The sequence below is a fragment of the Aeromonas sp. ASNIH2 genome, assembly GCF_002934795.1.
Classification (GTDB): Bacteria; Pseudomonadota; Gammaproteobacteria; order Enterobacterales; family Aeromonadaceae; genus Aeromonas; species Aeromonas caviae.
Map to the genome: position 1 here is coordinate 3,077,501 of NZ_CP026406.1, position 115,343 is coordinate 3,192,843.

General features: G+C 60.0%; 93 protein-coding genes, 9 tRNA genes, 2 rRNA genes and 2 pseudogenes (2 of these 106 running past the window's edge). 59 read left to right on the forward strand and 47 right to left on the reverse strand.

Features of this window, described 5'->3' with window-relative positions; all coding sequences use genetic code 11:
• The 8 genes and pseudogenes from C3F36_RS14665 to C3F36_RS14700 all read left to right on the forward strand — a co-directional run.
• Positions 1 to 744 (forward strand): 23S ribosomal RNA (locus tag C3F36_RS14665); it begins 2,145 nt to the left of the window's first position.
• Between the two features lie 84 nt (positions 745 to 828).
• Positions 829 to 943, forward strand: a 5S ribosomal RNA gene (gene rrf, locus C3F36_RS14670).
• Positions 944 to 1,326: 383 nt separating this feature from the next.
• Positions 1,327 to 1,599: pseudogene (locus C3F36_RS14675) on the forward strand (transposase); the annotation flags it as partial.
• A 221-nt stretch (positions 1,600 to 1,820) separates the two neighbouring features.
• Positions 1,821 to 3,362, forward strand: a complete 1,542-nt coding sequence (istA, locus tag C3F36_RS14680; protein WP_104454439.1) for an IS21-like element ISAs29 family transposase — start codon at positions 1,821 to 1,823, stop codon at positions 3,360 to 3,362.
• 14 nt (positions 3,363 to 3,376) lie between these two features.
• Positions 3,377 to 4,132 (forward strand): IS21-like element ISAs29 family helper ATPase IstB, encoded by a 756-nt coding sequence (istB, locus tag C3F36_RS14685; protein ID WP_104455316.1) that lies wholly within the window; start codon positions 3,377 to 3,379, stop codon positions 4,130 to 4,132.
• 79 nt (positions 4,133 to 4,211) lie between these two features.
• A pseudogene (locus C3F36_RS14690) lies at positions 4,212 to 5,149 on the forward strand (IS3 family transposase); the annotation flags it as partial.
• A gap of 80 nt (positions 5,150 to 5,229) precedes the next feature.
• Complete coding sequence (locus C3F36_RS14695; RefSeq protein WP_104455317.1) at positions 5,230 to 5,859, forward strand: LysE family translocator; 630 nt, start codon at positions 5,230 to 5,232, stop codon at positions 5,857 to 5,859.
• A 240-nt stretch (positions 5,860 to 6,099) separates the two neighbouring features.
• The gene (locus tag C3F36_RS14700) at positions 6,100 to 7,317 is read left to right on the forward strand and encodes a tyrosine-type recombinase/integrase (RefSeq protein ID WP_104456061.1); all 1,218 of its coding nucleotides are present in this window, start codon (positions 6,100 to 6,102) and stop codon (positions 7,315 to 7,317) included.
• A gap of 132 nt (positions 7,318 to 7,449) precedes the next feature.
• Here the strand turns inward: C3F36_RS14700 and C3F36_RS23340 are convergent, their stop codons facing one another.
• The 3 genes from C3F36_RS23340 to C3F36_RS14720 form a co-directional block, all read right to left on the reverse strand.
• Positions 7,450 to 8,226 (reverse strand): hypothetical protein, encoded by a 777-nt coding sequence (locus tag C3F36_RS23340; RefSeq protein WP_158656122.1) that lies wholly within the window; start codon positions 8,224 to 8,226, stop codon positions 7,450 to 7,452.
• A gap of 231 nt (positions 8,227 to 8,457) precedes the next feature.
• Entirely contained in the window at positions 8,458 to 9,408 is a 951-nt protein-coding gene (locus C3F36_RS14710; protein WP_043851557.1) for an IS1595-like element ISKpn3 family transposase, read from the reverse strand.
• A 506-nt stretch (positions 9,409 to 9,914) separates the two neighbouring features.
• Entirely contained in the window at positions 9,915 to 10,127 is a 213-nt protein-coding gene (locus C3F36_RS14720) for an AlpA family phage regulatory protein (protein ID WP_104455320.1), read from the reverse strand.
• A 621-nt stretch (positions 10,128 to 10,748) separates the two neighbouring features.
• Between C3F36_RS14720 and C3F36_RS14725 the strand changes: the two genes are divergently transcribed.
• The 5 genes from C3F36_RS14725 (at position 10,749) to C3F36_RS14745 (ending at position 15,523) form a co-directional block, all read left to right on the forward strand.
• The gene (locus tag C3F36_RS14725) at positions 10,749 to 11,699 is read left to right on the forward strand and encodes an IS1595-like element ISKpn3 family transposase (RefSeq protein ID WP_043851557.1); all 951 of its coding nucleotides are present in this window, start codon (positions 10,749 to 10,751) and stop codon (positions 11,697 to 11,699) included.
• A 24-nt stretch (positions 11,700 to 11,723) separates the two neighbouring features.
• Positions 11,724 to 11,972, forward strand: a complete 249-nt coding sequence (locus C3F36_RS14730) for a restriction endonuclease subunit S (protein ID WP_104455321.1) — start codon at positions 11,724 to 11,726, stop codon at positions 11,970 to 11,972.
• Positions 11,973 to 12,202: 230 nt separating this feature from the next.
• Positions 12,203 to 13,534, forward strand: a complete 1,332-nt coding sequence (locus C3F36_RS14735; RefSeq protein ID WP_104455322.1) for an AAA family ATPase — start codon at positions 12,203 to 12,205, stop codon at positions 13,532 to 13,534.
• Complete coding sequence (locus C3F36_RS14740; protein ID WP_042649078.1) at positions 13,518 to 14,168, forward strand: hypothetical protein; 651 nt, start codon at positions 13,518 to 13,520, stop codon at positions 14,166 to 14,168. Before C3F36_RS14735 ends, C3F36_RS14740 begins: the two co-directional genes overlap by 17 nt.
• Before the next feature lie 158 nt (positions 14,169 to 14,326).
• Positions 14,327 to 15,523: a J domain-containing protein gene (locus tag C3F36_RS14745; RefSeq protein ID WP_042649079.1), complete on the forward strand. Its 1,197-nt coding sequence runs from the start codon at positions 14,327 to 14,329 to the stop codon at positions 15,521 to 15,523.
• A gap of 198 nt (positions 15,524 to 15,721) precedes the next feature.
• Here the strand turns inward: C3F36_RS14745 and C3F36_RS14750 are convergent, their stop codons facing one another.
• The 3 genes from C3F36_RS14750 to dusB form a co-directional block, all read right to left on the reverse strand.
• Entirely contained in the window at positions 15,722 to 17,146 is a 1,425-nt protein-coding gene (locus tag C3F36_RS14750; RefSeq protein ID WP_104455323.1) for a hypothetical protein, read from the reverse strand.
• A gap of 557 nt (positions 17,147 to 17,703) precedes the next feature.
• A complete protein-coding gene (gene fis / locus C3F36_RS14755) occupies positions 17,704 to 18,000 on the reverse strand; it encodes a DNA-binding transcriptional regulator Fis (RefSeq protein WP_005309538.1) in 297 nt (98 codons plus the stop codon).
• 25 nt (positions 18,001 to 18,025) lie between these two features.
• Positions 18,026 to 18,991, reverse strand: coding sequence for a tRNA dihydrouridine synthase DusB (dusB, locus tag C3F36_RS14760; RefSeq protein ID WP_010675552.1), 966 nt, complete (start codon positions 18,989 to 18,991; stop codon positions 18,026 to 18,028).
• 290 nt (positions 18,992 to 19,281) lie between these two features.
• Between dusB and C3F36_RS14765 the strand changes: the two genes are divergently transcribed.
• The 4 genes from C3F36_RS14765 (at position 19,282) to C3F36_RS14780 (ending at position 24,092) form a co-directional block, all read left to right on the forward strand.
• Positions 19,282 to 20,688, forward strand: a complete 1,407-nt coding sequence (locus C3F36_RS14765) for a TolC family protein (protein ID WP_199769603.1) — start codon at positions 19,282 to 19,284, stop codon at positions 20,686 to 20,688.
• A gap of 73 nt (positions 20,689 to 20,761) precedes the next feature.
• Complete coding sequence (locus C3F36_RS14770; RefSeq protein WP_080767988.1) at positions 20,762 to 21,766, forward strand: HlyD family secretion protein; 1,005 nt, start codon at positions 20,762 to 20,764, stop codon at positions 21,764 to 21,766.
• Positions 21,766 to 22,902 (forward strand): ABC transporter permease, encoded by a 1,137-nt coding sequence (locus C3F36_RS14775; RefSeq protein WP_104455324.1) that lies wholly within the window; start codon positions 21,766 to 21,768, stop codon positions 22,900 to 22,902. The genes C3F36_RS14770 and C3F36_RS14775 overlap by 1 nt, the downstream gene beginning before the upstream one ends.
• A complete protein-coding gene (locus C3F36_RS14780; protein ID WP_104455325.1) occupies positions 22,899 to 24,092 on the forward strand; it encodes an ABC transporter permease in 1,194 nt (397 codons plus the stop codon). The genes C3F36_RS14775 and C3F36_RS14780 overlap by 4 nt, the downstream gene beginning before the upstream one ends.
• A gap of 56 nt (positions 24,093 to 24,148) precedes the next feature.
• Here C3F36_RS14780 and C3F36_RS14785 read toward each other — a convergent pair whose 3' ends face one another.
• The 3 genes from C3F36_RS14785 to C3F36_RS14795 form a co-directional block, all read right to left on the reverse strand.
• Positions 24,149 to 24,784 (reverse strand): SDR family oxidoreductase, encoded by a 636-nt coding sequence (locus tag C3F36_RS14785; protein ID WP_104455326.1) that lies wholly within the window; start codon positions 24,782 to 24,784, stop codon positions 24,149 to 24,151.
• 127 nt (positions 24,785 to 24,911) lie between these two features.
• Positions 24,912 to 25,766, reverse strand: a complete 855-nt coding sequence (locus C3F36_RS14790; RefSeq protein WP_103243669.1) for a DnaA ATPase domain-containing protein — start codon at positions 25,764 to 25,766, stop codon at positions 24,912 to 24,914.
• Between the two features lie 60 nt (positions 25,767 to 25,826).
• A complete protein-coding gene (locus C3F36_RS14795) occupies positions 25,827 to 26,501 on the reverse strand; it encodes a DnaT-like ssDNA-binding domain-containing protein (RefSeq protein WP_052815581.1) in 675 nt (224 codons plus the stop codon).
• Between the two features lie 275 nt (positions 26,502 to 26,776).
• On the opposite strand from C3F36_RS14795, the gene C3F36_RS14800 reads away from it, so the two are divergent.
• Positions 26,777 to 27,748, forward strand: coding sequence for a response regulator (locus C3F36_RS14800; protein WP_029314797.1), 972 nt, complete (start codon positions 26,777 to 26,779; stop codon positions 27,746 to 27,748).
• A 70-nt stretch (positions 27,749 to 27,818) separates the two neighbouring features.
• On the opposite strand, the gene C3F36_RS14805 is transcribed toward C3F36_RS14800, so the two are convergent.
• The 3 genes from C3F36_RS14805 to C3F36_RS14815 all read right to left on the reverse strand — a co-directional run bounded on the left by C3F36_RS14805 (position 27,819) and on the right by C3F36_RS14815 (position 30,753).
• Positions 27,819 to 29,216: a peptide MFS transporter gene (locus tag C3F36_RS14805; protein WP_104455327.1), complete on the reverse strand. Its 1,398-nt coding sequence runs from the start codon at positions 29,214 to 29,216 to the stop codon at positions 27,819 to 27,821.
• A gap of 213 nt (positions 29,217 to 29,429) precedes the next feature.
• A complete protein-coding gene (galU, locus tag C3F36_RS14810) occupies positions 29,430 to 30,341 on the reverse strand; it encodes a UTP--glucose-1-phosphate uridylyltransferase GalU (protein WP_041212401.1) in 912 nt (303 codons plus the stop codon).
• Between the two features lie 94 nt (positions 30,342 to 30,435).
• Complete coding sequence (locus C3F36_RS14815) at positions 30,436 to 30,753, reverse strand: ComEA family DNA-binding protein (protein ID WP_043156043.1); 318 nt, start codon at positions 30,751 to 30,753, stop codon at positions 30,436 to 30,438.
• A gap of 164 nt (positions 30,754 to 30,917) precedes the next feature.
• Here C3F36_RS14815 and cysQ point away from each other — a divergent pair, with 164 nt between their 5' ends.
• The gene (cysQ, locus tag C3F36_RS14820; RefSeq protein ID WP_104455328.1) at positions 30,918 to 31,688 is read left to right on the forward strand and encodes a 3'(2'),5'-bisphosphate nucleotidase CysQ; all 771 of its coding nucleotides are present in this window, start codon (positions 30,918 to 30,920) and stop codon (positions 31,686 to 31,688) included.
• 63 nt (positions 31,689 to 31,751) lie between these two features.
• On the opposite strand, the gene C3F36_RS14825 is transcribed toward cysQ, so the two are convergent.
• The 3 genes from C3F36_RS14825 to C3F36_RS14835 form a co-directional block, all read right to left on the reverse strand.
• A complete protein-coding gene (locus tag C3F36_RS14825; RefSeq protein ID WP_010675539.1) occupies positions 31,752 to 32,048 on the reverse strand; it encodes a YciI family protein in 297 nt (98 codons plus the stop codon).
• 24 nt (positions 32,049 to 32,072) lie between these two features.
• Positions 32,073 to 32,624, reverse strand: coding sequence for a septation protein A (locus C3F36_RS14830; protein WP_039041321.1), 552 nt, complete (start codon positions 32,622 to 32,624; stop codon positions 32,073 to 32,075).
• A 105-nt stretch (positions 32,625 to 32,729) separates the two neighbouring features.
• On the reverse strand, positions 32,730 to 34,235 hold the full coding sequence (locus tag C3F36_RS14835) for an aminotransferase class V-fold PLP-dependent enzyme (RefSeq protein ID WP_104455329.1): 1,506 nt from the start codon (positions 34,233 to 34,235) through the stop codon (positions 32,730 to 32,732).
• A gap of 190 nt (positions 34,236 to 34,425) precedes the next feature.
• On the opposite strand from C3F36_RS14835, the gene trhA reads away from it, so the two are divergent.
• The 3 genes from trhA (at position 34,426) to C3F36_RS14850 (ending at position 51,076) form a co-directional block, all read left to right on the forward strand.
• Positions 34,426 to 35,058: a PAQR family membrane homeostasis protein TrhA gene (trhA, locus tag C3F36_RS14840; RefSeq protein WP_104452322.1), complete on the forward strand. Its 633-nt coding sequence runs from the start codon at positions 34,426 to 34,428 to the stop codon at positions 35,056 to 35,058.
• Between the two features lie 121 nt (positions 35,059 to 35,179).
• Positions 35,180 to 36,841, forward strand: coding sequence for a putative transporter (locus tag C3F36_RS14845; protein WP_010675535.1), 1,662 nt, complete (start codon positions 35,180 to 35,182; stop codon positions 36,839 to 36,841).
• A gap of 222 nt (positions 36,842 to 37,063) precedes the next feature.
• Positions 37,064 to 51,076 (forward strand): retention module-containing protein, encoded by a 14,013-nt coding sequence (locus tag C3F36_RS14850; protein ID WP_104455330.1) that lies wholly within the window; start codon positions 37,064 to 37,066, stop codon positions 51,074 to 51,076.
• 201 nt (positions 51,077 to 51,277) lie between these two features.
• On the opposite strand, the gene mdtH is transcribed toward C3F36_RS14850, so the two are convergent.
• Positions 51,278 to 52,471: a multidrug efflux MFS transporter MdtH gene (mdtH, locus tag C3F36_RS14855; protein ID WP_104455331.1), complete on the reverse strand. Its 1,194-nt coding sequence runs from the start codon at positions 52,469 to 52,471 to the stop codon at positions 51,278 to 51,280.
• 202 nt (positions 52,472 to 52,673) lie between these two features.
• On the opposite strand from mdtH, the gene C3F36_RS14860 reads away from it, so the two are divergent.
• Positions 52,674 to 53,573: a LysR family transcriptional regulator gene (locus C3F36_RS14860; protein ID WP_029314793.1), complete on the forward strand. Its 900-nt coding sequence runs from the start codon at positions 52,674 to 52,676 to the stop codon at positions 53,571 to 53,573.
• Between the two features lie 57 nt (positions 53,574 to 53,630).
• Here C3F36_RS14860 and C3F36_RS14865 read toward each other — a convergent pair whose 3' ends face one another.
• Positions 53,631 to 55,403, reverse strand: coding sequence for a M4 family metallopeptidase (locus C3F36_RS14865; protein ID WP_104455332.1), 1,773 nt, complete (start codon positions 55,401 to 55,403; stop codon positions 53,631 to 53,633).
• 351 nt (positions 55,404 to 55,754) lie between these two features.
• Here C3F36_RS14865 and C3F36_RS14870 point away from each other — a divergent pair, with 351 nt between their 5' ends.
• From C3F36_RS14870 to putP, 8 genes are all read left to right on the forward strand, one after another.
• Complete coding sequence (locus C3F36_RS14870) at positions 55,755 to 56,309, forward strand: GNAT family N-acetyltransferase (protein ID WP_042016040.1); 555 nt, start codon at positions 55,755 to 55,757, stop codon at positions 56,307 to 56,309.
• Positions 56,310 to 56,346: 37 nt separating this feature from the next.
• Positions 56,347 to 56,901, forward strand: coding sequence for a GNAT family N-acetyltransferase (locus C3F36_RS14875; protein ID WP_042016041.1), 555 nt, complete (start codon positions 56,347 to 56,349; stop codon positions 56,899 to 56,901).
• 174 nt (positions 56,902 to 57,075) lie between these two features.
• On the forward strand, positions 57,076 to 58,182 hold the full coding sequence (locus C3F36_RS14880; RefSeq protein WP_042016043.1) for a 1-acyl-sn-glycerol-3-phosphate acyltransferase: 1,107 nt from the start codon (positions 57,076 to 57,078) through the stop codon (positions 58,180 to 58,182).
• A 310-nt stretch (positions 58,183 to 58,492) separates the two neighbouring features.
• Complete coding sequence (locus tag C3F36_RS14885) at positions 58,493 to 58,963, forward strand: YhcH/YjgK/YiaL family protein (protein WP_010675526.1); 471 nt, start codon at positions 58,493 to 58,495, stop codon at positions 58,961 to 58,963.
• Between the two features lie 218 nt (positions 58,964 to 59,181).
• Complete coding sequence (locus C3F36_RS14890) at positions 59,182 to 60,381, forward strand: acetate kinase (RefSeq protein WP_010675525.1); 1,200 nt, start codon at positions 59,182 to 59,184, stop codon at positions 60,379 to 60,381.
• Between the two features lie 131 nt (positions 60,382 to 60,512).
• Complete coding sequence (locus tag C3F36_RS14895) at positions 60,513 to 61,754, forward strand: mechanosensitive ion channel family protein (protein WP_010675524.1); 1,242 nt, start codon at positions 60,513 to 60,515, stop codon at positions 61,752 to 61,754.
• 185 nt (positions 61,755 to 61,939) lie between these two features.
• Positions 61,940 to 62,866: a L,D-transpeptidase family protein gene (locus C3F36_RS14900; protein ID WP_010675523.1), complete on the forward strand. Its 927-nt coding sequence runs from the start codon at positions 61,940 to 61,942 to the stop codon at positions 62,864 to 62,866.
• A 273-nt stretch (positions 62,867 to 63,139) separates the two neighbouring features.
• Positions 63,140 to 64,657, forward strand: coding sequence for a sodium/proline symporter PutP (gene putP, locus C3F36_RS14905; protein WP_104455333.1), 1,518 nt, complete (start codon positions 63,140 to 63,142; stop codon positions 64,655 to 64,657).
• Positions 64,658 to 64,873: 216 nt separating this feature from the next.
• Here putP and C3F36_RS14910 read toward each other — a convergent pair whose 3' ends face one another.
• From C3F36_RS14910 to C3F36_RS23345, 3 genes are all read right to left on the reverse strand, one after another.
• Positions 64,874 to 65,332, reverse strand: coding sequence for a hypothetical protein (locus C3F36_RS14910; RefSeq protein ID WP_104455334.1), 459 nt, complete (start codon positions 65,330 to 65,332; stop codon positions 64,874 to 64,876).
• A 220-nt stretch (positions 65,333 to 65,552) separates the two neighbouring features.
• Positions 65,553 to 66,014: an NUDIX hydrolase gene (locus tag C3F36_RS14915; RefSeq protein ID WP_104455335.1), complete on the reverse strand. Its 462-nt coding sequence runs from the start codon at positions 66,012 to 66,014 to the stop codon at positions 65,553 to 65,555.
• Positions 66,015 to 66,450: 436 nt separating this feature from the next.
• On the reverse strand, positions 66,451 to 66,915 hold the full coding sequence (locus tag C3F36_RS23345) for a hypothetical protein (RefSeq protein ID WP_158656124.1): 465 nt from the start codon (positions 66,913 to 66,915) through the stop codon (positions 66,451 to 66,453).
• 152 nt (positions 66,916 to 67,067) lie between these two features.
• Between C3F36_RS23345 and C3F36_RS14920 the strand changes: the two genes are divergently transcribed.
• Positions 67,068 to 68,015 carry an IS30-like element ISAs2 family transposase gene (locus tag C3F36_RS14920; RefSeq protein WP_104454191.1) on the forward strand — a complete coding sequence of 316 codons (948 nt, stop codon included), beginning with the start codon at positions 67,068 to 67,070 and terminating at the stop codon, positions 68,013 to 68,015.
• Between the two features lie 391 nt (positions 68,016 to 68,406).
• On the opposite strand, the gene C3F36_RS14925 is transcribed toward C3F36_RS14920, so the two are convergent.
• Positions 68,407 to 69,575, reverse strand: a protein-coding gene (locus C3F36_RS14925) for an IS3-like element ISAeme20 family transposase (RefSeq protein ID WP_104455336.1) whose coding sequence is annotated in 2 segments (ribosomal slippage) — positions 68,407 to 69,320 and positions 69,320 to 69,575 — 1,170 coding nt in all. Because the reading frame shifts where the segments join, the coding sequence is not laid out codon by codon here.
• Between the two features lie 216 nt (positions 69,576 to 69,791).
• Here C3F36_RS14925 and C3F36_RS14935 point away from each other — a divergent pair.
• Positions 69,792 to 70,772 (forward strand): IS5-like element IS5 family transposase, encoded by a 981-nt coding sequence (locus C3F36_RS14935; RefSeq protein WP_026141915.1) that lies wholly within the window; start codon positions 69,792 to 69,794, stop codon positions 70,770 to 70,772.
• 93 nt (positions 70,773 to 70,865) lie between these two features.
• Here C3F36_RS14935 and istB (C3F36_RS14940) read toward each other — a convergent pair whose 3' ends face one another.
• The 4 genes from istB (C3F36_RS14940) to C3F36_RS14955 all read right to left on the reverse strand — a co-directional run bounded on the left by istB (C3F36_RS14940) (position 70,866) and on the right by C3F36_RS14955 (position 74,823).
• Positions 70,866 to 71,621 (reverse strand): IS21-like element ISAs27 family helper ATPase IstB, encoded by a 756-nt coding sequence (istB, locus tag C3F36_RS14940; RefSeq protein ID WP_043851824.1) that lies wholly within the window; start codon positions 71,619 to 71,621, stop codon positions 70,866 to 70,868.
• Between the two features lie 22 nt (positions 71,622 to 71,643).
• Positions 71,644 to 73,209 carry an IS21-like element ISAs27 family transposase gene (istA, locus tag C3F36_RS14945; RefSeq protein WP_043851823.1) on the reverse strand — a complete coding sequence of 522 codons (1,566 nt, stop codon included), beginning with the start codon at positions 73,207 to 73,209 and terminating at the stop codon, positions 71,644 to 71,646.
• Positions 73,210 to 73,700: 491 nt separating this feature from the next.
• Entirely contained in the window at positions 73,701 to 74,129 is a 429-nt protein-coding gene (locus C3F36_RS14950) for a VOC family protein (protein WP_104455337.1), read from the reverse strand.
• A gap of 331 nt (positions 74,130 to 74,460) precedes the next feature.
• Complete coding sequence (locus C3F36_RS14955) at positions 74,461 to 74,823, reverse strand: DUF2061 domain-containing protein (RefSeq protein ID WP_104455338.1); 363 nt, start codon at positions 74,821 to 74,823, stop codon at positions 74,461 to 74,463.
• 180 nt (positions 74,824 to 75,003) lie between these two features.
• Here C3F36_RS14955 and C3F36_RS14960 point away from each other — a divergent pair, with 180 nt between their 5' ends.
• Entirely contained in the window at positions 75,004 to 75,222 is a 219-nt protein-coding gene (locus tag C3F36_RS14960; RefSeq protein ID WP_104455339.1) for a hypothetical protein, read from the forward strand.
• A 110-nt stretch (positions 75,223 to 75,332) separates the two neighbouring features.
• Here the strand turns inward: C3F36_RS14960 and C3F36_RS14965 are convergent, their stop codons facing one another.
• The gene (locus C3F36_RS14965) at positions 75,333 to 75,929 is read right to left on the reverse strand and encodes an FMN-dependent NADH-azoreductase (protein ID WP_104455340.1); all 597 of its coding nucleotides are present in this window, start codon (positions 75,927 to 75,929) and stop codon (positions 75,333 to 75,335) included.
• A gap of 109 nt (positions 75,930 to 76,038) precedes the next feature.
• Between C3F36_RS14965 and C3F36_RS14970 the strand changes: the two genes are divergently transcribed.
• Entirely contained in the window at positions 76,039 to 76,968 is a 930-nt protein-coding gene (locus C3F36_RS14970) for a LysR family transcriptional regulator (RefSeq protein ID WP_104455341.1), read from the forward strand.
• 50 nt (positions 76,969 to 77,018) lie between these two features.
• Here the strand turns inward: C3F36_RS14970 and C3F36_RS14975 are convergent, their stop codons facing one another.
• From C3F36_RS14975 to C3F36_RS14985, 3 genes are read right to left on the reverse strand one after another with little or no spacing between them, the layout of a single operon-like run.
• The gene (locus tag C3F36_RS14975) at positions 77,019 to 77,873 is read right to left on the reverse strand and encodes a 23S rRNA (adenine(2030)-N(6))-methyltransferase RlmJ (RefSeq protein WP_104455342.1); all 855 of its coding nucleotides are present in this window, start codon (positions 77,871 to 77,873) and stop codon (positions 77,019 to 77,021) included.
• Positions 77,867 to 78,328, reverse strand: a complete 462-nt coding sequence (locus C3F36_RS14980) for a DUF2390 domain-containing protein (protein WP_199769604.1) — start codon at positions 78,326 to 78,328, stop codon at positions 77,867 to 77,869. The genes C3F36_RS14975 and C3F36_RS14980 overlap by 7 nt, the downstream gene beginning before the upstream one ends.
• Entirely contained in the window at positions 78,321 to 80,231 is a 1,911-nt protein-coding gene (locus C3F36_RS14985; protein ID WP_104455343.1) for an ABC transporter ATP-binding protein, read from the reverse strand. Before C3F36_RS14985 ends, C3F36_RS14980 begins: the two co-directional genes overlap by 8 nt.
• Before the next feature lie 147 nt (positions 80,232 to 80,378).
• Between C3F36_RS14985 and C3F36_RS14990 the strand changes: the two genes are divergently transcribed.
• The 3 genes from C3F36_RS14990 to C3F36_RS15000 all read left to right on the forward strand — a co-directional run bounded on the left by C3F36_RS14990 (position 80,379) and on the right by C3F36_RS15000 (position 83,498).
• Positions 80,379 to 80,789: a CBS domain-containing protein gene (locus C3F36_RS14990; RefSeq protein WP_010675511.1), complete on the forward strand. Its 411-nt coding sequence runs from the start codon at positions 80,379 to 80,381 to the stop codon at positions 80,787 to 80,789.
• Between the two features lie 328 nt (positions 80,790 to 81,117).
• The gene (locus C3F36_RS14995; protein ID WP_104455344.1) at positions 81,118 to 82,218 is read left to right on the forward strand and encodes a porin; all 1,101 of its coding nucleotides are present in this window, start codon (positions 81,118 to 81,120) and stop codon (positions 82,216 to 82,218) included.
• 335 nt (positions 82,219 to 82,553) lie between these two features.
• Positions 82,554 to 83,498: a chemotaxis protein CheV gene (locus C3F36_RS15000; protein ID WP_041212426.1), complete on the forward strand. Its 945-nt coding sequence runs from the start codon at positions 82,554 to 82,556 to the stop codon at positions 83,496 to 83,498.
• A 49-nt stretch (positions 83,499 to 83,547) separates the two neighbouring features.
• Here the strand turns inward: C3F36_RS15000 and C3F36_RS15005 are convergent, their stop codons facing one another.
• Positions 83,548 to 84,885, reverse strand: a complete 1,338-nt coding sequence (locus C3F36_RS15005) for an IS4-like element ISAeme15 family transposase (protein WP_041205620.1) — start codon at positions 84,883 to 84,885, stop codon at positions 83,548 to 83,550.
• Positions 84,886 to 85,024: 139 nt separating this feature from the next.
• Positions 85,025 to 85,633 (reverse strand): arylesterase, encoded by a 609-nt coding sequence (locus C3F36_RS15010; RefSeq protein WP_039040186.1) that lies wholly within the window; start codon positions 85,631 to 85,633, stop codon positions 85,025 to 85,027.
• Between the two features lie 57 nt (positions 85,634 to 85,690).
• Here C3F36_RS15010 and C3F36_RS15015 point away from each other — a divergent pair, with 57 nt between their 5' ends.
• Positions 85,691 to 86,401: an ABC transporter ATP-binding protein gene (locus tag C3F36_RS15015; protein ID WP_041212428.1), complete on the forward strand. Its 711-nt coding sequence runs from the start codon at positions 85,691 to 85,693 to the stop codon at positions 86,399 to 86,401.
• A gap of 64 nt (positions 86,402 to 86,465) precedes the next feature.
• The gene (locus C3F36_RS15020; protein WP_104456063.1) at positions 86,466 to 88,907 is read left to right on the forward strand and encodes an ABC transporter permease; all 2,442 of its coding nucleotides are present in this window, start codon (positions 86,466 to 86,468) and stop codon (positions 88,905 to 88,907) included.
• A 42-nt stretch (positions 88,908 to 88,949) separates the two neighbouring features.
• Here C3F36_RS15020 and C3F36_RS15025 read toward each other — a convergent pair whose 3' ends face one another.
• Positions 88,950 to 89,855 (reverse strand): TIGR01777 family oxidoreductase, encoded by a 906-nt coding sequence (locus C3F36_RS15025; RefSeq protein ID WP_104455345.1) that lies wholly within the window; start codon positions 89,853 to 89,855, stop codon positions 88,950 to 88,952.
• Positions 89,856 to 90,100: 245 nt separating this feature from the next.
• On the opposite strand from C3F36_RS15025, the gene C3F36_RS15030 reads away from it, so the two are divergent.
• Positions 90,101 to 91,642 carry an EAL domain-containing protein gene (locus C3F36_RS15030; RefSeq protein ID WP_039040184.1) on the forward strand — a complete coding sequence of 514 codons (1,542 nt, stop codon included), beginning with the start codon at positions 90,101 to 90,103 and terminating at the stop codon, positions 91,640 to 91,642.
• 64 nt (positions 91,643 to 91,706) lie between these two features.
• Here C3F36_RS15030 and C3F36_RS15035 read toward each other — a convergent pair whose 3' ends face one another.
• Both C3F36_RS15035 and C3F36_RS15040 read right to left on the reverse strand, forming a co-directional pair.
• Positions 91,707 to 92,888, reverse strand: coding sequence for an aminotransferase-like domain-containing protein (locus C3F36_RS15035; protein ID WP_104455346.1), 1,182 nt, complete (start codon positions 92,886 to 92,888; stop codon positions 91,707 to 91,709).
• 199 nt (positions 92,889 to 93,087) lie between these two features.
• On the reverse strand, positions 93,088 to 94,155 hold the full coding sequence (locus tag C3F36_RS15040) for a M28 family metallopeptidase (RefSeq protein WP_104455347.1): 1,068 nt from the start codon (positions 94,153 to 94,155) through the stop codon (positions 93,088 to 93,090).
• Positions 94,156 to 94,415: 260 nt separating this feature from the next.
• Between C3F36_RS15040 and trmB the strand changes: the two genes are divergently transcribed.
• The 5 genes from trmB to C3F36_RS15065 all read left to right on the forward strand — a co-directional run bounded on the left by trmB (position 94,416) and on the right by C3F36_RS15065 (position 98,217).
• Positions 94,416 to 95,129, forward strand: a complete 714-nt coding sequence (trmB, locus tag C3F36_RS15045; protein ID WP_010675501.1) for a tRNA (guanosine(46)-N7)-methyltransferase TrmB — start codon at positions 94,416 to 94,418, stop codon at positions 95,127 to 95,129.
• A gap of 26 nt (positions 95,130 to 95,155) precedes the next feature.
• Positions 95,156 to 95,488: a YggL family protein gene (locus C3F36_RS15050; RefSeq protein WP_039040181.1), complete on the forward strand. Its 333-nt coding sequence runs from the start codon at positions 95,156 to 95,158 to the stop codon at positions 95,486 to 95,488.
• 96 nt (positions 95,489 to 95,584) lie between these two features.
• Positions 95,585 to 96,505 (forward strand): glutaminase B, encoded by a 921-nt coding sequence (gene glsB, locus C3F36_RS15055; RefSeq protein ID WP_010675499.1) that lies wholly within the window; start codon positions 95,585 to 95,587, stop codon positions 96,503 to 96,505.
• A 38-nt stretch (positions 96,506 to 96,543) separates the two neighbouring features.
• On the forward strand, positions 96,544 to 97,827 hold the full coding sequence (locus C3F36_RS15060) for a sulfurtransferase (RefSeq protein ID WP_406568732.1): 1,284 nt from the start codon (positions 96,544 to 96,546) through the stop codon (positions 97,825 to 97,827).
• Positions 97,828 to 98,010: 183 nt separating this feature from the next.
• Positions 98,011 to 98,217: a YgdI/YgdR family lipoprotein gene (locus tag C3F36_RS15065; RefSeq protein WP_041215736.1), complete on the forward strand. Its 207-nt coding sequence runs from the start codon at positions 98,011 to 98,013 to the stop codon at positions 98,215 to 98,217.
• 55 nt (positions 98,218 to 98,272) lie between these two features.
• Here the strand turns inward: C3F36_RS15065 and C3F36_RS15070 are convergent, their stop codons facing one another.
• Complete coding sequence (locus C3F36_RS15070) at positions 98,273 to 101,833, reverse strand: ATP-binding cassette domain-containing protein (RefSeq protein ID WP_104455349.1); 3,561 nt, start codon at positions 101,831 to 101,833, stop codon at positions 98,273 to 98,275.
• 97 nt (positions 101,834 to 101,930) lie between these two features.
• Positions 101,931 to 103,208, reverse strand: coding sequence for an alpha/beta hydrolase (locus C3F36_RS15075; RefSeq protein WP_104455350.1), 1,278 nt, complete (start codon positions 103,206 to 103,208; stop codon positions 101,931 to 101,933).
• Positions 103,209 to 103,444: 236 nt separating this feature from the next.
• Here C3F36_RS15075 and C3F36_RS24020 point away from each other — a divergent pair, with 236 nt between their 5' ends.
• The 3 genes from C3F36_RS24020 to C3F36_RS15100 all read left to right on the forward strand — a co-directional run bounded on the left by C3F36_RS24020 (position 103,445) and on the right by C3F36_RS15100 (position 105,154).
• Positions 103,445 to 103,579 carry a hypothetical protein gene (locus C3F36_RS24020; protein ID WP_080988631.1) on the forward strand — a complete coding sequence of 45 codons (135 nt, stop codon included), beginning with the start codon at positions 103,445 to 103,447 and terminating at the stop codon, positions 103,577 to 103,579.
• Positions 103,580 to 103,647: 68 nt separating this feature from the next.
• On the forward strand, positions 103,648 to 104,628 hold the full coding sequence (locus tag C3F36_RS15090; protein WP_026141915.1) for an IS5-like element IS5 family transposase: 981 nt from the start codon (positions 103,648 to 103,650) through the stop codon (positions 104,626 to 104,628).
• Positions 104,629 to 104,932: 304 nt separating this feature from the next.
• On the forward strand, positions 104,933 to 105,154 hold the full coding sequence (locus C3F36_RS15100) for a hypothetical protein (protein WP_010675494.1): 222 nt from the start codon (positions 104,933 to 104,935) through the stop codon (positions 105,152 to 105,154).
• A 64-nt stretch (positions 105,155 to 105,218) separates the two neighbouring features.
• Here the strand turns inward: C3F36_RS15100 and C3F36_RS15105 are convergent.
• Together C3F36_RS15105 and C3F36_RS15110 are read right to left on the reverse strand one after the other, a co-directional pair.
• Positions 105,219 to 105,294, reverse strand: a tRNA-Asn gene (locus C3F36_RS15105).
• Between the two features lie 5 nt (positions 105,295 to 105,299).
• Positions 105,300 to 105,375: transfer RNA gene (locus C3F36_RS15110), tRNA-Phe, on the reverse strand.
• Positions 105,376 to 105,755: 380 nt separating this feature from the next.
• Here C3F36_RS15110 and rraB point away from each other — a divergent pair.
• The gene (rraB, locus tag C3F36_RS15115) at positions 105,756 to 106,091 is read left to right on the forward strand and encodes a ribonuclease E inhibitor RraB (RefSeq protein WP_010675493.1); all 336 of its coding nucleotides are present in this window, start codon (positions 105,756 to 105,758) and stop codon (positions 106,089 to 106,091) included.
• 68 nt (positions 106,092 to 106,159) lie between these two features.
• Here rraB and C3F36_RS15120 read toward each other — a convergent pair whose 3' ends face one another.
• Positions 106,160 to 108,133, reverse strand: a complete 1,974-nt coding sequence (locus tag C3F36_RS15120) for a sensor domain-containing protein (RefSeq protein WP_104455353.1) — start codon at positions 108,131 to 108,133, stop codon at positions 106,160 to 106,162.
• Positions 108,134 to 108,299: 166 nt separating this feature from the next.
• Between C3F36_RS15120 and C3F36_RS15125 the strand changes: the two genes are divergently transcribed.
• The gene (locus tag C3F36_RS15125; RefSeq protein WP_029314787.1) at positions 108,300 to 108,794 is read left to right on the forward strand and encodes a hypothetical protein; all 495 of its coding nucleotides are present in this window, start codon (positions 108,300 to 108,302) and stop codon (positions 108,792 to 108,794) included.
• Positions 108,795 to 108,890: 96 nt separating this feature from the next.
• Here C3F36_RS15125 and C3F36_RS15130 read toward each other — a convergent pair whose 3' ends face one another.
• The 5 genes from C3F36_RS15130 to rsgA are packed head-to-tail and all read right to left on the reverse strand — an operon-like array spanning position 108,891 to position 111,732.
• Positions 108,891 to 109,292, reverse strand: coding sequence for a hypothetical protein (locus C3F36_RS15130; RefSeq protein WP_042014295.1), 402 nt, complete (start codon positions 109,290 to 109,292; stop codon positions 108,891 to 108,893).
• Between the two features lie 2 nt (positions 109,293 to 109,294).
• The gene (locus tag C3F36_RS15135) at positions 109,295 to 109,546 is read right to left on the reverse strand and encodes a DUF2960 domain-containing protein (RefSeq protein WP_010675489.1); all 252 of its coding nucleotides are present in this window, start codon (positions 109,544 to 109,546) and stop codon (positions 109,295 to 109,297) included.
• Positions 109,547 to 109,550: 4 nt separating this feature from the next.
• On the reverse strand, positions 109,551 to 109,799 hold the full coding sequence (locus tag C3F36_RS15140) for a VF530 family DNA-binding protein (RefSeq protein WP_010675488.1): 249 nt from the start codon (positions 109,797 to 109,799) through the stop codon (positions 109,551 to 109,553).
• A complete protein-coding gene (gene asd, locus C3F36_RS15145; RefSeq protein ID WP_103244675.1) occupies positions 109,796 to 110,668 on the reverse strand; it encodes an archaetidylserine decarboxylase in 873 nt (290 codons plus the stop codon). Before asd ends, C3F36_RS15140 begins: the two co-directional genes overlap by 4 nt.
• A gap of 29 nt (positions 110,669 to 110,697) precedes the next feature.
• Positions 110,698 to 111,732, reverse strand: a complete 1,035-nt coding sequence (rsgA, locus tag C3F36_RS15150) for a small ribosomal subunit biogenesis GTPase RsgA (RefSeq protein ID WP_039040203.1) — start codon at positions 111,730 to 111,732, stop codon at positions 110,698 to 110,700.
• Between the two features lie 91 nt (positions 111,733 to 111,823).
• On the opposite strand from rsgA, the gene orn reads away from it, so the two are divergent.
• The 8 genes from orn to C3F36_RS15190 all read left to right on the forward strand — a co-directional run bounded on the left by orn (position 111,824) and on the right by C3F36_RS15190 (position 113,335).
• Complete coding sequence (orn, locus tag C3F36_RS15155) at positions 111,824 to 112,369, forward strand: oligoribonuclease (RefSeq protein WP_041215717.1); 546 nt, start codon at positions 111,824 to 111,826, stop codon at positions 112,367 to 112,369.
• Between the two features lie 177 nt (positions 112,370 to 112,546).
• A tRNA-Gly gene (locus C3F36_RS15160) sits at positions 112,547 to 112,622 on the forward strand.
• A gap of 25 nt (positions 112,623 to 112,647) precedes the next feature.
• Positions 112,648 to 112,723 (forward strand) — tRNA-Gly (locus C3F36_RS15165).
• A 32-nt stretch (positions 112,724 to 112,755) separates the two neighbouring features.
• Positions 112,756 to 112,831: transfer RNA gene (locus C3F36_RS15170), tRNA-Gly, on the forward strand.
• Positions 112,832 to 112,945: 114 nt separating this feature from the next.
• Positions 112,946 to 113,021: transfer RNA gene (locus C3F36_RS15175), tRNA-Gly, on the forward strand.
• 24 nt (positions 113,022 to 113,045) lie between these two features.
• Positions 113,046 to 113,121, forward strand: a tRNA-Gly gene (locus C3F36_RS15180).
• Between the two features lie 38 nt (positions 113,122 to 113,159).
• Positions 113,160 to 113,235: transfer RNA gene (locus tag C3F36_RS15185), tRNA-Gly, on the forward strand.
• Between the two features lie 24 nt (positions 113,236 to 113,259).
• Positions 113,260 to 113,335: transfer RNA gene (locus tag C3F36_RS15190), tRNA-Gly, on the forward strand.
• A 553-nt stretch (positions 113,336 to 113,888) separates the two neighbouring features.
• Here C3F36_RS15190 and C3F36_RS15195 read toward each other — a convergent pair.
• From C3F36_RS15195 to C3F36_RS15205, 3 genes are all read right to left on the reverse strand, one after another.
• On the reverse strand, positions 113,889 to 114,098 hold the full coding sequence (locus tag C3F36_RS15195) for a cold-shock protein (protein ID WP_005297820.1): 210 nt from the start codon (positions 114,096 to 114,098) through the stop codon (positions 113,889 to 113,891).
• A gap of 295 nt (positions 114,099 to 114,393) precedes the next feature.
• Positions 114,394 to 115,053 carry a LysM-like peptidoglycan-binding domain-containing protein gene (locus C3F36_RS15200; protein ID WP_010675484.1) on the reverse strand — a complete coding sequence of 220 codons (660 nt, stop codon included), beginning with the start codon at positions 115,051 to 115,053 and terminating at the stop codon, positions 114,394 to 114,396.
• 99 nt (positions 115,054 to 115,152) lie between these two features.
• Positions 115,153 to 115,343, reverse strand: the 3' portion of a protein-coding gene (locus C3F36_RS15205; protein WP_104455354.1) for a methyl-accepting chemotaxis protein. The gene runs 1,861 nt beyond the window's last position; 191 of the gene's 2,052 nt are visible here — the last part of the coding sequence; the start codon falls outside the window, past its right edge; the stop codon is at positions 115,153 to 115,155.

The following is a 115,343-nucleotide window of genomic DNA, read 5'->3' on the forward strand; positions in this document are numbered from 1 at the left end:
GTCCTTGAAATACCACCCTTGTATGTTTGATGTTCTAACGCAGGGCCCTGAATCGGGCTCGCGGACAGTGCCTGGTGGGTAGTTTGACTGGGGCGGTCTCCTCCCAAAGAGTAACGGAGGAGCACGAAGGTTGGCTAATCCTGGTCGGACATCAGGAGGTTAGTGCAATGGCATAAGCCAGCTTAACTGCGAGACGGACAGGTCGAGCAGGTACGAAAGTAGGTCATAGTGATCCGGTGGTTCTGAATGGAAGGGCCATCGCTCAACGGATAAAAGGTACTCCGGGGATAACAGGCTGATACCGCCCAAGAGTTCATATCGACGGCGGTGTTTGGCACCTCGATGTCGGCTCATCACATCCTGGGGCTGAAGTCGGTCCCAAGGGTATGGCTGTTCGCCATTTAAAGTGGTACGCGAGCTGGGTTCAGAACGTCGTGAGACAGTTCGGTCCCTATCTGCCGTGGGCGTTGGATGATTGAAGGGAGTTGCTCCTAGTACGAGAGGACCGGAGTGAACGAACCTCTGGTGTTCGGGTTGTCACGCCAGTGGCACTGCCCGGTAGCTAAGTTCGGAATCGATAACCGCTGAAAGCATCTAAGCGGGAAGCGAGCCCTGAGATGAGTCATCCCTGACCCCTTGAGGGTCCTAAAGGGCCGTTGGAGACCACAACGTTGATAGGTGGGGTGTGTAAGCGTAGCGATACGTTGAGCTAACCCATACTAATTACCCGTGAGGCTTAACCATACAACACCCAAGAAGTGTTCAGAGACTTGTAGCAGATACCGAGAACGAATAACTAAATCAGCTTTTTCAGATTGAAGATTTTTGCCTGGCGGCAATAGCGCAGTGGAACCACCTGACCCCATGCCGAACTCAGAAGTGAAACGCTGTAGCGCCGATGGTAGTGTGGCATTCGCCATGCGAGAGTAGGACACTGCCAGGCACCCAATACAAGAAACCCCGCTCATCTGAGCGGGGTTTTTTATTGCCTGAAATTCAGCGTGTTGCAGCCTTGGCTCTGGTTCCAGTTATTACCGTTAGACCGTTTCCCCTTCTTTGTGATTGCTCCAGCGGGGCTGCCGAACACTCGATATCTCGATGTTCATCTCTTCATTTTCAAGTCTCCCCATTCCTCCCTGCTACTGGATCTGAGAGTTTGTAATGCTTGAGCTGCTCAGCTATTCCATTCGTCGATGATCACTATTGCCGCTGCGGGGGATGACAAGGAAGGCTGGTAGATTGGCCCCTTGAAGATCCAGACACTTCGCCCCTCTTAACTTAAGAGGTAGTCTTGGAGCTATGTTCAGTACTAGTCACAACGAGAAGATGGTCGAAGTGTTAACAGGGGCCGAGCGCCGTCGACGCCGGACTCCACAAGAAAAGATCGCCATCGTGCAGCAGACCTTTGAGCCCGGGATGACCGTCTCTCATGTTGCTCGCTTGCACGACGTCAACGCAAACCAGCTTTTCAAATGGCGTAAGCAATTCCAAGAAGGGTCTCTCACGGCGATCACCGCCGGTGAGGATGTTGTTCCTGCTTCCGAGTTGGCTGCTGCCATCAAGCAGATCCGAGAGCTTCAGCGTCTGCTCGGGAAGAAGTGCATATTCCGGCTGATCATGAACACCGATTCCGGTTCAACGTGAACACCATTTCCGGACCAATGTGAACGCTCATTCCGGTTCAACCTGAACACTTTGCCCCTCCTTTCCGGAAACAGTGTTCAACATCCCGGAATCACTGTTCACATTCACCGGAATCATCCTTAACGCATTGATTTAACAACCTTTGATACGCTCTCCCTTTTGCCAGGGAAGAGCCTATGTCTGCCAAGAGGATTGCAATGCGTAAAATTCGTGAAGTGCTGCGACTGCGGCTGGAGGCTGACCTCTCTGTTCGCCAGATAAGTTGCTGCACCAAGGTCAGCGTTGGCTCCATCCAGAAACTCCTCAAAAGTGCCCAGGCGCTCGGCCTGACCTGGCCCTTGCCCACCGAGCTTGATGATGCCCGACTGGCTGCCCTGTTCTATCCGCAGGCCGATACCACCATCTCGGCCCGCCATGTCGTGCCGGATTGGCCCTCTGTCCATCAGGAGCTCAAGCGCAAGGGGGTCTCCAAACAACTGCTCTGGGAGGAATACACCCAGCGCTATCCCAATAGCTGTTACAGCTACTCCCAGTTCTGCGACCGTTACAAGTCCTGGTGTCAGTTGCAAAAACGCTCCATGCGCCAGATCCACAAGGCGGGGGAAAAGCTCTTTATCGACTACTGCGGGCCCACGGTGCCCATCGTCTCGCCCTCCACGAGTGAGATCCGTCAGGCCCAGATCTTTGTCGCCGTGCTTGGTGCGTCCAACTACACCTTTGCCGAGGCCACCTGGTCACAGTCACTGCCGGACTGGCTGCAAAGCCATGTCCGTGCCTTTGAGTTTTTCGGCGGGACCCCGGCACTCCTGATCCCCGACAATCTCAAGAGCGGTGTCAGCAAGGCTTGCCGTTACGATCCCGAGCTAAACCCCAGCTACCAGCAGTTGGCCGAGCACTATCAGGTGGCAGTGATGCCAGCTCGCCCTTATAAGCCTAAGGATAAAGCCAAGGCTGAAGTGGGAGTGCAGATCGTCGAGCGCTGGATCCTGGCTCGTCTACGCCATCAGACCTTCTTCTCGCTTGCCGAACTCAACCAGTGCATCCGGGCTTTGTTGAATGAGCTCAACGAGCGCCCGTTCAAGCAGCTGCCCGGTAACCGACGCGAGGCGTTTGAGCAGTTGGACCGCCCGGCACTGGGGTCACTACCGGTGCATCCCTATCGCTATGTCGCCATCAAAACGGTCAAGGTCAACATCGACTATCACGTCAGCTATGAGCAGCACCATTACTCGGTGCCGCACCAGTATGTGGGTCAGCAACTGGAGCTCCATGCGGGCGATACCCTGCTTCAGGTCTATCACCAGCAACAGCTGGTCGCGAGCCATCCACGTAAAACCATCCCGGGGATGAGCACGCTCCCTGAGCACATGCCGGAACGTCACAGCAAGCAGCAACGCTGGACGCCAGGGCGTCTTAAGCAGTGGGCTGCTGACATCGGACCGGGCACCTTGTGCTGGGTTAGCGAACGGCTGGAAGAAAAAGCCCATGCCGAGCAGGCATACCGACTCTGCCTGGGTCTACTGAGTCTTAGTCGAGAGTATCCGCCATCACGGGTCGAGGCTTGCTGCCAGTTGGCTAACCGGGAAGGACTGGTGCGGCTCAAGCAGCTCAAGTCGGTGCTGACCAGTGGCCGCGACCAACTGCCCGCAAGCCCGCTGAGCTACCCAGAGTTACCGCAAGAGCACGAGAACATCCGTGGCCCCCAGAGCTTCCACTAAAGAGGATACGCCCCATGACCCAACAAACCCTGACCCGCCTGAGAAACCTGAAACTGACCGGCATGGCGGATGCCGTGCAACAACAACTTGAACAGGCGAGTACCTACGAAGGGCTGCCCTTCATCGAGCGGCTAAGCCTGCTGGTCGAACACGAACAACTGAGCAGGGAGCAGCGTAAGCAAGCTCGGCTGGTCAAGCAGGCAAGGCTCAAACTCCAGGCCACGGTGCAGGAGCTGGACTACCAGTCAGCACGCAACCTAGAGCGGTCACAGGTAGCAAACCTGGCCCAAGGAGAGTGGCTGCGCCGGGGCCAGAACCTGCTCATTACCGGCCCCTGTGGCTGTGGAAAAACCTACCTGGCTTGTGCGCTGGGCTACCAAGCCTGTCAGCAAGGGCATAGCACTCGTTACTACCGGCTGCCGCGTCTGCTACTTGAGCTGAGCCAGGCCAAGGTAGATGGCAGTTACGCCAGGCTGCTGGGTCAACTGGCAAGGATAGAGCTGTTGATCCTGGATGACTGGGGACTAGAAGCGGTGAATGCCGTGCAGCGCAACGCCCTGCTGGAGATCATGGATGATCGGTACGGGAAATACTCGACGGTAGTGGTCAGTCAGCTGCCAACGGAAGAGTGGTACGCGAGCTTGGGGGACAACACTCTGGCAGATGCGATCCTGGACCGGCTGATGCACAACGCTCACCGGCTGTCACTGAAGGGAGAATCGATGAGAAAGAGGAGAAGTGAGTTGACCCAATCTGAACACTCGAGTTAGAAACGGGGTGACGTGAGCGCGTTAAGGATCAGGGTGTTCACGTTGGCCGGAATGGCTGTTCAACTTCGCCGGAATACGCAAGAAGACCATGGAGAACGAGATCCTCAAAGAAGCCGTGGAGGTTGGTCGAGCAAAAAAATGGATTGCGCATGCGCCCTTGTTGCCGGGGGACGACGATTAAGTGCTGTGAGCCAGGCTCTTAATGTATCGCGTGCGCAGCTATCCGTTCGTGTTCATCGAAAACCGGGTTGGCAAGATGGTCGTCATCATCGCCAGCGTGATGATGCAGCCTTACTTGGCCGTATCATGGAGGCGATGGCAGAGCTTCCCTCCTATGGCTATCGCCGGGTCTGGGCGCTGTTACGGCGTCAGTCTGAGGCAACAGAACAACCTGTGGTAAACGCTAAGCGGGTATATCGCGTCATGCGCGAGCATGGCTTGCTGCTGGAAAGAAAACCAGCTGCACCATTGGCCCAGCAGGCACATAAGGGGCGTGTTGCCGTCAAGGAGAGCAATCGACGGTGGTGCTCAGATGGCTTCGAGTTTCGCTGCGATAACGGTGAAAAACTACGTGTCACGTTCGCCATGGATTGCTGCGATAGGGAAGCGTTGGACTGGGCGGCCAGTACTGGGGGTTACGATAGTGACACTGTGCAAGATGTCATGCTGAGGTCTGTCGAACGTCGCTTTGGGGATTCGTTGCCGGCATCACCGGTGGAGTGGCTGACTGATAATGGCTCGGCGTATCGAGCCCATGAGACCCGCGCGTTTGCACGAGAAATCGGGTTGGAGCCCAGAACGACAGCAGTGAGAAGCCCACAGAGTAACGGTATAGCGGAAAGCTTCGTGAAGACGATGAAGCGAGACTATATCGAGATGATGCCAAAACCGGATAGCCGAACAGCGGTAGGCAATTTGGCTATCGCGTTTGAGCATTATAACGAGCACCACCCGCACAGCGCCTTGGGATACCGTTCACCACGGGAATTTCTGCGCAGTCGGGTATCACAACCCTAAGCGGGAAAAAGTGTCTGGACCTATGGGGTCAAATCCAGCTGGATCCATAGACTGTTTCTTTCATGTACAAGGAGCTGTGTATGTTGGGGATCCACGATCTGGCGTTGTTTGTCGTTTCTGGCCTGCTGTTGAACATGATGCCTGGGCCTGACTCTCTGCTCATCATGCTGCGCAGCGGCTCCCAGGGATGGCGTGCAGGGTCCATGGCGGCATTGGGTATCGGGACAGGTACCATGGTGCATGTGTTGGCGGCAGCGCTGGGACTGTCTGCCCTGTTGAGTGCCTCTGCCGAGCTGTTTGCCGTCATCAAGCTGATGGGGGCGCTCTATCTGGTCTATCTCGGCGTGTCCATGCTCTGGCAGAGTGGCACTTCAACGTCTGTGGATGGGGCTGTGGTGCTGCCTGCGCTCTCTTATGGGCGCATCTTTCGGCAGGGGTTGCTCACCAATGTCCTCAATCCCAAGGTGGCGCTCTTCTTTCTCGCTTTTGTGCCCCAGTTCATCGAGCCCGCCTCACCGCAAAAGGCGATGGCGTTTATCGTACTGGGCTGCATTTTCAATCTCAACGGCATGATCTGGTGCCATCTGCTGGCGTTTTCCACCGCGTTTGCAAGCCGCAAGGTGCGACTGCCCGCCCGGGTGGCCACCTGGCTGAATCGCGTGATGGGGGGGCTGTTCGTGGGGCTCGGTATCAAGCTGGCGGTGGAGTGAGCAGGTAAACACCGGGCATAGAAAAAGGCGTATCCCATCGCTGGGATACGCCTTCGTCTGCACTGCAGCAGAATGACCGGGATCAGTTCATGCCGTATTATCGCATCACCGGTCTAATGCTGTTTGATGTCATCCGTAAATGAACTACATCTGTTTGATTTTTATCATTTAACTTTCCATTCTTGTCTAAAGCCATCTTAGGGGATATAAGACAAGTGTGGGTTCATGTGTGGGTTCAAAATGGCAATCTCAGATTCAAAACTCAAAGCAATGCTACGTGGTCACGATGATGATACGCCCAGAAAGGTTGCGGATAGGGATGGGCTCTCTGTTCTGTGGAGGAATAGCGGCAAAGTCAGCTTCGTGTACCGCTATCGAATTTTAGGCAAGGCAAAAAACCTGACTCTAGGCTCATATACCGGACAGGAGGGGGGGCTATCGCTTTCCGAAGCAAGGAAAAAGGCGGCGCAATGTCGAGCTTGGCTGGAAGAGGGTAATGATCCCGCCTTGATGACGCGGATCGGGAAAGATGAAAGGCTCAAACCTGTCACAGTTAAAGATGCTCTCGAGTATTGGCTCTGCCATCACGCCGATAAGAAAAGGTCGAACAGTGAGAAGCATCGCCAGCAATTTGCGAAGTGGGTCTATCCACGTATCGGAGATCTTCCCTTGTCAGATTGTGATACTCGTCACTGGTTGAGCGTCTTTGACGAGTACTCGAAGGTAGCGCCTGTGGCTAGTGGATATTGTTTCCAAAACTGTAAGCATGCTCTGAAGTTTTGTCGTGTCAGACAGTTTGCAGTCAGTAATGCGTTGGATGACTTGACTGTTGCTGATGTTGGGCAAAAAGCGAGTAAGCGAGATAGGGTTCTGACGCTAGAAGAACTGCAAACACTATGGAAGTGGGCTGAGAAGCTAGGCCCATATTGCTACTACGGAAATTTGGCCAAGATTCTGTTGTCGTTCGGTGCAAGAACTCAAGAAGCTCGGCTATCAGCACCCGAAGAATGGAATCTAGTCGAAGGTACATGGACAGTACCTGCGTCTAACTCAAAAACAGGTAATAAAATCGTGAGACCAATACCTGATTTTATTCGGCCGACGATAGAGCTCTTGCTGAAAGCAGCCGCTGCACAGTCATCCTCATACTTGCTAGGGGAGCTCAAGCGACCAGAAGCGGTAAGTCAGTGGGGAAGGGGGATTTGGAAACGGATTGGGCATAACGCCCCTTGGACATGGCACGATCTGCGAAGGAGCTTAGCGACCCGCCTTAACGAGGCTGGGATTGCCCCCCATGTCGTGGAACAAATTCTAGGTCATGCCCTACCTGGTGTAATGGCTCACTATGTTCATACGGTTCGGTTACCGGAACAAAAAATGGCTCTGGAGTTATGGGGAGGTATTTTGAAACCATCAGAAAAACCGGCAGATAATATTGTGCATCTACAAGTTGGATAGGGAGAACAACCGGCGGCCCGTCGGGCCGCTTCCCCTCCAATTTTTTGGGGCCTTTCTGTACGTTCAAAGCCGTATGATAAGATAGTATAAAAATACTGAAATGATGCATGGTTGTAACCTCTATTGATAGAGCTACTTATTATCACCATACAATTGCAAATATCTTTCGTTGATTAACATTTCAACTATGGTATTCATTTTTTGATTTTCTCTATCTGCTAATTTTTTCAATTTATCTTTAGTCGAAACACTCATAGATATTTGAACCATCTTCCGTGAAGCAGCTTCCCCTTGTAGCTTCATTCTATATTTTTGCTGAGCGCCTGATTTTTTTAATTCAGCGATAACTAACAGTTGATGCTCTAATCTCAGAAGATCATAAAAGGTTATCAAAGCCATTTTTTTACTTTTTTCTATTTCAGAGCTTTCGGTTTCATTTAACTCTAGCCATATCGGTGCTTTGCTGTTTAAATACCGTGAAAAAGAGTAGTCCCATGCCCACCCCCATAATTCTTCATTCTTGGATAACCAATTTATAATTTTAGAGCTGTTTTTTATTTCGCCCCAACGGGATTTAAAAAAACTCATCAGACTTGTTTTTTCCGTTAATTCAAAGCGACACAGGTCGAAAAACAAGGTTATGTTTGAAATCTTATCCCGATTAGATGTTGGGTGTTCATCTAAACATAGACAAGAATATAATGAATCATTAGCAAACGCGTCTACAAATGAACTTCGTGGCTCAGGCTTATCTATTGATATAGACTGAAATACACCATCGCGAAATTGATCTTCATCATTAATTAATAAAATTGATGCCCAGATGAAATTTACTAGCCTATCATCAGAATTCGAGATCCAAGCAAAGTCCTTATCCCCAAGGCATGACTGATAAAAAACCTCTAGCATTAAATTTTTTACCTTAATCGGGTCATTGAGATCATCTCTATTGAAATTAATTTCAAAAAACCTTAATTCATCTATAAGGTCTTTTCTCTCGTCTTTCCCATCTACAACAAAACCAATAAAGTCAGTTAACCTACTTATTCTTTTTTGGGATGAAGCAGAAGTAGTCTCCCTAAACGTAAGCCTTGGCGAACGATCATTATAACACCCAGCATTCTCAATAAATCTACCTGATTACCCATGACCCTCAGCCAGCTTCAAGAGCCGATATGGCATCGGAGGGCTTGCCACGACTGCATGCCCCAATTCTACCAACATGCTATTGAGGTCAAAACGATGATTAAACCGGAAGCAGTATTCCGCAAGATGCCTTGGTAAATGCTTCGCTCCGAGCGTATGGCAACTGCCCCGCAGCGAGTTTTTCACATTTCCTATCATCGTGTTTACCCAGTTGAATGCCGGATGATCCAGCCAGTCCAGGTTGCCCCCGGTGACAACTCCCAGGTGCTCACAATTGGCCTCCTTGACCGCTTTGAAACAGGCCAATCCATCGGATATCACCGCGCTACCACTGGCAATATGCCGTTTTGCCCAATCAGCAACGGACTTGGTTTTGAAACCATCGACCACCGTCATCCGCATCTTGATTGGATGTCCTTCCTTGTTCAGGGCCACTGCTGCCACAAACGGCGTCTTGCCTGCCGCGCCCCGACCCCGTTTGCCACCACGGCGCTCGCCACCCCAGTAGACATCATCGAGCTGAATGATGCCGCTGATGGGCTGCTTGTCATCGGACTCTTTCATGGCTTGCAGCAGCTTGTGCTTGAGCATCCAGGCGGTGTCATATTTGACGCCCAACTGGCGCTTTAGCTCCATCGCTGACAAGCCTGTTTTGGTTTGTGACAACAGGTGCATTGCCAGAAACCACTTGGTCAGTGGGAGCTTGGTGTTTGCGAAAATCGTGTTTCCAGTCAATGACATCTGGTGACGGCAGTGATTGCATTGCCACACACGTGGCCGCCTTCTCAGGCGACAACAGGTCTTGTTGGCACATTCAGGGCAGACAAAGCCGTTAGGAAAACGCCAAGTGAACAGCGCGTTTTCGCACTGAGCCTCAGTGCCATAGTCCTTGAGAAACTCAAACAGGCTGTAGCCTTTCTGGAATTGGATTTTGCTTTTGGCCATGATCTCGCACCTCGATAACTGTACGTAAGATCAGTATAGTTCGTGGTAACTGACTGCTAATCATGGGTAATCAGGTAAGGGTAAAAGTATTTCAAGAACAGCTCAACCGAGGGATGAGCAGACTTAGCCTCTCTGTAGTGATAGTAATGCCTGGTAACAGCATCCATTGCTTTTTGGAAAACATGGATGTTTATAGTTGGATAGTTAGATTCTAAGTTTTTAATAAATTGCAGGATGTGGACAGACATGAGTAATCCCTCAATGAAGAGTAGGTTTAATGTTATAAGGGGAGTGTATGGTTAGCTGAGGTTAGGTAGTTAGTAGATGGGTATAATGTTGATTGACATTAAATAATATAAACACCTTAACTTGCGTTAATTAATGGGTATCTCTCCGTAGGCATGCTTGCGAAGATAAAGACATTTAATGGTGTGTGTTTGTCGTTATAGCTGTTAGTTGGGAGTAAACAATCAGCAGGTTAACTTATGGAGCCTTTATGGCTTAAATTAAAATGCTCTTATTGATGCTTGTACGTGTAACCAAGTATCAATTTCATGTTCAAACCAGCCAACAGCTGACAAGCCCAACTTAAATGGCTTGGGGAAATTCTTGTCATAGCGAGGGGATTTATCGCTGATACGGTCATAGATAGTTGAACGGGCAAGGCCGGTCTTTTGGATAACGTCTTTGATGCGCAGTACTTTGGGGGACGTGTTCATGGTGTACTCCTGATGGTATGGGTTTCGTTCATCAGAAGGGATTGGGGGTTGAAAAAAACAGTAATCAGCCTCGGTACGGGGGGATCAGGAAGGCCAATGATGAAGACCCGCGATCTAGGGTCAGCATATGAGGTGGTTGCATTGATTGTGGCGAAGGCTGCTCGTCGATGACTTAAACAGGACTTAGACTAGGGAGAAAAAGAGGCGTTTTGCACGGCGTACAAGAGTGTTCTCGTCTTCACTTAGCACGCATAGATATACATTAAATCATCATTGCATGGACACATTTCCTTCTTTAGATGTTGTGCAAATGACATTGAGATATACTAAAAAAAATCATAATATCTACACACAAATAACACAACAACAAAGACCCAAAAGGGCCATTGAGCCTCAATTGAGATTCAATGAAAGGAGGTTGTATGTGCGAGGCTTGTGACTTTATTGTTTGAAGTTTTTTGATGGAGGTTGGTATGGGAACTCAAAATAACTTGTGGTTTGAAAAGAAAGATCACAGAGCGATGTTGTTTCTCTACAATAGATTTACCTGATTACCCATGATTAGCAGTCAGTTACCACGAACTATACTGATCTTACGTACAGTTATCGAGGTGCGAGATCATGGCCAAAAGCAAAATCCAATTCCAGAAAGGCTACAGCCTGTTTGAGTTTCTCAAGGACTATGGCACTGAGGCTCAGTGCGAAAACGCGCTGTTCACTTGGCGTTTTCCTAACGGCTTTGTCTGCCCTGAATGTGCCAACAAGACCTGTTGTCGCCTGAGAAGGCGGCCACGTGTGTGGCAATGCAATCACTGCCGTCACCAGATGTCATTGACTGGAAACACGATTTTCGCAAACACCAAGCTCCCACTGACCAAGTGGTTTCTGGCAATGCACCTGTTGTCACAAACCAAAACAGGCTTGTCAGCGATGGAGCTAAAGCGCCAGTTGGGCGTCAAATATGACACCGCCTGGATGCTCAAGCACAAGCTGCTGCAAGCCATGAAAGAGTCCGATGACAAGCAGCCCATCAGCGGCATCATTCAGCTCGATGATGTCTACTGGGGTGGCGAGCGCCGTGGTGGCAAACGGGGTCGGGGCGCGGCAGGCAAGACGCCGTTTGTGGCAGCAGTGGCCCTGAACAAGGAAGGACATCCAATCAAGATGCGGATGACGGTGGTCGATGGTTTCAAAACCAAGTCCGTTGCTGATTGGGCAAAACGGCATATTGCCAGTGGTAGCGCGGTGATATCCGATGGATTGGCCTGTTTCAAAGCGGTCAAGGAGGCCAATTGTGAGCACCTGGGAGTTGTCACCGGGGGCAACCTGGACTGGCTGGATCATCCGGCATTCAACTGGGTAAACACGATGATAGGAAATGTGAAAAACTCGCTGCGGGGCAGTTGCCATACGCTCGGAGCGAAGCATTTACCAAGGCATCTTGCGGAATACTGCTTCCGGTTTAATCATCGTTTTGACCTCAATAGCATGTTGGTAGAATTGGGGCATGCAGTCGTGGCAAGCCCTCCGATGCCATATCGGCTCTTGAAGCTGGCTGAGGGTCATGGGTAATCAGGAACCGAAATTGTCCGTCGGGTGGAACAACTCTTTGCTTATGCCGATACCATCGAGCAGCAGGCCAAGGCGGCCAAAGAGCGGGTCGATAACTTGACCCAGGCCATTCTGGCCAAGGCATTTCGTGGCGAGCTGACCGCCGACTGGCGCGCAGCCAACCCGGACTTGATCAGTGGCGACAATAGTGCCGCCGCCCTGCTGGCCCGCATTCAAGCCGAGCGGGCCACTACCAAGCCGCGCAAACGGGCAACTAAAACATCCGCGGTGTAGGTTCGATTAGCGAAGCGTAATCGGACGCACGAGAAACTGCCGCCCTGCTGGCCCGCATTCAAACCGAGCGGGCCACCGCCAGCGGCAAAAAAGGTAAGCGTGGGACCAGCAAGACTCGCACAACGGACTAACCCGCTCGTATGATGGGCAGCCATCGGCAACATTCGACGGGTTGTAAGCCAAGTGCCGGCGAGATAAGGTCGTGTTGGCAGCAGAATTAGGAATAGAGCATGGAAATCAAACAACTCACCCTCGAAAATCTGGGGCGTTTTGAGCGTCTTGCCATCGAGTTTGCCCCCACAGAGCGCGTCAACTCGAATGTGACTGTGCTGATCGGCAACAATGGCGCAGGCAAGACCTCGGTACTCAAATCATTGGCAACCTCGTTGAGCTGGTTTGTTGCCCGTTTGCGCAGCGATAAAGGCAACGGTAGCCCCATTCCAGAGGAGGTAATCCTCAATCGTGCCAATACCGCAGTGGTCTCTCTTCAACTACACGATCAGCAGCACGAATACAGTTGGTCACTCACCAAGACCCGTGCTGGCCGCAAGAGCAACGAGCAATCCATATTGACCGAGGCCAGCAAGCTGGCCGATGTGTATCGAGCACGATTGACAGAGCTGGAAAATGTCAGCTTGCCCCTGATCGCCTTCTATCCAGTCGAACGGGTGGTGCTGGATATTCCGCTAAAGATCAAAGAGAAACATTCATTTCGCCAACTCGATGGTTATGATAATTCTCTGAGTCAAGGAGTCGATTTTCGTCGTTTCTTTGAGTGGTTTCGCGAGCGGGAAGATAGCGAAAATGAGTCGGTAATCCCTGCTGATGTTCTCAATGAACTTCAAGATTTGCTCGATCCTGCTCTTTGGCAAAAGTTGCAACAGGCACAGGCATCAGCCAGAGATCGCCAGTTGACGGCGGTGCGCACAGCTATTGCCAACTTTATGCCCGGATTTAAAAATCTGAAGGTTCGCCGTAAGCCGCGCCTGCATATGTCCATCGACAAGGAGGGTCAGACCCTCAATGTGTTGCAACTGTCGCAAGGGGAGAAATCCCTGATGGCGCTGGTGGGCGATATTGCCCGCCGCCTCGCCATGATGAACCCAGAGCTGGAAAACCCCCTTCACGGCGATGGGGTGGTGCTGATCGACGAGGTGGACATGCACCTGCACCCGCAATGGGCACGCGCCATCATCCAGCGGCTCACCGATACCTTCCCCAACTGTCAGTTTGTGCTGACCACCCACTCCCCTCTGGTGATCAGCGATTGCAAGGATGTACTGGTCTATTCGCTTGATAACGGTGAACTCACCGAAGTGCCGTCCCAATATGGTCAGGATGCGAACTCGGTGCTGCTGGAGGTGATGGATACCGCTATTCGCAATGAGCGAGTGGCAAGCCGACTCAACGACTTGCTCGATCTGATTCAAGATCGGCGTTTCGATAAGGCCAATGCCTTGCTGGCCGAGCTGAAAGCTGACCTGCCTGCCAACAATCTGGAACTGACCAAGGCAAGCCTGCTGCTGCGCAAAGAGGAGCTGCGCCGTGCGCAAGATTTATAAGGGACAAGAACCTGCAAGTCTGGCGGCATTCAAACGTCAAAATCCTCATGCTCGATATCACGACCTACCCAACGATGAAGAGGGTCAGGCAATTCGCCAGCAGATCCGGGAGGCTTGCACTACTGAGCAATTCCATCTCTGCGCCTACTGTTGCCAAGCCATCAGCGGCACCAGTGAAGACACCATGAACGAGCATGTTGAGGCTAGGGATCTCGCCCCTAAGCGCACCATGGATTTCAGCAATCTGGTAGCCAGTTGCAAAACACCGAAACAGTGCGATGCCGCCCATGGCTCGCAGCCTCTGCCGTTGACCCCGCTGATGCCTGAGTGCGAAACCGAGTTGCGCTTTAAATGGAGTGGTCGGGTTGAGGGGTTGACGGAAAGAGCCAAAGAGGCGATCCGGGTACTCAATCTGGGTGATACGGAGCAAAGCAACAAGGTGCTGGTTGCCAAGCGTAAACAGCTGGTGGATAGCCTGATTTGGACCCACTATGGCGATGATCAGCAGGCACTGGCGCTGGAAGATGATGCACAATTGCTGACAATGCTGATCGAAGATCTGAGCCAGCCCAAACAAGGCAAGCTGGAGCCCTTCGCACCTGTACTGGTGAACATACTGCGCAGTCAGCTCTAGCGATTGCGTGCCTGCCCGGGTGACTCGGGAGCCACAACCTCGGTACACCTCGTGCGCTTTTCTCCGGCAGCAGACCGCGAGGATAGGCGCATCTCCTCCCCTCTGATAATCTGCCGTGGCCACGGTAGCCAACTATCCCGTTTTCATTTGGAGTTTTCATGTCACTGACCAAGAGTAAAACCTCGGCCAAGCGAAAAAAAGCCGAGCCGCGCCACGAGAGTCCGGCCCTTGCCTATTTTCATCGCCAGTGGCAGGCCATCGAAAAGCTGCAGGCCAAGCTGGCCAAACAGGAGCAAGAGGGGGCGGATATCTATCAGCGCTTTGTCAGCGACATTGAGCCTCTGGAGCGTGAGCAGTGTGGGCTGATTTTTCAGCTTTGCCAGCGGCTGGCCGGTTTCACCGCCCGCAAAAGTTTTACCCAGTGGCAGCGCGAGATGCTCCATGGCTGGATTGATGAATTGATGGGGTATCTTGAATCCAACCCGTTTCGGGGGGAGCTGGATCTGGAGTCACTCTATATGGCGGTGCAAGCGGGCAGCGTCAGCCAGCTCGATGATGATCAGCTCGAGGCGAGCTGCGATTTTATCACTGACATGCTGCAAGAGGCGTTTGGCGAGAGCCCCGATGATATCGAGCTGCTGCGCGAGATGGTCAGAAATCCCGAGAAGCTGCGCGACTATATGCAAGCCCAGGCCCAAAAACAGGGCGGTGATGAGCATGAGTGGGACGACGACGCGCCGGACTGTGGCGATGACCCCTTTGCCAATGACGAGGCTTTCGCACGTTGGCAGGATCATCATGACATGGCCGATCCGGATGAGGTTGCCAGGGTTGAGCAACTGCTCGATAACTCAAGCCTTAAGCAGCTCTATCGCAAGCTGGCTATGACGCTGCACCCGGATCGGGAGCAAGACCCGGTCAAGCGTGAAGAGAAGAGCCGCCTGATGGGCGAGCTCAGCCATGCGTGGGAAACGCGGGATATGTTTACTCTGTTGCACCTGGCTCACACCCATCTGCCCGAGGCAGACAAGCTGCTGAGTGAAGAGAATCTGGTGGCCATCAATCCGGCGCTCTGGCAGAAAAAACGTGAGCTCGAGATCTGCTTTTATAGTGGCCCGGAGGGAGTGCAAGGGGTTATCTTGCACAAGTTTAAACAGCGCTCGAAGAAGAAGACCGATCTCGCGTTCGAGGAGCATCAGCACTATCTACAGCGGGATATCAAGCAGTTGCATGGACAACTGGCGACCATCACCACCCTTGCAACCCTCAAACCCTATCTGGCCGAGCGCTGGGACGCACGTCAGCACGCCATCTGGGATGAAGAGCCGGACTTTGATGAGATCTTCTTTCGATAACACTTTTTTCGAAAACACATTTTTTGAAAACACCTATTTCGAAAACAAGAGAGAGCCAATGGCTCTCTCTTGTTTTGGGTAGCTTGAAGGATGTCGTGGCAATGAGACATCCAGATGAGTGCTATCGAGGCGCTGGACAGCCAAGGGCGCATGGAACACCAGCACAAGCTGACTGACCGAGTGAAAGGTGTTAGCGCCTTATTTATTCTCGGCCTGATACTGCACACCGCTCGCCGACATGGTAATGACCGGTAGCTTTTGACGAACCGCCTCCCAAAAGCTGCTCTTGCGTTTGTGCTGCTGATAAAGCTGATTCAGATACTCCTGTGGCGAACAGAGAGGTCTCTCTCCATCCTCTTGTTCTACCTTTAAGGCCGCCTGATAATCCAGGCTCTTTTTCAGATCCGAGGCTGCCCCCGTGTAGTAGGTGCTCTTGCCCTGATTAACGACATTGGCCACCAATTGACGACGTAGCCGCACTGCCACCACGATAAATCCCTGCTGATAGAGGCGGCTCGACCAGGTTCGTACGGTTGAACCAGCAAGGAGTGAGAGATCCTCCTGCAAGTCTGCATCTGTACATTGCTCAAGCCGTTGTGCCAGTTGTGGCCATGCATCAACCTCCTCCAACAGCAACAAGACCTCGCGTAGCCCCCATGATTCGGCAATGGCAACAAACTGGCCTAATGCTACTTCTCTAGGCTCATCTCCACTTTGGCAATAACTCGCAAAAAACGAGTTTGCCCGTGTGCTAGCAAACGCGCGTAATGCCTGAGCATGAGCGTCAGCTCGGCGTCCCTCTTCCAGATAGGCCCGGATCAACACTTGATGCCACAGGTTCAATTGGCGGTGGCGCTGCAACAGAGCCGAGTCCATTGCCTCTAATACCGCGACGGCTTGATCGGCGCGTAATTCGTCGGTCAGCAGTCTGGCATAGTCAATCTGCTGACGGGGGTGGCTAAAGAGACCAGCCTGTTGCACCGAGTCAAAGAATGCAATATCACGCAACTCAAAGCTCAACCCCAACGCCTCTGGCAATAGACCTGCCGCCGCATAGTTATCGCGCAAGGCTCGCATCACTTGGGAGCCGAGCACATCACGGTAATCAAACAGGCAAGTAATGCTGATCGATGGATCAATGTCTGACAATCCGTCACGCAATCGACGAGCCAGCACCTCTGGGGGGACAGACTCTCGTTGAGCAGCGATCGCCATCAACCACTGTTCGACCAGCGCAAGATGGTAGTCCTCCCAGCTGCCACTGGATGTATCCATCTTTTCATACAAGGCTCTGGCATTCGCCAGCAACTCGAGGGCGAAGAGTTCTCCCTCCCTTGGAGAGGCGACGATCCCCTTGGCCAGCAACGGAATAAACTGATTTTGCAAGGTATCGAAGAAGGCATCCACCTCCTTATAATCCCAGGAAGGGGGGCGACGAGTGAGCTTGCTATACTCTTTTTTTGCCAATGCCAATAAGGCATCCTCAGCAGTAAGGTACTGGTTAATCAGGTGCTTTTTTGCGAGGGGAAGATGCGTTGCCAGGTCAAGCACGATAGCCAACAGCTCGGCTTGGCTTTTGCTTTCCAGTTTACTCAATTGCGCTTTGGTTAATATTCGTGCCATCAGCTGAACTACCCATTATCAGGTCTATCTAATCGAACATTGTGCCTGAGACCGATATAGATGCCTATCCATTGGAGCGACATCCCCCGGATGACAGAGACCATAAAGAACACATGGTTAAGAAACCATGTCTACGTCGCTGGAGGCGCTCAGCAATGAACACCTGCAAGAGCAAGCCACCAAGGCCCGATTTGCTGCTCGTATCCTTCATGCCCACTTTCTGGCACAACGTAGCGAACACCAGTGGTGGTACCCATCAAGATTGGCCGCAACGAGCCGTGTCCCTTTGGCTGCGGCTAGAAGTACAAGCAGTGCTGTTTGCACTGACCAACAACATAGATAGCAAGAGAGGGCCAATGGCCCTCTCTTGCATTAGGCAACATGGGGAGGATAGGTACAGTTATGTGGTCAACGCTGTTCATCAGGCTAGTCCGAGTTGAGTCGTCGACAATGATAACTAGTCTTGTAGGTGTGGGTTCAAATGTGGGTTCAAAACGAAAAAGGCACTATCAATAAAATGATGGTGCCTTTATTTTCAATAGCTTAGCTGTTATGGCTTAGTTCATGCCGTAACGCTTGAGTTTCTTGCGCAGGGTACCGCGGTTGATGCCCATCATCACGGCGGCGCGAGTCTGGTTGCCACGGGTGTACTGCATGATCACGTCCAGCATGGGAGCTTCGACTTCGGAGAGAACCATATCGTACAGATCAATCACTTCCTGACCGTTCAACTGGGCCAGGTAGTTACGCAGGGCCTGTTGCACAGAGTCACGCAGGGGGCGTTGGGTCGGCTCGGCAGCGTGATTGTGAGTAGTTGTTACCAATGCATCAGAAGTCAGGGTTTGTTCGAACATATTCGGTCGGCTCTTTAGTTATGCGTTAACCTAATCCATCGAAATACGCTTCGAGTGCCTCGAGTTGTGCGTCTGCACAATCCAGGGCATTGAAGTGCTTACGGAATTCTCGGCCCGCCTCTTCTTCATCCAGATACCAGCCCACGTGTTTACGGGCAATGCGCGCTCCCAGATAGGCACCGTAAAACTGGTGCAGATTGGTGACATGCTCGTTCATCAGGGTGCGAACCTCTTCCCTGTCGGGAGGCGGCAGCTTGGTGCCCGTTTCAAGAAAATGGCGGATTTCCCGGAAAATCCAGGGTCGTCCTTGCGCAGCACGGCCGATCATCACGGCGTCGACACCGGTATAGTCGAGGACATACCGGGCTTTCTCCGGGCTATCGATGTCGCCATTGGCGACAACAGGAATCGATACGGCCTGCTTAATCGCCCTGATAGTGTCGTACTCCGCTTCGCCCTTGTAGAGGCAGGCACGGGTACGACCATGCACGGCAAGGGCCGCGATACCGCAATCTTCGGCGATTCGGGCGATCTCCTCGCCATTGCGGTTATCCGGATCCCATCCTGTGCGGATCTTCAAGGTGACAGGTACTTCCACCGCATCCACCACGGCCCGGCAGATGGATCTGACCAGGTCTGGCTGACGCAGCAGGGCGGAACCTGCCAGCTTCTTATTCACTTTTTTTGCCGGACATCCCATGTTGATGTCGACGATCTGAGCGCCCTGCTCCACGTTGTAGCGGGCAGCAAACGCCATCATCTCGGGGTCGGCACCGGCAATCTGGACCGATCGCAAGCCGCCTTCAGCAGAGTGATCCATTCTCATCCGGGTTTTCTGGGTATCCCAGACATCCGGGTTGGCCAGCAGCATCTCGGAAACGGCCATACCGGCTCCCAAACGTAAACAAAGTTCACGAAATGGTCGGTCTGTTACACCGGCCATGGGGGCCACGATCAGGGGAGTTTCAAGCGTGTGGGGACCTATCTGCATTCCACGGTTACCATCGGCTTAGGGCGGCGTATATTACGCATTTTTTAGTCAGGAGAAAAGGTTAGTATTTGAGCGTCAGCCATTTTTTTCTGAAAAAAACGTCGCGCCAAGGCTTGCAAATTCAGGAGTGCTTGAAAATCGGACATATTGTCTGTGACCATGGTCAGGAGGGCGCGAGTGAGGGGGATGGTGATTTGTGAGTCTCCCTCTCAAGCCGGTTTAGGCTATGATAGCGGGCCTGAATTGAGCAAAGACTCTACACAATTTCATTACAAACGGATCGGGGATGTATGACGGTAAAGTTCATCAAGTCGCTCTGCCCATGCCTGCTGGGTATCGTGCTGGGGTCGGCTCAGGCGCAGACGGTCAGCTTTACCGAGGCCTGGAGCCGGGTCATCCAGCAGGATGACGGCTTGGCGGCAGAGCAGGCCGGGGTGGAGCGGGCCCAGCAACTGCGGGAGGCGGCCAAGGCCATGTACCTGCCCAAGGTGGATGTGGGGGCCAGCTATACCCATCTCGATCAGCCGATGGAGCTGGACATGCTGGATCTCAACCCCATCGCCAATCATCCGGAATTCGGCAAGGTGCTGGGGCCTGTGATGCAGGCACTCAACCTCAGCCCGAGCGATTTCGTCACCCCCCTCACCAAGCAGAACGTGGTGACCAGTTCGGTCAAGATGCTATGGCCGCTCTTTACCGGCGGGCGCATCGATGCGGCCCAGGATATTCGTCAGGCCCAAGTGAGCGAGGCTGAGCAGTTGCTGGTGCTCAAACAGCAGTCCACCTTCGAGAGCCTCTCCCAGACCTACTTCGGGGTGGTGCTGGCGGCGCAGGTGGTGCAGACCAAGCAGGAGATCGAGCAGGGACTGGCACACCATCTGGATAATGCCAAGAAGCTCGAAGCCCAGGGGCAGATCGCCAAGGTGGAGCGCCTTTCGGCCCAGTCTGCCTATGACAGGGCACGTATCGATACCCAGAAGGCCAAGCGCAGCCTGGAGATCGCCCAGCTAGCGCTCGGCCACATGCTCAAGCTCAAGCAGGCGGAGCCCAATACCGCCCTCTTCATCAACGAAGGGATGCCAGCCTTGTCTCCCTTCGTGGAGGAGACCCTGTCGGTGCATCCCGGTCTCAAGCTGTTGACGGCCAAGAAGGAGCAGGCCCAGGGGATGATCAAGCTGGAGAAGGGCAAGTACGCCCCCGAGCTCTTCCTGTTCGGCAACTACAACCTCTATGAAGATGATTCCATTGTCTCCAAGACCACACCGGACTGGCTGGTTGGTGTCGGGGTCAGAATGCCGCTGGTGAGTCGTGATGGCCGCTCCGAGACAGTCCAGGCAGCCAAGAGCGCCGAACTCCAGGTCAACCTGCTGCAAGCCAAGACCCGCCAGGATCTGGAGCTGCTGGTCGAGAAGACCTGGCGCGAGGCTGCCCAGGGACTGGAGGAGTATCACTCTCTCTCCTCGACCCAGGAGCTGGCCGAGGAGAACGTGCGGTTGCGTGACAAGGCATTCGGTCAGGGGCTCTCCACTTCCCTTGATGTGGTCGATGCCCAGACCCAGCTTGCCGGGGTCAAGACCCAGCGCGCCGCCGCTGCCTATCAATACGTGATCTCCCTGGCCCGCTTGTTGGCACTCTCCGGTCAGATGAACAGTTTCAACCAGTATCAGCATGGCCAGGCGATCGAGGTGAACTCATGATCGCGCGCTCTTCCATTCCGTTATTCATGTCCGTTTCGACCGTCAAGGGTCGCCCGTTTGCCGAGGTGAATTCATGAGTCATCCCCCCATCAAGAAGAAGATGAGCCAGGGCAAGCCCTGGCTGCTGCCACTGGCGCTGGTATTACTTGTGCTCTGGCTGGGCTGGCGCTTCTGGCTGGCCTATCAGCCGGAGCCGGTGCGTCTGCAGGGGCAGATAGAGGCGCAGCAGTATTCGGTCTCTTCCAAGGTGGCGGGCCGCATCGACGAGGTACTGGTGAAGAAGGGGGATCAACTGGCCAGGGGCCAACTGGCGTTCACTCTGGCGAGCCCGGAGATCGAGGCCAAGCTGAGTCAGGCCAAGGCCGGGCAGGCCGCGGCTGGTGCCATGGCCGAAGAGGCCGAGAAGGGGGCGCGAGTGCAGCAGATCGCGGCCGCCAAGGATCAGTGGCAACAGGCCAAGGCGGCTGCCCTGCTTCATGGCAAAACCTACGAGCGCATTGCCAGCCTGCATCGGGATGGCGTGATGTCGCTGCAAAAGCGTGACGAGGCCTGGACGGCCTGGCAGGCGGCGAAGTACAGCGAGGGCATGGCCTGGCAGCAATACCAGATGGCACTGGAAGGGGCGCGGGAAGAGACCAAGATAGCGGCCCGCGAGCAGGCCAAGATGGCGGCTGGCGGAGTGGCGGAAGTGGAAGCCTATCTGGCCGATACCCGCATCGCCAGCCCACACGAGGGGGAAGTTGCCCAGGTGCTGTTGCGTAGCGGCGAGCTGGCTCCCCAGGGCTTCCCCGTGGTGACCTTGCTCGACATGAAGGATGCCTGGGCCCAGTTCCATGTCCGTGAGGACCTCTTGCCAAGGTTCCCGGTCGGTACCGAGTTTGATGCCCGTATTCCCGGCCTGGGGGATCAGCTGGTGCGCTTCAAGGTGACCCATGTGGCCGTGATGGGGGATTTCGCCACCTGGCGTGCCACCGACACCCGCCAGGGGTTCGACATGAAAAGCTTCCAGGTGGAAGCGCGCCCCTTGCAGCCGGTTGACGGGCTGCGGGTCGGCATGAGCGTGCTGGTCGAGCTCTGATGGGACGCGAATGGCGGTTGCTCTGGCAGGACCCGTTCGGCCGGGCGCTGGCGAGCTGGGTCCCCTTGCTGCTGATAGGGATCCTGTGCTGGATCTTTTCAGCCGGCCTGGCGCGGGATCTCAAGGTCGGTCTGGTGGATCTGGATCGCAGCCCCCTCTCCCGACAACTGGCGTTCTCTCTCGATGGCTCCGCCGGGCTCAAGATAGCGCAGCAGTTTGACGCCATCGACGAGGGGGCCAGGGCACTGCGAGGGGGGGACATCTATGCCCTGGTGGTGATCCCCCATCACCTGGAGCGGGATGCCCGGCAAGGCACTCAGCCGCAGGTCACCGTGTTCAACAATGGCCAGTTCATCCTGATTGCCAAGCTGGTCAACTCCGCACTGGCCCAGGTGGTGGGAACTCTCAATGGTCAGGTAGGGGTGTTGGAGGCCATGGCCGGCGGCAAGACGCTGCCCGGTGCCCTGGGACAATCCGTACCCATTGCGAGCCAGGTTACCGCGCTCTACAACATCAATTCCAGCTACGCCCAGTTTCTGCTGAGCGCCCTGCTGCCTGCAGTGTGGCAGATCCTGGTTGTGCTCTATGGCCTGAACGCCCTGGCCCGCACCGATCGCCTCGGGTTGGACTGGACCACCAGAGGGGTCTGGTTCGGCCTCTGGCGTACCCTGCTGCCCCACGTGCTCATCGGCTGGGGGTGGGGTCTGGCGTGGAGTCTGCTGCTGTTCAAGGGGCTTGGGTACCCCATGCAAGGCAGTTGGCTGGTGCTGACGGCGGGGCTGGGACTGGCGTCGGCCGCTTGCGTCACCATGGGGGCCTTCTTCTACGGCATCATCCGGGATCCGGCGCGGGCGCTCTCTCTGGCCGGCGCCTACACGGCGCCGGGATTTGCCTTCATGGGGGTCACCTTTCCGGTCAGCGCCATGGGGGATGTGGCCCAGTTCTGGCGCAGCCTGCTGCCCATCTCCCACTATGTGGAACTGCAGATCGGGCAAACCAACTACGGTCAACCGTTGACGGCAGCCCTGCCCCAGCTCGGGGCCCTGCTGCTGTTTCTGCTGCCCCTGCTGCTGGTGGTACACCGCTACCGGGCGCCGTCGGGCGCGGCCCTGCCCCATGAGGAGTCCAGGCCATGATGGGATTCTGGGATCTGGTGCGCCTTGAGCTGCGCACCCTCTTGGCGGATCGCGCCATCATGCTGACCCTGTTTGGCGGCGTCTTCTTCTACTCCTTCCTCTACCCCCAGCCCTACCTGCACCAATTGCCCAGGGAAGAGCCCGTGGTGGTGGTCAGCGAGGATGGCAGCCAGCTTTCCCGCCAGCTGGAGTTTATGGCCGATGCCACGGCGCAGGTCAAACTGGTGGCCCGTGCCGGTTCGCTCGACGAGGCCCGCCAGATGATGCTGACCGGCAAGGCGAGCGGCATCTTGCACATTCCCCGCCACTTCTATCGGGATCTGATGCTGGGCAGGAGCGTGACCCTGGGTTATGCCGGGGATGCCTCCTACTTCCTGGTCTATGGCACCATTGCCGAAGGGCTGGCCCAGGCGGGGGGCACGCTCGCCGCCCAGGTGAAGGTGGCCAGGCTGCTGAGCCAGGGCGAGGCGCTGCCCCAGGCCGCCATGGGCTGGAACGCGGTGGCCCTCAATGTGCTGCCGGTATTCAACCCCACCATGGGCTATGTGAACTACGTGGTGCCTGCGGTATTCGTGCTGATCCTGCATCAGGTGTTGCTGATGGGGACCGGCATCCTGGGGGCGACCCAGAACCAGCGCAGCCGCCGTGGCGAGTCAGGCTACTGGCAACATGCCCCCGTGCCGGCCTTGTTGCTGGCCCGCACCCTGGTGGTGGGGGTTCTTTTCGTCCTTCCGGTGACCTACTTCTTCGGCTTCTGCTTCGATCACTACGGTATTGCCCGCACCGCTGTACCCGGCGAACTCTGGCTCTTTACCCTGCCGTTCCTGCTGGCCACCACCTGGCTCGGGATCGTGCTCGGCGCCCTGTTCACCCGCCGTGATCTACCGACCCAGGTGGTGCTTGTCTCCTCATTGCCGCTGGTCTTCCTGGCCGGCTTTATCTGGCCCCTTGAGCTCATCCCGGCCCCCCTCAACTGGCTGGCCCAGTGGGCACCGAGCACGCCGGCCATCGAGGGATTCCTGCGCCTCAATCAGATGGGGGCCGACTTTGCCCAGGTCTCCCGCTACTGGTGGCAGTTGTGGGGACTGGCGCTGCTGTATGGCGCTCTGGCGTGCTGGTTGCTCCGATGGCGTCAACCGTGCCCTGCAATGCGGCCGGATGATGGGGCGATAGCGTCTTCCACCGACTAGGCGCCTTGCAACAACACGGTCAGCCACTGGGCTGACCGTGTTGCCATTCACAGGGATCATGGCTGATTCAGACCCGGATCGCCGATGGCATAGATCTGGCCGCACGCCTCCTGGTCGGTGAGCAGTTGCAAACCCCGTATTGCCACATCCTGGCGCCTGACCAGGCCATGCCTCTCTTGCCCCTGGCTCAGGATGGCCTGACCCGTGGGCTCCCCATCCTGCAACCCTACGGGGCGTAAAATGGTCCACTCAAGGGTGCTGGTCTGCAGCCAGCTTTCCGCCAAGCTCTTGAGGCGTACCTCGTGTCCGAAGGCGGCGCGAGCCCGCTCGGGCAGGTATTGCCAGCTGTCGCCACAACCGAGGGAGGTGACCAGCAGCAGGCGGCTGAGCCCGGCGCACTCCATCTCGTCGATCACATGGCGGTTGCCCTGATAATCCACCGGTGCACTCTGGCGAAAGCTGCCGAGGGTGGAGACTACCCGGGCATCCCTGCCCGCCAAGCGGCAAGCCTGGGCCACGGCCAGGGGGTCCAGGGCATCCCCGATGACGACCTCGACTCCCAGGGTATGCAGCTCGCTGGCCATGTCGGCATGGCGCACCAGGGCAACAACCCTGTGGCCCAGTTGCAGTGCGTGGTCGGTGAAGGCGCGGCCCAGTCCGCGACTGGCACCGAAGATGAGTGTGGTTGGCATGACAGGCCCTCTCGAACAAAAGAGCAAGCCTAGAGCCTGGATGGCTCTCTGTAAATGAGAGTGGTTTTTATTTGTGAGGTGCAGGGGATATGAAGGGCCGGACATCAGGGACGCCGGCCCGACGGGATCAACCGTTGTAATGGCCGATGCTGGGACGGCGGCTGGGTCCGCTCAGGTGGATGTCCACCGGATTGAACGCCTTGATCGCCTCATAGCTGAAATCACCGATGGCCTGATGCAGGCTCTGGGGGCTGTGGTTGGTGATGATGATGACGCTTTTGGACAGGTTGCGACGACGGCGCAGCAGGTGGCCGAGGAAGCTGGACTGACTCTCGGCCATCTTGGCACGGTTGGCCGCCACCTCGTCGATGATCAGCAGGTCCACCTCTTCCAGGGCGCGGCGGTACTGGTTGCGCTCCTCCTGATCCTGGATGACGTTGAAGAAGAGCCTGTCCACGATGGAGGCCCACTGCTGGAAGATCACCGACTTCTGGTGGCGCGCGATCAACTCGTGGGCCACGGCGCCCGCCAGGGTGGATTTGCCGGTGCCGTAATCGCCGTAGATCAGCATGCAGCCCCCGCCGCTCTTCTCCCAGTGCTCGAAACCGCTGATGAAGTAGCGGGCTGTCTCGATGGGGTATTGCAGGGCCGGGTCACCGGAATCCATCTTGTCGAAGATCCAGTCCGGATTGAGGTCGGCCTGGGCGATCAGCTTCTGGATCCGCTCCTGGCGGGCGGCCTTCTGCAATTCGCGTACTTCGGCATTGGCCTTGGCGTCGTACTCCTTGCGCAGGGTCTCGTAGTCGTACTGGCTGCCGCCGGTTGCGGCCCGCAGTCGGAGAATACGTTCCTGCAGGCTGCTGACGTGACGCTTGAGCTCGGGATCATGAGCCCGTTGCTCCTGTCTGGCCTTGGCGATTTTCTGGCGTTTGGCCTCGATCTCTTCCAGTGCCTGGCGCATCGGGTCGTGCGGATCTGTCATGGAATTCTCCTTCTGCTAGGGCTGTGGCTGGATGGGCGTGCACTTCGTGGCCGCCTGGTATCAATCATTCTCCGGCTCCTGAGCTTGTGCCAGCCGTTTGGCCTCATCGATCATCTCTTGCGCCCGGCGGCTCGGGCCAGCCTCTACCGGGGCTGGCGCGACCTGCTGGTACCCGGTGACCACGGTCGCCGGACGGCGGGCGTAGCGCCGACTCTTGAGGGCCCGAATAAATTTCAACATCCACTGGTGCTGGGAGTCGAACACCTCGGGGCGGCCGAGCCAATAGGCGATGAACTCCCCGAGATCCTCTTCGCTGTAGCTGGCATCGATCACCCCGCACAGGCGTGCGAGAGCAGGCAGTTCTTCGTCCGGACGCCACTGCAGGTGCATCTGGAACGGGCGTGCCGGCAGAGGGCTGCGCACCCGCTGGCTCAGCAACGGCAACTGGAAAGGGCACTGGTGGTAGTGCTCACTGTCAGCCTGGGCCTCGACCTGAAGCAGTTCGGCCTCCATCAGCTCGTCGAGCAGTTCGGTCAGCTGGCGAGCGTTGACCTGATAGCTGAAACCACCGGAATTGCCCGGATCGACGACAGCCAGTGCCCGGCCAAGCTCGGGATAGTTGAGTCGGGCCAGCCGATTTTCCAGCACCAAGCGGCGCAGTTGCAGGGTATAGAGGCTGCGGGCCGGATGGGAGAGTCTGGGATGGGCGAGGGCGCTGTATTCGGCTGGCGTCATGGTCTGCTTCACGATCTGGAGTGGAGGGCATTATCCCTCATGGCGGTGCCTCATACAATTCATGGTGCCGACCTGCGAGAGAACGGCTGCCGGGCGACGGTTGCCGATCATCTCTGCGCAAGGGGGCGAGCAAAATAGTCGGACCATTTCAAACGCTTGGCAGATACCAAGGCCAACCTGGCTCGCTGCTCGACAATATTGTGTGGCGGTATCCAGCGCCCATGATCTAGTCTTAATGCTCAAATAACCATTTGACTAATAAGAGCTTTGTCAAGATGTCAAAAGCCGGACTACGGATCTTGGTGGTAGAAGACGAAGCGGTTTTTCGCCACTCACTGGTATCTTATCTCGAGCACGACGGGGCCTGCGTCTTTCAGGCAGAAGACGGGATTGAGGGGCTCTCTGCCGCAGCGCTCTATCACCCCGATGTGGTGTTGTGTGATCTGAACATGCCGAACATGGATGGCCATGAGGTGATTGCCTGCCTCACCGCCCGCTATCCACAGGTGCCCGTCATCGTCATCTCCGGTCAGGATCAGATGGCTGCGATCGAGCGTGCGCTGCGGGCGGGGGCCAGGGACTTCTTCATCAAACCGGTGAATGACTATGAGCAGATCCGCCGCAGCATCGAGCAATGCCTGACAAACCTCGGGCATCAGAGCCAGCAACTGGAGCTGATGGAGCACATCGACTTCTTCCGTGGCCACGATCTGGCGAGCAGCCGGCTGCTCGCCTGGTTGGCCCCCCCTGGCATGCAGGAGTGGGGGCCCTGGCAGGTCACCTTTGCCGGCATGGGCAATCTCTTCATCCCGGATACCTTCAAACTGGACGACAAGCTGCTGGTACTGGTGATGGAATTGCCCATCCTCGGTGTGGATGCGGCCTTCTGTGGTGCCTTGGTGCGATCCCTGATGAACGGCCCCTATCGCCAATACCAGCAACAAGAGAGCCTGCTGTTGACCCAGCCACACCGATTGCTGGATTACCTCAATCTGCAACTGCTGGAGTCGGGCCTGCGTCACTCCTTTGCCATGGCGGCCCTGCTGTTCGATCAGGAGGATGGGCTGCTTTTTGCAAATGCCGGGCTCACCTCACCTCACTGGTTGATGCGTGCAGGGGGGTTGCCGCTCGGCTTGATGCGCAGCAGTCGCTACACGTTGCACAGGCGAAGCTGGCACGAGCCCTTTGATCTGCAGTTTCGCAGTGACAGCGGCAGCGCCCTGACGATGCAGGTTCGTCACCACTGACGCCGTGAAGTGAACACATGCAAACAGGGCGCCCATGGGCGCCCTGTTTGGTCTCTGCTGTCCTGACCGGTCAAACGGTCGCAGACTGCAGTTTCTGCTCTTGTTCTTCGGGCTCTTTGGCCGGGCCTTCGGCACCGTGCATCCAGTAGACCAGGCGGTTGGCCATGGTCAGCAGGATGAGGGCGCTGATCACGGCGGCCAGTGCGATGCCACCGAAGATGGCCATGGCACCGGATTCGCCGACGAAGGATCCGATGAAGCCGGCGGCATAGTTGGCCAGGGCCACGAAACCGAACCAGGCACCCATCATCAGGGAGGCCAGGCGCAGCGGAGCCAGCTTGGTCACCATGGAGAGACCGATGGGGGAGAGGCAGAGCTCACCCAGGGTATGGAACAGGTAGGCACCGACCAACCAGAACATGGAGGTCTTGACAGCCTGATCACCACCTTGCTCCAGCACGGCACCGATCATGAACAGGAAGCCGACGGCCAGGAACAGCAGGCCCATGGCGAATTTCACCGGGGAGTTCGGCTCTTTCTTGCCGAGCTTGATCCAGATGGCGGCCACGACAGGGGCCAGGGTGATGATGAAGAAGGGGTTCAGGGACTGGAACCAGGCGGTCGGCACTTCGAAGCTGCCGATCATGCGGTCGGTATACTCCTGGGCATACAGGTTCATCAGACCACCGGCCTGCTCGAAGCCGGCCCAGAAGATGATGGTGAACAGGCCCAGTACCAGGATCACCTTGATGCGATCCACTTCCTGTTTGGTCAGGGGCGCTTTTTGCTCCTTGGAGCGCTGCAGGGCGGCACGCTGGGCGGCGGGCACACGGCCGATGTCGCCAAGGAAACGCTGGGCCATGGTGGCCTGCACGACCAGGGAGAGCAGCATGCCGATACCGGCGCTGACGAAGGCGGCTTGCCAGCCATAGGCGGTGGCGGCGGCGCCGCAGATCACGCCGGCCAGGAGGGAGCCCAGGTTGATGCCCATGTAGAAGATGGTGAAGGCGCCGTCACGACGGTGATCCCCTTCTTTATACAGGTCGCCCACCATGGTGGAGATGTTCGGTTTGAACAGGCCGTTGCCCACGATCAGCAAGCCAAGGCCGACATAGAAGACGGTGTTGACCATGTCAGGGAACATGGCGTGAGGCAGTGCCAGGGTAAACTGGCCGGCGGCCATCAGCACGGCACCGAACAGGATGGCACGGCGCTGGCCCAGGAAGGTATCAGCGAGCCAGCCGCCGATGATGGGGGTGATGTAGACCAGACCGGTATAGATGCCGTACAGCTTGAGGGCGTCGGCCTGGGTCCAGCCCATGCCACCGTTGGCGGTCAGGTCGGTCAGATAGAGGACGAGCACGGCACGCATGCCGTAATAGGAGAATCTCTCCCACAGTTCGGTACTAAAGAGCAAAAAAAGCCCTTTAGGGTGACCTAAAAAGGTCCCTTTGGACGGGTTATTCATTGGAACTTCCACCTGTGTCTTATATTTTTTTAGAAATTTTATGCAAGGGCTAGGAACAAGCCTTAATCCTTATAGAACAAGCGACTTTAAATTACAATATTATGATTTAGCGATATTTTATCTATCAATGGTTGAATATTTGCTTATAAAATGAAAAAGGGCATCGAATGATGCCCAGTTTTTTATTCTGCTTATCTTGTAAATATTTAGAGATTACAGCTCTTTGGCAAACTGCTTCAGCCAGCTGGTGAATTCTTTGCTGAGTTCCCGATGGCGCACGGCGTATTCCACATTGGCCTTCATATAACCGAGCTTGCTGCCGCAATCGTGGCTGCGTCCCTTCATGAAGTAGGCATTGACCTGCTCCTTTTCCATCAGCATGGCGATGGCATCGGTCAGCTGGATCTCGTCGCCGGCACCGGCCGGGGTTTTTTCCAGCAAGGGCCAGATATTGGCGGAGAGCACATAGCGACCGACCACGGCCAGGTTGGACGGGGCTTCATCCCGGGGGGGTTTCTCGACGATGGCCTGCATCGGCAGGGACATGCCTTCGCTCAGGGCCTCCCCCTTGATGTCGGCGATGCCGTATTTGTCCACTTCGCTCTCGGGGACGGCTTCCACCATGATCTGGCTGATCTGCTCCTCTTCGAACAGATGCACCATTTCCGCCAGGTTGTCCTGCTTCAGATCGCTGGCCACCTCGTCGATGAGCACATCCGGCAGCAGAACGGCGAAGGGTTGATCCCCGATGAGGGGGCGGGCACACAGTACTGCATGACCCAGGCCTTTTGCTTCCCCTTGACGCACGTGCATGATGGTCACGTCTTTGGGACAGATGTGCTGAACCTCTTCCAGCAGTTGGCGCTTGACCCGCTTCTCCAGGGTCGCCTCCAGCTCGAAGCTCTTGTCGAAGTGGTTTTCGATGGAGTTTTTGCTTGAATGGGTCACCAGGACTATCTCCTTGATGCCGGCGGCGATGGCTTCGCGCACCACATACTGGATCAGCGGCTTGTCGACCACGGGCAGCATCTCCTTGGGGATGGCCTTGGTGGCGGGCAGCATGCGGGTACCCAGACCGGCAACGGGGAGAACGGCCTTGCGAACAACGAGCGGTGTCTTTTTCATGGAGTGAGTCCGAAGATACAAAGTGGGCTCATGATACCCGAAGAAAAATAGGGCAGCCACAGGCTGCCCTTGGGATGACAGGGATTCAAACCGGTTACTTGACGATAATCATGTCCCGGTTTGCTTCCAGCGTGGCAGGTCCGATGCCACTGACGTCCGCCAGTTGATCGACGGAGGTGAACTTGCCCTGCTTCTCCCTGTGGTCGATGATGGCCTGTGCCTTCTTCTCGCCAATGCCCTTCAGGGCGGTGAGCTCGCTGGCACTGGCGGTATTGAGATTGATCTTGCCGCTCTCCTTGACTTGGGTGGTGGCCACAGGCTTGGTCGCCGCCTTGTCGGCGGCCAGCAGAGGTTGGCTCAACAGGGGGAGGCAGCCCAGCAGCAGTGCGGCGATCAGGGTCTTCTTGTTCATATCGTCATGTCCTTATGTGGCGTTAGTATCACATTTATCATTAGCTGTGTTGCGCCACTTTTTGTCTGTCAGTTTTGACACTGTATAAGTCAGTGCAAACGGCTATAAGCCGAAGATACTCACTCGGTTACACTGACCAACCCTTTGAGCGAGAACTCTTTTCCATGTATCTACCCGCCATTTCCAAACTGGAGCCCATCGCCCGCGCCGCCGGTGAGGCCATCATGTCCATCTATAGACAGCCCTTTGCGGTGGAGTACAAGCAGGACGAGAGCCCGCTGACGGCGGCGGACAAGGGGGCCCACGAGGTGATCGTTCAGGCGCTGGCACGTCTCACTCCCGACATCCCGGTGTTGTCGGAAGAGTCCTCCCCGGAGGTGATGGCTGCGCGACTCGGCTGGTCCCGCTACTGGCTGGTGGATCCTTTGGATGGCACCAAGGAGTTTGTCTCCCGCAACGGCGAGTTCACGGTGAATATCGCCCTGATTGAACAGGGGACCCCGCGCTGGGGGCTGGTCTATGCCCCGGTACTGGACAAGCTCTGGTATGGGGGCAAGGGGATTGGCGCCTGGCGTGTGGCCGATGGCAGGCACGAGACCATCCAGACCCGTCCTCATGACGCAGGGCAAGTGTGGCGCGTGGTGGGCAGTCGCAATCACCTGTCGCAGGAAACCCTCGAGTATCTGGCCCGTTTTGGCGAACTGGAGCGGGGCGAGATCGAGCTGGTTTCCATGGGCAGCTCTCTCAAGTTTTGCATCATTGCCGAGGGGGAGGCCGAGCTTTACCCGCGGCTCGCTCCGACCTGCGAGTGGGATACGGGGGCAGCTCAGGCGGTACTGGAAGGGGCGGGGGGCAGCGTCACCCAGCTCGATGGTTCGCCGCTTTGCTACAACAAGCCTGATATCCTCAATCCCTGGTTTGTGGCCAGGGCATGAGTCATCATCGGATACGAAAAGGCCGGACAGTGTCCGGCCTTTTTCTTGTCAGCCTCGATGGGCTCAGAAGACTTTCTTGAACGGTTTGATGGTCACCCTGGCGTAGACCCCCGCCGCGACATAGGGGTCCGCATCGGCCCAGGCCTGGGCGTCGGCCTGGCTGGCAAAGTCGGCGATGACGGTGCTGCCAGTGAAGCCCGCATCGGCCGGATCCTCGGCATCGATGGCCGGGTTCGGGCCGGCCGTCAGCAGGCGGCCCTCATCCTGCAAGGCTTGCAGGCGGGCCAGGTGGGCAGGGCGTGCCAGCTTGCGCTGGGGCAGGCTGCCCGCGACATCTTCGGAGTAGATCAGATACCACATGGAACAATCCCTTTCTGGTTGCGGTTATTTTTTCTGTTCTGCGTTCTGCTCGGCCGGCATGTGGCGATAGAGATAGACGCCGCTGAGCAGGGTGAAGACCAGGGTCATGCCCAGCAGGCCGAACACCTTGAAGTTGACCCACATCTCCTGGGAGAGGTTGAAGGCCACGTAGAGGTTGAGCAGACCGCACAGGGTGAAGAAGCCGACCCAGCCGAGATTGACGTTGTCCCAGACCCGGTCGGGGGCTTGGAGCTCCTTGGCCAGCATCTGCTTGATGAGGTTCTTGCCAAAGCCATAGCGGCCGATGAGCAGGGCGAGGGCAAAGAGCATGTTGATGACGGTCACCTTCCACTTGATGAAGGCATCGTCGTGGAAGAAGACGGTGAGGCCGCCGAAGAAACCGACCAGCACGAAGGTGAACAACTGCATCTTCTCGACCCGGCGATAGCGAAGCCAGCTGTACAGGAGTTGCAGGCCAGTGACGACCACCAGGGCGCCAGTGGCGGTGTAGATGTCGTAAAACTTGTAGACCGCGAAGAAGACGATCAGGGGGATGAACTCGATAAACTGCTTCATGCTGGACTCTAACCTCAAAATTTCACTCAGTTTACCTGCCCGTCAGACAACGGCAAATGAATAAGACCGTCCATTCTGCAGGCAGTTCTTTCCCGAGGCGGCGGGTTACTCGAACAGCTGGCTGGCAATCTGGTTGCCAAGGCGCACCTGATCGTCCAGCAATGCGCGTATGTCTGCTTCCTCGATGAGGGGGTTGAGCAGGACGGCGCGCAGCAGCGTGAGCGGTTGCTCGCCATAGCGGGAGACTGCGCGCTGGGTGCGTGAGACGAAGCTGTGCCCTTCGGCGCGCTGGGCTTTTTGCAGGGCGATGTTGAAGAGATTGATCTGTTCGTTGGCCGCCACATCGGGCTCCTGACCTTGCAGGTGGGGCGGAATGCACCGGTAGGAGAGCAGGTTCATGACAGGTGCCGACATCAGCTCGAAGGCGGGGCTGGCGTCGATGAGCGCGGCCATTCGCCGCGCCCTGTCGTAGTTGGCGTCGATGAGTTGGGCATAACCCTGCTGTCCCAGCATCTGGAAGGCGGCATCCAGATAGAGCGCGTTGGCGGGACGGGTCCCCTCCAGAGTGAAGCGCCCCTGATCGAAGGAGGTGGCGCGGATGGCGTAGGGAGCCTCGCGCTTCACCGTCATCATCAGGTCCGGTTGGCGGCAGAGCAGCATGCCGGTACCGAGCGGGACCAGCAACTGCTTGTGACCGTCAAGGGTGACGGTATCGGCGTGCTCTATCCCCGTAAGCAATCCCTGATAGCGGGGCGAGAAGAGGGTCGGACCACCCCAGGCCGCGTCCACGTGGAAGTGGATTTGCTCGTGCCGGGCGATGGCGGCCAGTTCCGGCAGCGGGTCGACGGAGCCAAAATCCGTGCTGCCGGCCACGCCGACCAGCGCCAGCACCTTGAGCTTCTGCTCCCTGCATTGTTGAAGGGCCTGTTCCAGCGCCGCCAGACTGAGCCGGTTGTGCTCGTCGGTGTCGAGACGCCAGACGCTGCGACCCCCGAGTCCCAGCAGATCCATCCCCTTGTCGAAGGAGTAGTGCATCAGCCGCGAGCCCAGAATGACGGCGCCGCGATAGCCCTGCTCGGCGAGGGCGAACAGGTTGTCGCCACAGGCTCGGTTGCGGGCCAGCCAGAGGGCGGTGACGTTGGCGATGGTACCGCCACTGGTCATGACGCCGAGGGCTGCATCCTTGGCATGCATCTGTGCTGCATAGAAGGCGTCGTCCTGGCGGTAGACTAGGCGGTGCAGCTTGGCCAGCACTTCCCGCTCCAGAAAGCTCAGCAAACGGGAGGACTCCATCTTCATCGGGTTCTGGTTGAGCATCACCAAGAGCCGGGAGAGCTCGGCGGTGAAGGCCGGCAGCGGTGCCGTCATGTGTCCCATGTAGCGGGGAGAGGTGAGGTGCGATGCCCCGGGTACCAGGGTGGCGAGCCGTGCCAGATAGTCCCGGGGAGAGATGCCGATGGCGGGCATGCACGACTGATCGAGCTGGTGGGTGAAGCTGCCCCGCTGATAGGGGGCCTGACTGTCGTCGGAATGATGGAAATGCTCCAGCAGGGCCGTCATGGCCTTGCCGAAATCAGGATCCGGTTGTGTAAACAGTTCAGTGAGCTTCATCGGGTTCTCCAGACCAGATTGTCGGGCAGACGCGGCCATCCGCATGGGCGGCGTCGGCGGCAGAGCATACACCAAAGGGGCGGGGGGCACAGCCATCTCTGGCCCTCCCTCTCCTCGCCCTTTATTTTCAGCTAACGCTTGTAGCCTGAAACGTCGACCGCTAGAGTGGGCCGGTAATGGGTTGGAGGTAATGATGGATGTGACGGGGTACTCCCCATGGGAAGAGTGGGCGAATCGCCTCAGCCATGGGCTGGGGCTGCTGCTGGGCGGACTGGGACTGGTCTTGCTGCTGCACAAGGGGTGGGATCAGGGGCCTAGGGTACTGCTGAGCTACGGCGTCTACGGTGCCAGCCTGGTATTGCTCTATCTCGCCTCGACGCTCTACCACAGCGTGAGCTCGGTGACGGCCAGACGCTGGAGCAAGCTGTTCGATCACTGCGCCATCTATCTGCTGATCGCCGGCACTTATACCCCCTTCCTGCTGGTGGCGCTCGATACGCCGCTGGCGCAAGGACTGATGGTGGTGATCTGGGGGCTGGCCCTGGCGGGGGTCGTGTTCAAGCTGATCTTCATCAATCGCTTCAAGAAGGTGTCGCTATTTACCTATTTGATGCTGGGCTGGCTGTCGCTGGTGGTCATCTACCAGCTCTATCTGCATCTGGATGGTACCGGGCTCCTGCTGCTGGGGCTGGGTGGTCTCATCTACAGCCTGGGAGTGATCTTCTATGTGGCCAAGCGCATTCCCTACAACCACGCCATCTGGCACCTGTTTGTGCTGGGTGGCAGTCTGTGCCACTTCATGGCCATTTATGGCTACATCTGATGGCTAACCCTTAATTGGTATTTTTGTGCTCATGAAAGCCTGAATTCGTGCGGCACCCCACAGTTGCCCCCTTCGTTTGCTGACAAGCTAGTGCCAGTTCAGTTTGGAAAGGATGCAAACGATGAGTGAGATCGCGCTTTCCATCAGCATGCTGTCGCTGGTGGCAGTGCTGGGGCTCTGGCTGGGAAACTGGCGGGTCTATGGCGTGGGTTTGGGTATCGGCGGGGTGCTGTTCGGCGGCATCATAGTGGGCCACTTCGCCGGATTGTCCGGCTTGAAGCTGGATGAGCAAACACTTCATTTTATTCAGGAATTCGGCCTGATCCTGTTCGTCTACACCATAGGCATCCAGGTCGGTCCCGGCTTTTTCTCCTCCTTGCGCAGTTCGGGCCTCAAGCTCAATGGCTTCGCGGCCCTGCTGGTTCTGCTCGGCTGCCTGGTGGCGGCAGCGTTGCACCAGCTGTTCGATGTACCGCTGCCGGTGATCCTCGGAGTCTTTTCCGGGGCCGTGACCAATACCCCGTCCCTGGGGGCTGGCCAGCAGATCCTGGCGGAGCTCGGGGCGGATCCTGGATCCACCGGCCTGATGGGGATGGGCTATGCGGTGGCCTACCCGTTCGGGATCTGCGGCATCCTGCTCACCATGTGGCTCATCAGGATGTTCTTCCACATCAAGATCGAGGAGGAAGCGGTCGCTTTCGAGCAGCAGGCAGGCAAGACCAAGGAGAGTCTGCAAACCATCAACATTGCCGTGCGCAATCCCAATATGCATGGCCTGATGCTCCGCGAGATCCCGAGTCTGGACGAGGCGGACGTCATCTGTTCCCGCCTCAAGCGTGGCGACGAGCTGATGGTGCCAAAGCCCGACTCGCGCATCGAACTTGGCGACCTGCTGCACCTGGTGGGGGAGCGCCATGCCCTGCACAAGGTGCTGCTGGTGCTTGGAGAGGAGGTAGACACCTCCCTCTCCACCCGCGGGACCGATCTGCGGGTCGAGCGGGTGGTGGTCACCAATGAGCAGGTGCTCGGCAAGCGGATCCGCGATCTCGACATCAAGCAGAAATACGATGTGGTCATCTCGCGCCTGAATCGGGCCGGCATCGAGCTGGTGCCGACCAGTCAGACCAGTCTGCAGTTCGGTGACATCCTGAACCTGGTGGGGCGGCTCGATGCCATCGAGGCGGTCACCAGCGTGGTGGGCAACGTGCAGCAGAAACTGCAACAGGTGCAGATGCTGCCCGTCTTCATCGGTATCGGGTTGGGGGTATTGCTCGGATCCATTCCCTTCTACCTGCCGGGATTCCCGGCGGCGCTCAAGCTGGGGCTGGCAGGGGGACCGCTGGTGGTGGCGCTCATCCTGTCTCGTATCGGCAGCATCGGCAAGCTCTACTGGTTCATGCCGCCGAGCGCCAACCTGGCGCTGCGGGAAATAGGCATCGTGCTCTTCCTGGCGGTGGTGGGGTTCAAGTCCGGGGCCGGCTTCATCGACACCCTGATCAACGGCGACGGTCCCGCATGGATGATGTACGGTGTGGCAATCACCCTCATCCCGCTGCTGCTGGTGGGTGTGCTGGCACGCCATTATGGCAAGCTCAATTACCTCACGCTGTGCGGGCTGCTGGCCGGCTCGATGACGGATCCTCCCGCTCTGGCATTTGCCAACGGCATGCACCCCACCAGTGGTGCCAGCGCACTCTCTTACGCGACCGTCTACCCCCTGGTGATGTTCCTGCGGATCATCTCGCCCCAACTGCTGGCCATCCTGCTCTGGGCCGGTGTCTGACACCTCACGAGACGGGAGCCGATGAGGCTCCCGTCATCGTTTTGTCACAATTGATGCTATTGATTTAATTAATTTTATTCATCTTCGGCGTCCCTTCGTTTTCACCCCGAAACCCGGCTTCATTTCGGTCTGTTCATTCGATTTTTCTCACTGGTTTATGGCCTGATAAACGGGCACATTGGGGGCTGGAGCAATATGCCCTTCGATATTTCAGGAGAAACCATGAGCAATCAGCGCATCGTATTGGATCAGGATGTCGTCGTTACCCACTTGCAAGGCAAAATGTATCTGGTCGCCGCCGACGGGAGCCAGAGACTCGTTGCAGAAGGCGATGTACTGCCCAAGGATGCGGTATTGCTTGCGCCCGAAGGGGCCAGCTTCCAGGGAGGGGAGACCACGTTCACCCTGGGTTCCGGCGAGCGCCCCGAACAGGGTGACGCCGTGCTGGCGAACGCGGGGACACCCGATGACATCGCCGCCTTGCAGCAAGCGATTCTGGACGGAACCGACCCCACCAAGGCATTCGAAGCGTCGGCGGCGGGTGGAGCCCCGGCCGCAGGCAATGCGGGGGGCGTGGCTGGTGCCAGCGGCAACGGCGGTTTCGTCACCATCGATCGTACCGGTGATGCAACCATCTCCAGCGCAGGCTTTGACAGCGCGAACCCGGCTGGCGCGGCGCCGCTGGTGGATGCGCAAAGCAGCGAAGATGAGCTTGTCGACCTCACCGCTCCCGTCATCACCGTCTCTGCCCCCGACAACACCAACGATCGGACGCCGACCCTGACCGGTACCACGGATGCCCCCGCTGGCAGCACGGTGACTCTGGTGGTGACCGATGCCAACGGCAATCAGCAGACCCTGACCGCGACGGTACAACCGGATGGCAGCTTCAGCGTGGATGTCACCACACCGCTGGCCGAAGGGGGCTATCAGGTGACGGCTTCCGTGACCGATCCGGCCGGCAATACCGGCACCGCGACCGATGATGGCAGCGTGGACACTACGGCTCCGATCGTGACGGTGAATGCACCGGACAATACCAATGACAACACTCCGACCATCACGGGTACCACGGACGCCGCCCCCGGCAGCACGGTGACCCTGATGGTGACCGATGCCAACGGCAATCAGCAGACCCTGACCGCCACGGTACAACCGGATGGCAGTTACAGCGCGGATGTCGTGACGCCGTTGCCGGATGGGGGCTATGACGTGACTGCCAGCGTGACTGATCCTGCTGGCAACAGAGGCACGTCGAGCGACGATGGTAGCGTGGACACCACGGCGAACATCACGGTGAGCCTGGATGACGTGAACGCGGCCAATGTGGCCAACACGCCCATCAGCGGTACCTCCGATGTTGGCCCGGGTCGTACCGTGACCCTGGTGATCAGCGATGCCACCGGTAAGAGCGCGACAGTCACCGCCGTCACCGATGCCGATGGCAACTACCAGACCAGCGCCGATCTGAGCGGGCTGGCGGATGGCAACCTGACCGTGGTGGCCAGCGTTACCGACGCGGCGGGCAACCCGGCCAGCGCCACCGACGACACTACCTTGCTCGACACCACTCCACCGGATGCCAGCATCACCCTGGATGGCAACATCACCCCTGACGATGTGATCAACGCGGCCGAGTCCAAGCAGGACATCGCCGTGACCGGTCGCGTGGGTGGCGACGTGAAAGAGGGCGACACCGTCACCCTGACCGTCAATGGCAAGGCCTTCACCGGTCTGGTCTTGGCCGACAAGACTTTCAGCATCAATGTGCCGGGTAGCGAGCTGGTGGCCGATGGGGACAAGGTGATCGACGCCAAGGTGACCACCACCGACGCGGCGGGCAACAGCACCACGGCGGCCGATACCGAGGGTTACAGCGTCGACACCCAGGCCCCGAGCGTGGTGGTCCACATCACCGACGACCAGCTGACCGTGGGCGAGACCAGCGACGTGACCTTCACCTTCAGCGAGAAGGTGACCGGGTTCGAGCTGGATGATCTGACCGTGGTGGGCGGCACTGTTACCGACCTCAAGACCACTGACGGCGGCAAGACCTGGACCGGTACCTTCACCCCGACCCCGGGCTTTGAAGGTACGGCATCAGTCACCGTCAAGCCTGGCAGCTACACCGATCTCAACGACAACGTGGGCACTGGCGGCAGTGATACCGCACCGGTCGACACGGCGGCCCCGAGCGTGGTGGTCAACATCGTTGACGACAAGCTGACCGTGGGCGAAACCAGCGACGTGACCTTCACCTTCAGCGAGAAGGTGACCGGGTTCGAGCTGGGCGACCTGACGGTAGTAGGCGGCACCGTGACCGGGCTGACCACCTCCGATGGCGGCAAGACCTGGACCGGCACCTTCACGCCGACCCCGGGCTTCGAAGGCACTGCCAGCGTCACCGTGCACGAGGGCAGCTACACCGACCTGGCGGGCAACGCGGGCACCGGCGGCAGCGACACAGCCGGCGCAGATATCAAAGCACCGAGCGTGATCGTCAACATCGTTGACGACAAGCTGACCGTGGGCGAGACCAGCGACGTCACCTTCACCTTCAGCGAGAAGGTGACCGGGTTCGAGCTGGACGATCTGACGGTAGTGGGCGGCACTGTTACCGACCTCAAGACCACTGACGGCGGCAAGACCTGGACCGGCACCTTCACCCCGACCCCGGGCTTCGAAGGCACTGCCAGCGTCACCGTGAACGAGGGCAGCTACACCGATCTCAACGGCAACGCGGGCACCGGCGGCAGCGGCACAGCCGGCGCCGATATCAAAGCACCGAGCGTGATCGTCAACATCGTTGACGACAAGCTGACCGTGGGTGAGACCAGCGAGGTGACCTTCACCTTCAGCGAGAAGGTGACCGGGTTCGAGCTGGACGATCTGACGGTAGTGGGCGGCACGGTTACCGACCTCAAGACCACTGACGGCGGCAAGACCTGGACGGCGACCTTCACCCCGACCCCGGGCTTCGAAGGCACTGCCAGCGTCACCGTGAACGAGGGCAGCTACACCGACCTGGCGGGCAACGCGGGCACCGGCGGCAGCGACACAGCCGGCGCCGATATCAAAGCACCGAGCGTGATCGTCAACATCGTTGACGACAAGCTGACCGTGGGTGAGACCAGCGAGGTGACCTTCACCTTCAGCGAGAAGGTGACCGGGTTCGAGCTGGACGATCTGACGGTAGTGGGCGGCACGGTTACCGACCTCAAGACCACTGACGGCGGCAAGACCTGGACCGGCACCTTCACGCCGACCCCGGGCTTCGAAGGCACTGCCAGCGTCACCGTGAACGAGGGCAGCTACACCGACCTCAGCGGCAACGCGGGCACCGGCGGTAGCGACACAGCCGGCGCCGATATCAAAGCACCGAGCGTGATCGTCAACATCGTTGACGACAAGCTGACCGTGGGTGAGACCAGTCCGGTGACCTTCACCTTCAGCGAGAAGGTGACCGGGTTCGAGCTGGACGATCTGACGGTGGTGGGCGGCACTGTTACCGACCTCAAGACCACTGACGGCGGCAAGACCTGGACCGGCACCTTCACCCCGACCCCGGGCTTCGAAGGCACTGCCAGCGTCACCGTGAACGAGGGCAGCTACACCGATCTCAACGGCAACGCGGGCACCGGCGGTAGCGACACAGCCGGCGCCGATATCAAAGCACCGAGCGTGATCGTCAACATCGTTGACGACAAGCTGACCGTGGGTGAGACCAGTCCGGTGACCTTCACCTTCAGCGAGAAGGTGACCGGGTTCGAGCTGGGCGATCTGACCGTGGTGGGCGGCACCGTGACCGGGCTGACCACCGCCGATGGCGGCAAGACCTGGACGGCGACCTTCACCCCGACCCCGGGCTTTGAAGGCACCGCCAGCGTGACCGTGAACAGCGGCAGCTACACCGACCTGAACGGCAATGCGGGCACAGGCGGCAGCGACCGTGCCCCGGTGGACACTGCGGCCCCGAGCGTGGAAGTCAACATTGTTGACGACAAGCTGACCGTGGGTGAGTCCAGTCCGGTGACCTTCACCTTCAGCGAGAAGGTGACCGGGTTCGAGCTGGGCGATCTGACCGTGGTGGGCGGCACCGTGACCGGGCTGACCACCGCTGATGGCGGCAAGACCTGGACCGGTACCTTCACCCCGACCCCGGGCTTCGAAGGCACTGCCAGCGTCACCGTGAACGAGGGCAGCTACACCGATCTCAACGGCAACGCGGGCACCGGCGGCAGCGACACAGCCGGCGCCGATATCAAAGCACCGAGCGTGATCGTCAACATCGTTGACGACAAGCTGACCGTGGGTGAGACCAGTCCGGTGACCTTCACCTTCAGCGAGAAGGTGACCGGGTTCGAGCTGGATGATCTGACCGTGGTGGGCGGCACTGTTACCGACCTCAAGACCACTGACGGCGGCAAGACCTGGACCGGCACCTTCACCCCGACCCCGGGCTTCGAAGGCACTGCCAGCGTCACCGTGAACGAGGGCAGCTACACCGATCTCAACGGCAACGCGGGCACCGGCGGCAGCGACACAGCCGGCGCCGATATCAAAGCACCGAGCGTGATCGTCAACATCGTTGACGACAAGCTGACCGTGGGTGAGACCAGTCCGGTGACCTTCACCTTCAGCGAGAAGGTGACCGGGTTCGAGCTGGACGATCTGACGGTGGTGGGCGGCACGGTTACCGACCTCAAGACCACTGACGGCGGCAAGACCTGGACCGGCACCTTCACCCCGACCCCGGGCTTCGAAGGCACTGCCAGCGTCACCGTGAACGAGGGCAGCTACACCGATCTCAACGGCAACGCGGGCACCGGCGGTAGCGACACAGCCGGCGCCGATATCAAAGCACCGAGCGTGATCGTCAACATCGTTGACGACAAGCTGACCGTGGGTGAGACCAGTCCGGTGACCTTCACCTTCAGCGAGAAGGTGACCGGGTTCGAGCTGGGCGATCTGACCGTGGTGGGCGGCACCGTGACCGGGCTGACCACCGCCGATGGCAGCAAGACCTGGACGGCGACCTTCACCCCGACCCCGGGCTTTGAAGGCACCGCCAGCGTGACCGTGAACAGCGGCAGCTACACCGACCTGAACGGCAATGCGGGCACTGGCGGCAGCGACCGTGCCCCGGTGGACACGGCGGCCCCGAGCGTGGAAGTCAACATTGTTGACGACAAGCTGACCGTGGGTGAGTCCAGTCCGGTGACCTTCACCTTCAGCGAGAAGGTGACCGGGTTCGAGCTGGGCGATCTGACCGTGGTGGGCGGCACCGTGACCGGGCTGACCACCGCCGATGGCGGCAAGACCTGGACCGGTACCTTCACCCCGACCCCGGGCTATACCGGCGAGGCCAGCGTGACCGTGAACAGCGGCAGCTACACCGACCTCAACGGCAACGCGGGCACAGGCGGCAGCGACCGTGCCCCGGTGGACACTGCGGCCCCGAGCGTGGAAGTCAACATTGTTGACGACAAGCTGACTGTGGGTGAGACCAGTCCGGTGACCTTCACCTTCAGCGAGCAGGTCAAGGGCTTCGAAGTGGGCGACCTGACCGTGGTGGGCGGCACTGTTACCGACCTCAAGACCACTGACGGCGGCAAGACCTGGACCGGCACCTTCACCCCGACCCCGGGCTTCGAAGGCACTGCCAGCGTCACCGTGAACGAGGGCAGCTACACCGATCTCAACGGCAACGCGGGCACCGGCGGCAGCGACACAGCCGGCGCCGATATCAAAGCACCGAGCGTGATCGTCAACATCGTTGACGACAAGCTGACCGTGGGTGAGACCAGTCCGGTGACCTTCACCTTCAGCGAGAAGGTGACCGGGTTCGAGCTGGATGATCTGACCGTGGTGGGCGGCACTGTTACCGACCTCAAGACCACTGACGGCGGCAAGACCTGGACCGGCACCTTCACCCCGACCCCGGGCTTCGAAGGCACTGCCAGCGTCACCGTGAACGAGGGCAGCTACACCGATCTCAACGGCAACGCGGGCACCGGCGGTAGCGACACAGCCGGCGCCGATATCAAAGCACCGAGCGTGATCGTCAACATCGTTGACGACAAGCTGACCGTGGGTGAGACCAGTCCGGTGACCTTCACCTTCAGCGAGAAGGTGACCGGGTTCGAGCTGGACGATCTGACGGTGGTGGGCGGCACTGTTACCGACCTCAAGACCACTGACGGCGGCAAGACCTGGACCGGCACCTTCACCCCGACCCCGGGCTTCGAAGGCACTGCCAGCGTCACCGTGAACGAGGGCAGCTACACCGATCTCAACGGCAACGCGGGCACCGGCGGTAGCGACACAGCCGGCGCCGATATCAAAGCACCGAGCGTGATCGTCAACATCGTTGACGACAAGCTGACCGTGGGTGAGACCAGTCCGGTGACCTTCACCTTCAGCGAGAAGGTGACCGGGTTCGAGCTGGGCGATCTGACCGTGGTGGGCGGCACCGTGACCGGGCTGACCACCGCCGATGGCGGCAAGACCTGGACGGCGACCTTCACCCCGACCCCGGGCTTTGAAGGCACCGCCAGCGTGACCGTGAACAGCGGCAGCTACACCGACCTGAACGGCAATGCGGGCACTGGCGGCAGCGACCGTGCCCCGGTGGACACGGCGGCCCCGAGCGTGGAAGTCAACATTGTTGACGACAAGCTGACCGTGGGTGAGTCCAGTCCGGTGACCTTCACCTTCAGCGAGAAGGTGACCGGGTTCGAGCTGGGCGATCTGACTGTGGTGGGCGGCACCGTGACCGGGCTGACCACCGCTGATGGCGGCAAGACCTGGACCGGTACCTTCACCCCGACCCCGGGCTTCGAAGGCACTGCCAGCGTCACCGTGAACGAGGGCAGCTACACCGATCTCAACGGCAACGCGGGCACCGGCGGCAGCGACACAGCCGGCGCCGATATCAAAGCACCGAGCGTGATCGTCAACATCGTTGACGACAAGCTGACCGTGGGTGAGACCAGTCCGGTGACCTTCACCTTCAGCGAGAAGGTGACCGGGTTCGAGCTGGATGATCTGACCGTGGTGGGCGGCACTGTTACCGACCTCAAGACCACTGACGGCGGCAAGACCTGGACCGGCACCTTCACCCCGACCCCGGGCTTCGAAGGCACTGCCAGCGTCACCGTGAACGAGGGCAGCTACACCGATCTCAACGGCAACGCGGGCACCGGCGGCAGCGACACAGCCGGCGCCGATATCAAAGCACCGAGCGTGATCGTCAACATCGTTGACGACAAGCTGACCGTGGGTGAGACCAGTCCGGTGACCTTCACCTTCAGCGAGAAGGTGACCGGGTTCGAGCTGGACGATCTGACGGTGGTGGGCGGCACGGTTACCGACCTCAAGACCACTGACGGCGGCAAGACCTGGACCGGCACCTTCACCCCGACCCCGGGCTTCGAAGGCACTGCCAGCGTCACCGTGAACGAGGGCAGCTACACCGATCTCAACGGCAACGCGGGCACCGGCGGTAGCGACACAGCCGGCGCCGATATCAAAGCACCGAGCGTGATCGTCAACATCGTTGACGACAAGCTGACCGTGGGTGAGACCAGTCCGGTGACCTTCACCTTCAGCGAGAAGGTGACCGGGTTCGAGCTGGGCGATCTGACCGTGGTGGGCGGCACCGTGACCGGGCTGACCACCGCCGATGGCGGCAAGACCTGGACGGCGACCTTCACCCCGACCCCGGGCTTTGAAGGCACCGCCAGCGTGACCGTGAACAGCGGCAGCTACACCGACCTGAACGGCAATGCGGGCACTGGCGGCAGCGACCGTGCCCCGGTGGACACGGCGGCCCCGAGCGTGGAAGTCAACATTGTTGACGACAAGCTGACCGTGGGTGAGTCCAGTCCGGTGACCTTCACCTTCAGCGAGAAGGTGACCGGGTTCGAGCTGGGCGATCTGACCGTGGTGGGCGGCACCGTGACCGGGCTGACCACCGCCGATGGCGGCAAGACCTGGACCGGTACCTTCACCCCGACCCCGGGCTATACCGGCGAGGCCAGCGTGACCGTGAACAGCGGCAGCTACACCGACCTCAACGGCAACGCGGGCACAGGCGGCAGCGACCGTGCCCCGGTGGATACGGCGGCCCCGAGCGTGGAAGTCAACATTGTTGACGACAAGCTGACCGTGGGTGAGACCAGTCCGGTGACCTTCACCTTCAGCGAGAAGGTGACCGGGTTCGAGCTGGGCGATTTGACGGTGGTGGGCGGCACCGTGACCGGGCTGACCAGCTCCGATGGCGGCAAGACCTGGACCGGTACCTTCACCCCGACCCCGGGCTATACCGGCGAGGCCAGCGTCACCGTCAAGGACGGCAGCTACACCGATCTCAACGGCAACGTGGGCACTGGCGGCAGTGACGACACCGCGATCGACACCCTGGCCCCGAGCGTGGTGGTCAATATTGTTGACGACCAGCTGACCGTGGGCGAAACCAGTCCGGTGACCTTCACCTTCAGCGAGCAGGTGACCGGGTTCGAGCTGGGCGACCTGACCGTGGTGGGCGGCACCGTGACCGGGCTGACCAGCTCCGATGGCGGCAAGACCTGGACCGGTACCTTCACCCCGACCCCGGGCTATACCGGCGAGGCCAGCGTCATCGTCAAGGACGGCAGCTACACCGATCTCAACGGCAACGCGGGCACTGGCGGCAGTGACGACACCGCGATCGACACCCAGGAACCCAATGCGCCGACCGTGGTTATCGTGGATGATGCCAACAACGACCAGATGCTGACCAAGGCCGAGATTGGCAATGATCAGATCCAGGTTCGCGCCGGAATCAATCACGCAGACCTGGTTGCGGGCGGCAAGGTGACGCTGACCATCAACAATGGTGGGGTGAACAGCACTGTCCAGTTGACGCTCAAGGCCGATGGCACCCTGCTGGCAAGCAATGGCAAGAGCTACGGCTATCATAATGGCACCATCAGCTGGACGGAGACGACCCCGGCCAACGGCAAGTCGTTGACGGTGACGGCGACCCAGACCGACAAGGCGGGCAATGTCTCCCTGCCGGGCAGCGACAACGCGCAGATCCTGAATGAAGCGCCGGAGACGGCGAACAAGCAGGCAAACGGTCAGGAAGATGCCGCCAGCATCGCCATTCCGACCCTCAGTGGCAGCGACATCGATGGCAACGTGGTGAGTTTCACCATCAAGAGCCTGCCTGCCAACGGCATCCTCTATCTGAACGGGGTGGTTGTGACGGTGGATCAGAGCATTGCGGTGGCGGACGCCGGCAAGCTCACCTTCACTCCGAATGCGAACTGGAACGGCAACACCACCTTCAACTATGCGGCGGTAGACAACGACGGCGCCGTGGATGCGAGTCCCGCAACCGTGACCATCAAGGTGGATGCGGTCAACGATCTGCCGACGCTGACCATCTCCAATGGGGCTGCCGTCTCCGAAGAGGGTCTGGCAAACGGTATTGCCGACACGGTCGGCAACCCGGATACCACCAACGCCATCAAGGCGTCCGGTACCCTCTCGGTGGGCGACATCGACAGCAGCACGCTCAGCATCTCCCTGAACGGACCGGCCGGGCTGACGTCCGGTGGGGCCAAGGTCCAATGGAGCTGGGATGCGGGCAGCAAGACGCTGGTCGGCTACACGGGGGTGATAGGCGGCGCCGATTTCAAGGCGGTGGTCGAGGTCAAGCTGACGGCACCCAATGCCAGTGGCAAGGGAGAGTGGACCTATGACGTGACCCTCAAGGGCCCCCTCGACCACGGGGATACGACCTCGGAAGACAAGTTGTCGTTCCAGCTGGACGTGGAGGTCTCCGATGGCTGCGGTGTCACCAAGGGCAAGCTGGATGTCAGCGTCGAGGACGACTCCCCCATTGCTGGCAACAGCGATGCCGTTTCCGTGGTGAAGACCGATATTCCGAACGTGCTGACCGGGCTCTTCGACCTGACCAAGTACAGTGGCAACCAGAGCACCCTGAACATGGCGGGCTTTACCATCAGCGCCCTGGGCTTCAAGTCGGCAACCGATTCCTCACTGGTAACGGCGGATGTCAACGGCTCCAGCTCGGGGCTGGGGGTGGCCAGCGGTGCTGCGCCTTACCACAACCTCGCCAACGAGATTGACTTCCGTCACTTTGCCGACGGTTCGTCCGCCTCCGAGCAGCTGATCGTCAGGCTGGATGCGGGCAAGGTTGCCTACGGCGCCAACATCAAGTTCAGCAAGATGTTTGGCGGCGAGCTGGAGAGCGGGGTCGTGGAGTTCTATCGCGGTGGTGTGCTGATCAGCACCCTGGTATTCAACTCCAAGGCATCGGGTGGGGAGTTCAACCAGAACTTCCAGGTGCAGCAGGGTGGCTTCGATACCATGGTGATCAAGGCGACCAACAACGGCAACACCAATACCTCCGACAACAGCGACTTCACCGTACAGAGCATCGAGTTCCTCGGTGCCAACACGGCGCAGGCCATCGCCTATGGTTCCGGCACCGTGACCCCGCAGTGGGGGGCGGACGGCAAGGGCTCCATCGGGCTGGTGCTGGACCCGGCGACCTTCGAGAATGGTCTGCGGACGGCTTCCGGCTCAGCCATCGCCATCACCGCCAGCGGGGCCAATACCCTGCTCGGGAAGGATGCGGGCGGCAACCTCGTCTTCAAGCTGGAGTTCACGCCAGCCACCGGCAAGTGGGAGTTCTTCCAGTACCAGCGCATGTCCAAACCCCTGGGTGATGGTGACATCGACTTCCAGATCCGGGTGGTGGATGGTGACGGTGACGCCAGCATTGGCTCCTTCGCCACCAAGCCTCTCTTCACGCCGCTGGTTCAGGGTGTCTCCAGCGAGAGCGTGACTGAAGGGGGCAACCTGTTGCACAAGGTCACCTTGTCCGATGCGACCCAGGAAGCGACCGAATACGATTTCGCCATTCGCGGATCGGGCAACAACCCCGCCTCCAACCAGGACTGGGGCAATGCCCAGTTCAGCAACGGCTTGACCTACAACAGCACCACCGGCAAGATCACGGTACCGGCGGGCGTGACAGACTTCACGGTGACCATCCCGACGGTGAACGATCGCCTGGTCGAGACGAACGAGACCCTCTCGGTGACGATTGGTGGTCAGAGCGGGACCGGTACCATAGTGGACAACGATCGGGCGCCGACGGCGGCTGGCGGCCACAGCGCCGGTGCCGAAGATCAGCCCCAGGTCCTGACCTGGGCCCAGTTTGGTGCCAGCGACGATCAGGATGCGACCGATCTCGGGGTGAAGATCAATACCCTGCCGCTGAACGGTACCCTCGAATACCTCAATGCAGCTGGGCAGTGGGCTGCGGTGCAAACCGGAGCCCTCATCTCCTATGCCGAGGTGAACGCAGGCCATCTGCGCTTCGTGCCCGGTCTGAACGAGTCGAGCACCCATGCCGCCAACGGCAACGGCGCCGTGGTCGGCAACATGAAGGGCGACTATGCCAGCATCGGCTATCAGATAAGCGACGGTGCCAACCTCAGCAACGGCAGCAAGCTGGTGATCGACGTGGCGGCGGTGGCCGACAAGCCCACGGTCAACGTCACCCTGATGGGGAATGGCATGCCGTCTTACAGCCAGAGTTTCCCGAGCGCGGGGATCACCACGGGCCAGTTCCAGTCCGGCAACTTCGACAAGGGGGCCCTCGGGATCACCAACACTCTGACCGATAGCACTTCTAGTAAGGAAACCGTGGTGGGTGGTGATGGCAACGACTACATCGTGAGCCAGAAGGGGGGCGGAGACCACTTCGTCGGTGGCAACGGCAATGACGTGCTGGTCGGTGGCAACTCAGTGTCGGGCGATACCCTCGACGGCGGCGTTGGAAACGACATTCTGGTCGCTGGGTTGGGTGGCGATACACTCTATGGCGGTGCTGGTGATAAAGATATCGCTGTACTGTCCGGCAACCGTGCCGACTACGCCATCACGAAGGGCAGCGGATACTCGATCAATGATCGCTGGTTCAACTTCTCCGTCACGGAGAAGGGGGTCGGCATCACCAAGGCGCTGCACGACGTGGAGTATGTCCAGTTCGCCGACGGTGTCTACCAGATCAATCAGGATACGGGCGTGCTGACCCTGGTGCAGCCGGTGGTGGTCGACTACCCGCTGGAGGTGAGCGCCTCCCTGAGCGATCGGGATGGCAGCGAAGTGCTCGACAGCCTGGTACTAAGCGGGATGCCCAAAGGCTCCGAGCTCTACAAGGGCAGCCAGTTGCTGGGCACCGTCGGGGTTGATGGCAAGCTTACCCTCACCGTCAACAGCGGTCTGTGGAGTGCGAGCGCGCTGGATGTGAAGTTGAGCGGACTGACGCTGCGAGTGCCGGGCAGCAGCGCCGGTCTGGTGGATCTCAAGGTCGAGGCCATCGCCAAGGAGGTGGGTACCGATCAAACCAGTACCGCGACCGACAGTGACAGCATCCGTCTGAGCTACTTCCAGTCCACCGAAGGTGAACCTGGCGATCAGAACCGGACCTATGGCAGTGAACACAATATCGTGGTGGGGGATCTGGACGGTAGCGTGGTGCTGCCAGGCCAGAACTACAACCTTGCTTTTATGGTCGACACATCGAGCAGTATTGGTGACGATATGGCGACGATTAGAAATCAGCTGATTCAGGTGTTCGAAGATCTTCAGGCGAGCGCGGGCAAGGAGGCTGCGGGCAAGGTCAACGTCTTCCTGGTCGATTTTGATACCCAGGTCAAGCGTTCCGTCAGCGTGGATCTGAAAGATCCCAATGCTTCGGGGTTGTTGGAGGATGTTATTAGTCAGATGAATGGCTATGAGGGATATACCAACTATGAGGACCCGCTCAAGGCGACCTCGAACTGGTTCAACAGTGACATAGCCAAGAACAACACCAATGCGAAGAATCTGGCCTATTTCATCACCGATGGGGCACCCAACTCCTTCTTCTACAACGAAAATACCAATCCGGTGGTGAACACCAAGACTGTGCAAAGGCTGGATACCTTTGTCAACGTCAACAACTACGTACCGGGCAAGGCCTTCTACGCCAATATCGGGGGCGATCAGAGGGTGATAGTGGATGCCAACGGCGATGTCAGACAGTGGTCACAGAATGGAAAGAAATGGGAATATAGCATCATTGGAACCCTTAAACCCCAGGGAGACGGAAGCTTCGAAATCTCAGATGCTTACATTTCTGGGTATACCAATGACACAGCCAGAAACAACGCATTGAGCGTGCTGCCGCTGCTGGAGGCAAACAATGTAGTGCTGCAGGCCATCGGCATCGGTAGCAAGGTCTCCATCGATACCCTGAAGCAGTTCGATAGCGATCAGGTGGTGCAGTTCAACGTATCAGCCTCCGATCTGGCCAATGCCATTCTGGGAACCTCCATCAACAACAAGCCGGGCAGTGACCGGATCGATGGCGGTGCGGGCGACGACATCCTGTTTGGCGACGCGGTACGCTTCACCGGCATCAGCGGGGAAGGGTATGCGGCCATCAAGCAGTATGTGAGCGGCAAGCTGGGGGCAGGGTCGGTGACCGATGCCCAGGTGCACGCCTACATCACGGATCACGCCAGCGAGTTCGATCAGTCGTCGACCAATGACAAGGGTGACACCCTCCTCGGCGGTGATGGCAATGACATCCTGTTCGGTCAGGGGGGTGATGACTTCCTGTACGGCGGTGCCGGCAACGACACCCTGTTCGGTGGTAGCGGCAACGACACCCTCTATGGGGAGAGCGGCAACGATCGCCTCTATGGTGGCAGTGGCAACGACACCCTCTATGGCGGTACCGGCAACGACATCTTGAGCGGCGGGCTGGGCAACGACATCCTGATCGGGGGGGCCGGCAACGACATCCTCATGGGGGATGCAGGTGCCGATACCTTCACCTGGCTGAAGGGGGATACCGAGGCTGGCAAGGTGGCCAAGGACTACATCGTCGATTTCAGTAAGTCGGAAGGGGACAAGCTGGATCTGAGCGACTTGCTCGACAGCGATGGCAGCAAGAGCGAGAGCTCCCTGAAGAGCCTGCTCTCGGTGTTCCAGGACAGCGAAGGGGTGCACCTGCAGGTCAAGGAGAGCAGTGCTGCGCCGGTGACCCAGGAGATAGTGCTGATGAACCACACCTTCGACACTCTGACGGGCGGTTCAGGGACGACGGCCAACCAGGTGATCGATTTCATGTTGCAAAACAACATGTTGGATATCGACAAGTAACCCAGCCAGATGGACACAAAGCGGCAGAGCAATCTGCCGCTTTTTTTATGTGCGCGATTCGGTCAGTGAAGTGAGGAAAATAGGGACGAGGGACCAGCATGGGGAGGCTGGTCCTCGATCCTGCGTTGCCGGATAAAAGAAGGGCGCCGACTCGAATGAGGGCGCCCGGGGGACTATGTCGACTGCATGTGTGCTCAGGGATCAGGCGTTGACCCCTGCCAGGCGGGAGCCGCGCTGGAAGCAGTTGGCCAGCAGCAGCAGGGTGGTGACCCCGACGGTGCCGAGCACCAGCCAGGGCAGCCAGGGCTGTCCCTGGGCAATGGCGTAGTCGTGCAGGGCGCCGCCGCCGACATAGCCAGTCATGCCCCCGAGCGCCAGCCCCAGGCGGCTGAACCCCATGTAGCTGCCGCGCGCACCGGGCTGCGCGAGCTTGGTCATCAGGGTCTCCCGCGCCGGCTCGGCGATGACGATGCCGAGGTAGAAGCAGGCGAGCAGCAGGAAGACCGCGGGCAGGGTGGTGGCGAAGGCGACCAGACCTATCCCCGTTGTCATCAACAAGACCCCCGCCATCAGGCGATTCTCCAGCTTGAAGTGGCGCTCGCCGTAGCGGGCCAGCGGGTAGAGCAGGGCCAGGGAGATGGCGGTCTCCAGGGTGTACATCCAGCCCACCGCGGTGGTGCTGCCTGCCATCTGTTTGACCAGGATGGGGAAGATCAGCATCACCTGAACCCAGAGGGCGTAGTAGCCGCTCAGGATCAGCACCAGCCGGCAGAACGCCTTGTCCGCCAGCACCTGGCCCAGGCCGTCTCGGATCGGGGTCGGGCGCACCGAGAGCTTGTAGGGGGGCAGGATCATCAGGTTGCACAGGGCGGCGCAGACGAACAGGCCGGCACCCAGCAGGCAGACATATTCAAAATCGAAGTTGAGCAGCCAGCTGCCGAGCAGGGCTCCCACCACGGCACCGGCGCTCTCCAGCATCATCAGCAGGGAGATGTAGCGGCCCCGCTCCCGTGGCCGGGTGAACTTGATGACCAGAGCAGCCCGGGGGGGATCGAACAGGCAGCCGCCGAGCCCGGAGATGATGCAGGAGAGGATCAGCTCAAGCCCGCTCTCGGCGTAGGCCAGGCTGGCGAACCCCAGCGCCCGCAGCAGCATGCCGCAGACGATGAGGGGGCGCGCCCCGAACTTGTCGGCGAGGGAGCCGCCAAAGACCCCCAGCCCTTGCTGGGTAAGCTGACGCAGCCCCAGTGCCAGTCCCACCACACCGGCGGCCCAGCCCAGTTGGTCGACGAAGCGCAGGCTGATCATGGGCATCACCACGAAGAAGCCCAGGATCACCAGCAGGGAATCCAATGCCAAGAACCACCGCCCCAACCGCCTCGCCCGATCCACCATGACCCTGATACCTCTGTTTGCTTCGCTGATATTGTTGTCTTTCTTGCCCGAACGGCGCCGTCACCAAACAGAGCCAAGGAGGATGACAACTCCCTGGCTCGGTGGCGTTCAGCCGATTCATGACGATTGATGCTGCTATTCTGGTGGGGCTCCAGATATAGTGGTAGCCGACAACTGGCTATATTTCATATTGGATTTGGTTATGGCTATGACCCTCGACGATTTGCAACTGCTGCTGGATGTGGCCAACCGTGGCAGCTTCAGCAAGGTGGCCGCCATTCGCGGCTGGTCACAACCCATGGTGAGCCAGCGCATTGCCGTGCTGGAGCAGGAGCTGGGTCAGTCCCTGTTCCGTCGCCATCGTCGGGGGGCCACCCCGACCCCGGCCTGCGAGCAGTTTCTGCCTGCCGCGACTGCGGCCCTGAGCGCACTGGAAGGGGGGCGGCTGGCGATGCAGGGGGCGCCTGCATTGCCGCGGATCCGGCTCTCCTGCCTCCCCTCCCTGACCACGGCGGTGTTCGGCCCCCTGCTGCTGGCCCTGGTGGACGAGACCTTCGAGATCCGCTGCAACACGGATCACTCTGGCATCATCATGCAGGAGTTGCTGACCGGCGAGACCGACGTGGGCTTCATTCTCAAGTGCCCTGCCATCGCGGGCATCCAGCTCGAACTGCTTTACCGTTCCCCGATCATCGCCGTGGCCTGCGCCACCCACCCGCTGGCCGGGCGGCAGGGGCTGACCCTGCAGGACATTGCCAACGAGCGGCTGGCGCCCCAGCAGTGGGGGACGGGCTGCGACGAGCTGATCCTGCAGTTGCGTCTGCTGCGCCAGGTGGCGAGCCCGCTGCACGCCATCCAGCCAGCAAGTGCGGCGCGGGAGCTGGCGCTGGAGCACGGCTTCATCACCCTGATGCCGGCGCTCGCCATCACCCGGGATCTGGAGTTCGGTCGCCTGGTGAAGCTGGACGTGGTGGATCTGCCACCGGATCACTGGGACGTGATGATGGCCTGGCGCAGCGGCAAGCGCCCCAATCCCGCCAAGGAGCGGGTGCTGGAGGCGGCCCGTACCCTGGCCCGGCGCTGGTCGGGCAAGCGGACATAAAAAAGCGCCGGACCAGGCCGGCGCTCTTCGCTAATTCCCCTTGATGCCCGCTCAGACTCAGTAGCTGGCCTTGAGGGTGACGCCGGAGAAGGCGCTGAACCCGCTCAGCTGCACGTGCCAGGTCCCCGCCTTGGGGGCGTTCAGGGTACAGGTTTCGGCATTGCCGCTCTTGTAGGGGCGGCAGTCATAGCTGCTGGCGGTCGGCGCGCTGCCGAACTTCACGTAGAGATCCGCATCCCCGCTGCCGCCGCTGCTGGTCACCACCAGCTGGCTTCTGCCGGCGGGCACCTCGACGGTGAAGTTCAGCTTGCCCCCCTTGGCGGCGGTGAGATTGCTCACCGGTACCCCGTTTTGCAGCACGCTGCCCGGTTGGGGCGTGGTGCCGCCGCAGGTGGCGCTGACCCCGACGGCGGTGAAGGCGGCTGCCACGTCGCTCACGCTGTAGCCGAGATCCGTGGCGGCCCTGGTCACCCCGCACGCTCCCTGATCGAAGGTGGTGTTGGGGCCCCAGTAGAGGCGGTTGGCCAGCACGAACACTTCGAACGCCTTGCGGGTTTGCCAGCCGCTGGTGTTGGCCAGCAGGTAGAAGGCGCGGTTGTAGACCCCGGAACTGTGGTGCACGTCGATGCCGTCATAGTAATCGCTGGCGTGGCCGATGGACTTGCCGTCCCGGGCCGGGTCCTCGAAGTAGCGCAAGGAGCCGTTGCCCTTGAAGATCTGGGCCCCCACCAGCCAGTCGTTGCTGCCCTTCATGTAGTATTCGGCCGCTTCCCCCGCCATGTCGGAGAAGGCCTCGTTGATGCCGCCGGACTGACCGGAGTAGACCAGTCCTGAGTTCTGCTCGGTGAAGCCATGGCTCACCTCGTGGGCCGCCACATCCAGGCTCACCAGCGGATAGAAGGTGGTGGCCCCGTCGCCGAAGGTCATCTGGCTGCCGTCCCAGAAGGCGTTCTCGTAGTTGCGGCTGTAGTGCACCCGCATCTTGAGCTTGAAGCTGAGCGGCGCCGTGTTGTACCAGTTGCGGTACATGTCGAACACCACGTTGCCGAAGTAGTGGGCATCGTTGAGAGGGGAGTAGGCACCGTTGATCTCCTTGACCGTGTTCTCCGGGCAGGTGAACTGGTGGATGGTACCCCCCGTGGTGCCGTGATTCATGTTGAGGGTGTCCACGTTGGTCCCCGTCATGCGGCAGTTGTCATCCACCTGGAGGGGGCCAAAGTCGGCGCCGTAGAAATACTTGCCGGTCTTGACGTTGCCCCCCGGGCCGGTGGCGTCCTTGTGGTTGATCCCCTCCCAGCGTTTGAGCTCGCTGCCGGTCTGGGCGTCGATCATCACGAAGGGGCGGCTCGGTTCCTTGCTGGCGGCGAGCCAGGAGACCAGATAGACCAGTCTGGCCTGGCCGGTCTCATCCTGCATCACGAACAGCTTGACCTGTTCGTTGCTCCCCTTGGCACCGCTGCGAGCCTGGCGTGCGGCGTCGCTGGCGGAGAGGGCAACGGCCGGGCCCGTCAGGTCGGCATCGATCTTGCGCAGCATGGTGCCGGACACCTGATTGACCTGGCCCCCCAGCGCCTGATCGGCCACCAGGACCTGGCCCCACACCGGAATCCCCTGCCAGGTCTGCTCATAGCGTATCCGCTGTTGGCCATTGGGCAGCGTCACCGCCCGCACCTTGCGAAACTCGCCATCCCCGGCGCCAAGGGCGCCAATCTTGGCGGCGCCGCTCACCGCACCGGTCAGGTCGGAGACCTGGTTCACTTCCACTTGTTCTGCCGCCATGGCGGCGCTTCCCCAGCAGGCCAGCATGACGGCCAAATAGACTTTGTTCATCTCGTCTTTCCTTAGTCGATGAAGATTACACGCCGGGTCCGTTGCCCGGCGCTCTTACACTAGTGGGAAGGGGCAAAATAACGGCCTGTCATTTGTCACAGGGCAGCGAAAACAGGTAGCACGATTCACTTTTACAGCGTCAATCATCCATAAATGCTGGTAATGGCAGCATGTTGAACCGCTGTGAGGGGTGATTGATGACCTGGGGGGCAAGGTGCCCGCATGGGGATCGCCATATGGGGGTTGCCTGCGGGGAAGTCGGTTGAAAAGTCCTTGGCAAACAAGGGATTGATTGACTACATTGGCTCCCATGCCGGCAGATGGCCGGAGCGGAACCGGGGAGGAGTGGCGATGTTTTCATGGCAACTGGATGACGAGCTGGCGCTCCTGTTCCTGCAACCCGACATGGCCAGCGAGCTGTTTCGCCTCTGCCAGCGCAACCGCGACTACCTCTCCCAGTGGCTGCCCTGGGTGCCCCACATCCAGCAGCCCGCCGACAGCGCCACCTTCATTCGCCACGCCATCGAGAAGTTTGCCCGGGGGGAGGGGCTGACCACGGCCATCGAGTATCAGGGGGAGGTGGTCGGCGTCATCGGTTACAACCAGATCGATCAGGATCTCGGCAAGGTGACCATCGGCTACTGGCTGGCGGAGCGCTGGCAGGGGCACGGCATCATCACCCGGGCCTGCCAGGCCCTGATCCATCACGCCTTCGAGGAGATGGGGATGGAGAAGGTGGAGATCAGCGCCGCCCTCGAGAACGAGGCGAGCCGGGCCGTGTGCGAGCGGCTGGGAATGACCCAGGAGGGGATGACCCGGCGGGCGGAGCGGCTGGCGGACAGGGTGGTGGATCACGTGCACTACGGCCTGCTGCGGGACGAGTGGCTGAGGCTGAGGGATCTCTGATGACCCTTTTGTCTGCTTCCAACCTCCTGAGGGCGAGATGACGACGCTGCCTCACATTGTCACCCCCCGTACCCGGCTGACCGTGCTGACCCCGGAGCGGGCCTGCCTGATGGTGGATTTCTATCTGCGTAATCGCGCCCACCTCTCCCCCTGGGAGCCCAGGCGGGAGGAGAGCTTCTACACCCTTGCCCACTGGCAGACCCGCTTGCGCGACGGTTACGGCCACTATTTCGAGGGCAGTGCCGTGCAATTGGTGGCGCTCGATCCCAGGGGGGAGCGGGTGCTCGCCACCTGCAATTTCACGAACATTGTGATGGGCATGTTCAAGGCGTGCCACCTGGGCTATGCCATCGACAAAGAGCATGAGGGGCAGGGCCTGATGCAGGAGGTTGTGGCCGCAGGCATCGATCACCTGTTCCGGGAGCGGGGCCTGCATCGCATCATGGCCAGCTACATGCCCGCGAACCTGCGAAGCGGCGCGCTCCTCGAACGGCTGGGGTTCGAGCAGGAGGGGTACGCTCGGGACTATCTGATGATCAACGGCCGCTGGGAGGACCACGTCCTCACCGCGCTCATCAATCCCGCTGGCTAGCAGAGCCGTTGTCGAAAGGGGGGCTGGCGGGTGACCGCCATCGCTTTTTCACTGCAAGATCGCACTATCTGTACGCCTCTCATACCCCTGGGGATAAAAGCGTGTAAAATTGCGCCCTGAATTTTCCCGGCCGGCAGACGCAGGCCGCGACTCCATACATGCAAGGCAGACATTGTGACAGAAGTAGATAGATTCGCGGACATTCGCCCCTATCGCGATGAAGAAGTACCGGCTGCCATCGAGCGGCTGATCCAGGATGACGAGTTTATCGGCGCCATCGCCAAATACCGCTTCGGTTCCCTGATGAGCTGGCTGGGCTGGGCCATTCGCCCGCTGATCCGCCAGTTCCTGCGCCACAAGTGGGCCAAGGTCAGCACCATCCATCAGGTACAGATGGGGGTGACCCGCTACATGACCAGGATGATCGCCACCTCCACCCAGGGAGTGAGCTTCTCCGGGCTCGAACACCTCAAGAAGGAGCAGGGCTACCTGTTCGTCTCCAACCACAGGGACATCGCCATGGATCCGGCGTTCGTCAACTGGGGGCTGCACACCCACGGGTTCGATACCGTGCGCATCGCCATCGGCGACAACCTGCTGCGCAAGCCCTGCGCCACCGAGCTGATGAAGCTCAACAAGAGCTTCATAGTCAAGCGCTCTGCCAAGGGACCGCGGGAGATGATGAAGGCCCTCGGGGAGCTGTCGGCCTACATCGGCCAGTCGGTGCATGAGGGGCACTCCATCTGGATCGCCCAGAAGGAGGGGCGTGCCAAGGACGGGGATGACAAGACGGATCCGGCCATCCTCAAGATGTTCTACGTGGACGGCAAGAAGCAGAAGATCGACTTCGTCGACTACATGCGCAGCCTCAACATCGTGCCGGTGAGCATCAGCTACGAGCTGGATCCTACCGACAAGGCCAAGGCGCGCGAGCTCTACGAGAAGTCGGTCAACGGCAGCTACGAGAAGGGCGAGTTCGAGGACATCGAGAGTATCGTCGCGGGCATCGTCGGCCAGAAGGGGCGGGTACATGTCTCCTTTGGCGCCCCCATCACCGAGGGCTTCAGCGATCCGGACGAGCTGGCGGCGCTCATCGACAAGGCGATCTGGAGCAGCTATCGCCTCTTCCCGGGCAACTACCTCGCGGCGGATGTGCCCGGCAAGGCCAGCACCATAGAGCAGAGCGCCTTCCTGACTCGCCAGTCCGAGGTGCCACAAGAGCACAAGGCCATCTGGCGCGCCATGTACGCCAAGCCGGTGGAAAACGCCGGAAAGGTTTGAATGGCACCGCTTTTGAGCGGGTGATGGAAAAAAAACGGGAGCAGATGCTCCCGTTTTTGCGTCTGGTCAAAGTCGGGGGAGATTGGGTAGTGAATAATATTGTTTCAACTGGTACGATCATCGGGTGAATGGGCGAGTATCTCTTGGCAGGGGCGGACGAGTATGCAACAGTGACTCGGCGCCATCGGCTTGGAAGCGACAGCGCCCCCGTCTGCACGGATGGCAGACGAGACGATAAAAGGACCTTCAATGGTCCTTTTTCATTGGTGCACAAAGATAGACCACAGATATACCTAAGGATGCGAACCTCATGATCACCGGCAGTCTGGATACCTTGCAACGCACCCCCTTGCCCGCCCCCCTGAACCGTATCGTGGCCGAGGTGGTGCAAAGCGTCGAACGCTGGCTGCACGCCCCCCTCGGCAAGCAGGAGGTCGACGGCCTCACGCTGTTCTGCCTGGTGAGCGAGGATCTGACAGAGCCGGTGGCGGATCGCCGGGGCGAGTTTCATGAGCAGTATCTGGACATCCAGCTGCTGCTGCGCGGCGAGGAGTGGATCGGCGTGGGCCCTCACGCCTATAGCCGGGACGGTGCCGACCATCCTCACCCCGATCTCTGGTTCGTCGATGATGAGCAGACCAGTTATCTGGCGTTGCAGCCCGGCGACTTCGCCATCTTCTGGCCGGGAGAACTGCATCGCCCCCTCTGTACCCTGACGACCCCAGGTCCGGTCAAGAAGCTGGTCGTCAAGGTTCACCAGTCGCTGCTGACCGGCGCCTGAGTGGCAACCGGGGCCTGGAGTCCCGAGTGATTGGGCCAACAGAGGCCCGTTGCGAATCGCTGATTCGACGCGCGCGCCAGACGAACGGTCTGCGCCCAACGATTTGAAAAATTGGACGCACCCTCCTGCGACCATAAGCCCCCGGCAGGGGAATCCCATCCATCGCTGGATGACACGACACTGTCGGCGTAAAGCCGAAGCACAGGAAGATGTAGAACATGAGCAAGTTGGTATTGATCCTTAACTGCGGTAGCTCTTCCCTGAAATTTGCCGTAATGGACGCTGAAACGGGCGAGGACATGCTGTCCGGCCTGGCCGAATGCTTCAATCTGGATGACGCACGTATCAAATGGAAACTCCACGGGGTCAAGGGCGACGCCATGCTGGGCGCCGGTGCTGCGCACCAGGAAGCCCTCGACCACATCGTGGGCCACATCCTGCCCCAGGATCCCGCCCTGGCCGATCAGCTGGTCGCCATCGGCCATCGCATCGTGCACGGCGGCGAGCAGTTCTCCCGTTCCGTGCGCATCGATGACGGCGTGATCGCCGGCATCGAAGCCGCTATTCCGTTTGCCCCCCTGCACAACCCGGCGCACCTCATCGGCATCCGTGCCGCCCTCAAGGTGTTCCCGGCCCTGGCCGACAAGAACGTGGCCGTGTTCGACACCGCCTTCCACCAGACCCTGCCAGAGGAAGCCTACCTCTACGCGCTGCCCTACAAGCTCTATCGCGAGAACGGCATCCGTCGTTACGGCGCCCACGGCACCTCCCACCGCTTCATCGCCGAAGAGACCGCCAAGGCGCTGGGCAAACCGCTCCATGAGCTCAACATCATCAACTGCCACCTGGGCAACGGTGCCTCCGTCTGCGCCATCAAGAACGGCGAGTCCGTCGACACCTCCATGGGGCTGACCCCGCTGGAAGGGCTGGCGATGGGTACTCGCTCCGGTGACATCGACCCTGCCATCGTCTTCTTCATGCACGACAACCTGGGTTACAGTGTGGACAAGATCAACCAGGTGCTGACCCGCGAATCCGGCCTGCTGGGCATGACCGAGGAGAGCAGCGACTGCCGCTACGTCACCGGCAACTACGCCACCGACGCCGGTGCCAAGCGTGCGCTGGACGTCTTCACCTATCGCGTTGCCAAGTACGTCGGTGCCTATGCTGCCGCCATGGATGGTCGCCTGGACGCCCTGGTGTTCACCGGCGGCATCGGCGAGAACGCCGCCATGGTGCGCGAGATGGTGCTGGCCCGACTGGCCCTGCTCGGCTTCAAGATCGACAAGGAGGCGAACAACGCCGCCGTGCTGGGCGGTGAAGGCCCCATCACCGTCGAAGGCAGCCGTCTGGCCCTGGTGATGCCCACCAACGAAGAGCTGGTGATCGCCCGTGATGCCCTGAGCCTGGTCGGCTAAGGCACCCTCTGGTGACGACAACGCCCGGCCCCTGCCGGGCGTTGTCGTTTCGGCAATAGTGATCGGCCTGTCATTTGACATGGGGGAGCAGATGCGTACCCTGACCGCTGTGTGATATTGCGGAGGTAACGATGAAAGAGATGTTTTTCAACTGGTTGTCAGGCCTGGGGGTCGATGTGACCCCCATGATGGCCCTGGTGATCGCCCTGGGGTTCATCGTGTTGACCGCCATGGTGCTGCACCTGGTGCTGCACCGCATCCTGCTGGTGCGCCTGGTGGGGCTGCTTGGCAAGACCAAGCAGATGTGGCTGCCGCCCCAGTTGCAGCAACGCCTCTTCTACCGGCTCGCCTTCGTGTTCCAGGGCGCCGTACTGCTCGGTCAGGCGGAGATCTGGCTGCCCAAAGCGTCCGAGAGCCTGGCGCTTATCGAGTTGCTGGCCCAGCTCTGGATCCTGCTGTTCCTGCTGCTGGCCCTGTTCGCCCTGCTCGACTGCCTGCTCTCCCTGAGCCGTCATACCCGGCTTGGGCGGGATCTGCCCCTGCGCGGCATCTTCCAGGGGGTGAAACTGGTGGCCAGCATCCTGGTGGGCATCCTGATGATCGCCCTGCTGCTCGGCAAGTCGCCCCTCTTCCTGTTCAGCGGCCTGGGGGCCATGACCGCGGTCCTGATGCTGGTGTTCAAGGACCCCATCCTGGGCCTGGTGGCGGGTATCCAGCTCTCCGCCAACCGCATGCTGAGCGTCGGTGACTGGCTGCAGATGGACAAGTACGGGGCGGACGGCGAGGTGACCGACATCGGCCTCACCACGGTCAAGGTGTCGAACTGGGACAAGACCATCACCACCATCCCCACCTATGCCCTCATCTCCGACTCCTTCAAGAACTGGCAGGGGATGACCGAATCCGGCGGGCGCCGCATCAAGCGCAGCGTCAACATCGACATGACCAGCGTGCGCTTCCTCACCTCGCAGGAGCAGTTGCAGCTCAAGCAGGCCAGGTTGCTGGCGCCCTACCTCAGCCGCAAGGAGCAGGAGCTCAGCAGCTACAACCAGCAGCTCAGCGATGCCATCAGCTGCCCCATCAATGGTCGCCACCTCACCAACCTCGGCACCCTGCGCGCCTATCTGGACGCCTACCTGCGGGCTCATGCGGGTATTCGCAAGGACATGACCCTGATGGTGCGCCAGTTGGCACCGACCACGGACGGCCTGCCGCTGGAGATCTACTGCTTCACGGCGACCACCGCCTGGGCCGAGTATGAAGGGATACAGGCTGATATTTTCGACCACATATTTGCGATAATTGAGCAATTCCATCTGCGTTTGCATCAGTCGCCAACCGGTTATGACATGCACAGTTGGAAAAATGGCTGATCCCGCTTATGGCAAGGTGCCGCGGCGCAGCGCGGCACCGTATTTAATCACCGACCCGTCAGCACGTGGCGGTTGAAATTTGCATGGCAGAGGAGAAAAATGGCGGCCTTCTCTTCGCCCCGGGCGCGCCCGTCGCCTCCGCGCTGGCCAGAGTGCTGAACCACCCCCTTTATCACAGGAAAGTTATGAAGCTCCTCCACAACACGGCGGCCGCACTGTGCTGCTCCCTGATCCTGGCCGCCATGCCCGCCCTCGCCATCGAATATGCCCTGCCCGCAGCCAACAGCCGCCTGGTGGGGGAGAACCTGGACTACGTGGTGTCCCCGGAAGAGGCGGGCCAACCCCTGGAAGCGGCAGCGGCCAGATTCCAGCTCGGCTTGACCAACATGCTGGAAGCCAACCCCAAGGCGGACCCCCTGCTGCTGCAGGCGGGCGAGAAGCTGGTCGTGCCGCATCAGCTGATCCTGCCGGATGCCCCCCGTGAAGGCATCGTGCTGAACGTGGCCGAGATGCGCCTCTACTACTACCCCAAAGGCAAGAAGGTGGTGGAAGTGCTGCCGATTGGTATCGGCCAGCTCGGCACCGACACCCCGGAAGACTGGGTGACCAGCGTGCAGCGCAAGAAGGCGGGCCCGACCTGGACCCCGACCGCGAAGATGCACGCCGAGTACGCCGCCCGTGGCGAGACCCTGCCTGCGGTCTGGCCGGCCGGTCCGGACAACCCCATGGGGCTGTTCGCGCTCTACATCGGCAAGATGTACGCCATCCACGGCACCAACGCCCAGTTCGGCATCGGCCTGCGGGTGAGCCACGGCTGCGTGCGTCTGCGCAACGACGACATCGAGTACCTGTTCAAACAGGTCCCGGTCGGTACCCGCGTCCAGTTCGTGAACCAGCCCATCAAGGCCTCTGTCGAGCCGGATGGCCGCCGCTACCTGGAAGTGCACCAGCCCCTCTCCCGCAACCAGGAGGAGTTCAACTCCAGCCTGCCGGCCCCGCTGCCCATGTCCACCGCCGTGACCCGCTTCATCGCCCACGCGGACAGCGACTCCCAGCTGGTCAAGCAGGCCCTGGAGCAGCGCAGCGGCATGCCCATCGCCATCAACCGCTGATCCCGCCCGTCGGTATTCCGAGCCCCGGCCACTGTCGGGGCTTTTTTATGGCGCGGGGGAGGGGATCATCAGGGTAAACCCTTGGCAGGTCGGGATAAAATCCGGCCTTATTGCAATTGAGTGGTTGCTTGGTTAGGTGTTAAACGTTTTCCATGTGTTTTTTATTTGTTAAAAGTGGTTGTGGTCCGGCGATCTGCTGATTACTCTAGGCCGGTTTTTTAAGGAAGAGTTCGTCGCAAGAACGGGCACAGACGTCACATAACGGAGTTTTGAATGACAGCTAGCACCCCAATGCTCATCACCTTTCTGGTGTACATCCTCGGGATGGTGTTGATCGGCTTTATCGCCTATCGCGCCACCCAGAACTTTGACGACTACATTCTCGGCGGCCGCCGCATGGGGAGCTGGGTGACCGCCCTCTCCGCCGGCGCCTCCGACATGAGTGGCTGGCTCCTGATGGGCCTGCCCGGCGCCGTCTTCATCGGCGGCATCTCCGAGAGCTGGATCGCCATCGGCCTCACCATAGGTGCCTACTTCAACTGGCGCTGGGTGGCCGGTCGGCTGCGGGTTCACACCGAGAAGAACCGCAACGCCCTGACCCTGCCGGACTACTTCACCTACCGCTTCGAAGACAAGAGCCGGGTGCTGCGCATCCTCTCCGCCCTGGTGATCCTGCTGTTCTTCACCATCTACTGCGCCTCCGGCGTGGTGGCCGGTGCCCGCCTGTTCGAGAGCACCTTCGGCATGAGCTATGACACCGCCCTCTGGGTCGGCGCCGCGGCCACCATCACCTACACCTTCTTCGGCGGCTTCCTCGCGGTGAGCTGGACCGATACCGTGCAGGCCACCCTGATGATCTTCGCCCTGATCCTGACCCCGGTGTTCGTCATCATCGCGGTCGGCGGCATCGACACCGCCATGGTGCAGGTGGCGGCGCAGAACGCCAGCAACCTCGACATGTTCAAGAACCTGGACTTCATCGCCATCATCTCCCTGATGGCCTGGGGCCTGGGCTACTTCGGCCAGCCCCACATCCTGGCGCGCTTCATGGCGGCGGACTCCCACCACTCCATGGCCAGCGCCCGTCGCATCAGCATGACCTGGATGGTGTTCTGCCTGGGTGGCGCCGTGGCCATCGGCTTCTTCGGCCTGGCCTACTTCTCCTCCTTCACCGAGCAGGCGGCCGGCGTCACCGGCAACCCGGAGCGGGTCTTCATCGAGCTCTCCAAGATCCTGTTCAACCCCTGGATTGCCGGCGTGCTGCTCTCCGCCATCCTGGCGGCGGTGATGAGTACTCTCAGCTGTCAGCTGCTGGTCTGCTCCAGCGCCATCACCGAGGATCTCTACAAGCCCTTCCTGCGCAAGAACGCCTCCCAGAAAGAGCTGGTGTGGGTGGGTCGCGCCATGGTGCTGCTCATCTCCCTCATCGCCATCGCCGTGGCGGTGAACCCGGAGAACCGGGTGCTGGGGCTGGTAAGCTACGCCTGGGCCGGCTTCGGTGCCGCCTTCGGTCCCGTGGTGCTGCTCTCCGTGCTCTGGTCCCGCATGACCCGCAACGGCGCCCTGGCGGGCATGCTGACCGGTGCCCTGACCGTCATCATCTGGAAGCAGTTCGGCTGGCTGGGGCTGTATGAGATCATCCCGGGCTTCGTCTTCGCCACCCTGGCGATCGTGCTGTTCAGCCTGATGGACAAGGCCCCCTCCAAGGCCATGCTGGATCGCTTTGACGACGCCGAGCGCGAGTTCCAGACCCCGCCGGATGCGCTGGGTCAGCCGGTGACCGTCAACTGAGTTGGATACTTTACATAACAAAAAGCCCCGCAATGCGGGGCTTTTTAATAGAGTATTGGAAAGGGCGGGGCCCAGACCTCTGTAAACGAAAATAGACCTAGCCGAGAGCTTGGATTGAATTGGTCATGATAATAAGACTATTGCCGGTATCTGTTACAGCAAGACACCGCCTTAAGGCCGGTGTCAGGTGATTAGTTGATCTGTAGATGCCAGAAATTAAAAATCACTACTTGATGTATTTCGATGCTTTAACTTGGCATCGATTTTATCAGAAAGACCTTGAAAATCGTCCAGTTCAAAAGGGGCGTAAATACGCTTGAGGCTGTTGGTTCGAATGACCATGCAATCGACGATAAGCACTTTTCCCATGCTGACCCCCACCATCTCGGTATATGGTATGGATACTTTTCGGAAAAATCGGTTTCTACCTACTACATCCTCAGATCTCAATTCGACGGAAAACAATCTGGACGCTTGAGCCATTACGAACAATACAACGAAGGCTGCTAGCAGTATTTTCAGATATTGGTAAAAGAGCCAGATGCCCAACTCCATGTTGAGTTGCGTTTTGTATGTGGAGAGTGCAGCGCCCCCTGCAAACATCAATGTGATAAATATAAAGAACCGTTTGCTCATTGATAGCAATGGCTGCTTCCAATTTAATGAGAATCTCATTACTTATTCCAGTTAGATTTAAATATAATGCATGATTAATCAGTGACTGACAGGGGACTCCCACCGTGTCAGGAAAATCTGCTATCGAGGTGGTGGGTGTCATGGATTTTCGTGGCCGAGTTGTTCGCGATTGTCAGAATACGCTTCGCTATTCGAATCTATGGACTGTCAAAAAACAAGTACATTACGTCTACGATAGACACCATTATTCAAGATGATATCAGGCCACGATCAGATGGTTATCCAGTAAACGCTGGCGTAATTCCCAGGCAGCGGTTCTATTGCTGTCCCATATTTTTAGATCTTTTAACTGTGGGTAAGTGGTAAACATATGCTCTGAATGTTCTTCACTCAGCGCAATCTTGTCACTCACCTTCAACTCGATGGCAAAGGCATACTCGGTGATGGTATAAAGATGTTCATAAGCGGCGCCCTGTAAATCAAAGTGGCTCTTGGGGATTGTGCAGTGCGATTCGAGCGGCAAGAGTGGATTATCACAGCATGCTATACCGAGCTCTTCGCTACACTCGCGTCGTGCGGCCTCATCAAGAGATTCGTTCTCCTCGACACCTCCTGCCACCCACTGCCATATATCGAGGTCGGCACGTTTTAATATCACCATCTGCAGAACAGCATCGCGAATAAAATAGGGAATGACCAATACCTGCTTTGCTGTTCTCATATTTTTTCCCAAACCGATAATGTGTAGTGATGCCAAATTGGTGCCATGAGGCTGCTGTTTTGTACTGTTTTATCTGCCACTCCTGCAACTTATTGGTAAAGGCGGATTGCCGCTGCCAGCCTGCAGGGCAGGGCTGCGTTCTGTCATTGACGATAAAAGTGTGAGTCTGTGGCTGCATATCAACGCCTCCCCGGCGTGTCGTAGAAGTGGGAGAATATATAGCAAGGGCCCTGCGGCCAGTGAGTGGGCTCTGTCAGGCGCTTCACTGTAAGCACAAAAGTTTGGTCATCAGCAGAAAACCCATAAATCAAGCTTAATAGTGGCATCGGCGAGCCTTGCACCGCCCCAAGTCGGCCGATATGGGCCCCGCTATGGGATCCTCCTATCTTTGCCTATGTCATGGCGGAGTTATTCGCGATTGTCCGAATACAATTCTCTATTCTAACCTACGAGCTGAACGTATTTTGTTATAAGGAGTTTTGCTCTCTCTCAGTAGATAAGCTTCTAAGCCGTATGACAAGTACGCATAGTCCTGCTCAAAGCCTAAAGTAATTATTTTGGACAGGCCTCGTTCGCCCCATATTCCCCGTGGGGCGTATTTTTTCTCCGATATAGGAACACCTTTTTGACCTTCTACCATGCGAGTGTATTTGTTAGTTCTTGAACCAAGTCCGTGACCTATGTACTTACCACCACCTAAAGATGCGCCAACACCAATATATAGGGCCTCATCATGTTTCCCTAGAAGTATAAATATACCTTGCATATCATGACCCGGTAGCGTCCCAACAAGATCCCAAGGTCTATTCCAAGTTGGGATTTTGGATTCTGACATCAGCCAGTGCCGCCGAAAAAACTCGTCTGAGGTCGCTTTGATGTCCTCAAAAGTAACTTCTAACACGATGATTCCTATTCTTAACGTTTGAGGTAACCGGTCTCGAGCTGTTTCGGGAATTCAGATAATAAGTGCGACACTCATGGATGAATGGCGAGAGGTGGCCAACTGCTGATTGGTGGTACCCTTCTGCTCGCCAAAGTAAAAGCAGTATCACCATGAGCTATCAGCAGTTGACCGAGGGGCAACGATACCAGTTATCGGTGCTTCGCGCACAGGGGATGTCCATCCTTGCCACCGCACGCGCCATTGGCGTTCATCGCTCCACCCTCTACCGGGAGCTGCGTCGTAACGCCGGGCCGCAGGGCTACCAGCCAGACAATGCGCATCAGCACGCCACCCACCGACGGGCCAGTGCGGCCAAATCTCGGCTATCTGCCGATGTCATCCAGTTTGTCGAGCTGACACTCGCCTGGTGGTGGAGCCCGGAGCAGATAAGCGCGGTGGGCAAGCAGATAGGCCTCATGGTGAGTCACGAGTGGATATACCGCCATGTGGCCGCCGACAAAGCCCGGGGTGGCCAGTTGTACCGCCATCTGCGCCAGGGCCACAAGCGCTACCGCAAGGGGGCGAGCAGCCTGCGTTCTCCCATCAAGGAAGCCCGCTCTATTGATGAACGGCCGGCTATCGTCGATAGCCGGGAGCGGCTCGGTGATTGGGAGGCGGACACGGTGCTGGGCAAGCAAGGCACAGGTGCACTGGTCACCCTGGTGGAGCGCAAGAGCCGGCTCTATCTGGTCAAGCGGGTCGCGAGCAAACAGGCTGGGGTGGTGCGGGATGCGATAATCGAGATGTTAACGCCCTACATCGAGCAGGTGCATACCATCACCTTTGACAACGGCGGCGAGTTTGCCGAACACAAGGCGATAGAGGAAGCGCTGGGTGCCGAGACTTACTTTGCGCACCCTTACTCTTCGTGGGAGCGCGGTCTGAACGAGAACAGCAATGGGCTGTTGAGGCAGTTTATCCCAAAGGGAACAGACCTGAGAGAGGTCACGGACGAGGATGTCAGGAGAGCGGAGCAGTGGCTCAACCTACGACCTCGGAAATGTCTCGGATTCAGGCAGCCTGTCAAGGTATTCGAAGAGTACTGTCAGGCGGCATAGGCGAGTGTCGCACTTCGAAGTTGAATTCGCGTTTTACGCTCGAGGTACGGTTGATCGAGGGGGTGGGCATTCTGGCCACTTAGCCCACAGCATCTTTTTGCGACCCAGCTAGCTTAAAAATCCACACAACGTCGCGATCAACATGGTTTGGAACCGGCAAACCCAGCTCCTCACATACGGTGACTCTAAACTCAGCTAGATGACGCGGTCCATATTGCGGTGGTGTCTGTGTATCTGGATTGTGAAGACCAATGGCTTTCGCAAACCTGATTACCCATGATTAGCAGTCAGTTACCACGAACTATACTGATCTTACGTACAGTTATCGAGGTGCGAGATCATGGCCAAAAGCAAAATCTGAGGTGTCCTGACAAGATCGGACAGTCCCGGATCAAGCAGCCTGAGCAGTTCTCCAATACCTCTTGTTAAACTCCGCCGGGCTGACATTGCCAAGTCGTGAATGCCGACGCTGGCGGTTGTAAAAAATCTCTATGTATTCCTGAATCGCTGCCTTGGCCTCCGCTCTCGTCTCGAATCTATGGTGGTGAACCAGTTCATTTTTAAGAGACCCCCAGAAGCTTTCTATCGGGGCATTGTCGAAGCAGTTCCCCTTGCGTGACATGGAGGTCTGCATGCCAAATTGTACCTGGAGAGCCCGGTAAGCCTTGGCACAGTACTGACTGCCCCGGTCTGTGTGATGAATAAGCCCAACGGGTGGCCTCTTCTGCTGCACAGCCCGAAACAGCGCCTGACTGACCAACCCGGTGGTCATTCGCTCTCCCATCGCATAACCCACTATCTCACAGGTAAACACATCCTTGAGACCAGCCAGATAAAGCCAGCCTTCGTCGGTGGCGATATAGGTGATATCACCGGTCCAGACTTCGTTGGGCTTCGTCGGCGCAAAGACCTGACCAAGGAGATTCTCCGCCACGGGCAGGGAATGAGCAGAATGGGTTGTCGCCTTGAATTTGCGCTTTTGTTTGCAAGACAACCCCATTTCACGGCGCAATCGTCCAATCCGGTCCCGCCCAGCGTAAAATCCTTCGGCGGCCAACTCAGCTTGTAAACGCGCTGCGCCATAGGTCTGGCGCGTCTTGCTGTGAGCAGCCCGAATGGCGACCTTGAGTCGTTCATCTTCTTGTTGGCGCTGTGACGGTGGACGGTGGCGCCAGTGGTAGAAGCCCGCACGAGAGACCTCCAGCACACGACAGATAACGGAAATGGGATAGAGGTCCTGTTGGTTGGCTATCCACGCGTACTTGGCAGTGACTCCTGAGCAAAGTACGCGGCGGCCTTTTTTATGATGTCGCGCTCCATGTTGGCTTGTGCGAGAGCTTTGCGTAGCCGGGCCACTTCAGCCTCCAGCTCGGCGACAGAACGCGCTCCGGGAATGGCCGATGTATCCTTTCCTCCTTTGGCTGCGACCACCCAGTTGCTCAGTGTGCCTTTGGCAATACCCAACCTTCTGGCGGCTTCAGCTTGGCCAAGGCCTTGCTCCAACACCAGTCGAACCGCCTCTGCCCGAAACTCTGGTGAATAGTGTTCTCTCGATTTCATTCAATACCCCCGATTGTCTCATCGTAACAATCGGGACTGTCTGTGAAAATCAGGATACCTCAATCCAATTCCAGAAAGGCTACAGCCTGTTTGAGTTTCTCAAGGACTATGGCACTGAGGCTCAGTGCGAAAACGCGCTGTTCACTTGGGAAGGTGCGAACAAGTCCCTGATATGAGATCATGTTTGTCATCTGGAGCCATGGAACAGGGTTCATCATGAGTCATCAACTTACCTTCGCCGACAGTGAATTCAGCAGTAAGCGCCGTCAGACCAGAAAAGAGATTTTCTTGTCCCGCATGGAGCAGATTCTGCCATGGCAAAACATGGTGGAAGTCATCGAGCCGTTTTACCCCAAGGCTGGTAATGGCCGGCGACCTTATCCGCTGGAAACCATGTTACGCATTCACTGCATGCAGCATTGGTACAACCTGAGCGACGGTGCCATGGAAGATGCTCTGTACGAAATCGCCTCCATGCGTCTGTTTGCCCGGTTATCCCTGGATAGCGCCTTGCCGGACCGCACCACCATCATGAATTTCCGCCACCTGCTGGAGCAGCATCAACTGGCCCGCCAATTGTTCAAGACCATCAATCGCTGGCTGGCCGAAGCAGGCGTCATGATGACTCAAGGCACCTTGGTCGATGCCACCATCATTGAGGCACCCAGCTCGACCAAGAACAAAGAGCAGCAACGCGATCCGCAGATGCATCAGACCAAGAAAGGCAATCAGTGGCACTTTGGCATGAAGGCCCACATTGGTGTCGATGCCAAGAGTGGCCTGACCCACAGCCTAGTCACCACCGCGGCCAACGAGCATGACCTCAATCAGCTGGGTAATCTGCTGCATGGAGAGGAGCAATTTGTCTCAGCCGATGCCGGCTACCAAGGGGCGCCACAGCGCGAGGAGCTGGCCGAGGTGGATGTGGACTGGCTGATCGCCGAGCGCCCCGGCAAGGTAAGAACCTTGAAACAGCATCCACGCAAGAACAAAACGGCCATCAACATCGAATACATGAAAGCCAGCATCCGGGCCAAGGTGGAGCACCCATTTCGCATCATCAAGCGACAGTTCGGCTTCGTGAAAGCCAGATACAAGGGGTTGCTGAAAAACGATAACCAACTGGCGATGTTATTCACGCTGGCCAACCTGTTTCGGGCGGACCAAATGATACGTCAGTGGGAGAGATCTCACTAAAAACTGGGGATAATGGCTAATAACATCATGTCGATCAGCCAATAACATCATGCCGATCACTTTTTTTCTGCCCGCGTTTATAGCGTCTTCCTTTTACTCCGCCTGATCGGCATCGGTCAAGTTGGCGCCCTGTTTTCTCATCGATTCTCCCGTTAAGGTCACGCGCACCGCTCTGTGGATCAGTCGGTCCAAGATCGCCTCGGCGAAGGTTGCCTCTCCGATCATCCCGTACCACTTCTCCACCGGCAATTGGCTCGCCACTATCGTTGAGACGTTGCCGTAGCGGGTATCGATGATCTCCAGCAGGTTGCTGCGTTCGCTCGCGTCCAGCATCTCCATGCCCCAGTCATCCAGGATCAGTACCCCTATGTTGCTTACCCGCTCCAGCAGTTTCGGATAGCTGCCATCCGCTTGGGCCAGTCGCATCTCTTCAAGTAGGGTTTTCAGCCGGTAATACCGCACGCCCACTCCTTGCCGGATAAAGTAACGGCCCAGGGCACACGCCAGGTAACTCTTGCCACAGCCTGCCGCGCCCGTTAGCAGCAGGTTTTGTTGATGACTCAGCCAGTGTCCTTCCAGCAGTTGGCGGATCTGCGCTTTGCTCACGCCTCGACCCGCCCGATAGTCGAGCTGCTCCACCTGTCCGGCTAGCCGGAACCGGGCTTGCTTCTCCAGGCGGTTGGTTTTCCTCTGCTCCCGCTGCACCAGCTCATGGCTCAGTAATAGTTGCAGCCGCTCTTCAAAACCCATATCCAGGTACAGCATGCTCTGGGCCTGCTGCTGGTTCAGAGCCTGTTTCATGCCGCTCAAGTGCAGGCGGCTTAGTTGTTCATCGAGGTGTAATTGCATCGGCTTCTCCTGATCCGTGGGGTTAGTGGAAGTAGTGCTCGCCATGGACATTGTCATGACGGATGTCTTGCAGCGGATCCTGTCGCTCGTTGGCAATGAGTTGTTGCTCCTCCAGGCCATGCTTGAGCATGCTGCGGATGTTGTGCAGCCGGTTGGCGCCGGTCAGGTGCCCCCGGAGGCAGGCCGCTTCCAGCCGCTCCTTGCCATAGGTTTTGCTCTGCCCCAGCAAGGCCAGGCAAGGGCGCACCGCTTGCGTCGAATGCTCTGCCTGCCGGATAAAGCCATCCACCCAATGCGTGGTGTAGGGGCCGATGGACGCCGCCCAGCCAAGCAGTCGCTCTGGCGACCACTCCAGCAGTGCCTGATGATGCGCGGGCATGTGTTCACGCAGGCTGCTGTGCTGGCCTTTGTGATGACTCCGCTGGTGTTCGGCCACGATCTTGCCCGCGTGGTACAGCGTGACGGTATGCTCGGCCAGATGCGCCTCCAGCCGCTTGCCCTGCAAGGCATAGGGCACTGAGTAATAGTGCTTTTCCAGATCGACGTGGTAGTCCTTACCAACCAGCACCGGCACTACTTTGGTGTAGTGATAGGGATAATCCGGCAACGGCTTGAGCGCCGGTGCATCGAGCTCGGCAAACAGTGAGGCACGGCAGCCAGGCAGCTTCTGGAAGGATTTCTGGTTGAGCCGGGTCAGCAGTTCACCCATTCGCTGATTGAGCTGGGCCAGGCTATGGAAGGTTTCATGACGCAGCACCGCCAGGATCCAGCGGGTGACGATCTGCACGCCCACCTCCGCCTTGGACTTATCCTTCGGCTTGCGGGGCCGCGCGGGCATGATCGCCGTACCGAAATGGGCCGCCAGCATCTGGTAGGTAGGGTTGAGATCCGGATCGGTATTGCGCGCCACGCTGACGGCACTCTTGAGGCAATCAGGTACCACCAATTGCGGCACACCGCCAAAGAACTCGAAAGCGCGCTTGTGGCTCATCACCCAGTCATCGAGCTGCTGGGAGCGGGTGGCCTCGGCAAAGGTGTAGTTGGAGGCCCCCAGCACGGCGACAAAGATCTGGGCCCGGTAAAGGATCTCGCCGGTATGCGGATCGACAATGGGCATGGTCTGGCCGCAGTAGTCGACAAAGAGTTTTTCGCCCGCAATATGGGTCTGCCGCATCGAGGGTTGCAGCAGCGCCGCCCACTCTTTATAGAGCCGACAGAAGTGGTTGTAGCTGTAGTGGGAGCCTGGATGGCGCTCGGCGTACTCCTGCCATAGCAGCTCGAGGGTCACGCCTTTTTGACCTGGTTTTTTGAGTTCCTGATGCAACAAGGCCCAGTTGGGAGTGGGTTTGTGCTGAGTTTTATGGACAGAGCAGGTCTTGAGAAATGCGCGCTCCAGGGAGACATCATCCCAGGACTCAGACAGGGGCCAGGTCATGATACCCAGTTGAGCCGCCCGGTTGAGGTAATAGGATACGGTGCTAGGAGAGATATGCAGGCTGAGGGCGATCTGCCGATGAGCCAGTTGAGCCTGATATTTAAGGCGAAGAATTTCTTTGAGTTTTCTCACAGTGATAGGCCTCGCAGACATGCACGTTCCTCTGTTGGAGCAGATGGGAAAGTGCGGGTTTAACGAAGCGGGGAGAAAAAGTCACCAATAACATGGATGCCGATCATGGTTTCCCATCGAGGGTAAAAAGTGATCGGCGTGGGATGTTATTGAGTGATCGGCATGGATGTTATTACGTGATCGGCATGAATGTTATTGAGCGATCGCCATGCGTGGGAATATGCAGATAACGCCTTAAATGGCGAAGAAACGGTCTAAATAGGCTGATTCAAGGCATTTACGGGAGAAAAAAATCGGCTCAAACATGAAGAAATGAAATGACTGAGTCAGCCGAGAAGAATTTCCCCGCTTATTCGCACCTTCCCTAGCTGTATTCATTTCCTCTTTTGGTTTTTCCATTGCCACAGTAAAAACATAATTAATAAAAAGTCAGGGCTCTCACCATTTTGATCAAGACGAATTCCATCTTTTGTCACCGCGGAAATCCATATCACTGGCGTTCAGTCCTTTTTCTAAAACTTAATCTCCACAGATCTTGCACTGCGTTTTGCCTCACCGTGATAAACCGCTTCGATATTATTGCCGTCCGGATCGAGCACAAAGGCGGCGTAGTAGCCGGGGTGATATACCCGCTCACCGGGGGCGCCGTTGTCCTGGCCGCCATGGGCGAGGGCTGCCTGATAGAAACGCTCCACCATGGCCTTGTCTTGTGCCTGAAAGGCGAGGTGGTGGCGGCCGGTCAATGCTCCCAGCGCCGCCGGGCTGTCGATGGAGGTGACAAACAACTCGTCTGCCCAGAAGTAACCCTCACCGGCGCCGCCTATGGGAATATCGAGGGCGGCCAGTGCGGCCGTGTAAAAACGCTGGCTGGCAGCCAGGTCTTGCACCACCAGCTGGAGATGGTCGATCAGCCGACCGCGATGCAGTGTTTGTGTTTCCATACACCACCTTGCTTTGCATGTTGTGGATGAGTCGCCGACCGGCCCCTTGCTGTGAGCGGCAGGGGTTGGCAAACCGATAACATGGCTACCGCCCCTGAATTTCAGCCTCCAGTCTGCTGCTTTGTAACCAACGGGGATGGCGGAGAGGGCTCATAGGTGACTCCGACGAGGCTTGGATTGCCATTCGGGTATGGTAGCGAGAGGGGGGCGCAGGGGAAGAGCGAGGTGATAAATGTTGGGGCGGGATCAACAAATTGGTCAGTACGACAGGGAGTGGTCACCTTGCCGGGGGAGAGAAGCTTGTTCAGGGGGAAGGGCCGCAGCCCCTCCCTCAGGCCAGTGCCAGCGACTGACGGGCGCGCCACAGCCGCTCGTGGAAGAAGAACACCACAGTGTTGATGGCAGGCTCGATCATCGCCATCACGCCGCCGGTGAGCAGCTCGCCACTCAGCAGGTAGGCGACACCGAAGGCCACCGAGAAGTGGACCAGGGCGAAGCTGCTGGTCTTGGCCTGCAGGCTGTGCTCAGGCTTGAGCTTGTGCCAGCCAAGGTCGTGGAAGTAGAAGGCGACCGTGTTCACGGCGGGCTCGATGAGGGCGATCAGGCTGGCGGTGAGCAGTTCGCCGGTCAGCAGGTAAGCCACGGTGAAGGCGACACTGAAGTGCAGGATGGCGAAGCTGATGGTCTTTTTCATGGTAGTGTCTCCTCTGGCGATGAAGGCAGTATCACCCAGAACCCCATCAAATGAAAACCATTCTCATCTATCGGCGAAATAGAAAATGCCTATCGACCGGGGGAGGCACCACCAGATTGGGAGTTGCCTGGGACCGCAACGGCGCTAGAGTGTGCCTTTTGCCATGAAAAAGGAGCTTTCATGACCATCAACTCCAACCTGTTTGTTCTCTTCATGCTGCTGATGATCGTCGTCGGCGTGGTGGCATGGCGACTGGCCCGGCGCAAGAGCCGCCACCCGGGGCTTGTCACCTTCCTGTGCGTGCTGCTCTGCCTGGTGCCGCCCTTTGCCCTGCTGGCGCTGCTCATTCTGGCGCTCTGGCGGGACATGCCCGCAGGCGCCGATGCCAGGCAAGCCTAGTTTCTTCCGCTACTGCCGCAGTCATAGAAAAGCCCCTTGCGGGGCTTTTTTACTTGTAATGTCCCGCGCAGCAGGTGGCCGGTTGGAAGGGGCAAGATCGGGTGATGGCCCTACCTGCCGAGGCCAGCGATCCGAGCATGGGCCTCGCGCATTCCCTGTTCCGCCCCGTGAGGGCGCAGATCCATCCCCTCTGCGTAGACGAATTCCACCGGGATGCCCATCAGGCCGAGCACGGATTGGAGGTAGGGGGTGACCGCATCCGTCGCCTGTCCCTGATGCACGCCGCCGCGGCTGCTGAACACCAGGGCGTTGACCCCCTCCACCAGCCCCATGGGGTAGGTGTCGGTGTAACGGAAGGTCACCCTGGCCCGCGCCACCAGATCGAACCAGTTCTTGAGGGGGGTCGGCACGTTGAGGTTGTACATGGGGGCGCCGATCAGCAGCAGGTCGGCGGCCTTGAGTTCGGCAATCAGCCGATCCGACAGCGCCACCGCCTGCCGGATGGCCTCATTGGCAGGTTCCGCCCCCCGCAGGGCGTGAAACAACGGGCTGTCGAGGGCGGGCAAGTCGAGGGCGGTCAGGTCGCGCACCACTACCTGGTCCTGGTGGCCCTGCTCCCGGCGTGTTTGCAGGAAGCGCTCCATCAACTGGTTGGTGTGGGATGCGGGGCCGTTGAGGCTGGATTGCAGCAGCAGGATCTGGCTCATGAGGGAAACTCCATCTGAAACGTGTGAAGAATGAAGGGAGCTTACCAGTCATTTTTTTCCGCAGTGCTGATAGTATTTCGCCATATTGGTTCCAAAAGGTATGCAATAGATGGCAAACACGCTCAACGGCATCGATCTCTTCGCCACCGTGGTGGAGGCGGGCAGCTTCGCCCAGGCGGCGGAGCGGCTTCACCTCACCCGCTCGGCGGTGGGCAAGGGGGTGGCGCGGCTGGAGCTGCGTCTCGGCGTGCAACTGTTTCATCGCACTACCCGCAGCCAGAGCCTGACCGAGGAGGGGGCGCTCTTCTATCGCCACTGCCTGCGGGCGCTGGAGGAGGTGCGTCTTGGGGAAGCGGCGCTGGCCAGCAACAAGCTCACCCTCAACGGCAGATTGAAGGTCTCCATGCCGGTGCTGTTCGGCCAGCAGTGCGTGGCCCCCATTTTGCTGGCGCTGGCGAAGGCGCATCCCGGGCTGGCCCTGGAGCTGTCGTTCAGCGATCGCAAGGTGGATCTGGTGGAGGAGGGGGTGGATCTGGTGATCCGCAACGCAGAGCCGCCGGACAGCCTGGATCTGGCGGCGCGCAGGCTCGGGGAGCACGGCATGACGCTCTGCGCCTCGCCCGCCTATCTGGCCGAGCGGGGGGAACCTGTGACCCTGGCCGAGTTACCGGAGCACGAGTGCATCGCCTATCTGCGCCAGGGGCGGGTGCTGTCGTGGTGGTGGCAGGAGGCCGAGGCATGGCGCGAGGTTCAGCCCAGAGGGCGGTTGCAGATGGACGATCTCAACGCCATCACCCAGGCGGCCATCGCGGGCTTTGGTCTCGCCTGGCTGCCGACCTGGCTGGCGCGGCCCCACCTTGAGCGGGGCGAGCTGTGCGAGCTGCTGGCCCGGTTGCCGGGTCGGCGCTATCCCATCAACGCCCTCTGGCCCCATGGACCGCATCTGCCCCTCAAGACCCGGCTCGCCATCGACTGGCTGGCGAGCCGCCTGCCCGAGCGGCTGGCCAGCGTGAGCGGGCCGGGTCATCTGTCCCAATGAAAAAGGGCCTGCTGTGGCAGGCCCTTCCCCATTTTCTGTGGTTCCGAGGATCAGGCCTCGGCCTTGCTCAGCCACTCCACCCTGTACTGGGCGCCGGGGCCCTGGGCCAGCTTGGCGCACAGGGGTTTCAAGAAGGCCTCGATCTGCTCGTCCAGCATCCAGGGGGGGCTGACGATGAGCATACCGGAGCCGTTCATGCCCCAATCGGCAGTCTGGCCGGCCACTTCCAGCTCGGCCACCAGGACGTTTCCGAAGTTCTCGCGCTTGATCGCTTTGAGCATGTCGCGGGACTTGTCCGCCTCTTGCCCGAGGATGGGATACCAGAGGGCGTAGATGCCGGTGGCCCAGCGCTTTTGCGCTTTTTTAAGGGTATCGACCACGGCGAAGTAATCTTCCTTGAGCTCATAAGGCGGGTCGATGAGCACCAGGCCGCGGCGCGGGGTGGGGGGCAGCAGGGCGACCAGCCCCTCGAAGCCGTCGCGATGGTGGACGGCGACGCGGGGGTCGTACCCCATGTTGGCGCGAAGATCCTCCACCTCGTTGTTGTGCAGCTCCATCAGCGCCAGCTTGTCCTGATCGCGGATGAGGCGGCGGGACAGCTCGGGGGAACCCGGGTAGTAGTGCAGCTGACCATCGCTGTTCATCTTCTCGATGACACCCAGATAGGAGGCCATGGCAGACCACTGGGCCCGCTCATCCCACAGGCGTTTGATCCCGTCGGCGTATTCCGCTTTCTTCTGGGACCAGTCGCCGCGCAGGTCGTAGAGACCGCCACCGGCATGGGTGTCCAGCACGATGAAGGGTTTCTCCTTCTTCTTGAGGGACTCGATGATCAGGGCCTGGACGGCGTGTTTGAGCACATCGGCGTGGTTGCCGGCGTGAAAGGCGTGGCGGTAGCTCAGCATATGAGATCTCTGAGGGGGCCCTGCTGGGCACCCAGTAACGATAGATAGTGAAACAGGTTGCGGCTGTCGCCGCGAAACAGGGCGAGGGTGCGCAGGGTCTGCAGCAAGACCCCCTGTTGCAGCCGCTCCAGCTCCAGTTCGTGGGCCAGCATGGTCTGGTACTCCTCGGTTCCCACCCGTGACTTGGCCTGCTGGCGCAGGGTGCGCCAGGGGAGCAGCACCGCCTCGGTCTGTACCAGGGCCGGTTGCAAGTCCGTGAGGTCGACCGGGATCCGGAGCAGGTCGAGGTGGTACAGCAGGAGCGCCAGGTTGACGTTGCCCCCCATGCTTTGCACGTGGAGCCAGTCCTGGCTGCGCTGGCCATAGGCGCCTGTGCTCCATGTCCAGAACTCGGAAGGGGTGGGCAGGGCGTCGGGGCTGACCCGCTCGCTGGCCATCAAGGCTTCATCACGCAAAGAAGGCCTGCTCCATGGTTTCCAGCTCCTCGGAGAGGCTCATCCACTCCAGCTCGACGTGCTCCAGCTCTTCCTTGAGGGGGCCCTGGGACTTGAGCAGCTCGGAGAGCTTGCCCTTGGCACTCTCTTCATAGATGGCGGGATCGGCCAGCTGCTCTTCCACCGCGGCCAGCTTGGCCTGCAGCTTCTCCATGCTGGCCTCGAGCTTCTCGAGCTTCTGGCGCAGCGGCCGGGTTGCTTGCCGGAACTGGGCCTCAAGGCGCTTCTGATCCTTGCGCGCCACCGCCGAGTTGGCGGAGACGGTGCCATCTGCCGGCTTGGCATTGGCCTCTTTCTCCTGCTCGCCGAGCCACTTGTGGTAGTCGTCGAGATCCCCATCGAAGGGCTCGACCCGGCCGCCGTGGACCAGATAGAAATCATCCGTGGTGGTGCGCAGCAGGTGACGGTCGTGAGAGACCACCACCATGGCCCCCTCGAACCCTTGCAGGGCCATGGTCAGGGCGTGGCGCATCTCCAGATCCAGGTGGTTGGTCGGTTCATCCAGCAGCAGCAGGTTGGGCTTTTGCCAGGTGATGAGGGCCAGCACCAGACGCGCTTTCTCACCGCCGGAGAAGGGGGCCACCTTGTCGAGTACCTTGTCGCCATGAAAACCGAAGCTGCCGAGGTAGTTGCGAAGCTCCTGCTCGGTCTTGTCCGGCGCGAGGCGCACCAGGTGATCGAGGGGGCTGTCATCGAGGCGCAGGGTCTCGAGCTGATGCTGGGCGAAGTAGCCGATGCTCACCCCGGCGCTCACCTCCAGCTTGCCGGAGAGGGGCGGGTTGGAGCCCGACAGCTTCTTGATGAAGGTGGACTTGCCCGCGCCGTTGCGACCGAGCAGGCCGATGCGCGACCCCGGCACCAGGTTGAGCTTGATCTTCTCCAGGATCACCTTGTCGCCGTAACCGGCGCTGAGGTTCTCCATGGCTATGAGCGGGGTCGGCAGAGCGGAGGGCTCGCGAAACTCGAAGCTGAACTCGGAGTCGGCGTGGGCGGGCAGGATCTTCTCCATCCGCTCCATGGCCTTCAAGCGGCTCTGGGCCTGACGGGCCTTGGAGGCCTTGTAGCGGAAGCGGTCCACATAGGATTGCATGTGGGCCATCTCCCGCTGCTGCTTCTCGTACATGGACTGCTGCTGGGCCAGGTGCTCGGCCCGTTGCAGTTCGAAGTCGGAGTAGCCGCCGCTGTATTCGTTGAGCTTGCCGTTCTCGATATGGATGATGCGATTCACCACGGAGTCGAGGAAGTCGCGGTCGTGAGAAATGAGCACCAGCGTGCCCTGATAGCCCTTGAGCCACTTCTCCAGCCAGATGACGGCGTCGAGATCCAGGTGGTTGGTCGGTTCATCCAGCAGCAGCAGATCGGAGCGGCAGAGCAGCGCCTGGGCCAGGTTCAGGCGCATGCGCCAGCCACCGGAGAAGCTTCTGACCGGCGAGTCGAGCTGATCGCCGCCAAAACCCAGACCGTGCAGCAGCTCGGCGGCGCGGGCGCGAATGCTGTAGGCACCTATGGTATCGAGCTTGCCGTGCAGCTCGGCCACCAGCAGACCGTTGTCATCCGCCTCGGCCCGGGCGAGCTCGGCCTCCAGGGCGCGGAACTCCTTGTCGCCGTCGATCACGTACTCCAGGGCGGAGCAGTCCAGCGCCGGGGTCTCCTGGGCCACGCCGGCAATCTGCCAGCCGGCGGGCAGGCTGAAGCTGCCGTTGTCGATGGCCAGCTCGCCCCGCACCAGCGCAAAGAAGGTGGACTTGCCACAGCCGTTCTTGCCCACCAGGCCCACCTTGTGGCCGGGGTGTATGGTGGCGGACGCGTTGTCCAGCAGCGTGCGGCCGCCGCGGATCAGTTCGATTTGACTGGCAACTATCATGGATGGGTCTGCTTGGCTCGATTGAAGGAGAGAAACTGGCGCGGATCTTACGTGAAATGACACAAATTTGCACTTGAGGGCGGGGGGGATGGCTGCCGCCGGAAAAACGTGTCATAACAGAGACATCTGGGGGGCAGGAGGCTGACCATGTTGATTAAAGAGATCATGACGACCCGGGTCGCGACCGTTTCCATGGATGACAGGCTGAGCGTCATCAAGGAGATCTTCGAGCAGGCCCATTTCCGCCACCTTCTGGTGGTGGAAGAAGAGGAGCTGGTGGGGGTCATCTCGGACCGGGATCTGCTGCGTGCCATCAGCCCCTATCTGGACACGGATGCCGAGATGAACCGGGACACCGAGACCCTCAACCGGCGCGCCCACCAGATCATGAGCCGTGAACCCATCACCGTCTCCCCCGAACGCTCCCTGAAAGAGGCCGCCGGCCTCATGCTGGAGCACCAGATCTCCTGTCTGCCTGTGCTGGAAAACGGCGCCCTGGTGGGCATAGTGAGCTGGAAGGATCTGCTGAGGGTCATGCGCGGCTGGCAGCCGGTCTGACGGGGCGGGGAAGGTGTGCGGGGAGCCCGTGTCGCCCGGCAGGGCTTCCCTGCTTCTCGCCATGTTGAAGTATTAAACTGCATTTATCCCGTTTTATAGATCACTTGTATTGCCATATTGATTTTCTTGGTCATAAATTCCGCAAGAATTAATTCGAGTGACATTATATGTCGCGGCGTCAGCTCGAATTGATGCTTTTATAATTAATCGTTCGCCGCTTCAGTTCCCATCAAGGTTTCCGGATCTACCTTAGGCCATCGGCACATCAACCGATCATCACGACCGAACTCTGGTCTGACAGAGAGTGCTTACACCTGAGGAAAGAACAATGAAAAAGACAGCATTGACGATGGCCATCTCCAGCCTGCTGCTGGCCGGTGGTGCACAGGCCGCCAACGTTTACGATCAGAATGGTACCAAACTGGACATCGGCGGCCGCGTCAACGGCATGTACTACGGCACCGATGACAATGCCACCGAAGGCGATGCCAGCTACCTGCGTCTGCACATCGCAGGTGAAACCAAGGTTGACGAGGATCTGACCGCGTTCGGCTTCGCCGAGTACAACCTGCCGGTCTCCGGTTCTGACAACGACGAGCTGCGTTACGCCTATGCGGGCATCAAGCACGATCGCTTCGGTGCCTTCAGCTACGGTCGCCAGGACGGTCTGTTCACCAAGGCGGTGAACAACTACACCGACGTGCTGCCGGAGTGGGGTGGTGATGGTCTGGGCAAGGACACCGAGGTGTTCGGTACCGGTCGTACCAACGGCCTGGCCCAGTACATGTACAACTGGCAGGGGCTGACCCTGGGGGCCCAGTTCACCGGCAACAACGACCCGCAGAACGCGAGCCGCAGCGAGCGCGTCGGTCCGAACAGCACCTGGAGCCCGAAAGGTTCTTCCGAGGGGTATGCCCTCTCTGCCAACTATGACTTCAACATGGGCCTGAGCCTGGGTGCCGCCTACAACCAGGCAGGCAAGACCGACGAACAGGCCGAGAACGTGAGCTTCGGCGGCGACAACGACGCCAAGCTGTTCGGGGTGGGCGCCAAGTATGCCGTCGGCAACCTCTACATGGCCGCCACCTACTCCCACGGTGAAGATCACCTCTTCGTGGACACCGGCTCCATGCGCGGTTACGCCGAGAAGATGGATGGCTACGAAGCGGTCGTGCAGTACAACATCACGCCGAAGTTCAAGCCCTCCCTGGCCTACCTGCGTACCGACGTGAAGGACAGCGCTCACGGCATCGATGACACCGCGACCGAATACGTCTCCGTGGGTGCCTGGTACAACTTCACCGACAACTTCAATGCCTACGTGGACTACAAGATCAACCTGCTGGACGAAGTGGGTTCCACCGGCAAGAGCAGCCTGAACAAGTCCACCGACGACATCGTCGCCGTGGCCCTGCAGTACAACTTCTAAGTCGTCCCGGACGCACTGCACATCTCAGGACCGGCCCATGTGGCCGGTCTTTTCGTTGCTGGCGGACCGCGCTGGATGACAAGAGCGGCACGCCGGGGTTCAGCAATGCCCCTGTGTGGTCGATACCCTTGTTGTCGGGGCCGGTGCGTGGCTGTGCTTGCCATGAGGCAGTGATGGGGCGATGATCACGCCCCGTGGTCAAGATCCTATCTTTCCTCGACGCTTTTCATTATTTCTATATAGGCTTGCGTTGTCCCGACAGGGAAAGCGGGGCTGGTTGGCATGTCGCAGCTCCGGTGCGGGGCAATTTCGGGAAATGGACGTAAGGGCGTTATATGGCGAGCATATTGGATTCAGTGGATCAACGTACCCAGCTTGTAGGGGAGAATCGCCTGGAACTGCTGATGTTCCGTTTGGGTGCCCAGCAACTGTTTGCGATCAACGTCTTCAAGGTGCGGGAAGTGGTCAAGCTGCCCCATCTGAACAAGATGCCGGGGTCCCACCACAACATCAGCGGCGTCGCCAACATTCGCGGCGTCTCCATCCCCGTCATCAACCTGCGCGGTGCCATCGGGATGCGTCCCATGGCCATCGATCAGGAGTCCAACCTCATCATCACCGAGTACAACCGCACCATTCAGGGATTCCTGGTGGGGCAGGTGGCCCACATCGTCAACATGACCTGGAAGGACATACTGCCGCCGCCCCGTTCGGCGGGTCGTGCCAACTACCTCACCGCCATCACCCGCATCCCGGAAGGGGGCGTCGACCAGATCGTCGAGATCATCGACGTGGAGAAGGTGCTGGCGGAGATCATCACCTATGACGTGCGCATCTCGTCCGAGGTGCTGGACGAGGAGATCCTGCCCCAGATGCAGGGACGTCGGGTGCTCATCGTCGATGACTCCAGCACGGCCCGCAACCAGGTGCGCGAGACCCTCGCCCAGCTCGGGCTCGAGGTCATCGAGTGCCAGGACGGCTTGCAGGCCCTCAAGCTGCTCAAGGGGTGGTGCGATGCGGGCAAGAAGGTGACCGACGAGATCATGCTGATGATCACGGACGCCGAGATGCCGGAGATGGATGGTTATCGCCTGACTCACGAGGTGCGCAGCGATCCGCGCATGTCCGATCTCTTCATCACCCTGAATACTTCTCTGAGCGGTAACTTCAACGAGGCCATGGTCAAGAAGGTGGGGTGTGATCGCTTCATCTCCAAATTCCAGCCCGACTTGCTGGTGGATGTGGCCCAGCAGCGGATGCGGCAGATCCTGGGCCGCTGAGACCGGCACGCCGAACCATGAAAAAGCCCCCGCCATGCGGCAATGCTGTTCACTTAAGCGGAGCCGCATTGCGATTTACCGGAAAACGGGTCTTTGATATCTTCACCGCCCTGGGTCTCGATGGCCTGGGGCGTTTTTCTATGAACATGACGCCTATGCAGCCCCGCAACTCCGCCAACCTCCGTGGCGTATGGGCTGGCGATAACGCGCCCGCCATCACTGCCATCTGGTTCGCGATGAACTGACAGGCAAACTTAAAGCTCACCTCATTGGGCGCTCGCTGATGGGCTACGGCGGCCTGGCTGGCCTCCCGCCTGACCAGATTGTATCCAAGCAGCAATCCCCACAGCTCCTGATAGACCAAGTCCACTTTCTTGCTTCTCAGCGTGATGGCGTTGTGCTGCATCGCGCTTTTGATATCCCGGTATCCCAGCTCGATTTCCCAGCGCTCGTGGTACAGGGTCGCCACCTGAGCTGCACTGAATCGCGCCACGGGCAGGGAGGTAAAGACCGTTTTCTCCTTGCCTGCCACCTCATAGGTCACTGCGCGAACTTGCCAGTGTGTCGGCAACGCCGGGTTTTTCTTGCTAGCCTGAGGCGAGACCGTCATTTGCAACAGACGGTCACCGTCGCCATAGCGCTCAAGTTCCGTGTATACCAGCCCCTTGCGTTCCGGGATGAGCCAGTGACGGTCGGTGTCTTCGGCCTGAATACGCAGCAACAGGTCGGCACCGAAGAAGCCTTTATCCAGCAGGGTCACTGACTTGTCCGGCAATGAGTGAATGAACTCGCTGGCCAGGGGGATTTCCCCTTTGCGGTACGGGCTGATGGCCGCGTTGGCAATGACATGCGAGCGGACATTCATGAGCGTGACCAACCGCAGCATCGGGTAGGGTGTCTGCCGGTTGGTTGAGGTGTTACCCGAGCCGAAATGTGCTCTGAGTTCAGGCATATCCTGGGTTCGGAACAGGGCCCCATCGATGGCAAAGACCTGTAAACCGTGCCAATGGTCTTCAGGATAACGTTCCCGCCCCCACACATCGGCGCACTGTTTGAACAGCCACTCGAGCGGCTGTTTGCCGAGTCGCTGACGGGCCTGAGACAGGGCACTGTCCGCGAGCAAGGCATCATTGGCCAACCCTTCTGCACAGATGTTGAGGCGCCGAGCGACCTCGGAGATGGGCTCATTGCGGAAAAAGGCCATCCCCACGACGAGCCACAAGACCATATCAGAAGGTAAGCGGCGTCGGCGGATAGTGGCCTTTTCAGACAAGGCGGCAGCGGCAGTAATCCATTCGTCGGGAATATGGTCGGCAAAAATGGCCAGCCGAGCCAGCATGTCGCCAGATGCCTCAACAACATCGTTCAGATCGTTTGCAATAGACATAAAAAATCCGGAACTAGTGATTGGTTCCGGATTGTCCTACAGCAGAAGGATCGGTCAATGGATCCTTAACTGATCAGCATTGCCGCCATGCGGGGGCTTTTTGCTGGGCAAGGGGAAGGCCAGGGGCCCGGCCACCGGGCTATTGTGTCAGCAGAGGCTCGACAAAGCGGGCGACCTTGTCGCGGATCCGGGGCTGGGCGGCGGCCGTCGGGTGCAGTCCATCGTTCATCATGAGTTCAGGGCGCAGCACAATATCATCCAGAAAGAAGGGCATCAGCGGCAGGTCATTGGCCTTCGCAAGATCCGGGAAGATCTGCTCGAACTGTTGCAGATAGCGAGCCCCATAGTTGCGGGGCAGCAGGATCTGGGTCAGCACCGTCTTCGCCTGGTGCGCCCGGGTGAGCTCGATCATCTTGGTCAGGTTGGCCCGGGTGATGGCGGGAGCAAAGCCCCGCAGCCCGTCGTTGGCGCCGAGTTCGATCAACACCCAGTCCGGTTTGTGGGTTTCGAGCAGGGCGGGCAGGCGGGCCAGGCCACCCTGGGTCGTTTCACCGCTGATGCTGGCATTGATGAGGGTGTGTTCTCCCCCCTGCTGCTGCCACTTTTCATTGAGCAGGGCAGGCCAGCTCTGTTCGGCCTGCATCTGGTAGCCGGCACTCAGGCTGTCGCCCAGTACCAGCAGGGTCTGGGCCTGGACGGACGCTGCCCAGCAGCACAGGCAACTCACGGCAAACAAGAGACGCATCATGCAGTCAACTCCCACGTTCTATTGTCATTACAGGTTCAGGCAAACAGGATACCCAAGATGAGTTCAACGCCCATTATCGCCGTCAGGGGGCTCGGTAAAACCGTTCGCCTCGGTCAGGAAAGCCTCACCATCCTTGAAGGGATCGATCTGCAAGTCAATACCGGCGAGACGCTGGCGCTGGTCGGTGCGTCCGGTTCCGGCAAGTCCACCCTGCTCGGTTTGCTGGCCGGTCTCGATCTGCCGAGCCGCGGCGAGATAGAGATCCTCGGCCACTCCCTCACCCGGCTGGACGAGGAGGGACGCGCCAGGCTGCGGGCCGAGCAGGTGGGGTTCGTGTTCCAGTCGTTCCTGCTGCTGCCCACCCTGAGCGCCCTGGAAAACGTCATGTTGCCGGCCGAGCTGCGGGGGGAGACCGACAGCGAGCCCCGTGCCCGGGAGCTGTTGGCACAGGTCGGTCTGGGAGAGCGGTTGCACCACCTGCCGCCGCGCCTCTCTGGCGGCGAGCAGCAGCGGGTCGCCATTGCCCGTGCCTTCATGACCCGCCCCAGCCTGCTGCTGGCGGACGAGCCCACCGGCAACCTCGACAGCAAGACAGGGGAGACGGTGATCGAACTGCTGTTTCGTCTCAACCGCGAGCACAACACCACCCTGGTGGTGGTGACCCATGACCATGAGCTGGCTCAGCGCTGCCAGCGACAGCTGGTGATGTCAGCCGGGCGGCTGGAGGCTCAGGCTGTCATGGCGGCCAGGGTGGGAGAGCTGTCATGAGTCATTGGAGACAGAGCTGCACCAGGGGATCGTTGGCAGCAGCATGGACGGTGAGGGAGGCGTCATGAGTCAGTGGCGACTGGGATTGAAGCTGCTGCGCCGGGAAGGGTTCAGCGGGGAGCTGCGCTGGTTTGTGCTGGCGCTGGCGCTGAGCGTCGCCTGCGTGCTCAGCGTGGCTCTGGTGGCGGATCGGCTGGATGCGGGGCTCAAGGCCTCCGGGCGGGATTTCATCGGAGGGGACAGGGTGCTGCGCTCCGCGACGCCGGCACCGGCAGAGTGGCTGGCGCAGGCGCATCAGGAGGGGTTGGCCGTGCAGACCACGGTCAGCTTCAACAGCATGCTGTTTCACGGCGATACCCTGCAACTGGCCTCCATCCGCGCCGGGCCCGGGGATTTTCCCTTCTACGGCAAGCTTGAGCTCACTCCCCAGCGCGCCCCGGCGCCCGGCGAGATCTGGCTCTCCGCCAGGGTGATGCAACTGCTCGGCGCCAAGGTGGGGGAGGCACTCGAGGTCGGCAACACCCGGCTGACGGTGGCAGGGGAGCTGGGCCAGGAACCGGATCAGGGGTTCAGCCCCTTCCAGATGGCGCCAAGGGCCTTGATCCACAGCGCCGATATCGAGGCGACCGGGGCCCTGCTGCCGGGCAGTCGCCAGCAGTGGCGCTATCTCGTCAAGGGGCCCCGTGACGCCATCGCCCGCTATGAGGCCTGGCTCAACCCCAGGCTGAGCGCCGGGCAGAAGCTCGTCAAACCCGACGATCAGGGTACCCAGGTGGGGAAATCCCTGGGCAATGCCGAGCGCTTCTTCCGTCTGGCATCCCTTGCCGGCGTGCTGCTCGGCGCCCTGGCCATGGGGATAGCGGTGCGCCATTTCGCCGAGCGCCAGACCAACATGGTGGCCCTGCTCAAGACCCTGGGGGCTTCGCGGCGCACCCTGTGGCAACTGATGGGCACCCTGCTGTTCTCCCTGACCCTGGTGGGGGCCCTGATGGGGCTGGTGGCGGGCAGCGCCATGCAGTGGCTGACCCTGAACCTGCTGGGGGATCTGCTGCCTGCGGATCTGCCGCCCCCCTCCTGGCGACCCTTCGCCCTGGGCCTCGCGGTCGCCTTCTTCATCACCCTGATGCTGGCGTTCGTCCCCTTCCTGAGGCTGCTCAAGGTACCGCCGCTGCGGGTGCTGCGCCGGGAGCTGGAGGCGGGGATCCCTCCCTGGCTGACGGTGCCCGTGGGGCTCATCGGGCTGTTTGCCCTGGTGTGGGGCTTTACCGCCGACATCAGGCTGGCCTGCGGGCTCATTGGTGGCATGGGGGTGTTGATGGCGCTGCTGGCCCTGCTCGCCTCCGTGCTGCTGCGTCTTGGCAGTCGGCTCAAGGGGCCCCATGCCCTGCGCCTGGCCATCAATCACCTCTCCCGGGAGCGGGGCAGTGGTCTGTTCCAGTTGGCGGGCTTCGCCTTGGCCCTGATGCTGTTCGGGCTGCTGTGGGCAGCGCGGGTCGATCTGCTGGAGGATTTTTCCACCCGGTTGCCTGCCGACGCCCCGAACCGCTTCCTGGTCAATGTGGCGGACAGCGAGCGGGAAGGGATCCTGGCCGATCTGCACCGGGCCGGGGCCATCACCTCGGACTTCTACCCCATGGTGCGCGGGCGCCTGACCCGTATCGCTGGTGAGGCGGTGGGGGAGGATGCGGCGCGGGAGGGGGTGGACAGAGAGCTCAACTTCACCACCACATCGGCCCTGCCCGCCGACAACAAGGTCACGGCCGGTCAATGGCTGGCCGGCAAGAGGGAGGTCTCCGTCGACGAGGCGCTGGCGGGACGGCTCGGCATCGCGCTCGGAGACGTGCTCGGCTTCACCATAGAGGGGCGGGCGTTCGAGGCCAGGGTGACCAGCCTGAGGTCCATCAAGTGGGACAACATGAGGCCGAACTTCTACATGATCTTCTCGCCGGACGTGCTGGCCCCCTTCTCCCAGACCTGGCTCGGCAGCTATCGTCTGCCGCCTGAGGGGCGAGGGGCAGAGGTGGAACTCATCCGCCGCCACCCCACGGTGAGCCTCATCGATGTGGAGGATCTGATAGGCCGCCTCACCCTGGTCTCCGATCAGGTGAGCCGCGCCCTGGGGTTGATGCTCGGGCTGGTGACGGTAGCCGCCCTGCTGGTGCTGCTGACCCAGACCCAGGCCGGCATGGCCCATCGGCGCCGGGAGCTGCTGCTGATGCGCACCTTGGGAGCGGGCAGCGCCCTGCTCGAGAAGATGCTGCGCTGGGAGCTGGTGGCGAGCGGTGCCCTGGGAGGGCTCTGCGCCGCCATGGTGGTGGAGCTCTGCTCCTTCGGTCTGCAGTGGTGGTGGGAGGGAGCGCAGTGGCAGTTCCACTGGGCCATCTGGGTTGCACTCCCCCTGCTTGGGGCCGTGCTGGTGACCTTGGCCGGACAGGGCATGCGCCGCCAACTGCTGGCGGGTACCCTGAGCGACCGGCTCAGGGGACTGGGGCAGGGGCTGCTCTGATGGCTCGACACATCCTGACCTCGGTCGGGATGTGTCATTGGGTCAACGGGGTGAGTGCAGCAGATTGTCCAGAGCGCCGGGCAGGGCCGGGAAACTGAAGTGAAAACCGGCCTGCTGCAAGCGGGCGGGCAGCACGTGCTGTCCGGTGAGCAGCAGATCCGCCGCCTCTCCCATCAGGAGTCGCAGGAGGGGGGCCGGTACGAAGAAGAGGTGCGGGCGATGGAGCGTGGCGGCCAGGGTCTCGCTGAATCGGCGATTGCTGACCGGTTCCGGGGCCGTGCCGTTGAAGATGCCGTCACACTCGCCGTGCTCGATGAGAAACAGCATGGCTCGCACCAGATCCTGCACGTGGATCCAGCTCATCATCTGGGTGCCGCTGCCCATGGGGCCGCCGAGGCCGAGGCGGTAAGGGGGCAGCATCCTGGGCAAGGCGCCCCCCTCCATGCCGAGTACCAGGCCGATGCGCAGGATGCAGACCCGGGTCTGGGCCGAGCGGGCCTGCTGGGCAAGCTGCTCCCACCGCTGACAGAGACGGTGGGTGAATTCGTCGTGAGGGCTCTGGCATGTTTCATCCAGAGGAGCGTCATCCTGGCGGCCATACCAGCCGATGGCGGAGGCATTGAGCAGCAATCTGGGGGGCGTGCTGGATAGTTTGACGAGATCCACCAGCTGTTCGGTCAGCAGCCAGCGGCTGTTGCAGAGCAACTGCTTGCGGGACTCGCTCCAGCGTCCGGCGGCGATGGGTTCGCCGGCCAGGTTGATGACGATGTCCACGTCATTGAGGTGATCCAGCCTGTCTAGGCTGTCCAGCAGGGTGACATCGTGGCCGAGCAGCTCGTAGGCCCGGCTGCCCTGGCGGGTCAGCACGACTACTTCGTGCGCCACCTTGAGGTGTGCCACCAGACGGCGGCCGATAAACCCCGTGCCCCCCGTGATCAGTATCTTCATGTCCTGCCTCCCTGACGCTCTAGGGTCTACTCTAGAGCCTGGGTGCCCGATGGACAAGCTCCTGTTTTTATGAGCATTATGATTTTTGTCTCCCAAGACGCCGCCCCCTTTGTCCACGGGGTTGCCGGGCTTTGCGACCACGGGGGGCGCCGTGGCGCGGCGGTATCAGGGGCTCATTCCGGCTTGCCAAACGGGCGCCAGCGGGTAAACTCGAGCGCTTTTTCGCCATGTTCATGAGGGCCGTTATGCCATTTCGACGTTTGAAGGTGCGTCAATTCTATGTCCGGCTGCTCTGTGCCTTGCTGGCCGGTCTGTTGCCCATGCTCCTTGGGCTCGTCATCGTCATCTGGCAGACCGCCACCGGCGTGAAACAGGATGCGGTGGCGCGCCTGGAACATGCCAGGGTCATGTTCGACCGCACTCTGGACAATGCCCAGTTGGCGGCGTCGGCCCTCACCGGCAGCCTGGGCAGGCCCTGTCTCGAGGTGGTGCAGGGGCTCAGGGATCAGGTGGCTACGGTGCCGGATGTGCGCAGCGTCAACCTGGCCAGGGGGGATCGGATCTACTGCTCTTCCCTCTATGGCCCGGTCGATGGCGGCATCAAACTGGATGACTATGTCGGGGGCAGGCTCGACCTGATGAAGGGCAACCCGGTCACCCCGAATCGCCCCCTCATCGCCTACCGGGAAGAGGTGGGCGAGTTCAGCGTGCTGGTGGGGGTCGACGGCTACTACCTGCTCAACATCCTGGACATGCTGAGCCGCAACTCCCCACTGGGGCTGGTGGTCGGCAACGAGATGCTGCTGCGAAACAGCGAACTCACCGACAAGCTGATCCCCAAGGATCGCAATGGCTATCTCGAACAGGTCTCGACCAGGTACCCGTTCAAGGTCGTGACCACGGTGTCGGTGGATGAGTACCGTGCCCACATCTGGGACTACTCCAAGGTGGGCGTCATTATCTATCCTCTGCTGAGCCTGCTGCTCGGGGTGGCGGTCTTCTGGCTGATGGGCCGTTCGACTTCGCCGGCCCAGGAGCTGAAACGGGCACTGTCCCAGCAGGAGTTCATCCCCTATCTGCAACCCGTGGTGAACGGGGAGGACGGCCAATGGAGCGGTTGTGAGGTGCTGATGCGCTGGCAACATCCCCGTCAGGGGATGATCTCGCCGGATCGCTTCATTCCCCTGGCAGAGGACAGTGGTCTCATCGTGCCCATGACCCGGCTGCTGATGGCGCAGGTGCGCGAACAGTTTGCGGGCAAGGCGCACCATCTGCCGCGAGGGTTCCACTTTGGCTTCAACATCAGCGCCAGCCACTGCAAGGATCTGAGCCTGGTGGAGGATTGCCGGGATTTCATCAACGCCTTCAAGGGGAACCCCATCAAGCTGGTGCTGGAGCTGACCGAGCGCGAGCTCATCGTGGCGGACGAGACGACGGACCGGCTCTTTGCCGAGCTGCATGCCCTCGGGGTCTTCATCGCCATCGACGATTTCGGCACCGGTCACTCCAGCCTGACCTACCTGCAGACCTTCCAGGTCGACTTCCTCAAGATCGATCAGAGCTTCGTCGGCATGATTGGGTCGGACGCGCTCTCCAGCCACATCGTGGAGAACGTCATCGATCTGGCGACCCGGCTCGGTCTGCAACTGGTGGCGGAAGGGGTGGAGAATCAGGTGCAGGCCGACTATCTGAAGGCCCGCGAGGTGACCTTCCTGCAGGGCTATCTGTTTGGCAGGCCCATGCCCATGAAGGAGTTTGTCAGCCAGCTGGCCGGGCAGGGGCGCTGAGGGGCAAGCGCGAGGCAAAAAAAAACCAGCGACCCGGTCGCTGGTTTTTTTATGGCCGGATGGCTCAGAGCATGCGGGCCAGGGCGCGGCACAGACGCTGAACACCCTCTTCCGTGGTCGCCTCATCCACACAGGAGAAGCTCAGGCGCAGGGTGTTCTGGATCTCGGGGCGCACATAGAAGGGGGCGCCGGGCACGAAGGCAACCTTCTCCTTGATGGCCTCGTCGAACAGGGCCATGGCACTGACGCTGGGCGGCAGGGTCAGCCAGAGGAACATGCCCCCTTCGGGACGGGTGTAGCTGACGCCGGGCGGACAGTGGCGGGCGAGGGCGGCTTCCATGGCGGCACGCTGGCGACCATATACCTCCTTGATCTTCTCCAAGTGAGCGTCGAGGGAGTTGTCGGTCAGGAAGCGGTGCAGCACCTGCTGGTTGAAGGCGTTGCTGTGCAGGTCGGTGGCCTGCTTGGCAATGGTGACCTTCTTGCGCAGCCAGTCCGGCACCACCATCCAGCCCAGGCGGAAGGCGGGTACCACCGTCTTGGAGAAGGACCCGAGCAGCACGGTGTTGTGGGGGGCCAGCTTGGCGATGGGGGGCAGGTGCTCCCCTTCGAAGCGCAGCTCGCCGTAGGGGTCGTCTTCCACCATCAGCAGATCGTGGCGCACCAGGCGCTCCGCCAGGGCTTCCCTGTTGGCGCGGCTGTAGGATACACCGCTCGGGTTCTGGAAGTTGGGCACGCCGTAGAGCAGCCTGGCGCTGGAGCCCTGCTCCAGCAGCGCATCCAGCGCGGCCAGATCCAGCCCCTCTTCCGCCAGGGTGATGGGCTTGAAATTCGGTTGATAGACGGAGAACGCCTGGATGGCGCCAAGGTAGCCCGGCTCTTCGATGATGAGATCCTGCCCCTCGTTCACCAGCACCTTGCCCAGCAGATCCAGCGCCTGCTGGGAGCCGCTGGTGATGAGGATGTTGTCAGGATTGACGGTCATGCCGTGACGGCTCAGGTAGCGGTCGGCGATGAACTGGCGCAGCGGGGCAAAGCCCTCGGTGGTGGCATATTGCAGCGCGGCGGCTCCCTGCTCGCGCAGCACGTCCTGGCACGCTTGCTCGATGGCCTTGACCGGGAACAGATGGGGGTTGGGCAGGCCGCCGGCGAAGGAGATGATCTCCGGATTGGCGGCAACTTTGAGGATTTCGCGGATAAAGGAAGGCTCGACCTTCTCGAAGCGCTGGGCAAAAAACGGCTGCATAGGGTTCTCTCTGACTAGGTGGCGGTCGCTCCATTCAACCGCCAGGTTATCCGTTTGTATCAGATTTCAGAAATGAGGCAATGGCTGTCACAAAAATCCATAAAAAAGGGCAGGTTTGGCACCTGCCCGAATTTTATCGTCCCGACCCCGGTCAGGGGCGCAAAAACCCCTGTCAGGGGGGCATCGGGCGGGATGGGGCTCAGAGCCCCGGCGCCTTGAGGAAGCGGATCATCAAGTCGGTATTGGCCCCGAGCTGCTGTTCGATCCGGCCCGGGAAGAGCTCGGCCATCTTGTCGAGGCGATCATGCTCCGTGTGCCAGATCTTGCCCCACTGGGTCTCGCTGTCCCGGTCGCAGGCGCTCTTGGTGGCGTCGTCGTAGCAGTCCCACAGCGCCGGATTGGTGCTCTGGGAGTAGCCGTCATAGCCATCTTCCCCGTTGATGGTGAAGTTGGTGGCCTCCACGTAGGCGATGGGCACCCCCAGGCAGGCAAAGGGGGCATGATCGGACCAGCTGCCGGTCTCCCCTTCCGGGTAGCCGCTGTAGCTGGGGTGGATGGCGAACGGGGTGGCGGTCTGCTGGGAGATGGCCAGCAGGCGATCGCGCACCTTGGGATCGAAGCTGTAGCGGCTCGGGTCGGCGCAGTTGTACTCGGCCACGTCGGAGTGGGCCGAGTGGACATAGACGATGTCACCCCCGGCGATGGTGTCGTAGTTCACCATGGCCAGCAGCTTGGCGACGGCGTCGGTGTCGAGACTGGCGGCATAGGCTTTGGAGCCGTTGAGGCCGTTCTCCTCTGCGCCGAAGAAGGCGAAACGCACCGTGTAGGGCAGGGTCTCTTCCTTGAGTGCCTCGGCAACCGCCAGCAGGGCGGCGACGCCGGCCCCGTTGTCGGTGGCGCCTTCGGATCCTTTCTTCTCGCCGGTGCTGTCATAGTGGGCACCGATGAGGATCACCCTGTCGCTCTGACCCTTGAGCTCGGCGACGATGTTCTGGGAGGTTCGGTCTGTGCCGCCCCGGGTGTAGGTGAACGGCTGGTTCTGCACCTCGTAGCCCCAACCGGCCAGGTGATCCTGGATCCAGGCGGCGGCGCGGGTTTCGGCCTCGGTGCCCGTGGGACGAGCGCCTATCCCTTCTGCACCAGAGCTCAGTTGCACCAGAAATTCATGGGCCTGAGCCGCGGGGGCAGGGGGTTGGGAGTCGTTGTCAGAGGGGTTGCAACCGGCCAGCAGGGCAGGCAGGACGAGGGCCAACAGGGTTTTCTTCATACTGCAATCCTTTGTTGTATATGGTTTTATTTTTCCGCGTCAGGATGAACCCGACGTCCGGCAGATTCTGTGAAGGGGGTGGCATTTGTCAACCTTGCCGGTGGATGTGGGCAGTCCCGGGGGATTTGTTGTGGGAAACACTTGCGCCTTGTGCCTATCTTGGGATAATTCGCTCCCCTGTTTTTGCGAACTGATGCAATAACGAGCGATCCATTTATGTCGGCTCTGTTCCAGAGCGATGCAATAACGAGCAATTTACTATGTCTGTGACCCAAGATGTGTTTAACGAAGACGGCAAGTTCATGCGCAAGATCCGCAGCTTCGTCCGTCGCGAAGGCCGCCTGACCAAAGGGCAGGAGAAGGCCCTGGAAGAGCTCTGGCCGGTCATGGGCATCGATTTCGCACCAGAGCCGCTCGACATGGTGGCCCTGTTTGGCCGCGAGGCACCCGTGGTGCTGGAGATCGGGTTCGGCATGGGCGCCTCCCTGGTGGAGATGGCCAAGAACGCCCCCGAGAAGAACTTCATCGGCATCGAGGTGCACTCTCCGGGTGTAGGCGCCTGCCTTGGCACCGCCCAGGAGGCGGGCGTCACCAACCTGCGCGTCATCTGCCACGATGCGGTGGAAGTGCTGGAGCATATGATCCCGAACGGGTCTCTCTCCTGCCTGCAGCTCTTCTTCCCGGACCCCTGGCACAAGAGCCGCCACCACAAGCGTCGCATCGTGCAGCCTGCCTTTGCCCAGGACATCCGCCAGAAGCTTGCCATCGGTGGCGTCTTCCACATGGCCACCGACTGGGAGAACTACGCCGAGCACATGCTGGAGGTGATGAGTGCCGCCGAGGGGTACGAGAACACCTCCGCCACTGGCAACTGGGTGCCCCGTCCCGACTGGCGCCCCCTGACCAAATTCGAGCAGCGTGGCCATCGTCTGGGCCACGGTGTCTGGGATCTGATTTTCAAACGAGTCAACTGAGTCAACGTATCAACTAAGGAGCTATCATGGCCAACCGTAGCCGCCGTCTGCGTAAGAAACTGCGCGTCGATGAATTCCAGGAAATGGGGTTCGACATCAGTTTCAACTTCCCGGTCGGCACCGCCGAAGAGACCATTGATGCCGTGGTCGATGCGCTGATCGACGAGGTGATTGAGCCTCGCAAGCTGGCCTTCGCCGGCTCGGGTCACCTGGCCTGGGAAGGGATGATCTGCACCCAGCAGCTCGGCAAGTGCACCGACGAAGACCGTTCCGCCGTTCAGACCTGGCTGCAAGGCAAAGGGCTGGAGGCCGTGGTGGTCACCGAGCTGTTCGATCTCTGGTACGGCGAGCCGGCCTGATATCTGACTGCCTCCCGGGCAGATAGAAAATCCCGCCGCCGGCGGGATTTTTGTCGGTGGGCTGGCCCCGCCTCGTTTCACGTCATGGAATAGCCAATGGTGTTGTCATCCGAATTACTGGCCGGCATCCTGGAAGAGGTGCGTCCGCTGCTCGGGCAGGGGAAGGTGGCCGATTACATTCCCGCCCTGGCCCAGGTGCCTGCCGACCGGCTGGGGATCGCGGTCTGTACCGTTGAAGGGGAACTGTTCACCGCAGGTGACGCTTTCGAGCCTTTCTCCATCCAGAGTATCTCCAAGGCCCTGAGCCTCACGCTGGCCTTGACCCTCTATCAGGAGGAGGAGATCTGGGCCCGGGTGGGCAAGGAGCCCTCCGGTCAGCCGTTCAACTCCCTCGTCCAGCTGGAGTTCGAGCAGGGTATTCCCCGCAACCCCTTCATCAACGCCGGTGCCCTGGTGGTGAGCGATCTGCTGGAAACCCGGCTCACCGCTCCTCGCCAACGCACTCTGGAGCTGGTGCGCCGCCTGTGCGGCAACCCGGCCATCATGGCGGATCAGGTGGTGGCGCGCTCCGAGTACCAGCACTCCGCCCGCAATGCCGCCATCGCCTATCTGATGAAGGCCTATGGCAACTTCGAGAACGAGGTGGACAAGGTATTGCAGAGCTACTTCAATGCCTGCGCCATCCGCATGAGCTGCGTCGATCTGGCACGAGCCTTCGTCTATCTGGCCAACCGGGGTGTCCCTCTTGGCGAGAGCACGCCCCTGCTGCCGGCCCGGACCACCAAGCAGGTCAATGCCCTGCTCGCCACCTGCGGCCTCTATGACGAGGCGGGCGACTTTGCCTACCGAGTCGGCATGCCGGGGAAATCCGGGGTGGGGGGCGGCATCATGGCGCTGATCCCGGGAGAGCTTTCCATCTGCGTCTGGTCACCCGAGCTCAACAAGGCGGGCAACTCCCTGGCCGGGACGGCGGCGCTGGAGCTGCTGGCCGAGCGCCTGGGCCGCTCCATTTTTTAACTCTCTTCACTATGCATCGAGACGACATCATGAAACGAATGACTGGACTGTGGCGAAGCTGCCTGACCGCCTTGCTGCTCTGGTGTGCCTGGCCCGCGCTGGCCGCCGAGCTGCCCCCGCTCTCCCTGGCGGATGCCAAGGGGAAGGAGGCGGTGATCCTGGATACCCGCCCGAGCTATTTCTATCAGGGCTGGCCCATGGACGGGGAGAAGCAGGGGGGCCATGTGGCCGGTGCCGAGCTGCTCTCCGCAGAGTGGAAATACAGTGACGAGGAGTGGCCTGTGGCGCTTGCGAGCAAGGGGTTGAAGGCCGACAAACCCGTCGCCCTCTATGGGACCCCTCGCGAGGTGGCCGAGGTGGCCCGTCTGCTGCGCCAGCAGGGCATCAAGCAGCTGTTCGAGCTGCAGGGATGGAAAGAGGCGCCCCGGGAGCACCTGGCACGCTGGCAGCAGCTGGTCCATCCGCTCTGGCTGGCGGACTTGCAGGCAGGCAAACCGGTCATCGCCGCCCCCAAGGGGGAGTGGAAGGTGTTCGAGGTGGACTGGGGATCCCCCAAGGCATATCTGCTGAGCCACATTCCGGGAGCCGGCTACATCGACACCAACCGGCTGGAAGGGGAGCCGCTGTGGAACAAGGTCTCTGACGAGGCGCTCAAGGCGCTGCTGCTGGAGAACGGCATCCGTCATGACACCACCGTCATCCTCTATGGCCGCAACACCATGGCGGCGGCCCGTGCGGCCCATCTGATGATGTATGCGGGGGTCGAGGATGTGCGGCTGCTGGACGGCGGGCTGGAGGCCTGGTTCGTGCAGCATCTGCGCACCGAGACCGGGCTGGCCAACAAGTTCACCCCGGCCAAGGAGTTTGGCGTGGCCATCCCGGCCCATCCCGAGTACTACACCACCCTTGACCAGGCCAAGGCCCTGCTCAAGCAGCCGGACGGCGCCCTGGTCAGCGTGCGCACCTGGGACGAGTTCGTGGGCAATACCTCGGGCTACAGCTACATCAAGCCCAAGGGGGACATTCCCGGGGCCAGATGGGGTCATGGCGGGGTGGATGCCAACAGCATGAGCGACTTCCACAACCCGGACGGCACCATGAAGCCCGCCCGCGAGATCCTCGCCATGTGGGATGAGTGGAATATCGAGCCGACCCAGCAGGCCGCTTTCTACTGCGGCACCGGCTGGCGCGCCTCAGAAGCGTTCTTCTACGCCTGGTTGATGGACTGGAAGCGGATCAGCGTCTACGACGGCGGATGGTTCGAGTGGAGCATGGATCCGGCCAACCCCACCGTCACCGGCGAGCGCAAGCCGGGCAAGTAACTAATAATCCAGAGCAGGCCGGACAGATGTCCGGTCTTTCTTTTCTTGATAGATCATTTTCAATGGCTATAGCAGGTGGATTCTTTCTGTGAATCCTGTTGCTGCAATCAAGGTAAACGGGCCATCCGGTTGAGCTAGGCTTCATCTATCACCGCCAGGGTGAGCGTGAAGAAGGGGAGAGTGATGAAAGCTGTGATGATGCTGGTTTGTCTGTTGGGATTGGCGGGGTGCAGCTCCCAATACATCATGAGCACCAAGGATGGCAAGATGATTGCCACCGACAGCAAACCCAGGTTGGACGAGACCACAGGCATGTATCGCTATTACGATGAAGAGGGGCGGGAGGTGCATATCAACAAGGACGACATCACCCAGATCATGGAGCGTTGAGGCTCTCCTCAAGCAACAAGGGCTGCCCGGGGGCAGCCCTTGTTATTTTTGGTGCTCATGCCGTCTGGGGCACCTGGCGGTTGACCTGGCCGGCAAACAGCTGGTGGAAGCGGGAGTGGGAGTTGGCCAGCAGGCTCACCGGCGACCCCTGCTCCACCACGGTGCCGGCCTCCATCACCACCACCTTGTCCACCGACAAGAGCGGCTCCAGGTGGTGGGCGATCACCAGATAGCTGGCCTCCGGCCGGTAGCGGTAGAGCAGCTCGGCCATCTTGCGCATGCCGCCGTGATCGAGGTCCGAGGTGGCCTCGTCCAGCACGATGAGCGGTCGGCGCGACAGCAGGATGCGGGCGATCACCAGCAGCTGGGTCTCGCCGGCGGAGAGTTGCAGCCTGTCGAGATCCTCGTCCAGCCGCCCTGCGCAGCGCTCGGCGAGGCCCACTCGGGCAAGCGCCTGCTCAAGCACGGCGTCCTCATGCTCGGTCAGGGGCGCCAGATTGGCCCGCAGGGTACCGAAGAAGGTGAGCGGGATCTGGGAGACGGTGTCGTAGAGATCGCGCACCGCCTCCGGTGCAAGTCGTGACAGTGGCTGATTGCCGTAGAAGATCTCCCCCTGGGAGGCGGGATACATGGCCTGCAATACCCCCAGCAGGGAGCTTTTGCCTGCCCCGGTACGCCCGCACACACCCACCTTTTCACCTGGGGCCAGCTCGAAGTTCACCTTGTGCAGCGCCCACTGGCTGGTCTGGGGGTAGCGCAGCCCCAGGTTGTCGAAGCGCACTGCGGGGTGAGGGGTGGCGAGGGCCTCTCCCTCCTGGCGTTCGCTCTCTATTTCGCTGTATTCGCGCACCCGCTCTACCGCGTTCATCACCTGTTCCACTTCGGCAAAGGTGCGGATGAGGGAGTTGAGCATGGCGGAAGCGGTAAAGGCATAGGTGATGGCAACCGCCCCCAGCAGCGGGCTGTTGCCAAAGGCCACCATGAGTGCCACGGCCCCCACCAGGGCGGCGGAGAGCAGGGTCTGGTGCATGCCGAGCCAGCGGTTGATGGAGGTGGTGGTGTACCAGCTGCGTAGGTTGTTGTCATAGTGGTGCAGCACCTGGTCCAGCGCGAAACGCTCGGCCCCGGCCAGGCGCAGGGCGGGGGCGCCGCGGATGGTCTCGCTGATGCTGATGTAGAGCGGGGAGCGCAGCACCGAGGACTGGCGCCGCAGCTTGAGTTGCACCGCCCGGTAGCGGCGCTGCAACACATAGAGCGCCCATCCCACCAGGGGGGCGATGAGCAGCAGCAGGGGAATATTGATGCCGATCACCACCACCTGCAAGGCCACGGACACCAGCATGCCGAACAGTCCCACCAGCATGGAGAGCAGCATCTCTTGCGCCTCCCCCAGATCCCGGTCGAAGCGGTTGAGGATGCGCCCCTGGGGGACCTTGTCGAAGAAGGCCATGGGGGCGCGGCTGATGCGTCCCAGCATGCCGTCAAACAGGGTCCAGGCCAGCTTGAGGCCGAGTTTGTAGTTGATGACTCGCACCGCCATGATGCAGGTGAGGGAGCCCGCCCCCAGCAGCACATAGATGCCGAGCAGGGTCGTGACGTCGCTCACCTCGGCCTTGCCGCCGAGCCAGAGATCCGAGGCGATGCGCAGCCCTTCCTGGCCCAGGGTGAGCAGCAGGACGAGCAGGATGGCACCGGGGGCGGCGAGGCGCTGCCACATGAAGCCAAACAGCCCCCAGTCCACCTTGCCCTCCACCACTTTCTCCTCGCTGAACTGCTCCGCCTCCTGAGGGGGCACCGGCGGGGCGGGCTGGGGATGCTGGACAAGATCCGCCAACTGGTGGGCATCGAGCTCCACCAGGCGCCCCTGCTCGATGCGGATCACCCGATCGCACCTGGCCAGCACATCCGGGTCGTGGCTCACCAGGAGCCGGGTCGGCCCCGGCTTGAAGGCGAGCCCCTGCTCCAGTACCTGGGCCGCGACCATGGGGTCGAGCGCAGACAAGGGGTTGTCCAGCAGGAGGATATCGGCCCGGGCGTAGAGGGCGCGAGCCAGGGCGACCCGCTGCTGCTGGCCGCCGGAGAGGCGGGTGCCGAGCTCCCCCACCAGGGTTTGATCCCCGTGGCTGAGCAGCGCGAGATCGGCCGTGAGGGCGCAGGCGCCGAGCACCCAACGATAGCGCTCGGCGTGCCAGGGCTGGCCGAACAGGATGTTGTTGCGGATGGTGTCGTTCATCAGCCAGGGCTTGTGGCCCAGATGGGCAACCCGGCCGTGGCGACGGATGCTGCCGGCAAACTCGCTGTCAAAGCCGGCAACCAGATGCAGCAGGCAGCTCTTGCCCGCCCCGGTGGCCCCGGTGATCCCCACGAGCTCCCCCGGTGCGATGGCGAGGTTGGCTCCCTCGAGCACCGGTTTTTGCTGGTGCAGGGCGGTGACGTTGTCGAGCCGCAGGCTGCCCACCGGCAAGCTGGGATCGGTGAGATCCCGATGCTGTTCCGGGCTGTTCAGGAACTCGCACAGCCGGTTGAAGCCGGTGTTGAAGTTGATCAGGGTGCGGATGAGGTAGGGCAGTCGCATCATGGGAATGCGCAGCACGGTAAACAGGGCGATGGTGGTGAACACCTGGGGCAGGGTGAGGGTGTTGCCCGACGCCAGGTAGGTGGTGAAGGTGGCCAGGGTCACCAGCAGGGGAGTGCTCAGCATCAGCCCTTCGTTGATAGCATCGAGCCTGAGCACCCTGCCCAGCACTCCCAACTCCTGCTGGCGCTTGGTGTTGGCCGCCCGGGTGAAGAAGGGGCCAAGCCCGTTCTGGCGCACCAGCCGCAGCTTCTTGATGTATTCCGCCAGGATGCCGTTGCGCTCGTCCTGTTGACGCTTGAGCTGCTGCTCCTGCTGGTTCATGCGCCGTACCACCCGGGTGGAGATGAGCAGCAGCAGGGCCAGCACCGCGAAGCCCACCAGACCGGCACTGCCCACCTGCCACACCAGCAGGGCGATGGTGCCGATGAGTTGCAGCGCCATGGTGACCGGCATGGCGGGGTCAGCCAGGATCCAAGTGATGTCCCACACGTCCCGGTTGATGAGGTTCTGAACCCGGCCGCCGGCCCTGTCGTCGAAGCTCTTGCCACCCTGCTTCATCACCTTGGCGAGAAGGGATTCGGCCAGCAGACGGCGGATGGGCACGTGCATCTTTAGGGCCAGTTGCAGGGAGTGCTCCGCCAGCATGCCGGCGGCGAGCACGGAGGCGAACAGGGCCAGGGCCAGCAGCAGCTTGTGGCCGGTGGTGGCATCGGTGCCGAGCTGGGTCATGCTGTGGTTGAGCAGCCAGGGGCTGGTCAGGGTGGCGAGCATGCCGAGCAGTTGCAGCAGGGTGAGCAGGCCAATCCGTCCCTTGTAATGGCGCCAGATAAAGGCGGTCAGGGGCCAGGGGCGCACCGGCTGGCGGGCGGTGAGCGCGAGGAAGGCGTCGGCGCGGCCGTCGCGCCTGTCTTCCGGCAGCAGGGGATAGAGATCGTCGAGACTGACCTGGGGCTGGGTCAGCCCCTTGCGCAGCAGCGGGCCGGTCCAGCGATAGAAGAGGCGACTCAGCCAGCCGGCCGAGATTTCCGGATGATCCAATGGGTGTCCTTGTTGTTTTGTGTTGCTTCCATGGGCGGGGCGGCTCATGGGCCGCCCTCGAACTTGTTGTCTTGCTGCGGGCGTGCGCCCGGCGGGATCAGCGATCCCGGTTCATGCGGATGAGACGGTCCAGGATCCGCTCGCCATCGACCCGCAGGCCGTTGTGTTCGTACTCGTTGGTGATCCAGGCGCGGCTGTTGCCAAGCCCCTTCAGGGTGTCGCGGCTGAAGTCAAACTCCACGAACATGTCCTCGGCATAGACGGCGCAGGCCACCGGCACAGTGTTGCGGGCCAGCTGCGCCGGATCGTAGAGGGGGCCCCAGTCCGCTTTCTGGGCCAGCAGGTGGGCGGCCTCCTTCAGGGGAATGAGCTCGCGGAACTGCTCGAACATCCAGGGGAAGATCATCTCGCCGGTGAAGGCGAAATCTCTGCCTGGCGCCCAGGCCAGGGCAGGAAACTCCCTTCTCACCCGCTCGGCCGCCCAGTTGCTGGCACTCCCTTCGCAATAGATGAGCTCGTGCAGGATGGCGAACACCGGGTTGGTGTTGAATGGCTGCATGGCCTGCACCTGGTAGAGGAAGGCGGGGTTGAGGCGTTCGCCGATGAAGGCGTCTTCCAGCAGGTAGTAAAGTGCCTCGAAGGCGCCGCTGGCCCCCAGATCCAGCCCCTGCTGCTGCAACTGCTCCACCGTCAGACGTTGGCCGTTGGGCAGGCGCACATCGTAGTGGTGCAGGTGGTTGGCCAGCCGGTTGGCCAGGGCCTGGGCATGGGGGAAGCGGGTGAAGAAGGCGCGGTTCTTGTCCGCTACCCGCTGGTAGGTGGCGCGGTAGACCTCATCCGCACTGCGCCCGATGGGGGCCACGCCGCCGGTGAGGTAGACTTCGTGCAGGCTCCTTGGGAACAACGAGAGGTAGGTGAGGCTGCAAAAGCCGCCGAAACTCTGGCCGAGCAGGCTCCAGGGGCGCCCCGGGCTCAGCATCTCACGAATGCATTCGGCGTCGCGCACTATGCTGTCGGCGCGAAAATGGCCGAGGTAGTCCGCCTGCTCACCTGGGGTCATCCCCGCCAGGGCGTCAGCACTGATGGGGGTGGAGTGGCCGGTGCCGCGCTGATCGAGCAGCAGCACCCGAAACTCCTGCAGGGCCCGCTTGATCCAGCCGCCATCGGCGGTCGGGCGAGGTGCGCCAAAACCCGGGCCCCCCTGCAGATAGAGCAGCCAGGGCAGGCCATCATCCAGCTTGTCCTTGCGGCAGAGGGTGCGGCCAAACAGGGTGAGGGTCGCCTCCTCGTCGGGATGCTGGTGGTCGAGGGGCACGGTAAAAAAGTGTGGCTCGCAATGGATGCCATCCAGCGCATAGTGCAAGGGGCTGCTCATCTGGGGTCTCCCTGAGGGTAGGCAAATCGTCGGCCTCATCATAGCCCTGGCGCAGGAGCGGGTCACGCCGGTTTTCCAGATTGTTAACAGAGATGGAGTCTGAGGTCGGTGCCGTACAAGGTGTGGTTTCGCCGCAGTTGACGGCGGGCTGCAACTGGACAAAGATGAGCCGCCTGCCGGGATGGGCAGGGATAGGTCAGCACCCCGGGTGCAGGAAACTGGATGGAGTTGGCTCGATGAAGCCGAGATGGATACGTGTTCGCAAGAGACGCACACAGAGGGATCCGGAGGGGGGGCTGCAGGCGGGTTTGCTGGTGTTCAGCGCCACCTGTGGTGCCACTCTGTTGCTGGCGGCCTGCAACGGCGGTTAGGGAAGGTGCGAACAAGTTCCTGATATGAGATCATGTTTGTCATCTGGGGCCATGGAACAGGGTTCATCATGAGTCATCAACTTACCTTCGCCGACAGTGAATTCAGCAGTAAGCGCCGTCAGACCAGAAAAGAGATTTTCTTGTCCCGCATGGAGCAGATTCTGCCATGGCAAAACATGGTGGAAGTCATCGAGCCGTTTTACCCCAAGGCTGGTAATGGCCGGCGACCTTATCCGCTGGAAACCATGCTACGCATTCACTGCATGCAGCATTGGTACAACCTGAGCGATGGCGCGATGGAAGATGCTCTGTACGAAATCGCCTCCATGCGTCTGTTTGCCCGGTTATCCCTGGATAGCGCCTTGCCGGACCGCACCACCATCATGAATTTCCGCCACCTGCTGGAGCAGCATCAACTGGCCCGCCAATTGTTCAAGACCATCAATCGCTGGCTGGCCGAAGCAGGCGTCATGATGACTCAAGGCACCTTGGTCGATGCCACCATCATTGAGGCACCCAGCTCGACCAAGAACAAAGAGCAGCAACGCGATCCGCAGATGCATCAGACCAAGAAAGGCAATCAGTGGCACTTTGGCATGAAGGCCCACATTGGTGTCGATGCCAAGAGTGGCCTGACCCACAGCCTAGTCACCACCGCGGCCAACGAGCATGACCTCAATCAGCTGGGTAATCTGCTGCATGGAGAGGAGCAATTTGTCTCAGCCGATGCCGGCTACCAAGGGGCGCCACAGCGCGAGGAGCTGGCCGAGGTGGATGTGGACTGGCTGATCGCCGAGCGCCCCGGCAAGGTAAGAACCTTGAAACAGCATCCACGCAAGAACAAAACGGCCATCAACATCGAATACATGAAAGCCAGCATCCGGGCCAAGGTGGAGCACCCATTTCGCATCATCAAGCGACAGTTCGGCTTCGTGAAAGCCAGATACAAGGGGTTGCTGAAAAACGATAACCAACTGGCGATGTTATTCACGCTGGCCAACCTGTTTCGGGCGGACCAAATGATACGTCAGTGGGAGAGATCTCACTAAAAACTGGGGATAACGCCTTAAATGGCGAAGAAACGGTCTAAATAGGCTGATTCAAGGCATTTACGGGAGAAAAAACGGCTCAAACATGAAGAAATGAAATGACTGAGTCAGCCGAGAAGAATTTCCCCGCTTATTCGCACCTTCCTTAGCTGAGTGAAACAGACCCGCTTGTCATGAGCGGGTTTTTTCATGCCGGAGCAGAAGGTCGGGACCTGCCTGTAGCCCTTTGCTGGCGCGGGTTTGCGGTATGCAGAGCACGGCTGCTATGGTCAATTTACGACCGGATCCACAGAGGGAGGCGATCATGAACAGTCGTGAAAAAGTCCTGGCTCATTTGGCCACAGATCACCGGGTTGCAGGATTGACCGCTGGCGAGGCACTGGCTGGCATGAGCCACTCGATGAGTTCGCTCCTGCTGCAACAGGATCAGCACTTCTTCCGCCGCCATGCGGACGACCCCTGTCACGAAGTCGCCCGTGCCTGCTCGGCTGGACACGTATGGCATGGGGACGAAAACCACTACTAGCCCCGGCATGTGAGTAAATGACAGGTGCAAAAAGGCCCGCTCATCTGAGCGGGCCTTTCGAATTTGGCTCCTCCTACTGGACTTGAACCAGTGACATACGGATTAACAGTCCGCCGTTCTACCGACTGAACTAAGGAGGAATAGTTGGTGCCCAGAGACGGAATCGAACCGCCGACACGGGGATTTTCAATCCCCTGCTCTACCGACTGAGCTATCTGGGCAACGGCGCGCATTAAACCCTTTCTGGACTGAGGTGTCAACCACAGGCCGCAGATTGATGTACCGTTCGCTCGATATCCGAGCAATCTTCCCGTGATTGGACCGGTTTCCCGGTTTTAACCATGAAAAGAGGGGCGCCTGCGGGGCAGGGTGGGCCGACGGCCAACAGAACATCATGAAGGGGGCGAGCTGCCTGACGTGCCGAGGGCTGCCCGCTGGCGCCAAGCCGGGAGAGGCGCCAGTTATCTTGGCCCATCGATTGAGCCTGCCGCGCTCTGCGGGTATGCTTTGCCGCACTCATCCCCTGGCCATGGTCCGGGCCGACGCGGCTGGCAGGGGTGACATCCATCCAACACCGCCTGGGGTTTATATGAATACCAATATGCAAGAGTGGCGCGAAGAGACCGCCGCCATCGTCAACGAGCTGCTGGCCGATGGCAGCAACCCGGATCTGGATTACGAGATTGAGCACCACTTTGCCTGCCAGAAGTTCGATCTGCTGGAGAAGGCGGCGGTCGATCTGTTCAAGGCCGGTTTCGAAGTGACCGACGCCGAGGAGATGGAGCTGGACGACGGCGCCACCATCTTCTGTTTCGACGCCATGGTGGAGTGCAAGCTGGACATCGACACCATCGTCGCCGACATCGAGAAGATGCTGCCCATCCTCGAGAAATACGGGGTGGACTACGACGGCTGGGGCACCTACTTCCAGGAGTAAGTGCGCCAGATCACGTACGCTTTGCAAAAACAACAAGGCCACCCTCGGGTGGCCTTGTTGTTGCTGGCTTACTGCTCCGGCAGCTGGTAGCTGCGGGCAAACTCGGCCGGTGGGAGGGGGCGGCTGAACAGATAGCCTTGCAGCCGATCGCAACCGACCTGCACCAGCCAGGCCTGCTGCTCCGGTGTCTCCACCCCTTCGGCGGTGATCTTGATGCCAAGCTCATGGCCCAACCCGATGACGGAACGCACGATGGCGGTGGTGGCCTGGTTGGTGGCCAGCCCCTGGGTGAAGCTTTTGTCGAGCTTGAGGGTCGCCACTTGCAGCCTGGGAAGATAGGCGAGGGAGCAGTAGCCGGTGCCGAAGTCGTCGATGGCGAGCTGGAAGCCCGCCTCGATGAGGCTGGCCAGGTTGCTCTCTATCTCGTCGGCATTCTCCATCAGCACCCCTTCGGTGATCTCCAGCTCCAGTTGCCAGGGGGCGAGCCCGTGGCGCGCGATGCAGTGGAAGATCTGCGGGCAGAGCTCGGGATCGCGGAACTGCAGGGGTGAGAGGTTGATGGAAAGCACCAGATCCGGGGCCGCCACCTGCCAGCGGGCAAGCTGGGCACAGCCGAGCTCCAGCATCAGCTGGCCGAGCTGGCCGATGAGCCCCAGCTCCTCCGCCAGCGGGATGAACTCATCGGGGGAGATCATGCCGAATTCGGGATGGGGCCAGCGGCAGAGCAGCTCAGCCCCGTGCAGCCGGTTGCTGTGGGTACAGATGATGGGCTGGTAGACGGCGGTCAGTTCGGCGGACTTGATGGCGAGTGGCAACTGGGCGGCGATGAGCTGGCGGCGTTTGAGCTTGGCATCGAGTGCGGGGTCGAACAGGGTGCAGTGCTGCTGCTGGCGCTTGCCCTGGGCCAGAGCGGCCTCGGCGTGGCTCAGCAGACGCTCGGCATCCTTGGCCTTGCCATGGGCGATGCCGAGGAACACCGGGATCTGGATCCTGTGTTCTTCCACCTGATAGGGCGTCATCAGCTCCTGCTGCAGGTTGCGGCTCCACGCATCCAGAGAGAGGGGGAGCTCGGGCAGCAGCAGGGCGAAGTCATCCGCCGCGACCCGGCAGAGCAGGGACTGGGGCGGCGCCAGTCGTTGCAGGCGACGGGCCACCTGGCTCAGCAGGCGGTCGGCGACCCGTATGCCGAAGCGATCGTTGATCTCGCGAAAATGTTGCAGATCCACTAGCAGCAGGCTGGCCTTGCGGGCGCCCAGATGACGGCTGGTCTGGAGGAAGTGGGAGAGCTTGAGCAGGCCGGTCAGGCTGTCGTAGTGCTGCTCCTGCTGCAACTGGGCCTGGGTGGTGCGCAGCCCGGTGATGTCGCGGCTAAGGGTCAGAATGCCGAGGGAGTTGCCCTCGTCATCCGGCACCTCGACCCGGGTGACCTCCAGATGGCGGCCTCTGCCCTGGGCATCCACCACGCAATACTCCCCCTGACCCAGGGTTTGTTCGACGGGCAGCCGGGGCGGGACGCGCCGACCCAGAGCCTCGCTTGCCACCAGCCCCATGAAGTCGAGAAAGGCCTGGTTGCAGTCGATGAGCACGCCCTGGTGATCCTCGAGACGGATGAGGTCGGGAATGGCATCCAGCAGGCGGCGTTGCAGCAACTGCTGCTGGCGGAAGGTTTGCTCCAGCTCCTTGCGCTGATCGATGGCGCTGACCATGGCAAACAGCGCGATGGGATCGCCGTGCTCGTCATACAGGGGAACCTTGTTGATCTCCATCCAGCTGGCGCCTTCGCCGCTGTGGCAATGGAGCTGCTGGTGCAGCAGGGGTTTGCCGTCGGCCAGCAGGCGGTCATCTTCCTCCCGGAATACATCCCCCCAGGGCATCTCGGCATCGCTCTTGCCAATGAGTTCGCTCGGGTCTTGCAGGCCGGCTTCTCTGGCGAATGCCTTGTTGGCAAACAGGTACCTTCCGTGCTTGTCCCGGCAGAAGATATTCATGGGTAACTGGTCGATGATCTGCTGCAGCAGCGCCAGGGAGAGCGAAGAAGTCACGAGAGCACTCACGGGGGAGACTTCGAGCAAATCTATGATAACAGGTGGGTTTTGTAAAGCCTGGGTTAAGAGTACGCCATTTGTGCGGATCCCTGCTGACAGCCTGTGTCGCGATCGCCATAATAGCCGCCGGTCGGCCTATGGCCTTATGGATGAGAGAAGCAGCATGAAGAAGATAATGGGGGGCGCCCTGGCCCTGTTGATGGTGGGTTGTGCGAGCGACAACAACGGCGGCGAGCAGTATCGCTATACCCCGCCGGTTGCCAAGGCAACCAACAACACCCAGGAGATGGCGATCCCGGTGGATCTGGTGTGGGCCCGTGCCGAGAAGTGGTTCGGCGATCACGGCCTGAACATCGAGAACAGCCAGCGTGGTGCCGGTCTGATGACCGCCAACGTGGAAAACTCGGCCGATGGTCTGGAGTGGCTGGATTGCGGCACCATGGGGTCCAAGGTGGCGCTGGGCAACCCCAACCTGCAGATCAACCTGATCATCACCCAGAGCGGCAACAACAGCGTCGCCACCGTGAATGTCAAGGGCAATACCCAGCTCTACTTCGTCGAGTCCTCCGGCGAGCGAGTGCTGGCTCCCTCCATCACCCCGGTGTGCGTCTCCCGCGGCAGCCTGGAACAGAGCCTGTTCTCCACCCTCGGCAACTGATCCTGCCGGGTATCATGAAAAACCCCGTTGCGTGCAACGGGGTTTTTTTATGCCTGCTCTGCGCCCATCAGGGCGTGAGGGGAGGGATGACGAGGATCAGGGGGTCAGATCGCCGTGATAGAGCACATGGTCGCCGGACTTGAGCACATACCCCTTCCAGGGGAAGAGCTGATAGCCGCCGCCCTGCCAGGACCAGTTGCCCTCTTCGCCCTGGCGGATCAGCCGGATCGGCTCGCCCTCTGGCAGGGTCAGCTCGGCCTGACTCTGATCGGCATTGAACAGCACGAAAGCGCTGACGGTCTGACCGGCATCGGTCGGGTTGAGGCGAATGCCCTGCTCGAACAGACGCACGCACTGGCCTGCCAGCGCCGACCATTGATAGCCCGCGCTGCCGATGCAGCCATGTTCGTCGCGATCCGCGCCGACCAGGGGCTCCTTCGGTGTCGTGTTGCAGGCGGCCAGCAGCAGGGTGGCCGCCATCAGGGTCAGGGTGCGCATGGTTACTCCTTGGCGTCCCGTTCAATGACGATGTTGGAGAAGCCCAGTTCCTTGAAGTAGTTCTCCCGGTAATCCTTCACGCTCTTCTTGTCGCGGCGGCACACCTGGGCCAACTGCTCTTCCATGGCGTGGAAGCGGGTCAGATCGATCCCCTCGGCGGCGGCAACGGCATCATAGATGCTGTTGAACTTGTCGTTGGCATAGCCAATCTCCCTGGCCTGCTTCTTGTAGGTGTAGGTAATCTTGAACGCCATGGCGTCACTCCTTCTCTTTGGCCTGCTTGCGCTGGACGTACAGATAGAGGCTTTCGACCTTCTCTCTGGCCCAGGGGGTCTTGCGCAAGAACTTCAGGCTGGACTTGATGCTGGGATTATCGGTGAAGCAGCGGATATTGATCTGCTGCCCCAGCGCTTCCCAGCCATAGTGCGCGACCAGGGCGGTGACGATGGCCTCTAGGGTCAGCCCGTGCAGCGGGTTGTTCTTCTGGGAAGTGGGTTGATCGCTCATACCTGCGCCGCCAGGGTGGCAAAGGGCTGACCCATGCGGGTGGTGACCCCGTTGGCCAGGTGCGGCTCGAAACCGGCCAGCATGCCCGGGCCAAACAGGCAGACGACTGTGCTGCCCAGCTTGAACAGGCCCATCTCGGCCCCCTTTTGCAGGGTGATGGCTTCATCGCCGGTGTAGTCCCAGCGCACCACCTTCTTCTCTTTGGTCGGCGCTATGTTGCCGGCCCAGATGGTTTCGATGCTGGCCACGATAGTGGCACCGACCAGCACCAGGGCCATGGGGCCGTGGGGGGTTCGGAAGGTGGCCACCACCCGCTCGTTGCGGGCAAACAGGTTGGGCACGTTCTCGGCGGTGAGGGGGTTGACGGAGAAGAGATCCCCCGGCACGAACACCATGCTCTCCAGCACGCCGTCCAGCGGCATGTGGATGCGGTGGTAATCCTTGGGTGCCAGATAGATGGTAGCGAAGTCGCCATCCTTGAACGGGGCCACCAGATCCTCATAGCCCCCCAGCAGCTCGCGGGCGCTGTAGTCGTGGCCCTTGGCCTGGATGATGCGACCTTGGCTGATGGGCCCGAGCTGGCTGACGGTGCCATCCACCGGCAGGGCCAGGGTCATGGCGTCTTCCACCACGGGGCGAATGCCGGGTTTGAGCTCGCGGGTGAAGAATTCGTTGAAGCTCTTGTAGTGGGCCGGGCTCTCGTGCAGCGCCTCGCTCATGTCGACCTGGTACTGCTTGATAAAGGTCTCGATCACTTTGGTGGTGAGGTTACCCGCTTCGGCGGCGGCAAGTTTGCCCACCAGGCGGGAGAGGGCGTGTTTGGGCAGGCAGTATTGACCGGCAATTTTCAGGTTGTCAGTGATGCTCATGATCTTCATCTGGGAATGAGTTGAACGGGTCACAGCCGCGCCTGTTGGCGACCGTGGCGGGCTTCCTGCATGGTTTCCAGGATGCGGTGGTAGTTGTGGAAGCGATCGGCGCTGATGGCGCCCGCTTCGACCGCGGCGCGCAGGGCGCAGCCGGGATCATCCTTGTGGGTGCAGTCGCGGAACTTGCAGCCACCCAGGTAGTCGCGAAACTCGACGAAGCACCAGGTGATGCGGTCGGCTTCCAGGTGCCAGAGGGCGAACTCGCGGATCCCGGGGGAGTCGATGAGATCGCCGCCGCTCGGGAAGTGGTAGAGCCGCGCCGTGGTGGTGGTGTGCTGGCCGAGCCCCGAGTTCTCGGAGATCTCGCCGGTGAGCACGTCCAGCCCCGGCATCAGGGCGTTGGTGAGGGACGACTTGCCCACCCCGGACTGGCCCACGAAGATGCTGATCTTGTCGGTGAGCGCCGCCTTGAGGGCGTCGATGCCCTCACCGCTCTCGCAGCTCACCAGCAGCACCTCGTAACCGAGCTTGCGGTAGGTCTCGAGCTGGTGCTCGATACGGGCGCGGGCCGCGTCATCGAGCATGTCGACCTTGTTCAGCACGATGAGGGGCGCTATCTCCACATCTTCTGCCGCCACCAGGTAGCGGTCGACGATGTTGGTGGAGAACTCGGGCATCACCGCCGAGACGATGATGATCTGGTCGATGTTGGCGGCGATGGGTTTGACCCCGTCGTAGAAGTCCGGCCGGGTCAGCACCGAGTGGCGCGGGTGCACCGCCTCGATGACGCCGGCAGTCGCGGCATTGAGGCCGGGGCGCCACACCACCTTGTCGCCGCACACCAGGCTGCTGATGCTGCTGCGCCGCAGGTTGCTGCGGTGGATGGCACCATCGCTTGCCTCGACATCCGCATGCTGGCCGAAACGGCTGATCACCACCCCTTCGATGGCGGGGCCGAACAGGGTGTCATCTACCACTGTGGTGTGCTCTTTTTGCAGCCGCCGCTCGCGGTTGGCCTGGACGCGCCTTTGTTGACCCAGATTGAGTTTTGCTTTCTTTGCCACGGGGTTTGCCAGTTTATGAACAGATTCAAAGCCAGTATGATACATGCAAATTGGCAAAATTCCGCCATTCCTCCCAATAGAGAGAGCAATCATGACAGTCAGCGCGCAGAACCTGGTATGGATCGACATGGAGATGACGGGTCTGGACCCCGAAGAGAACGTGGTACTGGAGATCGCCACCATCGTCACCGACAAGGACCTGAACGTGCTGGCCGAAGGGCCGGTCATCGCCATCCACCAGAGCGAGGAAGAGCTGGGCAAGATGGATGACTGGAACGTCAACACCCACACCAAGAGCGGGCTGGTGGCCCGGGTCAAGGCGAGTCAATACGACGAGGCCAAGGCCGTTGCCGAGACCCTCGCCTTCATTCGCCAGTGGGTGCCGGAGCGCACCAGCCCCCTGTGCGGCAACAGCATCGGCCAGGATCGCCGCTTCATGGTCAAGCACATGAGCGATCTGGAAGCCTTCTTCCATTACCGCAACGTGGACGTCAGCACCATCAAGGAGCTGGTCCGTCGCTGGCAGCCTGAACTGCTGGATCAGTTCAAGAAGAGCGGCTCCCACCAGGCGCTGGACGACATCCGCGAATCCATCGCCGAACTGCAGTTCTACCGCACCCACGTCTTCAAAATCTGAGTGGCTGGCAAGGGTTTGCCGTCGTTCGGTTGCTAAAATCAGCAGTTCGGCCAGCTTTTGAGCGAACGGCTGCAACCAGACAAAAAAGCCCTTGCAATTGGAATGTCTGCTCTTATAATTCGGCTCCCGTACAGTAGCGCAAGCAACCAAATGCTGTACGGTCTGTTTTCAGGTTTTGCGGGAATAGCTCAGTTGGTAGAGCACGACCTTGCCAAGGTCGGGGTCGCGAGTTCGAGTCTCGTTTCCCGCTCCAAAATGTTTGCTGATGACGTTCCGATGCGGGAATAGCTCAGTTGGTAGAGCACGACCTTGCCAAGGTCGGGGTCGCGAGTTCGAGTCTCGTTTCCCGCTCCAATCATCAGCACAGCCTCAAGACAATCCATGTTGCGGGAATAGCTCAGTTGGTAGAGCACGACCTTGCCAAGGTCGGGGTCGCGAGTTCGAGTCTCGTTTCCCGCTCCAATATGCAGTGCCGGAGTCACCGCGTTGGTAGAGCATGTTCAGTGCTTGCCAAGGTCGGGGTAGCGAGCGCGAGTCTCGTTGCTGGCTCCAAAAATATGTAAGTGATATTCCGATGCGGGAATAGCTCAGTTGGTAGAGCACGACCTTGCCAAGGTCGGGGTCGCGAGTTCGAGTCTCGTTTCCCGCTCCAATCACTTGCAGATGACATTCTGTTGCGGGAATAGCTCAGTTGGTAGAGCACGACCTTGCCAAGGTCGGGGTCGCGAGTTCGAGTCTCGTTTCCCGCTCCAAACAGTGTCCGGTAGATATGTGTAAGTGACATTCCGTTGCGGGAATAGCTCAGTTGGTAGAGCACGACCTTGCCAAGGTCGGGGTCGCGAGTTCGAGTCTCGTTTCCCGCTCCAATCACTTGCAGATGACATCCTGTTGCGGGAATAGCTCAGTTGGTAGAGCACGACCTTGCCAAGGTCGGGGTCGCGAGTTCGAGTCTCGTTTCCCGCTCCAATCTCTCTTCGAACCCTTCGAATTCAATCTCTCCCCCAAGTACACGAATCCAGTTTCTCAGTACCATCACTGCCGCGTCCTGTTGGTAGAGCATGATCCGCGCTTGCCAAGGCTGGGGTCGCGAGTTCGAGTCTCGTTTCCCGCTCCAATCTCTCTTCGACGTTCTCATAATCCCTTTGAATTGCCCATCACATCGCGCCGCGATGATTTGTCGTATCCGGCGTTTGCCTGATTTCTCTCTTCCCCGCACATCCCAAGTCATAAGACCAAAATGTATTGCTTGCTAATAGCCTCCCGGAGATCGGGCACAACCCTTTGCGGTCGGCTAACAGGCTTGGCAGGTCCTGAATGACAGACAGTGGCTCGGTATAAGTTAAAACCGGGGCATTTAACCAAAACTCATCATTTTGATTTATAGCGGCTGTGGCGGCCATAAGCGGCTTGCAGGTGGGGATGGCAAGTCCGGCAAGAGCTCTGCCGATCGAGGAGGGGAAATCGCGGGCAAAAAAATAGGAGGGGCGATGGCTCCTCCTACGGGTTCACTGGCGCTGGCTCAGATAACGGTGACGTTCTCGGCCTGAGGGCCTTTTTTGCCCTGGGTCACAGTGAACTGGACTTTTTGACCTTCAGCCAGGGTCTTGAAACCTGCGCTCTGGATGGAGGAGAAGTGAACGAAAACGTCCGGTCCCTGGGATTGCTCGATGAAGCCAAAACCCTTGGTTTCGTTGAACCATTTTACTTGGCCGGTGCGAATGTCAGACATGTGGTAAGTCCTATCTATAACAAAATGAAACTAAGCCTGGTTGGGCAGCATTTGCCTGGAAGTCAGGGGTTGAAGCATGACTGACCACGTCTCTTTGTCCCAGTAGCATGTAGCACAATCCCTGTCTAAAGCCTGACCGATTGTACTGGAGCCCGATCCCTTGTCAATTTGGCACTTTTCATTTTTTGAGCGAGCTAAAAGTATTGTGAAGTCAGCAGCTTGTTTCATGCTTCACATCAAAAAAAACGGGAGGCCATGGCCTCCCGTCTGCATAAGGGGGGGTGGTCGAGCCCCCTTATTCCTTGAGAGCGAACCCTTCCCCCTGGCGGTCGTAGCGGTAGCTGACCTGACCGAGAGAGCGGACCTCGACCCGCTGGATGCGGCGGCTGGTGTCCACCAGGATGAACACCGACTTGCCCGACTGCAGCCGGGTCAGCGGCCTGTCCGGCCCTTCGATGGCGATGAGCCGGCTGAGCTCGGCCCCCGGCAGCTCGAACTTGCGGAAGATGGAGTAGAGGGTTTCACCGGCCTGCACGTCGTGCTGCAACCAGGTGCCATCCACTTTTTCCTCGACGGGCTTGGCGGCCTGGGGCTCACCGGCGTTGCCGACGGTCAGGGCCTGGGCCGGCACGGCCAGGGGGACCGCCAGAGAGCCTGACGGCGCCGTGGTCGGGGCGGCGGGGGCGGGCTCCCAGGCCAGCACCAGCAGCCAGAGCGGGATCAGCACCAGCAACCCTATGGTGTGTTTGCGGGGCAGGGGGCTTGCCAGCTTGAACGAGGCCGCCTTCGGCTCCTTGTTGCGCTGACCCAGGCCACTCATACCCTGGCCGAGACGCTGGCGCAGGGGCAGGGTAGCCGCGTTGATACGTTGGAGCAGGGTTCCTTGTGATTCGTCTTGGCGACGCTGCTGGGCTCGTCTGTTATGGCCACGTGGGCGACGGTCCGGGGTGGGCACGGCATTTACCTCTCACTACATTGCCTGCCATCAGGCAAATATGCCGCCTATGGTAAACGGACTCGCCCCCGAGGGGGAGAGTCCGGAGCATGAAAATTATCAGCTGAGACGAAACTGACCCAACAATTGCTGCAAACGTTCCGCCGCCTGACGCAAGGCCTGACTGGCGTTGGCCGTGCTGGTGGCGTCCCTGGCGATGTCGTTGGCCAGTGCGCTGGTTTTTGACAGATTGCCGGAGACAGTCTCGGAAACCGAGCTCTGCTCCTCGGCGGCGGAGGCGATCTGGTAGG

Bases quoted from the DNA above. Each gene is read 5' to 3' on its own strand.
- istA (WP_104454439.1), top strand. From the start codon at position 1,821: ATGTCTGCCAAGAGGATTGCAATGCGTAAAATTCGTGAAGTGCTGCGA.
- istB (WP_104455316.1), top strand. From the start codon at position 3,377: ATGACCCAACAAACCCTGACCCGCCTGAGAAACCTGAAACTGACCGGC.
- C3F36_RS14695 (WP_104455317.1), top strand. From the start codon at position 5,230: ATGTTGGGGATCCACGATCTGGCGTTGTTTGTCGTTTCTGGCCTGCTG.
- C3F36_RS14700 (WP_104456061.1), top strand. From the start codon at position 6,100: ATGGCAATCTCAGATTCAAAACTCAAAGCAATGCTACGTGGTCACGAT.
- C3F36_RS23340 (WP_158656122.1), bottom strand. From the start codon at position 8,226: ATGCTAGAGGTTTTTTATCAGTCATGCCTTGGGGATAAGGACTTTGCT.
- C3F36_RS14710 (WP_043851557.1), bottom strand. From the start codon at position 9,408: ATGGCCAAAAGCAAAATCCAATTCCAGAAAGGCTACAGCCTGTTTGAG.
- C3F36_RS14720 (WP_104455320.1), bottom strand. From the start codon at position 10,127: ATGAACACGTCCCCCAAAGTACTGCGCATCAAAGACGTTATCCAAAAG.
- C3F36_RS14725 (WP_043851557.1), top strand. From the start codon at position 10,749: ATGGCCAAAAGCAAAATCCAATTCCAGAAAGGCTACAGCCTGTTTGAG.
- C3F36_RS14735 (WP_104455322.1), top strand. From the start codon at position 12,203: ATGGAAATCAAACAACTCACCCTCGAAAATCTGGGGCGTTTTGAGCGT.
- C3F36_RS14745 (WP_042649079.1), top strand. From the start codon at position 14,327: ATGTCACTGACCAAGAGTAAAACCTCGGCCAAGCGAAAAAAAGCCGAG.
- C3F36_RS14750 (WP_104455323.1), bottom strand. From the start codon at position 17,146: ATGGCACGAATATTAACCAAAGCGCAATTGAGTAAACTGGAAAGCAAA.
- fis (WP_005309538.1), bottom strand. From the start codon at position 18,000: ATGTTCGAACAAACCCTGACTTCTGATGCATTGGTAACAACTACTCAC.
- dusB (WP_010675552.1), bottom strand. From the start codon at position 18,991: ATGCAGATAGGTCCCCACACGCTTGAAACTCCCCTGATCGTGGCCCCC.
- C3F36_RS14765 (WP_199769603.1), top strand. From the start codon at position 19,282: ATGACGGTAAAGTTCATCAAGTCGCTCTGCCCATGCCTGCTGGGTATC.
- C3F36_RS14770 (WP_080767988.1), top strand. From the start codon at position 20,762: ATGAGTCATCCCCCCATCAAGAAGAAGATGAGCCAGGGCAAGCCCTGG.
- C3F36_RS14775 (WP_104455324.1), top strand. From the start codon at position 21,766: ATGGGACGCGAATGGCGGTTGCTCTGGCAGGACCCGTTCGGCCGGGCG.
- C3F36_RS14780 (WP_104455325.1), top strand. From the start codon at position 22,899: ATGATGGGATTCTGGGATCTGGTGCGCCTTGAGCTGCGCACCCTCTTG.
- C3F36_RS14785 (WP_104455326.1), bottom strand. From the start codon at position 24,784: ATGCCAACCACACTCATCTTCGGTGCCAGTCGCGGACTGGGCCGCGCC.
- C3F36_RS14790 (WP_103243669.1), bottom strand. From the start codon at position 25,766: ATGACAGATCCGCACGACCCGATGCGCCAGGCACTGGAAGAGATCGAG.
- C3F36_RS14795 (WP_052815581.1), bottom strand. From the start codon at position 26,501: ATGACGCCAGCCGAATACAGCGCCCTCGCCCATCCCAGACTCTCCCAT.
- C3F36_RS14800 (WP_029314797.1), top strand. From the start codon at position 26,777: ATGTCAAAAGCCGGACTACGGATCTTGGTGGTAGAAGACGAAGCGGTT.
- C3F36_RS14805 (WP_104455327.1), bottom strand. From the start codon at position 29,216: ATGAATAACCCGTCCAAAGGGACCTTTTTAGGTCACCCTAAAGGGCTT.
- galU (WP_041212401.1), bottom strand. From the start codon at position 30,341: ATGAAAAAGACACCGCTCGTTGTTCGCAAGGCCGTTCTCCCCGTTGCC.
- C3F36_RS14815 (WP_043156043.1), bottom strand. From the start codon at position 30,753: ATGAACAAGAAGACCCTGATCGCCGCACTGCTGCTGGGCTGCCTCCCC.
- cysQ (WP_104455328.1), top strand. From the start codon at position 30,918: ATGTATCTACCCGCCATTTCCAAACTGGAGCCCATCGCCCGCGCCGCC.
- C3F36_RS14825 (WP_010675539.1), bottom strand. From the start codon at position 32,048: ATGTGGTATCTGATCTACTCCGAAGATGTCGCGGGCAGCCTGCCCCAG.
- C3F36_RS14830 (WP_039041321.1), bottom strand. From the start codon at position 32,624: ATGAAGCAGTTTATCGAGTTCATCCCCCTGATCGTCTTCTTCGCGGTC.
- C3F36_RS14835 (WP_104455329.1), bottom strand. From the start codon at position 34,235: ATGAAGCTCACTGAACTGTTTACACAACCGGATCCTGATTTCGGCAAG.
- trhA (WP_104452322.1), top strand. From the start codon at position 34,426: ATGATGGATGTGACGGGGTACTCCCCATGGGAAGAGTGGGCGAATCGC.
- C3F36_RS14845 (WP_010675535.1), top strand. From the start codon at position 35,180: ATGAGTGAGATCGCGCTTTCCATCAGCATGCTGTCGCTGGTGGCAGTG.
- C3F36_RS14850 (WP_104455330.1), top strand. From the start codon at position 37,064: ATGAGCAATCAGCGCATCGTATTGGATCAGGATGTCGTCGTTACCCAC.
- mdtH (WP_104455331.1), bottom strand. From the start codon at position 52,471: ATGGTGGATCGGGCGAGGCGGTTGGGGCGGTGGTTCTTGGCATTGGAT.
- C3F36_RS14860 (WP_029314793.1), top strand. From the start codon at position 52,674: ATGGCTATGACCCTCGACGATTTGCAACTGCTGCTGGATGTGGCCAAC.
- C3F36_RS14865 (WP_104455332.1), bottom strand. From the start codon at position 55,403: ATGAACAAAGTCTATTTGGCCGTCATGCTGGCCTGCTGGGGAAGCGCC.
- C3F36_RS14870 (WP_042016040.1), top strand. From the start codon at position 55,755: ATGTTTTCATGGCAACTGGATGACGAGCTGGCGCTCCTGTTCCTGCAA.
- C3F36_RS14875 (WP_042016041.1), top strand. From the start codon at position 56,347: ATGACGACGCTGCCTCACATTGTCACCCCCCGTACCCGGCTGACCGTG.
- C3F36_RS14885 (WP_010675526.1), top strand. From the start codon at position 58,493: ATGATCACCGGCAGTCTGGATACCTTGCAACGCACCCCCTTGCCCGCC.
- C3F36_RS14890 (WP_010675525.1), top strand. From the start codon at position 59,182: ATGAGCAAGTTGGTATTGATCCTTAACTGCGGTAGCTCTTCCCTGAAA.
- C3F36_RS14895 (WP_010675524.1), top strand. From the start codon at position 60,513: ATGAAAGAGATGTTTTTCAACTGGTTGTCAGGCCTGGGGGTCGATGTG.
- C3F36_RS14900 (WP_010675523.1), top strand. From the start codon at position 61,940: ATGAAGCTCCTCCACAACACGGCGGCCGCACTGTGCTGCTCCCTGATC.
- putP (WP_104455333.1), top strand. From the start codon at position 63,140: ATGACAGCTAGCACCCCAATGCTCATCACCTTTCTGGTGTACATCCTC.
- C3F36_RS14910 (WP_104455334.1), bottom strand. From the start codon at position 65,332: ATGAGATTCTCATTAAATTGGAAGCAGCCATTGCTATCAATGAGCAAA.
- C3F36_RS14915 (WP_104455335.1), bottom strand. From the start codon at position 66,014: ATGAGAACAGCAAAGCAGGTATTGGTCATTCCCTATTTTATTCGCGAT.
- C3F36_RS14920 (WP_104454191.1), top strand. From the start codon at position 67,068: ATGAGCTATCAGCAGTTGACCGAGGGGCAACGATACCAGTTATCGGTG.
- C3F36_RS14935 (WP_026141915.1), top strand. From the start codon at position 69,792: ATGAGTCATCAACTTACCTTCGCCGACAGTGAATTCAGCAGTAAGCGC.
- istB (WP_043851824.1), bottom strand. From the start codon at position 71,621: ATGCAATTACACCTCGATGAACAACTAAGCCGCCTGCACTTGAGCGGC.
- istA (WP_043851823.1), bottom strand. From the start codon at position 73,209: ATGTCTGCGAGGCCTATCACTGTGAGAAAACTCAAAGAAATTCTTCGC.
- C3F36_RS14950 (WP_104455337.1), bottom strand. From the start codon at position 74,129: ATGGAAACACAAACACTGCATCGCGGTCGGCTGATCGACCATCTCCAG.
- C3F36_RS14955 (WP_104455338.1), bottom strand. From the start codon at position 74,823: ATGAAAAAGACCATCAGCTTCGCCATCCTGCACTTCAGTGTCGCCTTC.
- C3F36_RS14960 (WP_104455339.1), top strand. From the start codon at position 75,004: ATGACCATCAACTCCAACCTGTTTGTTCTCTTCATGCTGCTGATGATC.
- C3F36_RS14965 (WP_104455340.1), bottom strand. From the start codon at position 75,929: ATGAGCCAGATCCTGCTGCTGCAATCCAGCCTCAACGGCCCCGCATCC.
- C3F36_RS14970 (WP_104455341.1), top strand. From the start codon at position 76,039: ATGGCAAACACGCTCAACGGCATCGATCTCTTCGCCACCGTGGTGGAG.
- C3F36_RS14975 (WP_104455342.1), bottom strand. From the start codon at position 77,873: ATGCTGAGCTACCGCCACGCCTTTCACGCCGGCAACCACGCCGATGTG.
- C3F36_RS14985 (WP_104455343.1), bottom strand. From the start codon at position 80,231: ATGATAGTTGCCAGTCAAATCGAACTGATCCGCGGCGGCCGCACGCTG.
- C3F36_RS14990 (WP_010675511.1), top strand. From the start codon at position 80,379: ATGTTGATTAAAGAGATCATGACGACCCGGGTCGCGACCGTTTCCATG.
- C3F36_RS14995 (WP_104455344.1), top strand. From the start codon at position 81,118: ATGAAAAAGACAGCATTGACGATGGCCATCTCCAGCCTGCTGCTGGCC.
- C3F36_RS15000 (WP_041212426.1), top strand. From the start codon at position 82,554: ATGGCGAGCATATTGGATTCAGTGGATCAACGTACCCAGCTTGTAGGG.
- C3F36_RS15005 (WP_041205620.1), bottom strand. From the start codon at position 84,885: ATGTCTATTGCAAACGATCTGAACGATGTTGTTGAGGCATCTGGCGAC.
- C3F36_RS15010 (WP_039040186.1), bottom strand. From the start codon at position 85,633: ATGATGCGTCTCTTGTTTGCCGTGAGTTGCCTGTGCTGCTGGGCAGCG.
- C3F36_RS15015 (WP_041212428.1), top strand. From the start codon at position 85,691: ATGAGTTCAACGCCCATTATCGCCGTCAGGGGGCTCGGTAAAACCGTT.
- C3F36_RS15020 (WP_104456063.1), top strand. From the start codon at position 86,466: ATGAGTCAGTGGCGACTGGGATTGAAGCTGCTGCGCCGGGAAGGGTTC.
- C3F36_RS15025 (WP_104455345.1), bottom strand. From the start codon at position 89,855: ATGAAGATACTGATCACGGGGGGCACGGGGTTTATCGGCCGCCGTCTG.
- C3F36_RS15030 (WP_039040184.1), top strand. From the start codon at position 90,101: ATGCCATTTCGACGTTTGAAGGTGCGTCAATTCTATGTCCGGCTGCTC.
- C3F36_RS15035 (WP_104455346.1), bottom strand. From the start codon at position 92,888: ATGCAGCCGTTTTTTGCCCAGCGCTTCGAGAAGGTCGAGCCTTCCTTT.
- C3F36_RS15040 (WP_104455347.1), bottom strand. From the start codon at position 94,155: ATGAAGAAAACCCTGTTGGCCCTCGTCCTGCCTGCCCTGCTGGCCGGT.
- trmB (WP_010675501.1), top strand. From the start codon at position 94,416: ATGTCTGTGACCCAAGATGTGTTTAACGAAGACGGCAAGTTCATGCGC.
- C3F36_RS15050 (WP_039040181.1), top strand. From the start codon at position 95,156: ATGGCCAACCGTAGCCGCCGTCTGCGTAAGAAACTGCGCGTCGATGAA.
- glsB (WP_010675499.1), top strand. From the start codon at position 95,585: ATGGTGTTGTCATCCGAATTACTGGCCGGCATCCTGGAAGAGGTGCGT.
- C3F36_RS15060 (WP_406568732.1), top strand. From the start codon at position 96,544: ATGACTGGACTGTGGCGAAGCTGCCTGACCGCCTTGCTGCTCTGGTGT.
- C3F36_RS15065 (WP_041215736.1), top strand. From the start codon at position 98,011: ATGAAAGCTGTGATGATGCTGGTTTGTCTGTTGGGATTGGCGGGGTGC.
- C3F36_RS15075 (WP_104455350.1), bottom strand. From the start codon at position 103,208: ATGAGCAGCCCCTTGCACTATGCGCTGGATGGCATCCATTGCGAGCCA.
- C3F36_RS24020 (WP_080988631.1), top strand. From the start codon at position 103,445: ATGAAGCCGAGATGGATACGTGTTCGCAAGAGACGCACACAGAGGGAT.
- C3F36_RS15090 (WP_026141915.1), top strand. From the start codon at position 103,648: ATGAGTCATCAACTTACCTTCGCCGACAGTGAATTCAGCAGTAAGCGC.
- C3F36_RS15100 (WP_010675494.1), top strand. From the start codon at position 104,933: ATGAACAGTCGTGAAAAAGTCCTGGCTCATTTGGCCACAGATCACCGG.
- rraB (WP_010675493.1), top strand. From the start codon at position 105,756: ATGCAAGAGTGGCGCGAAGAGACCGCCGCCATCGTCAACGAGCTGCTG.
- C3F36_RS15125 (WP_029314787.1), top strand. From the start codon at position 108,300: ATGAAGAAGATAATGGGGGGCGCCCTGGCCCTGTTGATGGTGGGTTGT.
- C3F36_RS15130 (WP_042014295.1), bottom strand. From the start codon at position 109,292: ATGCGCACCCTGACCCTGATGGCGGCCACCCTGCTGCTGGCCGCCTGC.
- C3F36_RS15135 (WP_010675489.1), bottom strand. From the start codon at position 109,546: ATGGCGTTCAAGATTACCTACACCTACAAGAAGCAGGCCAGGGAGATT.
- C3F36_RS15140 (WP_010675488.1), bottom strand. From the start codon at position 109,799: ATGAGCGATCAACCCACTTCCCAGAAGAACAACCCGCTGCACGGGCTG.
- asd (WP_103244675.1), bottom strand. From the start codon at position 110,668: ATGAGCATCACTGACAACCTGAAAATTGCCGGTCAATACTGCCTGCCC.
- orn (WP_041215717.1), top strand. From the start codon at position 111,824: ATGACAGTCAGCGCGCAGAACCTGGTATGGATCGACATGGAGATGACG.
- C3F36_RS15195 (WP_005297820.1), bottom strand. From the start codon at position 114,098: ATGTCTGACATTCGCACCGGCCAAGTAAAATGGTTCAACGAAACCAAG.